This window comes from Pseudomonas sp. Q1-7 (assembly GCF_028010285.1).
Taxonomy (GTDB): domain Bacteria; phylum Pseudomonadota; class Gammaproteobacteria; order Pseudomonadales; family Pseudomonadaceae; genus Metapseudomonas.
The window spans coordinates 4962177-5075807 of the sequence record NZ_CP116304.1; the positions used below are offsets into that span (position 1 = coordinate 4962177).

At 64.0% G+C, this 113631-nt stretch carries 104 protein-coding genes, 1 other RNA gene and 2 pseudogenes (2 of these 107 running past the window's edge); 52 read left to right on the forward strand and 55 right to left on the reverse strand.

What is annotated here, in order from left to right; all coding sequences use genetic code 11:
- On the reverse strand, positions 1-397 hold the 5' portion of the coding sequence (gene fur, locus PJW05_RS22995) for a ferric iron uptake transcriptional regulator (protein ID WP_016494790.1). Its footprint begins 8 nt before the window's first position; only the first 397 of its 405 coding nucleotides appear in the window; its start codon is at positions 395-397; its stop codon lies off the left edge, out of view.
- Positions 398-496: 99 nt separating this feature from the next.
- On the opposite strand from fur, the gene PJW05_RS23000 reads away from it, so the two are divergent.
- Positions 497-1021, forward strand: a complete 525-nt coding sequence (locus tag PJW05_RS23000; RefSeq protein WP_271409249.1) for an outer membrane protein assembly factor BamE — start codon at positions 497-499, stop codon at positions 1019-1021.
- Positions 1022-1074: 53 nt separating this feature from the next.
- Here the strand turns inward: PJW05_RS23000 and PJW05_RS23005 are convergent, their stop codons facing one another.
- The gene (locus PJW05_RS23005; protein WP_271409250.1) at positions 1075-1395 is read right to left on the reverse strand and encodes an RnfH family protein; all 321 of its coding nucleotides are present in this window, start codon (positions 1393-1395) and stop codon (positions 1075-1077) included.
- Positions 1388-1822, reverse strand: coding sequence for a type II toxin-antitoxin system RatA family toxin (locus tag PJW05_RS23010; protein WP_271409251.1), 435 nt, complete (start codon positions 1820-1822; stop codon positions 1388-1390). Before PJW05_RS23010 ends, PJW05_RS23005 begins: the two co-directional genes overlap by 8 nt.
- Before the next feature lie 154 nt (positions 1823-1976).
- Here PJW05_RS23010 and smpB point away from each other — a divergent pair, with 154 nt between their 5' ends.
- Complete coding sequence (smpB, locus tag PJW05_RS23015; protein WP_003457325.1) at positions 1977-2456, forward strand: SsrA-binding protein SmpB; 480 nt, start codon at positions 1977-1979, stop codon at positions 2454-2456.
- 46 nt (positions 2457-2502) lie between these two features.
- On the opposite strand, the gene PJW05_RS23020 is transcribed toward smpB, so the two are convergent.
- Positions 2503-3270, reverse strand: coding sequence for an FCD domain-containing protein (locus PJW05_RS23020; RefSeq protein WP_271409252.1), 768 nt, complete (start codon positions 3268-3270; stop codon positions 2503-2505).
- Between the two features lie 325 nt (positions 3271-3595).
- Here PJW05_RS23020 and PJW05_RS23025 point away from each other — a divergent pair, with 325 nt between their 5' ends.
- The 4 genes from PJW05_RS23025 (at position 3596) to PJW05_RS23040 (ending at position 9868) form a co-directional block, all read left to right on the forward strand.
- Complete coding sequence (locus tag PJW05_RS23025; protein WP_271409253.1) at positions 3596-5281, forward strand: lactate permease LctP family transporter; 1686 nt, start codon at positions 3596-3598, stop codon at positions 5279-5281.
- Positions 5282-5355: 74 nt separating this feature from the next.
- Entirely contained in the window at positions 5356-6501 is a 1146-nt protein-coding gene (gene lldD / locus PJW05_RS23030) for an FMN-dependent L-lactate dehydrogenase LldD (RefSeq protein ID WP_271409254.1), read from the forward strand.
- 49 nt (positions 6502-6550) lie between these two features.
- On the forward strand, positions 6551-9364 hold the full coding sequence (locus PJW05_RS23035) for an FAD-binding and (Fe-S)-binding domain-containing protein (RefSeq protein ID WP_271409255.1): 2814 nt from the start codon (positions 6551-6553) through the stop codon (positions 9362-9364).
- A 258-nt stretch (positions 9365-9622) separates the two neighbouring features.
- Positions 9623-9868, forward strand: a complete 246-nt coding sequence (locus PJW05_RS23040) for a hypothetical protein (protein WP_271409256.1) — start codon at positions 9623-9625, stop codon at positions 9866-9868.
- A gap of 39 nt (positions 9869-9907) precedes the next feature.
- Here the strand turns inward: PJW05_RS23040 and PJW05_RS23045 are convergent, their stop codons facing one another.
- Positions 9908-12826, reverse strand: a complete 2919-nt coding sequence (locus PJW05_RS23045) for an ATP-binding protein (protein WP_271409257.1) — start codon at positions 12824-12826, stop codon at positions 9908-9910.
- 141 nt (positions 12827-12967) lie between these two features.
- Here PJW05_RS23045 and ssrA point away from each other — a divergent pair.
- Together ssrA and PJW05_RS23055 are read left to right on the forward strand one after the other, a co-directional pair.
- Positions 12968-13342: a transfer-messenger RNA gene (ssrA, locus tag PJW05_RS23050) on the forward strand.
- A gap of 185 nt (positions 13343-13527) precedes the next feature.
- Positions 13528-14784 carry an integrase domain-containing protein gene (locus PJW05_RS23055; RefSeq protein WP_271409258.1) on the forward strand — a complete coding sequence of 419 codons (1257 nt, stop codon included), beginning with the start codon at positions 13528-13530 and terminating at the stop codon, positions 14782-14784.
- A 100-nt stretch (positions 14785-14884) separates the two neighbouring features.
- On the opposite strand, the gene PJW05_RS26910 is transcribed toward PJW05_RS23055, so the two are convergent.
- The 4 genes from PJW05_RS26910 to PJW05_RS23070 all read right to left on the reverse strand — a co-directional run bounded on the left by PJW05_RS26910 (position 14885) and on the right by PJW05_RS23070 (position 19248).
- Entirely contained in the window at positions 14885-15274 is a 390-nt protein-coding gene (locus tag PJW05_RS26910; protein WP_368041956.1) for a Mov34/MPN/PAD-1 family protein, read from the reverse strand.
- A gap of 119 nt (positions 15275-15393) precedes the next feature.
- Positions 15394-17085 (reverse strand): ThiF family adenylyltransferase, encoded by a 1692-nt coding sequence (locus PJW05_RS23060; RefSeq protein WP_271409259.1) that lies wholly within the window; start codon positions 17083-17085, stop codon positions 15394-15396.
- Positions 17086-18132: a cyclic GMP-AMP synthase DncV-like nucleotidyltransferase gene (locus PJW05_RS23065; protein ID WP_271409260.1), complete on the reverse strand. Its 1047-nt coding sequence runs from the start codon at positions 18130-18132 to the stop codon at positions 17086-17088.
- 12 nt (positions 18133-18144) lie between these two features.
- The gene (locus PJW05_RS23070; RefSeq protein ID WP_271409261.1) at positions 18145-19248 is read right to left on the reverse strand and encodes a patatin-like phospholipase family protein; all 1104 of its coding nucleotides are present in this window, start codon (positions 19246-19248) and stop codon (positions 18145-18147) included.
- 245 nt (positions 19249-19493) lie between these two features.
- Here PJW05_RS23070 and PJW05_RS23075 point away from each other — a divergent pair, with 245 nt between their 5' ends.
- The 7 genes from PJW05_RS23075 to PJW05_RS23105 all read left to right on the forward strand — a co-directional run bounded on the left by PJW05_RS23075 (position 19494) and on the right by PJW05_RS23105 (position 24064).
- Positions 19494-19823 (forward strand): hypothetical protein, encoded by a 330-nt coding sequence (locus PJW05_RS23075; RefSeq protein WP_023094888.1) that lies wholly within the window; start codon positions 19494-19496, stop codon positions 19821-19823.
- A 92-nt stretch (positions 19824-19915) separates the two neighbouring features.
- Positions 19916-20884, forward strand: a complete 969-nt coding sequence (locus tag PJW05_RS23080; RefSeq protein WP_271409262.1) for a DUF932 domain-containing protein — start codon at positions 19916-19918, stop codon at positions 20882-20884.
- Positions 20885-20959: 75 nt separating this feature from the next.
- The gene (locus PJW05_RS23085; RefSeq protein WP_271409263.1) at positions 20960-21964 is read left to right on the forward strand and encodes a YqaJ viral recombinase family nuclease; all 1005 of its coding nucleotides are present in this window, start codon (positions 20960-20962) and stop codon (positions 21962-21964) included.
- 91 nt (positions 21965-22055) lie between these two features.
- The gene (locus PJW05_RS23090; RefSeq protein ID WP_271409264.1) at positions 22056-23006 is read left to right on the forward strand and encodes a recombination directionality factor; all 951 of its coding nucleotides are present in this window, start codon (positions 22056-22058) and stop codon (positions 23004-23006) included.
- Positions 22978-23475, forward strand: coding sequence for a RadC family protein (radC, locus tag PJW05_RS23095; RefSeq protein ID WP_271409265.1), 498 nt, complete (start codon positions 22978-22980; stop codon positions 23473-23475). Before PJW05_RS23090 ends, radC begins: the two co-directional genes overlap by 29 nt.
- Before the next feature lie 13 nt (positions 23476-23488).
- The gene (locus tag PJW05_RS23100; protein ID WP_271409266.1) at positions 23489-23698 is read left to right on the forward strand and encodes a hypothetical protein; all 210 of its coding nucleotides are present in this window, start codon (positions 23489-23491) and stop codon (positions 23696-23698) included.
- 60 nt (positions 23699-23758) lie between these two features.
- On the forward strand, positions 23759-24064 hold the full coding sequence (locus PJW05_RS23105) for a hypothetical protein (protein ID WP_271409267.1): 306 nt from the start codon (positions 23759-23761) through the stop codon (positions 24062-24064).
- On the opposite strand, the gene PJW05_RS23110 is transcribed toward PJW05_RS23105, so the two are convergent.
- Positions 24051-24398, reverse strand: a complete 348-nt coding sequence (locus PJW05_RS23110) for a helix-turn-helix domain-containing protein (RefSeq protein ID WP_061181876.1) — start codon at positions 24396-24398, stop codon at positions 24051-24053. The genes PJW05_RS23105 and PJW05_RS23110 overlap by 14 nt on opposite strands.
- Positions 24399-24529: 131 nt before the next feature.
- On the opposite strand from PJW05_RS23110, the gene PJW05_RS23115 reads away from it, so the two are divergent.
- Positions 24530-24883, forward strand: coding sequence for a hypothetical protein (locus tag PJW05_RS23115; RefSeq protein WP_042929653.1), 354 nt, complete (start codon positions 24530-24532; stop codon positions 24881-24883).
- Positions 24884-25010: 127 nt separating this feature from the next.
- On the forward strand, positions 25011-25799 hold the full coding sequence (locus tag PJW05_RS23120; protein WP_271409268.1) for a hypothetical protein: 789 nt from the start codon (positions 25011-25013) through the stop codon (positions 25797-25799).
- Positions 25800-25974: 175 nt separating this feature from the next.
- Here PJW05_RS23120 and PJW05_RS23125 read toward each other — a convergent pair whose 3' ends face one another.
- From PJW05_RS23125 to PJW05_RS23155, 7 genes are all read right to left on the reverse strand, one after another.
- Positions 25975-26745, reverse strand: a complete 771-nt coding sequence (locus PJW05_RS23125; protein WP_271409269.1) for a nuclease-related domain-containing protein — start codon at positions 26743-26745, stop codon at positions 25975-25977.
- A 101-nt stretch (positions 26746-26846) separates the two neighbouring features.
- Positions 26847-28031 carry a GIY-YIG nuclease family protein gene (locus PJW05_RS23130; RefSeq protein ID WP_271409270.1) on the reverse strand — a complete coding sequence of 395 codons (1185 nt, stop codon included), beginning with the start codon at positions 28029-28031 and terminating at the stop codon, positions 26847-26849.
- A complete protein-coding gene (locus PJW05_RS23135; protein WP_271409271.1) occupies positions 28024-30090 on the reverse strand; it encodes a DEAD/DEAH box helicase in 2067 nt (688 codons plus the stop codon). The genes PJW05_RS23130 and PJW05_RS23135 overlap by 8 nt, the downstream gene beginning before the upstream one ends.
- Before the next feature lie 106 nt (positions 30091-30196).
- On the reverse strand, positions 30197-32941 hold the full coding sequence (locus PJW05_RS23140) for a class I SAM-dependent DNA methyltransferase (RefSeq protein WP_271409272.1): 2745 nt from the start codon (positions 32939-32941) through the stop codon (positions 30197-30199).
- Between the two features lie 167 nt (positions 32942-33108).
- The gene (locus tag PJW05_RS23145) at positions 33109-33810 is read right to left on the reverse strand and encodes an inovirus Gp2 family protein (RefSeq protein ID WP_271409273.1); all 702 of its coding nucleotides are present in this window, start codon (positions 33808-33810) and stop codon (positions 33109-33111) included.
- Positions 33811-34325: 515 nt separating this feature from the next.
- On the reverse strand, positions 34326-34559 hold the full coding sequence (locus tag PJW05_RS23150; protein ID WP_271409274.1) for a helix-turn-helix transcriptional regulator: 234 nt from the start codon (positions 34557-34559) through the stop codon (positions 34326-34328).
- 69 nt (positions 34560-34628) lie between these two features.
- On the reverse strand, positions 34629-35543 hold the full coding sequence (locus PJW05_RS23155) for a hypothetical protein (RefSeq protein ID WP_271409275.1): 915 nt from the start codon (positions 35541-35543) through the stop codon (positions 34629-34631).
- A 621-nt stretch (positions 35544-36164) separates the two neighbouring features.
- Here PJW05_RS23155 and PJW05_RS23160 point away from each other — a divergent pair.
- On the forward strand, positions 36165-36839 hold the full coding sequence (locus PJW05_RS23160) for a hypothetical protein (RefSeq protein ID WP_271409276.1): 675 nt from the start codon (positions 36165-36167) through the stop codon (positions 36837-36839).
- A gap of 282 nt (positions 36840-37121) precedes the next feature.
- On the opposite strand, the pseudogene PJW05_RS23165 reads toward PJW05_RS23160, so the two are convergent.
- Both PJW05_RS23165 and PJW05_RS23170 read right to left on the reverse strand, forming a co-directional pair.
- Positions 37122-37265, reverse strand: a pseudogene (locus tag PJW05_RS23165) (tyrosine-type recombinase/integrase); the annotation flags it as partial.
- A gap of 47 nt (positions 37266-37312) precedes the next feature.
- Positions 37313-37528, reverse strand: a complete 216-nt coding sequence (locus PJW05_RS23170; protein ID WP_120649747.1) for a DNA-binding protein — start codon at positions 37526-37528, stop codon at positions 37313-37315.
- Positions 37529-38305: 777 nt separating this feature from the next.
- Here PJW05_RS23170 and PJW05_RS23175 point away from each other — a divergent pair.
- A complete protein-coding gene (locus tag PJW05_RS23175; RefSeq protein ID WP_271409277.1) occupies positions 38306-41917 on the forward strand; it encodes an SIR2 family protein in 3612 nt (1203 codons plus the stop codon).
- A 141-nt stretch (positions 41918-42058) separates the two neighbouring features.
- Here the strand turns inward: PJW05_RS23175 and PJW05_RS23180 are convergent, their stop codons facing one another.
- From PJW05_RS23180 to PJW05_RS23195, 4 genes and pseudogenes are all read right to left on the reverse strand, one after another.
- Positions 42059-42853, reverse strand: a complete 795-nt coding sequence (locus PJW05_RS23180) for a hypothetical protein (protein ID WP_271409278.1) — start codon at positions 42851-42853, stop codon at positions 42059-42061.
- A 30-nt stretch (positions 42854-42883) separates the two neighbouring features.
- On the reverse strand, positions 42884-43594 hold the full coding sequence (locus PJW05_RS23185) for a hypothetical protein (RefSeq protein WP_271409279.1): 711 nt from the start codon (positions 43592-43594) through the stop codon (positions 42884-42886).
- A gap of 500 nt (positions 43595-44094) precedes the next feature.
- Positions 44095-44307 (reverse strand): annotated as a pseudogene (locus tag PJW05_RS23190) (XRE family transcriptional regulator); the annotation flags it as partial.
- 78 nt (positions 44308-44385) lie between these two features.
- A complete protein-coding gene (locus PJW05_RS23195; RefSeq protein WP_271409280.1) occupies positions 44386-45279 on the reverse strand; it encodes a LysR family transcriptional regulator in 894 nt (297 codons plus the stop codon).
- Positions 45280-45383: 104 nt separating this feature from the next.
- Between PJW05_RS23195 and PJW05_RS23200 the strand changes: the two genes are divergently transcribed.
- Positions 45384-46376, forward strand: coding sequence for a zinc-dependent alcohol dehydrogenase family protein (locus PJW05_RS23200; protein ID WP_271409281.1), 993 nt, complete (start codon positions 45384-45386; stop codon positions 46374-46376).
- A gap of 39 nt (positions 46377-46415) precedes the next feature.
- Positions 46416-46730, forward strand: coding sequence for a putative quinol monooxygenase (locus tag PJW05_RS23205; protein ID WP_271409282.1), 315 nt, complete (start codon positions 46416-46418; stop codon positions 46728-46730).
- A gap of 306 nt (positions 46731-47036) precedes the next feature.
- Here PJW05_RS23205 and PJW05_RS23210 read toward each other — a convergent pair whose 3' ends face one another.
- Positions 47037-47297: a LysR family transcriptional regulator gene (locus PJW05_RS23210; protein WP_271409283.1), complete on the reverse strand. Its 261-nt coding sequence runs from the start codon at positions 47295-47297 to the stop codon at positions 47037-47039.
- A 150-nt stretch (positions 47298-47447) separates the two neighbouring features.
- Here PJW05_RS23210 and PJW05_RS23215 point away from each other — a divergent pair, with 150 nt between their 5' ends.
- Both PJW05_RS23215 and PJW05_RS23220 read left to right on the forward strand, forming a co-directional pair.
- On the forward strand, positions 47448-48530 hold the full coding sequence (locus tag PJW05_RS23215) for an alkene reductase (protein ID WP_271409284.1): 1083 nt from the start codon (positions 47448-47450) through the stop codon (positions 48528-48530).
- 118 nt (positions 48531-48648) lie between these two features.
- A complete protein-coding gene (locus PJW05_RS23220) occupies positions 48649-49566 on the forward strand; it encodes an alpha/beta hydrolase (protein WP_271409285.1) in 918 nt (305 codons plus the stop codon).
- Positions 49567-49727: 161 nt separating this feature from the next.
- Here PJW05_RS23220 and pobA read toward each other — a convergent pair whose 3' ends face one another.
- Positions 49728-50915 (reverse strand): 4-hydroxybenzoate 3-monooxygenase, encoded by a 1188-nt coding sequence (pobA, locus tag PJW05_RS23225; protein WP_271409286.1) that lies wholly within the window; start codon positions 50913-50915, stop codon positions 49728-49730.
- Between the two features lie 193 nt (positions 50916-51108).
- Between pobA and PJW05_RS23230 the strand changes: the two genes are divergently transcribed.
- Positions 51109-51990 carry a helix-turn-helix domain-containing protein gene (locus tag PJW05_RS23230; protein WP_271409287.1) on the forward strand — a complete coding sequence of 294 codons (882 nt, stop codon included), beginning with the start codon at positions 51109-51111 and terminating at the stop codon, positions 51988-51990.
- 195 nt (positions 51991-52185) lie between these two features.
- Here the strand turns inward: PJW05_RS23230 and PJW05_RS23235 are convergent, their stop codons facing one another.
- The 3 genes from PJW05_RS23235 to PJW05_RS23245 all read right to left on the reverse strand — a co-directional run bounded on the left by PJW05_RS23235 (position 52186) and on the right by PJW05_RS23245 (position 55527).
- Positions 52186-52443 carry a hypothetical protein gene (locus tag PJW05_RS23235; RefSeq protein ID WP_271409288.1) on the reverse strand — a complete coding sequence of 86 codons (258 nt, stop codon included), beginning with the start codon at positions 52441-52443 and terminating at the stop codon, positions 52186-52188.
- 235 nt (positions 52444-52678) lie between these two features.
- Positions 52679-54070, reverse strand: a complete 1392-nt coding sequence (locus tag PJW05_RS23240) for a sigma-54-dependent transcriptional regulator (protein ID WP_271409289.1) — start codon at positions 54068-54070, stop codon at positions 52679-52681.
- Positions 54070-55527, reverse strand: a complete 1458-nt coding sequence (locus PJW05_RS23245; protein ID WP_271409290.1) for an ATP-binding protein — start codon at positions 55525-55527, stop codon at positions 54070-54072. Before PJW05_RS23245 ends, PJW05_RS23240 begins: the two co-directional genes overlap by 1 nt.
- Positions 55528-55902: 375 nt before the next feature.
- Between PJW05_RS23245 and PJW05_RS23250 the strand changes: the two genes are divergently transcribed.
- From PJW05_RS23250 to PJW05_RS23270, 5 genes are read left to right on the forward strand one after another with little or no spacing between them, the layout of a single operon-like run.
- A complete protein-coding gene (locus PJW05_RS23250) occupies positions 55903-57264 on the forward strand; it encodes a hypothetical protein (RefSeq protein WP_271409291.1) in 1362 nt (453 codons plus the stop codon).
- 39 nt (positions 57265-57303) lie between these two features.
- A complete protein-coding gene (locus PJW05_RS23255) occupies positions 57304-59535 on the forward strand; it encodes an Ig-like domain-containing protein (protein WP_271409292.1) in 2232 nt (743 codons plus the stop codon).
- Positions 59536-59544: 9 nt separating this feature from the next.
- A complete protein-coding gene (locus tag PJW05_RS23260) occupies positions 59545-60015 on the forward strand; it encodes a curlin (RefSeq protein WP_271409293.1) in 471 nt (156 codons plus the stop codon).
- 56 nt (positions 60016-60071) lie between these two features.
- Positions 60072-61451, forward strand: a complete 1380-nt coding sequence (locus PJW05_RS23265; RefSeq protein WP_271409294.1) for a curlin — start codon at positions 60072-60074, stop codon at positions 61449-61451.
- A 42-nt stretch (positions 61452-61493) separates the two neighbouring features.
- Complete coding sequence (locus PJW05_RS23270) at positions 61494-61790, forward strand: hypothetical protein (protein WP_271409295.1); 297 nt, start codon at positions 61494-61496, stop codon at positions 61788-61790.
- Between the two features lie 512 nt (positions 61791-62302).
- Here PJW05_RS23270 and PJW05_RS23275 read toward each other — a convergent pair.
- From PJW05_RS23275 to PJW05_RS23355, 17 genes are all read right to left on the reverse strand, one after another.
- A complete protein-coding gene (locus PJW05_RS23275) occupies positions 62303-63148 on the reverse strand; it encodes a CsgG/HfaB family protein (protein ID WP_271409296.1) in 846 nt (281 codons plus the stop codon).
- Between the two features lie 26 nt (positions 63149-63174).
- Positions 63175-63579, reverse strand: coding sequence for a curli assembly protein CsgF (locus tag PJW05_RS23280; protein WP_271409297.1), 405 nt, complete (start codon positions 63577-63579; stop codon positions 63175-63177).
- On the reverse strand, positions 63576-63944 hold the full coding sequence (gene csgE / locus PJW05_RS23285; RefSeq protein ID WP_271412289.1) for a curli production assembly/transport protein CsgE: 369 nt from the start codon (positions 63942-63944) through the stop codon (positions 63576-63578). Before csgE ends, PJW05_RS23280 begins: the two co-directional genes overlap by 4 nt.
- Before the next feature lie 20 nt (positions 63945-63964).
- The gene (locus tag PJW05_RS23290; RefSeq protein ID WP_442969188.1) at positions 63965-64453 is read right to left on the reverse strand and encodes a type II secretion system protein; all 489 of its coding nucleotides are present in this window, start codon (positions 64451-64453) and stop codon (positions 63965-63967) included.
- On the reverse strand, positions 64440-64814 hold the full coding sequence (locus PJW05_RS23295; protein ID WP_271409299.1) for a type II secretion system protein: 375 nt from the start codon (positions 64812-64814) through the stop codon (positions 64440-64442). Before PJW05_RS23295 ends, PJW05_RS23290 begins: the two co-directional genes overlap by 14 nt.
- Positions 64815-64816: 2 nt before the next feature.
- A complete protein-coding gene (locus tag PJW05_RS23300) occupies positions 64817-65287 on the reverse strand; it encodes a type II secretion system protein (RefSeq protein WP_271409300.1) in 471 nt (156 codons plus the stop codon).
- A 3-nt stretch (positions 65288-65290) separates the two neighbouring features.
- Positions 65291-67111: a secretin N-terminal domain-containing protein gene (locus PJW05_RS23305; protein ID WP_271409301.1), complete on the reverse strand. Its 1821-nt coding sequence runs from the start codon at positions 67109-67111 to the stop codon at positions 65291-65293.
- Positions 67108-67602, reverse strand: coding sequence for a secretion system X translation initiation factor (locus tag PJW05_RS23310; RefSeq protein ID WP_271409302.1), 495 nt, complete (start codon positions 67600-67602; stop codon positions 67108-67110). Before PJW05_RS23310 ends, PJW05_RS23305 begins: the two co-directional genes overlap by 4 nt.
- A gap of 2 nt (positions 67603-67604) precedes the next feature.
- Positions 67605-68159 (reverse strand): GspMb/PilO family protein, encoded by a 555-nt coding sequence (locus tag PJW05_RS23315; protein WP_271409303.1) that lies wholly within the window; start codon positions 68157-68159, stop codon positions 67605-67607.
- Positions 68146-68691, reverse strand: coding sequence for a pilus assembly protein (locus PJW05_RS23320; protein WP_271409304.1), 546 nt, complete (start codon positions 68689-68691; stop codon positions 68146-68148). The genes PJW05_RS23315 and PJW05_RS23320 overlap by 14 nt, the downstream gene beginning before the upstream one ends.
- Before the next feature lies 1 nt (position 68692).
- A complete protein-coding gene (locus PJW05_RS23325; protein ID WP_271409305.1) occupies positions 68693-69469 on the reverse strand; it encodes a hypothetical protein in 777 nt (258 codons plus the stop codon).
- On the reverse strand, positions 69450-71138 hold the full coding sequence (locus tag PJW05_RS23330) for a GspE/PulE family protein (protein ID WP_271409306.1): 1689 nt from the start codon (positions 71136-71138) through the stop codon (positions 69450-69452). Before PJW05_RS23330 ends, PJW05_RS23325 begins: the two co-directional genes overlap by 20 nt.
- Positions 71139-71489: 351 nt before the next feature.
- The gene (locus tag PJW05_RS23335; protein WP_271409307.1) at positions 71490-72125 is read right to left on the reverse strand and encodes a SurA N-terminal domain-containing protein; all 636 of its coding nucleotides are present in this window, start codon (positions 72123-72125) and stop codon (positions 71490-71492) included.
- 2 nt (positions 72126-72127) lie between these two features.
- Entirely contained in the window at positions 72128-73684 is a 1557-nt protein-coding gene (locus tag PJW05_RS23340) for a cytochrome c/ABC transporter substrate-binding protein (protein ID WP_271409308.1), read from the reverse strand.
- 11 nt (positions 73685-73695) lie between these two features.
- Positions 73696-74337, reverse strand: coding sequence for an SCO family protein (locus PJW05_RS23345; protein ID WP_271409309.1), 642 nt, complete (start codon positions 74335-74337; stop codon positions 73696-73698).
- Positions 74334-75026, reverse strand: coding sequence for an SCO family protein (locus PJW05_RS23350; RefSeq protein ID WP_271409310.1), 693 nt, complete (start codon positions 75024-75026; stop codon positions 74334-74336). The genes PJW05_RS23345 and PJW05_RS23350 overlap by 4 nt, the downstream gene beginning before the upstream one ends.
- Before the next feature lie 10 nt (positions 75027-75036).
- Complete coding sequence (locus PJW05_RS23355) at positions 75037-76944, reverse strand: YncE family protein (RefSeq protein ID WP_271409311.1); 1908 nt, start codon at positions 76942-76944, stop codon at positions 75037-75039.
- Between the two features lie 503 nt (positions 76945-77447).
- On the opposite strand from PJW05_RS23355, the gene PJW05_RS23360 reads away from it, so the two are divergent.
- The 5 genes from PJW05_RS23360 to PJW05_RS23380 all read left to right on the forward strand — a co-directional run bounded on the left by PJW05_RS23360 (position 77448) and on the right by PJW05_RS23380 (position 80809).
- Positions 77448-78116, forward strand: a complete 669-nt coding sequence (locus tag PJW05_RS23360; protein ID WP_271409312.1) for a TetR/AcrR family transcriptional regulator — start codon at positions 77448-77450, stop codon at positions 78114-78116.
- Positions 78116-78700, forward strand: a complete 585-nt coding sequence (locus PJW05_RS23365; protein ID WP_271409313.1) for an IMPACT family protein — start codon at positions 78116-78118, stop codon at positions 78698-78700. The genes PJW05_RS23360 and PJW05_RS23365 overlap by 1 nt, the downstream gene beginning before the upstream one ends.
- 99 nt (positions 78701-78799) lie before the next feature.
- On the forward strand, positions 78800-79141 hold the full coding sequence (locus tag PJW05_RS23370) for a type II toxin-antitoxin system RelE/ParE family toxin (protein WP_271409314.1): 342 nt from the start codon (positions 78800-78802) through the stop codon (positions 79139-79141).
- Positions 79142-79148: 7 nt separating this feature from the next.
- Complete coding sequence (locus PJW05_RS23375) at positions 79149-79451, forward strand: XRE family transcriptional regulator (RefSeq protein ID WP_271409315.1); 303 nt, start codon at positions 79149-79151, stop codon at positions 79449-79451.
- Between the two features lie 407 nt (positions 79452-79858).
- On the forward strand, positions 79859-80809 hold the full coding sequence (locus tag PJW05_RS23380) for an adenosine deaminase (RefSeq protein WP_271409316.1): 951 nt from the start codon (positions 79859-79861) through the stop codon (positions 80807-80809).
- A gap of 22 nt (positions 80810-80831) precedes the next feature.
- On the opposite strand, the gene PJW05_RS23385 is transcribed toward PJW05_RS23380, so the two are convergent.
- Positions 80832-82319: a PepSY domain-containing protein gene (locus tag PJW05_RS23385; RefSeq protein WP_271409317.1), complete on the reverse strand. Its 1488-nt coding sequence runs from the start codon at positions 82317-82319 to the stop codon at positions 80832-80834.
- A gap of 7 nt (positions 82320-82326) precedes the next feature.
- Complete coding sequence (locus tag PJW05_RS23390) at positions 82327-84486, reverse strand: TonB-dependent receptor (RefSeq protein ID WP_271409318.1); 2160 nt, start codon at positions 84484-84486, stop codon at positions 82327-82329.
- Positions 84487-84836: 350 nt separating this feature from the next.
- Between PJW05_RS23390 and PJW05_RS23395 the strand changes: the two genes are divergently transcribed.
- The 15 genes from PJW05_RS23395 to gspM all read left to right on the forward strand — a co-directional run bounded on the left by PJW05_RS23395 (position 84837) and on the right by gspM (position 100864).
- Positions 84837-85478 carry a response regulator transcription factor gene (locus PJW05_RS23395; RefSeq protein WP_271412290.1) on the forward strand — a complete coding sequence of 214 codons (642 nt, stop codon included), beginning with the start codon at positions 84837-84839 and terminating at the stop codon, positions 85476-85478.
- 50 nt (positions 85479-85528) lie between these two features.
- Positions 85529-89095: an ATP-binding protein gene (locus PJW05_RS23400; protein WP_271409319.1), complete on the forward strand. Its 3567-nt coding sequence runs from the start codon at positions 85529-85531 to the stop codon at positions 89093-89095.
- A 206-nt stretch (positions 89096-89301) separates the two neighbouring features.
- Positions 89302-90807: an N-acetylglucosamine-binding protein GbpA gene (gene gbpA / locus PJW05_RS23405; protein WP_271409320.1), complete on the forward strand. Its 1506-nt coding sequence runs from the start codon at positions 89302-89304 to the stop codon at positions 90805-90807.
- Positions 90808-90868: 61 nt separating this feature from the next.
- Complete coding sequence (locus PJW05_RS23410) at positions 90869-91384, forward strand: cytochrome b (protein ID WP_271409321.1); 516 nt, start codon at positions 90869-90871, stop codon at positions 91382-91384.
- A gap of 5 nt (positions 91385-91389) precedes the next feature.
- Positions 91390-91950 carry a type II secretion system protein N gene (locus PJW05_RS23415; protein WP_271409322.1) on the forward strand — a complete coding sequence of 187 codons (561 nt, stop codon included), beginning with the start codon at positions 91390-91392 and terminating at the stop codon, positions 91948-91950.
- Complete coding sequence (gspD, locus tag PJW05_RS23420; RefSeq protein ID WP_271409323.1) at positions 91947-93839, forward strand: type II secretion system secretin GspD; 1893 nt, start codon at positions 91947-91949, stop codon at positions 93837-93839. The genes PJW05_RS23415 and gspD overlap by 4 nt, the downstream gene beginning before the upstream one ends.
- Positions 93836-95320, forward strand: coding sequence for a type II secretion system ATPase GspE (gspE, locus tag PJW05_RS23425; RefSeq protein WP_271409324.1), 1485 nt, complete (start codon positions 93836-93838; stop codon positions 95318-95320). The genes gspD and gspE overlap by 4 nt, the downstream gene beginning before the upstream one ends.
- A gap of 2 nt (positions 95321-95322) precedes the next feature.
- Positions 95323-96531, forward strand: coding sequence for a type II secretion system inner membrane protein GspF (gene gspF, locus PJW05_RS23430; protein ID WP_271409325.1), 1209 nt, complete (start codon positions 95323-95325; stop codon positions 96529-96531).
- 15 nt (positions 96532-96546) lie between these two features.
- Positions 96547-96975 (forward strand): type II secretion system major pseudopilin GspG, encoded by a 429-nt coding sequence (gene gspG / locus PJW05_RS23435; protein ID WP_271409326.1) that lies wholly within the window; start codon positions 96547-96549, stop codon positions 96973-96975.
- Between the two features lies 1 nt (position 96976).
- Positions 96977-97468: a type II secretion system minor pseudopilin GspH gene (gene gspH, locus PJW05_RS23440; protein WP_271409327.1), complete on the forward strand. Its 492-nt coding sequence runs from the start codon at positions 96977-96979 to the stop codon at positions 97466-97468.
- A 28-nt stretch (positions 97469-97496) separates the two neighbouring features.
- Positions 97497-97829, forward strand: a complete 333-nt coding sequence (gene gspI, locus PJW05_RS23445; RefSeq protein ID WP_442969271.1) for a type II secretion system minor pseudopilin GspI — start codon at positions 97497-97499, stop codon at positions 97827-97829.
- Entirely contained in the window at positions 97826-98425 is a 600-nt protein-coding gene (gene gspJ, locus PJW05_RS23450) for a type II secretion system minor pseudopilin GspJ (RefSeq protein ID WP_271409329.1), read from the forward strand. The genes gspI and gspJ overlap by 4 nt, the downstream gene beginning before the upstream one ends.
- Positions 98418-99293 carry a type II secretion system minor pseudopilin GspK gene (gspK, locus tag PJW05_RS23455; protein WP_271409330.1) on the forward strand — a complete coding sequence of 292 codons (876 nt, stop codon included), beginning with the start codon at positions 98418-98420 and terminating at the stop codon, positions 99291-99293. Before gspJ ends, gspK begins: the two co-directional genes overlap by 8 nt.
- A 5-nt stretch (positions 99294-99298) precedes the next feature.
- Positions 99299-100387, forward strand: a complete 1089-nt coding sequence (gene gspL / locus PJW05_RS23460) for a type II secretion system protein GspL (RefSeq protein WP_271409331.1) — start codon at positions 99299-99301, stop codon at positions 100385-100387.
- A 3-nt stretch (positions 100388-100390) separates the two neighbouring features.
- The gene (gene gspM / locus PJW05_RS23465; RefSeq protein WP_271409332.1) at positions 100391-100864 is read left to right on the forward strand and encodes a type II secretion system protein GspM; all 474 of its coding nucleotides are present in this window, start codon (positions 100391-100393) and stop codon (positions 100862-100864) included.
- A gap of 3 nt (positions 100865-100867) precedes the next feature.
- Here the strand turns inward: gspM and PJW05_RS23470 are convergent, their stop codons facing one another.
- The 6 genes from PJW05_RS23470 to PJW05_RS23495 form a co-directional block, all read right to left on the reverse strand.
- Positions 100868-101521, reverse strand: coding sequence for a 7-cyano-7-deazaguanine/7-aminomethyl-7-deazaguanine transporter (locus PJW05_RS23470; RefSeq protein WP_271409333.1), 654 nt, complete (start codon positions 101519-101521; stop codon positions 100868-100870).
- 243 nt (positions 101522-101764) lie between these two features.
- Positions 101765-103192: an MFS transporter gene (locus PJW05_RS23475; RefSeq protein WP_271409334.1), complete on the reverse strand. Its 1428-nt coding sequence runs from the start codon at positions 103190-103192 to the stop codon at positions 101765-101767.
- Positions 103193-103508: 316 nt separating this feature from the next.
- Positions 103509-104042: a cytochrome b/b6 domain-containing protein gene (locus PJW05_RS23480; protein WP_271409335.1), complete on the reverse strand. Its 534-nt coding sequence runs from the start codon at positions 104040-104042 to the stop codon at positions 103509-103511.
- A 3-nt stretch (positions 104043-104045) separates the two neighbouring features.
- Complete coding sequence (locus PJW05_RS23485) at positions 104046-104312, reverse strand: PepSY domain-containing protein (RefSeq protein ID WP_271409336.1); 267 nt, start codon at positions 104310-104312, stop codon at positions 104046-104048.
- A 120-nt stretch (positions 104313-104432) separates the two neighbouring features.
- Positions 104433-106973, reverse strand: a complete 2541-nt coding sequence (locus PJW05_RS23490) for a PAS domain S-box protein (protein WP_271409337.1) — start codon at positions 106971-106973, stop codon at positions 104433-104435.
- Between the two features lie 171 nt (positions 106974-107144).
- On the reverse strand, positions 107145-108059 hold the full coding sequence (locus PJW05_RS23495) for a LysR family transcriptional regulator (RefSeq protein WP_271409338.1): 915 nt from the start codon (positions 108057-108059) through the stop codon (positions 107145-107147).
- A gap of 100 nt (positions 108060-108159) precedes the next feature.
- Here PJW05_RS23495 and PJW05_RS23500 point away from each other — a divergent pair, with 100 nt between their 5' ends.
- The 3 genes from PJW05_RS23500 to PJW05_RS23510 all read left to right on the forward strand — a co-directional run bounded on the left by PJW05_RS23500 (position 108160) and on the right by PJW05_RS23510 (position 110648).
- Positions 108160-109176, forward strand: a complete 1017-nt coding sequence (locus PJW05_RS23500; RefSeq protein WP_271409339.1) for a zinc-binding alcohol dehydrogenase family protein — start codon at positions 108160-108162, stop codon at positions 109174-109176.
- 173 nt (positions 109177-109349) lie between these two features.
- Entirely contained in the window at positions 109350-110363 is a 1014-nt protein-coding gene (locus PJW05_RS23505) for a PAS domain-containing protein (protein WP_271409340.1), read from the forward strand.
- 105 nt (positions 110364-110468) lie between these two features.
- On the forward strand, positions 110469-110648 hold the full coding sequence (locus tag PJW05_RS23510) for a hypothetical protein (protein WP_271409341.1): 180 nt from the start codon (positions 110469-110471) through the stop codon (positions 110646-110648).
- 39 nt (positions 110649-110687) lie between these two features.
- On the opposite strand, the gene PJW05_RS23515 is transcribed toward PJW05_RS23510, so the two are convergent.
- Positions 110688-111878, reverse strand: coding sequence for a Bcr/CflA family multidrug efflux MFS transporter (locus PJW05_RS23515; RefSeq protein ID WP_271409342.1), 1191 nt, complete (start codon positions 111876-111878; stop codon positions 110688-110690).
- Positions 111879-112077: 199 nt separating this feature from the next.
- Positions 112078-113631, reverse strand: partial view of an efflux RND transporter permease subunit gene (locus PJW05_RS23520; RefSeq protein ID WP_271409343.1) — the 3' end only. 1587 nt of this gene lie beyond the right edge of the window; only the last 1554 of its 3141 coding nucleotides appear in the window; its start codon lies off the right edge, out of view — the gene reads right to left on this strand; it ends in the stop codon at positions 112078-112080.

Here is a 113631-nt window from a genome sequence, read left to right on the forward strand (position 1 = left end):
TCTTGCGGATGTAGAGCACCAGATTGTGGTCTACCAGCTCGTAGCCGCGCTCCTTGACGATCTCCTTCTGGCGCTTCTCGATTTCCGGGTCGAAGAACTCGATCACCTCACCGGTATCGACGCACACCATGTGGTCATGATGGCCGCTGTCAGCCAGTTCGAACACCGCATGGCCGCCGTCGAAGTTGTGGCGCACCACCAGACCTGCCGCCTCGAACTGGGTCAGGACCCGGTAGACAGTGGCCAGACCGACGTCTTCGCCGGCTTCCATCAGGGCCTTGTAAACGTCCTCCGCGCTCATATGGCGTTGCTCGGTGGAGTCGAGCATCTGGAGGATCTTGACCCGAGGCAAGGTCACCTTCAGGCCGGCTTTACGCAGTTCGTTGTTTTCAACCATGGTCAGCTTTCTCGAGGAATGCGGCTTTCGCAGCTTCCCTTAATGCAGGTATGATCGGGACTTTTGATGCCCAGCCAAGATAGTGGAAGTCTCCCCTTGATGCAAAACACCAAGCTCCTGCTGACCAGCCTCTCCTTCGCAGGCTTGCTCGCACTCGCCGGTTGCTCGTTTCCCGGGGTCTACAAAATCGATATCCAGCAGGGCAACGTCGTGACGCAGGACATGATAGACCAGTTGAAGCCCGGAATGACCCGGCGTCAAGTGCGGTTTATCATGGGTAACCCGCTGATCACCGACACCTTCCACGCCAAGCGTTGGGACTACCTCTACAGCATCCAGCCGGGTGGCGGCCAACGCCTCCAGGAACGCGTCAGCCTGATGTTCGACAACAACGACCAACTGATTGGTCTGGCGGGCGACTTCATGCCCGGCGTGAGCCGCGACGAGGCGATCCTCGGCAGCGAAGGCACCACCCAGGTCAAGCCGGAACAGCCGCAAGAGCAGCCCAAGGCGGAAGAACCCGCCGCGCCGAGCTCCCTCCTGGAGAAGATCCAGCAGGAAGTGGACAGCGCAGAACCGGTGCCGGTACCGATTCCGGAGCCGCTGGAAACCTCGCCGCAATAAGCAGGCGGCAATGAAAAGCCCGGGCTGGTCCCGGGCTTTTTCATGGGCGGGAATCAGGCGTCCCGCTCGCCCCCACGGGCCTGGGCAGCCTTTGCCGCACGTTGCTTGCGCACTTCCTTGGGATCAGCAATCAATGGCCGGTAGATTTCCACCCGGTCACCCTCCTCCAGCAGACGCTCTTCAGGCCGGGGCAGCGCCCTGCCGAAAATGCCCAGCGGGCAGGTGGCCAGGTCCAGTTCCGGGAAGTGCGCCCCCATCCCGGAGCACAGCGCAGCCTCACGAGCATTGATGCCCTTACGGACGACGACGCGCAGCACCTTCTGACAGTTGGCCAGCGCATAGACCACTTCGACCTGGATCACGTCCTCAGCCATAAAGCTGCTTCGCCCGCTGACAGAAGGCATCCACCATGGTGTTGGCGGCCTGGTTGAACAGAGGCCCCAGCGTCGCCTTGATGATCGGCCCGGCGTAGTCGAAACGCAGGTCCAGGCTGATCTTGCAGGCCTTGTCCCCCAGCGCCTTGAAATGCCAGACACCGTGCAACTGGCTGAAAGGTCCCTCCTCCAGGTTCATCTCGATGGTCTGGCCGCCGTCCAGCTTGTTGCGCGTGACAAAGCGCTGACTGAGGCTGCCCTTGGCCACTTCCAGACTGGCGAGCATGTGGCTCTCGCTCTGCTCCATCACGGTGGCGGCCGCGCACCAGGGCAGGAACTCTGGATAGCGCGCCACATCGTTGACCAGGTCGTAGAGCGCCTGCGCAGGGAACGGCAACAGGGCGGAGCGCTGGATATGGGTGGTCATCTTGGCCTCGAACTGAGTTCCGACCCGCATGGCGCAAGGGCGCGACGGGTCGGACTGATCCAAAAAAGTGCCGCATTGTCGGGGATTCGCCCACATCGCTCAAGCCTACGCCGCCGTAGCCGCGCCGTCTGCGACTCCCTATAATGCGCCGCCTATGGCTAAGCAAAAGAAACATCCCCAAGGCACCATCGCCCTCAACAAGAAGGCGCTGCACGACTACTCCATCGAACAGAAGTTCGAGGCCGGGCTGGCCCTCGCCGGCTGGGAAGTGAAGAGTCTGCGCGCCGGCAAGGCACAGCTGGTGGACAGCTACGTGCTGCTCAAGGACGGCGAAGCCTGGCTGCTGGGCAGCCACATCACCCCATTGAAGACCGCGAGCACCCATGTGATCGCCGACCCGGTGCGTACCCGCAAGCTGCTGCTGCACAAGCGCGAGCTGGGCAAGCTGTTCGGCGCGGTGCAGCAGAAGGGCTACGCCTGCGTGGCGCTGTCGCTCTACTGGAAGAAACACCTGATCAAGTGCGAGATCGCCCTGGCCAAGGGCAAGAAGGAGTTCGACAAGCGCGCCACGGAGAAGGAGCGCGACTCCGACCGCGAGATCGCGCGGGCCATGCGCACCAAGGGCAAGGAATAGGCCCTGAAAGAACAACGCCGGGCATCGCCCGGCGTTTTTGTTTGCGTCAGATGCCTTGCCGCCGCTGCGCCCGCGCCAGGCGCTGCGCCTCCAACTGGCCTTCTTCCAGCACTTCCTGAACGTACTGGATGTGCTGATGGGAAATCTCCCGCGCATCCTCGGCACGCCGCTCGATGATCGCCTCGTAGAGCGCGCGGTGCTGCCTGGTCAGCATTTCCCGGGTTTCGCCACGCTGCAGGTACATCCCACCGATGTTGGTCACCACGTTGTGCTTGAGCAGGTCGAACAACCCGCGAATGGTGTGCAGCAGCACGGCATTGTGGCTGGCCTCGGCGATCGCCAGGTGGAAGCGCGCATCCGCCGCGCCTTCCTCCGCTCGGGTCGCCTTGCTGTCCGGCGCATAGCAGGCCTGCAGATTCTCGTAGGCCGCGGTAAGTCGCTCGTGGTCTACTGGGGTCGCCCGCTGCGCCGCGTAGTACGCACAGGAACCTTCCAGGGTGTGACGGAACTCCAGCAGGTCGCGTTGGGCCTCGGGATTGCTCTCCAGCAACTGCAGCAGCGGGTCGCTGAAGGTCGTACCCAGCTCGGCGGCCACATAGGTGCCGCCCCCCTGGCGACTGACCAGCAGTCCCCTGGCCACCAGCTTCTGAATCGCCTCCCGCAGAGAGGGGCGTGACACGCCGAACTGCTCGGCCAATGCACGCTCCGCCGGCAGGCGCTCACCCGCCTTCAAGGTGCCTTCGAGGATCATCGCCTCCAACTGGCTGACGATATCGTCCGACAGACGGCGCTGACGCACCTGACCGAATCCCATTGTTCTCCCCACCCTCTCGCGCCACATCGGGCGGCCTTCTGGTACGGCGCCCAAGGCGCATGACGCCGCAGCCTAACCAGCCCACCGGACGCGCACAAGCAGCACATCCAGACTCCGCCCCTCGACCAAAGTCGCAACGCGGCAAATTGACACAAGGATAGTCCGGCTTTTACCCTTGGCCGTCGATTTTGTAAATTGGTCTTACCAATTTAACCGGCATTCAGCGCCGACTCGGTCTTCGCCTGCCGCCGTGCCACAAGCACGAACGGTTATTGCCCGATCCGGCTAACAGGCACTCCAAAAACAATTAGGGAGCCACCCCACGATGCAAACCTGGCAGCAGCTCTACACCCCCCTTGGCAGCCTCTGGCTGTCGGCGCTCGTCGCACTGATTCCGATCATATTCTTCTTCCTGGCCCTGGCGGTGTTCCGCCTGAAAGGCCACGTGGCCGGCACCATTACCCTGGCACTGTCGCTCGCGGTCGCCATCTTCGCCTTCCAGATGCCGGCCGACATGGCCTTCGCCGCCGCCGGTTACGGTTTCGCCTACGGCCTCTGGCCCATCGCCTGGATCATCGTCGCGGCGGTGTTCCTCTACAAACTCACGGTCAAGAGCGGCCAGTTCGAGGTGATCCGCAGCTCCGTGCTGTCCATCACCGACGACCAGCGCCTGCAGGTGCTGCTGATCGGCTTCTCCTTCGGCGCCTTCCTGGAAGGCGCGGCCGGCTTCGGCGCCCCGGTGGCGATCACCGCCGCCCTGCTGGTCGGCCTGGGCTTCAACCCGCTCTATGCGGCCGGCCTGTGCCTGATCGCCAACACCGCGCCCGTGGCCTTCGGCGCCCTGGGCATCCCGATCATCGTCGCCGGCCAGGTGACCGGCATCGACGCGTTCAAGATCGGCGCCATGACCGGCCGCCAGTTGCCGCTGCTGTCGATCATCGTGCCCTTCTGGCTGGTGGCCATGATGGATGGCTGGCGCGGCATCAGGGAAACCTGGCCGGCAGCCCTGGTGGCAGGCGCCAGCTTCGCCATTACCCAGTACTTCACCTCCAACTTCATCGGCCCGGAGTTGCCCGACATCACCTCCGCCCTGGTGAGCCTGGTGTCCCTGACCCTGTTCCTCAAGGTCTGGCAACCCACGCGCGCCGAAGACCGCGAAGTGGTCGGCATCTCCGGCGGCGCAGCCGTGATGGGCGGCTTCGGCGGCCCGCGCAGCACCACGCCCTCGCCCTACAGCTTTGGTGAAATTCTCAAAGCCTGGTCGCCCTTCCTGGTGCTGACTGTGCTGGTGACCATCTGGACCCTCAAACCCTTCAAGGCCCTGTTCGCCCCAGGCGGCGCCATGGAGCAGTTCGTCTTCCTGTTCGCCATCCCGCACCTGGACCAGTTGGTGATGAAAGGCGCGCCGATCGTGGCCACCGCCACCGCGATTCCAGCCGTGTACAAGTTCGATCCGATCTCCGCCACCGGCACCGCGATTTTCCTTTCAGCCCTGATCTCCATGGTCATTCTTTCCATTCGAATTAAAATTGGTCTGACCACTATCAAGGAGACCTTCGTCGAGCTGAAATGGCCGATCCTGTCCATCGGCATGGTGTTGGCCTTCGCCTTCGTCACCAACTTCTCCGGCATGTCCACCACCCTGGCCCTGGTCCTGGCCGGTACCGGCGCGGCCTTCCCGTTCTTCTCGCCGTTCCTCGGCTGGCTGGGCGTGTTCCTGACCGGTTCGGACACCTCTTCCAACGCCTTGTTCGGTTCCCTGCAGGCCACCACCGCACACCAGATCGGCGTCAACGACACCCTGCTGGTCGCCGCCAACACCAGCGGTGGCGTGACCGGCAAGATGATCTCGCCGCAGTCCATCGCGGTTGCCTGCGCGGCCACCGGCATGGTCGGCAAGGAATCGGACCTGTTCCGCTTCACTCTGAAGCACAGCCTGATCTTTGCCGCCATGGTCGGTCTGATTACCCTGGCCCAGGCCTACGTGTTCACAGGCGTGCTCGTACATTGATCGAGCACCCGGGCCGCTCCACGCGGCGGCCCGGTACTTTTTCACCACCCTGAAGCCCGACCCGGACCCATGACATGATCATCTCCGCCTCCACCGACTACCGCGCCGCCGCCCAGCGCAAGCTTCCGCCCTTCCTGTTCCACTACATCGACGGTGGCGCCTATGCCGAGTACACCTTGCGCCGTAACGTCGAGGACCTGGCCGGCATCGCCCTGCGCCAGCGCGTGTTGCGGAACATGTCCGAGCTGAGCCTGGAGACCAGGCTGTTCGGCGAGACCCTGTCGATGCCGGTGGCCCTTGCCCCGGTGGGCCTGACCGGCATGTACGCCCGTCGCGGCGAGGTGCAGGCGGCCAAGGCAGCGGCGGCCAAGGGTGTGCCTTTCACCCTCTCCACCGTGTCGGTCTGTCCAATCGAGGAAGTCGCGCCGGCCATCGACCGCCCCATGTGGTTCCAGCTCTATGTGCTGAAGGACCGCGGCTTCATGAAGAACGCCCTGGAGCGCGCCAAGGCCGCCGGCGTCACCACCCTGGTGTTCACCGTCGACATGCCGGTACCCGGTGCCCGCTACCGCGACGCCCACTCCGGCATGAGCGGCCCCAACGCCCCGCTGCGCCGCATGCTGCAGGCCATGACCCACCCCTTCTGGGCCTGGGACGTGGGCCTGCTGGGCAAGCCCCACGACCTCGGCAACATCTCCACCTACCGGGGCAACCCGACGGGGCTGGCCGACTACATCGGCTGGCTGGGCGCCAACTTCGACCCGTCGATTTCCTGGAAGGACCTGGAGTGGATCCGCGACTTCTGGGACGGCCCCATGGTGATCAAGGGCATCCTCGACCCGGAAGATGCCAGGGACGCGGTAAAATTCGGCGCCGACGGCATCGTCGTCTCCAACCACGGCGGCCGCCAGCTCGACGGCGTGCTCTCCAGCGCACGCGCCCTGCCGGCCATCGCCGATGCGGTCAAGGGCGATCTCGCGATCCTCGCCGACTCCGGCATCCGCACCGGCCTGGACGTGGTGCGCATGCTCGCCCTCGGCGCCGACACCGTGATGCTCGGCCGCGCCTTCGTCTACGCCCTGGCCGCCGCCGGCGGTGCCGGTGTGAGCAACCTGCTGGACCTGATCGAGAAGGAGATGCGCGTGGCCATGGTGCTAACCGGTGCCAAGACTATCGGCGAGATCAACGCCGACTCCCTGGTCCGCGAACTCGGCCGCTGACGAACAATCCGGCGGGCCGCGAGGCCCGCGAAAACCGATGGGAAAACCCATGACCCTGCCGATTCCCTTCCTCGATACCGTCGCACGCCTGATCCCCCTCGAGCGCCGCTTCGACGACCCGTTGTCCACCCTGGCCTTCGGCACCGACGCCAGCTTCTACCGGCTGATACCCAAGCTGGTGATCCGCGTCGAAAGCGAGGAGGAAATCATTGCCCTGCTCCAGGCCGCCCACGCCGAACGGGTACCGGTGACGTTCCGCGCAGCGGGCACCAGCCTCTCCGGCCAGGCCATCAGCGACTCGGTACTGCTGGTCCTGGGTGACAATTGGAATGGCCGCGACATCCGCCGGGGCGGCGAGCAGATCCGCCTGCAGCCCGGCGTGATAGGCGCCCAGGCGAATGCCTGGCTGGCGCCCTTCGGCCGCAAGATCGGCCCGGACCCGGCCTCCATCAACGCCTGCAAGATCGGCGGCATCGTCGCCAACAACGCCAGCGGCATGTGCTGCGGCACCGCCCAGAACACCTACCACACCCTGGCAGGGTTGCGCCTGGTGCTGGCCGACGGCGCCCTGCTGGACACCGAGGATGCCGCCAGCGTCGCCGCTTTCCGCCAGAGCCACGGCCCGCTGCTGGCCGAACTGGCCGAACTGGGGCGACAGACCCGCGCCAACACCGACCTGGCCGCGAAGATCCGTCACAAGTACCGGCTGAAGAACACCACCGGCCTGTCCCTCAACGCCCTGGTGGATTTCGATGAGCCACTGGACATCCTCAGCCACCTGCTGGTGGGCTCCGAAGGCACCCTCGGCTTCATCAGCGCGGTGACCTACGACACCGTCCCCGACCACCCGCACAAGGCCAGCGCGCTGATCGTTTTCCCCGACGTGGAAAGCTGCTGCAAGGCCGTGACCCTGCTGAAAAGCCAGCCCGTGTCGGCGGTGGAACTGCTGGACCGCCGCAGCCTGCGCTCGGTGGAAAACAAGCCCGGCATGCCCGAGTGGGTGAAGGGCCTGTCGACCAGCGCCTGCGCCCTGCTCATCGAATCCCGCGCCGCCAGCCGGAGCCTGCTGCACGAGCAACTGGGCCAGATCATGGCGTCCATTGCCCACTTCCCCCTGGAGCAGAAGGTCGACTTCAGCGAGGACCCGGCGATCTACAACCTGCTGTGGAAAATCCGCAAGGACACCTTCCCCGCCGTCGGCGCGGTACGCCAGACCGGCACCACGGTGATCATCGAAGATGTCACCTTCCCCGTCGAACAGTTGGCCGAAGGCGTCAACCGCCTGATCCAGCTGTTCGACAAGCACGGCTACGACGAAGCGATCATTTTCGGCCATGCCCTGGAAGGCAACCTGCACTTCGTCTTCACCCAGGGCTTCGAGCGGCCCGAGCAGGTGGCCCGCTACGAAGCCTTCATGCAGGACGTGGCGCAACTGGTGGCGGTGGAATTCGGCGGCTCGCTGAAAGCCGAGCACGGCACGGGCCGCAACATGGCACCCTTCGTCGAACTGGAATGGGGCCGCGACGCCTACCAACTGATGTGGCGGATCAAGCGCCTGCTGGACCCCCGCGGCATCCTCAACCCCGACGTGATCCTCAGCGAAGACCGTGACATCCACCTGAAGCACCTCAAGCCACTGCCGGCCGCCGACGAAATCGTCGACAAGTGCATCGAGTGCGGCTTCTGCGAGCCGGTGTGCCCCTCCAGGGGCCTGACCCTGAGCCCGCGTCAGCGCATTGTCATGTGGCGGGACATCCAGGCCAAACGACGGGCAGGCCTCGACACCGCCGAACTGGAGCAGGCCTACCAGTACCAAGGCATCGACACCTGCGCCGCCACCGGACTCTGCGCCCAACGCTGCCCGGTCGGCATCAACACCGGCGATCTGGTGCGCAAGCTGCGCGCCCGCGACGCCCACCACAATGGCAGCGCCGACTGGCTGGCCAACCACTTCGCCACCGCCCTCAAGGGCGCGCGCCTGACCCTGCGCGTGGCCAACGGCGCCCGCCGCGTGCTGGGTGCGCCGCTACTGGCGAAAACCTCCGGTGCCCTGCGCCAGCTTTCCGGCAACCGCCTGCCACAATGGAGCCCCGCCCTGCCCCAGGCCGTGGCGCCCATCCACGTCGTCCCGGCGACGACCGACGACCGCCCCCGCGTCGTCTACCTGGCCGCCTGCGTCTCGCGCGCCATGGGCCCCTCGGCCGGCGACCGCGAGCAGGTGCCGCTGATCGACAAGACCCGCAAGTTACTGGAGAAGGCCGGCTTCCAGGTGGTGTTCCCGGAGAATCTGGACAGCCTCTGCTGCGGCCAGCCCTTCGCCTCCAAGGGTTACGCCGAACAGGCCGACAACAAGCGCCGCGAACTGCTGGATGCCCTGCTCGCCGCCAGCCGTGGCGGCCTCGACCCCATCTACTGCGACACCAGTCCCTGCACCCTGCGGCTGGTGCAGGACGGCCTGGATTCACGGCTGCAGCTGTTCGATCCGGTGCGTTTCATCCGCAGCCACCTGCTGGAACGGCTGGAGTTCACGCCTCAGGACAAGCCGGTGGCCATCCACGTCACCTGCAGTACCCAGCACCTGGGCGAGGCCCAAGGCCTGATCGACATCGTTCGCCGCTGCACCACGGAAGTGGTGGTGCCGGAAGGCATCCATTGTTGTGGATTCGCCGGCGACAAGGGCTTCACCACGCCCGAGTTGAACGCCCACTCGCTGCGTTCGCTGAAGGATGCGGTGCAAGTCTGCAACGAGGGCATTTCCACCAGCCGCACCTGCGAGATCGGCCTCACCCAGCACGGCGGCATCGACTACCACGGGCTGGTCTACCTGGTGGACCGCGTGACCCGTGCCCGCACAGGGCTGTAGGGGCGAACCCGCTCACCAGGGGCGGCGCAGCGCGCCCAGCAGGGCGGGTGGATGGCGCGTCTTCCATCCACTCGCGGCGCCATGCCCGACCGTGACGAGTGGACCCGTGAAGCGCAGCCCGCCCTACACATCGGGAGGCGAATTCATTCGCGGCTGAAATCGCTCACGGGCCGTCCAGCCCTTTCGAATCACGCTCAGCGGCAGGTGCGCGGGGCTTTCCTATACTGCTCTGCGATCAACCCGAAAAGGAGGTTCGACATGCACCGCATTGCCCTTCTGCTCGCCGCCGCCCTGCTCAGTGCCCCGGTTCTCGCCTCGCACTGCCCGGCGGATATGGCGAAGATCGACCAGATCCTCAAATCCGATCCACCCGCCGATCCCAACGTGCTCGAGCAAGTGAAAAAACTCCGCGCCGAAGGCGAAACGCTGCACAACACCGGTGATCATGCCGAGTCCGAGAAAGTGCTGGCCGAAGCGCTGAACCTGCTGCAGTCCAGCGAATAGCAAAGGGGGCAGGGTCCGACTGGCGCCGGACCCTGAACCTCAGGCCTCCTGCCCCAGTAACGAGAGCGCCATCCGGCGTACCTGCTTCAGGTCCACCGGCTTGCTCAGACAAGCGTCGGCCCCACGCCGGCGTGCTTCGGCCAGGACCTTGTCATCCACCGCCGCACTCACCACCAGCACCGGCGTCATCGCCAGGCGCGGGCTGGAACGCACGAAGTCGAGCACATCCAGGCCATCGCCGTCGGGCAAGTCCAGGTCCAGCAGCAGGAGGGACGGCGTGGAATCCGCCAACATCCCCAGCGCCTTGCCGACCGTGCCTGCGCCGCGCACGTCCGCCATGTCCCGCAGGCCCTCCTGCAGCACCTTGAGGCAGGCGGGGTGGTCCTCCACGCAGAGCACCGTCGGCAGCACCGTCGGCTCCTCCACCTCGGACCTGGCCGGTGCCGGTGGCTCGAAATCATCCCGTTCGTTGACGCTGGGCAGGTCGATCCAGAAGCGACTGCCGATATCCGGCGCGCTACTGAAGCCCATCTCGCCGCCCATCAGCTCCGCCAGCTCGCGGCACAGCACCAGGCCGATGCCTGTGCCGGGAATGGTGGAATTCTCCCGTCCCAAGCGCTGGAAGGGCTGGAACAGCATGGCCTGCTGCTCCTGGCTGAGGCCCGGGCCGCTGTCGGCCACCCACAGGCGCACGGCAGCCGGACGGACTTCGTAGCCCATACTCACCATCCCCTGCGGACTGTTGTACTTCACCGCGTTGGACAGCAGGTTCAGCACCACCTGACGCAGGCGCCGGGCATCGGCCATCACATGCAGGGACGGCACCGGCGGCGGCATCAGTTGCAACTGCAGGCGGCGGGCCTGCAGCTCCGGCTGGATCAGCTCGCCGCAACTGGCCAGCAGCGGCCCGACATCCACCGGCTTGAGCTGCAGCTTCTGACGGCGGTTCTCGATACTCGACAGGTCGAGGATGTCATCCACCAGCGAGGTGAGGTGGCGGCTGGCATTGACGATTTCCTGGGCGTAGTCGCCCTCCACTTTGCGTTCTTCCTGGCCCTCAGCCTCCAGGGCGATCAGCTGCGCGAAACCGTTGATGGCGTTCAGCGGCGTGCGCAGTTCGTGGCTCATGCTGGACAGGAAGCGGCTCTTGGCCTGGCTTGCCGCCTGGGCCTCGCGGCTGGCGACGCGCAGCTCTTCCTCCACCTGCTTGAGCCGGGTGATGTCCACGTGGGTGCCGGCCACGCGCAGCGCGCGACCGTCGGAATCGCGCTCCAGCACCTTGCCGCGGCTGAGCAGCCAGGAATAGCGGCCTTCGACGTCGGCGAAACGGTATTCGGCATCGAAATTGTCCTGGTCGCTGACCGAGAACAGCATCCGCAGGCGACGCACCCGCTCCACGTCGTCCGGGTGCACGCGGTCGTTGAATTCGGCGAAGGTGATGCTGTCGCTGCGCAGCCCGAAGCGTTTGACGAAGCGCCCGCTCATCTTGATCGTCAGGGTGATCGCATCCACTTCCCAGAGGCTTTCCGTGGTGCTTTCCAGCACCAGGTCGAGATTGCGTCGGGCCTCCAGCCGCTCCTCCTCGCTGGCCTGCAACTGCGCCCCGCTGAGCTGCACGGCTTCGGCCAGCGCCTGCAGCTCGGCGATGCGGCTGCTGGGCGCCGGCGGCCGGAAGTCACCCTGGCCGATGCGTTTCATCATGCCCATGATCGACACCATGGGCGTAGCCAACTCGCCGCTGAGGCGCCGCGAGCGCGCCCACATCCAGGCGAAGAACAGCGCATAGAAGAAGCCCAGCCCGGCGATCAGCATGTAGCCGATCTGCTGGTAGCGCTCGGCGAGGCGATTGGTTTCCTTGAAGATATTGGCCTCGTCCACCACCATCATCAGCCGCCAGCCGGTCTGCGGAATCTCGCTCCAGGCCACCAGTTGCTTGCGGCCGCGCAGCACCACCTCCTGCACATTGCCCTTGCCGGCAGCCATGGCCTCCAGCAACGGCTGCATCTCGCGATGGCGCGTCAGGTTGAAATCCTCGGGCTTGAGCACCTCGCGGCGCACCGCCTCGTCGTAGGAGAAGCGCGTCAGCTCGCGCAGGCCGAAGTCGCGCTCGCCCGCCTCCGGCAACGCCATGATGCTGTGGTCGCGGCTCACCAGCATCGCGTAGCCCTGCCACGGCACCTTCAGGCTGCCGATCTCGGCGAGCATCTGCCCCACGGTGATATCCAGGCCCACCACCCCTTCGAGGAAGTCGCCGCGGTACACCGGGGTAATGGCCGACATCATCCAGCCGAGGCCCGCCGGGTCGAGGTAGACATCGGTCCAGACCGTCTTGCGCTGCGGGTTGTGCTTGGCGTCGGCGAGGTAATAGAAGTTGTAGTTGGGTATCACCATGTCATGGGGATACTGCTCGGGCGTCATGAAAAAGGGATAGATGCGGTTGTAGCTGTCCCAACTGTTGAAATACACCGCCGCCACCAGCGGGTTGGCCTCGCGAATGGAGCGCATCAGCGGATCGACCTGGGACAGGCGCAGGGCCTTCTCGTGGTCCTGCTTTTCCACCGGCGTACTGCTGGCATAGAAGGACGCGGCGCGGCCATCGTCGGTGCGGGTGTAGTAGACGCCATCGGAACTCAGCACATGGCGCTGGCGCTCCAGCTCATCGGGCTGGAAGCTGCGGTCCTGCAGGGCCCGGCCCACCGAATCGCGGAACAGCCGCGTGGGCACTTCGATGCCCTGCAGGCGCATATCGATCACCTTGCCCTCGCGCAGCACCGCGCTGCTCAGGTCCTCCAGCGCGCTCTGCTGCAGGTAGTCCACCTGGGCATCGCGAATTGCGCCGTTGGTCAACAGATACGCCGTGATCAGCACCGATTCGACCAGAATCAGCGGGATCAGGGCACTCTGTACGAAGGCGCGCCAGATCCACTGGCGCAGGGGGGTTCGGGCAGAACGCGGCATGGCGACGTCTCGGCTCAAAGGTCTTCCTGACAATAGCCTGCAATCATATAGCAAGCACCCATGACATTAGGCCAAAACCTTGGTCGACGCTGGCGGCCCTTCTGCTGTACACTGCGCACCGTTGTACACCCTGCAGTTCTTGGGGCCGATTAGGATTCGACGCCGGTAACAAAACTCTAGGGGCATGCCGAGCTGGTAGCAGACCTCGTAAATTAGCTGCTGCAAACTATTAGTTGCCAACGACGACAACTACGGGGCGGCCCTCGCGGCCTAACCCTTCTGGCGGCTTCGGCTGCCAGCAGTCATGAGGGGATGCCTGTAAACCCGAAATGACTGTCAGATAGAACAGGATCGCCGCCAAGTTCGCTGTAGACGTAACGGCTAAAACTTATACAGCTCGCTCTGAGCACCCTGCCAGTCGGGCCGCAAAGAGCTAACTCAGTAGACTTGGCTAAGCATGTAGTCCCGAAAGCGGAGAGCTGGCGGACGGGGGTTCAAATCCCCCCGGCTCCACCAAATAATCATCTAAAGACGTCCTCGGACGTCTTTTTTTGTGCCTGAAACCCAGTAAATACGAGGCCTACAGCGTCATCACGATCCGATAGCGTCCAGCGGGATCCATGAGATTCGGTATTCCAAGTGGTATTCCAAGCCATCCGCTGGTAATTTTTGGAATACCGAAACCGTTCTTGGAATACCCCATGTGCGCCCAAGCCACCCGCCTCTCGGACCTCAAGGTCAAAGCCGCCAAGCCTCAAGAGAAGGACTATGTCCTGAGCGATGGTGACGGCCTGCAGATGCGAGTGAGAAGCAATGGCTCCAAGCTCTGGAACTTCAACTACCGGCACCCGGTGACGAAGAACCGGATCAACATGGGCCTCGGGACCTTCCCCGAAGTTTCATTGGCGCAAGCCCGCAAGCGCACTGTTGAGGCACGTGAGCTCCTCGCCCACGGTATCGATCCCAAAGAGAAACGGGACGCCGTGCAGCAAGCCAAGAAAGCAGCGACTGAACACACCTTCCAGAATGTGGCGACGTCTTGGTATGAGCTGAAAAAGGATGCGGTTACACAAGCCTACGCCGAGGACATCTGGCGCTCCCTCACGCTGCACGTCTTCCCCGACTTGGGCACCACTCCGATCTCCGCCATCAACGCTCCCAAGGTCATCAACCTGCTCCGGCCACTTGAAACCAAGGGCAGCCTGGAAACCGTTAAACGGCTGACACAGCGACTCAACGAGATCATGACCTACGGGGTCAACTCGGGGCTGATTCATGCGAACCCGCTCAGCGGGATTCGCTCCGTTTTCAAGAAGCCAAAGAAAAAGAACATGGCGGCGCTCCCCCCCGATGAGCTGAAAGAGCTCATGGTGGCGATCGCCAATGCCAGCATCAAAAGAACAACTCGTTGCCTGATCGAATGGCAGCTTCACACCATGACTCGGCCAGCCGAGGCAGCAACTGCTCGCTGGGCGGACATCGACATCGAGAAGAAGACCTGGACGATTCCCGCTGAACGCATGAAGAAACGCCGTACTCATATCGTCCCGCTCACGGAACAGGCTCTCGCGCTCCTGGAGGCGATCAAGCCCTACAGTGGACACCGGGAATATGTGTTCCCTGCAGACCGGAACCCACGCACCCACTGCAATAGTCAGACCGCCAACATGGCGCTAAAACGCATGGGCTTCGAAGGGCGCCTGGTCAGCCACGGCATGCGCTCGATGGCAAGCACCATCCTCAACGAGCATGGCTGGGATCCAGAATTGATTGAGGTGGCGCTTGCCCACGTAGATAAAGACGAAGTCCGTAGCGCCTACAACCGGGCGGACTACATCGAGCGCAGACGGCCGATGATGAGTTGGTGGAGCGAGCACATTCAGGAGGCAGCTACTGGCAACCTGTCGGTGTCAGCTATCAAAGAGAATCGGGATAGAAAAGTCGTTTCGATACGCTGATCAACGGGCTACTACCAACCAAGAGCAGTCATCGAACCCCCAGGCCCTACTAGCTAGGCAGCGGTACTAAAACTGAGGGTAGATCAACCGTGATCTACTCCTAGCCCCTGGCCGGCATCAATGCCCAGTGGATAACGCGAGTAAGCGACACTGTCCATAACCCAAGCCCGGCACATCCCTTGGAACGGCCAACAATTAGCATCAACAGGGCATCGGTATTCAGCTTGGAGCCCGAGAGAATCTTGCGCATGGCAGCATCATCTAGATTGGACGCACCGGGTCGATCTTCGGCGTGCGTGTGCCACTCCCCCAGGTAGATCAGCCCCCTCTCACTTTGCTGTTCAATTGCCCGCTGAGCTGCTGCGGGATCAGACCGGTAGCGGTATCGACTACGTTCATCTCCAGGATATGGCCCCGAGGCAGCAAGGACATGCACCCTATCTGGCAAAATAGTCCCGAATAGCTGTCCGCCAGCCTCCTTTGCCCACATTGCAGCCTGGCGATGGCTGCGGACATGGTCGAGCACCACGGGGGTTATCAAGATATCTTGACCCACGCCCTCTAATCGCCCCAGAACACCACCAGCAGCACCATCCTCTCGAAGCCCACTCACCACGCGTACTCTTGAACAGTATTGGCCTTGTCGAAAGCCGCTCTGAGCGTGCCCCCTAGGGGCTCTACACGCTCCCGGCTTCCCATCCAGACTCTTCGGCAGGAGTTCGGGACTCGCCCCAATAAAGCGTCCAAGGCCAGCCCTGCAGCCATGCCAATTGTAGGATGCAGATCCACAGCACCATGCGGCTGGAAAACATTCCCACATCCTGCCTCGACGACGATCGCCCCCGATTCATCCGGCCAGTCAGTGAGCCGAAAAGACGGGCGTTCATCAACGTCGAATTGAGACATTAGCCTTTCAGGACCGTATAGCAACACAGCATGCCCAGCCATCGCGTAGGCCTCCGCCCAGGCACTCAAGTATGCAGGGGGACAGGGCAGTGAAGCGCGCCACGCATCGAGAGCCGCCTCGCCCTCCAAATCGAGACCTGCGGCAATGATCAGATCCGCATCTGCGATTCTGGCTAAGTGCTGAACTGGAAGCCGCTCAAAGCGAGATGGATACGCGTGGTCGAATGTCAAATGAGGAAACTTGCGAGCCAAAGCCCTGGCGAGTCCTGTCACTTTGTCAACACGCAGGCTATCTACTCCAAGAAAATGGCGAGACGCATTGGCCGAGTGAATCTCATCACCATCCACAAATATCAGCTCACCCACCCCCGCCTGGGCAAGAAGATTGGCAACGGCCGATCCAATAGCGCCGCACCCCACCACCACCACCCGCCGGCGGTTGAGCTCAAGGAAGTCCGAAGAATGGTCCCGGCCATGTATCCAGGGTCCATCCACTCTATTAACCACGACACGTTCGATGGCACGCCCCTTGAACCACCCTCTGATGCGGTCACCCGGCACATGTGTGATGTTACGAAACCCTCTTGTGAGAGCATCTATAGCCCCGCTCTTGTAGATAACGGCCACAAAGGCGGGCCCAGTCGGAGTATGAGCCTCAAGAATGAACAACGGTCTGCGCCCGGGCACCAAGCTTCGCCTCAGCACGTCATCCGTGAGCTCTTGTACCAAGTCCCCCCCTGAGCGTGGGAATTGTGCGGGAGTCAATGGACGGGACAGTTTCAGGAGGGTCGCAGGCAGAATGTCCTTGTCACCAGCATTTACCCCGCAATTGCGGAGCCAGTCCTTGAGCTGCGTCTTATCGTCAGCAACCACGCACTTCCCCGCACGATAATCAAAGTACTGATAGATCGTTCGGGCCTCCCCGCCCGGCTTAAGCAAACTCAGGATCTGTGGGCTGCTACTAGCGCTGACTGCCTGCTGCGCCCAATACGCCAAAAACTCCCTTTCGAACTCTGCCTGACACTCGGCTGCCGAGTAGGTAAGCAGCTCTAAGGCATCAGCAAGGTGCACCCCAATGCGATCAGCCACATCAGCAAACAGGGAGGTCGGACGCAGGCACAATAGGCCGAAGCGCTCCACATGTGGCCACCGAAAATCGCTGCCAGCACCTGGCGCAAACACCCGCGGTTGTGAGTTGGGGAAAGCAGCATCAATAACGAAGAGCAAGTGGTCCACACCGGCAATGCTCACCTCTCCCGCCTGCAAATCAACCCGCCACCCTGAACGAAACGCCCACAGGAAATCGGCCGAAAGCTCTTGGGCAGTCAGGCGACGCCATGTATCCGGCCTGCACTCCTGCAGGCCGCGCTCGACGAGATCAAATGGAGACGCCACTCAGCCGAACCTACCACCGCCGTCATTGCGACGAGCAGTCTCAACTGAAGTCACCGATAGCGCTGCGGTTGAGGCTTTCGACCGCCCCTCGTCGCCGTCATCAGGTTGGTCCGTGAAGAACGACGTATCGAATACCTCATCCCACGCCTCTCGTGCCTCCTTACGAGCGCAGTCATGCTTGTCCAATACCTTGAGAGTATCTAGTGCCTCCCCCAAGCAATCCCTGAAGAACTCGACCTGACCATCGCCGGCCTCAGCAATGTTGCTCGTCACTACAGGGTGCTTAATTTCGGTCGACCACAGCAGCTTGCTGTGAATCTTCTTCCAGGTCTCCCTGAGCGACACGTCATCACGTTCAGCTTTGCTGACGAAGTGGTCGACGACCAGCTTGGTAATCGCGATGCCGCTGGTGGTTTTGGATTTCCACTTGGCCCTGCGTGCGAATTTCTTGCTGAGCTTCGTCACCCGGCGCATTTGGCTGCCGTCCGCCTCACCGGCATTGAGCTCGCCAACCAAACCGTTGAACCACCGAGTTACTGCTCGCGCATCCGACTCAACCCACTCATCACCGCTGGCCAACTCAAAGCGCTCCTCCTCCTTTCCGAAGAGGTTCGTGGCCTTCACGATACGATATACCGGCACATCAATGTGATAACCCTCGGCGTATACCTGCCGCACACAATTTCTTTTGACTGTTGCCTCTTGCTTGAATCGACCATCCCACTTCAAGGCATTGCAGACACGTTGGCGGGCAGCCTTGGGAGCTAGAGGCTCTCCGTCGTCATCAGTCAAATCTTCCGAGCGAAAGTAAGCCCCATCATCGATGTCATAGTCGTTGTCATTATCCTGAACCATCGTTCGCATCTGGTAGGAGCCTTGTGACCGAATCTCTTTGGGCTGCGGCTTCTCGGCAGTATCCAGCCCATTTTTCAGACGCGTCCGCCCTGCATCCCGCCGCTTACGCATGTCACCCTGCTGCGCGCTGGATAGCGTGACCTTCTCACGATGAAAGTTGGTCATCTCGCCGTGGCAATCGATGTCGGCCATTTTTATCTCCGGTCAGCTGTTGGCGGAATGTGGCGTGGCTGCTGCAATTGCAGCCTGGAAAGCTTGCATATGAGGATCACGGGCACATGCCGCCCAGGCGTAGTCCACATCAGAGATCGCCTGTCGGGCAAGCGCGTTCAGCACTTTCGGTCTGGCATCGTCCATGTTCGCCAAGTAATTCCTCAACTCGTTCGATGGGCATTGGGCCGGTAGACGGAAAGCAAAGCTTCCATCGCCTCGAAGCTGAGCCATCTTGTTCGCCAAGTAGTCGTAGCCCACAGCTTGAGCATTCAGGCTGGCTTCCATGGCCTTAATACCGAACATCCAACCGAAGGCGTTCCGATTCAAGGAACCTGAGCTGACCTCCTCTCCACCCTGAGAGGGAAGAGTCCCCAGCATGAACAAATGGATAGGGCGTGCCTCTTTTCGATCACTCAGAATCTCAACAGCCTCCATCATTCCGAGCATTCCTGGGTTGTTTGCCCAAAGACCTCCATCAACATATGTGGCCGGGGTAGCTCCGGCGCCTCCCGGCTCTTCGAGCATGGCCATGGAGCGAAGAATCGGCGCGGCAGTAGTAGCCATGCAGATATCAACAAGCTTGCGTGTATTGTCTCGACCATTGAGGCGGGAAAGATGCTGCGTCTTGAAGACCACTGCAGCATGACGATTGAGATCGACCGTTGGGATCGCCAGCGCAATGCCGCGGCCTCGATAAACGCTGTCCACCGTGCGCTCACCGAGCGTCTCCTCCAACGCGGAGCGAAGAGCATCATTGCCCTTCTTCAGGCCGAGCCCTAGAAGCCTGATTGCGTAGCCAGGCAGCGTCTTAGTGCGGAGCCACTGATAGGGGAATATTCTGGGTCCGTTTTCATAGTACAAAGACTGGACCCGCTGTAACGGGACACCAGCAACTAAGGCGCAAGCTACTATGCCACCAGTGCTGGTCCCGACGATGAGGTCGAATGCACTGCCGACATCCAACAAATTACCCACCGTGTCAGCTCGGTTCCGAAGCCGATCCGCGTAGGTTGCAAGGTAGGCAGCTTGGTAAACCCCTCGCATGCCCCCACCATCTAGACATAAAACCCTGAAAGGCTTTTGTTCCTCTTCCATGGTGTCTCCCCCTGATAGCCTTTTGCCCTAGATGGGGTTGTACAGCTGCCATTCAAGTACTTTTCTTCAGTTTTTTTGTGCCGCTGCTTGCCCTACAGGGAGCAGCTACTCACCGCTGCCTACTTTCAACCAGTTCCTGCTGATTGTGCCAACAGCTGAAAAATCGGCCATTGAGACCAAAACGATTCGAAAAAATCTCAGCCCTACATGACTGCAATGACATCAGCACCAAGGAGGTTAGCCCCATGTCATTGCAGTGCCCTCGCTGTCACTCCCCCAAAGTCGCTTCCTTCCATCACGCCATGAAAGTCGGCGCCGCCATCGGCACCGTGGGTGGTGTTGCGCGCGGCGTCAGCGCTGCCCTGGCAGGTGGCCAGGCTGGCGCAGCTATCGGCGCATTCGCCGGCCCTGTCGGTATCACCCTCGGCTCCGTGTCGGGCGCCATCCTCGGCGGCCTGGCCGGCGGCGTAGGTGGTTGCGCACTCGGTGCTCAGCTGGGTGAGTCGCTCGACCGCCACGTCCTGGCCCACAACCTCTGCCTGCTCTGCGGTCATCGCTTCAATCTGCCGGCCTGATCGCCCCCACACCCTTCTCATTTCAATCGTCCGGTCGGTGCTGCGCCGTGCGCAGCGCTTTATGCCGGCTTACATCCAAAGGAATCACTCTCATGGCACATCTCGTCGAAACCATGGCCTACGCTGGCGCTACCCCGTGGCATGGCTTGGGCAATCAGCTCACTCCGAAACAACCCATCGAAGTCTGGCAGCGCGAAGCCGGCATGGACTGGCAGATTCTGGAAAGCCCGGTGCATTTCAAATCGGACGCCGTCGGCCACCTGGGCGCGATCCATTCGTTCCCCGAGCAAAAGGTGCTCTTCCGCTCAGACACCAAGGCACCACTCTCGGTGGTCTCGCAGCGCTACCACACCGTGCAGCCAAGGGAAGTGCTCGAGTTTTACCGAGACCTCACCGAAGTCTCCGGCTACGAGCTGGAAACCGCTGGCGTGCTCAAGGGCGGGCGCAAGTTCTGGGCACTGGCGCGTACCGGGCAGGGTGCTGCGCTCAAGGGCAACGACCAGGTCAACGGCTATCTGCTGTTGGCGACGTCCTGCGACGGCACCCTGGCCACCACGGCAACGCCGACCACCGTGCGGGTAGTCTGCAACAACACCCTGACCATCGCACTGGACGGCACCAGCCGCGCGATCAAGGTGCCGCACAACACCCGCTTCGATCCGAAAGCGGTGAAGAAGCAGCTCGGCATTGCCGTCTCCCAGTGGGACGACTTCATGTACCGCATGCGTGCGCTGGCTGAACGCAAGGTGCTGTGGCATGAGGCCCTGGGCTTCTTTATGTCCGTGATGTGCGAGACCAGCCCGACCGGCGCTCTGCCGGAGCAACTGCCCAACGAGCGCGCCCTGCGCAAGGTTCAGGAGCTTTACGAAGGCCGTGGTCGCGGTAGCCAGCTGGACTCGGCACGCGGCACCGCCTGGGGCCTGCTCAACGCCGTCACCGAGTACGTCGACCACGAGCGCCGCGCCCGTAGCAACGAGTACCGCATGGACTCGGCCTGGTTCGGCCAGGGCGCGCAGATCAAGCAACGTGCCCTGGATGCCGCGCTGCAGCTCGCCGCTTAACCCTCACTCACATCAACCCTCGCGCCCGGTCAGCCTTGTGCTGGTCGGGCGTTTTTATGTCTGCAGGTGAATACCATGAAAGCAACGTCATTGAACGGCAGCACCAGCAAGAAACGCCCTGCCCTGCGCCTGGTCAGCACCAAGGAGCTGCCGCGCGAGGACTGGCTGCAGATCCGCAAGCAAGGCATCGGCAGTTCGGATGCCGCGGCGGCCGTGGGCCTGAATCCCTATAAGTCGCAGCTGGAACTGTGGCTGGAGAAGAGCGGTCGTGATTCCGGCATGCCCAAGGCCGATCCCCACGATGAGGAAAGCCCGATGTACTGGGGCAACGTCCTGGAGCCCATCGTGGCCTGGCATTACAGCAAACGCACCAAGCACAAGGTCCGCCGCATCAACGCCGTGCTGCAGCATCCCGATCCCCAGCTGCCCTGGATGCTCGCCAACATCGACCGCGAGGTGATCGGGGCCGACGATGTGCAAATTCTCGAATGCAAGACGGCCGGCATAAACGGCGCACGCCTCTGGAAGGAAGGCGTTCCGGAGTATGTGCAGTTACAGGTAATGCATCAGCTCGCCGTCACCGGTAAGCAGGCTGCGGATGTCGCCGTGCTGCTCGGTGGCCAGACGCTGGAGATCCACCGTATAGAACGCGACGAGCAGATGATCGCGCGCCTGATCGAGCTGGAACGCAAGTTCTGGCATTACGTGGAGACCGACATACCACCGCCGGCCGATGGCACCGCTTCCGCCGAAGCGGCCCTGCGCTGCCTCTATCCGGAGGACAACGGCCAGGTCGTCGACTTCAGCAACCAAGCCGGACTGGCCGCTGCCTTCATCGAGCTCAAGGCCGTTCGCCAGTCGATTGCCGACAAGGAAAAGCGCGAGGCCGAGCTCAAGCAGATGCTGCAGCGGGCCATGGGCGATGCCAGCCGGGCGGAGTTCTCCAGCGGCTACGTCAGCTGGCGCAAGGCCAAGGACAGCATCGGTCTCGATGTCGCTCAGCTGCTCCAGGACAAGCCCTACCTGCAGGCCAAGTACCCGCTGCTGAAACCCGGTGCGCGGCGTTTCCTAGTCGGCTGATTTCCGCCTCCATCACCCCTTCCCTCCCCTTGGCCAGGCCATGCAGTTCGCGCTGCATGGCTGGCCTTTTTTTATATCCAGGAGAACCACCATGCTGAAAGGTCTCGCGCTCATCCCTCCTGCGCTCGGTCGCATCTCCATCGGCAAGATCGTCGAGAAGAACGGCAAGCGCCTGCCGGAGAAGGATGACCAGTTCACCATCACCACCCAGGTGCAAGGCAAGGACGGCTGGCTGCTGCACCCGCTCAACGACGAGCTGCGTCCGGGCAAGGAGGACAAGCTACGCAGTATCCCGGTGCGCCTGCTGTTCAACGAACCCGAGCTGAATTTCCGAGCCGACTACACGCTTTTCGACCGGCAATCGGGGCGGCCGGTTTGCGTCGGCAATGGCGAAACCTGCAAGCGAGTCACCCAGGACGGCATGCAGTCGTTGCCCTGCCCTTCGCCGGATGCCTGCCCGCTCGCCAAAGGCGGTGCCTGCAAGCCCTATGGCCGACTGAATGTGGTCATTGGTGATGAGGATCTGCTGGGCAGCTTTGTGTTTCGTACCACCGGCTTCAACAGCATCCGCACCCTGGCTGCTCGACTGCATTACTTCCAGGCTATCTCGGGTAACCGCCTGGCCTGTCTACCACTGGCGCTGCGTCTGCGTGGAAAGTCCACCCGGCAAAGCCATGGCACGCCGATCTTCTACGTCGACCTGACGGTACGCGGCGGTATGGACATGGCCGAGGCGCTGCAGGCCGCCAACGAGCTCGATGCGCAGCGGCAAGCGGCAGGTTTCGATCAGGCCGCGCTGGATGAAGCCGCGCAGCGTGGCTTCGGCAATGGCGCCTTCGAGGACAGCGAGGAAGACGCTGGCGCCGTCGCCGAGGAGTTCTACCCCGCCGAGGAAAGCCCATCTCCAGCCACCAACACTCCCCAGCGTTCTGCGAAAACCAGCCTGGCCGAGAAGCTGGACGCGCAAGCCCAGCGCCATATCCCACCGACTGATAACCATCAAGGAGCCCAGCATGCGCCTGCACAAGCTGAAGGCCAGTGAATCGACCGGCATCTACCTGGTCGAGTCGCCGGTCACTGAAACCGACATCCTGCTGATGGCTCGGCAGTTGGCGAATCTGCGTCTGCGTCGGGGGCGAGCACTGACCTCACCGAAGGAAGTGTTCAGCCACCTGCAGGCGCTGCTGGGCGATTACGAGCATGAGGTATTCGCCCTGCTTCTGCTCGACAGCGGGCACCGGGTGATCGTCTTTCACGAACTGTTCCGGGGCACCCTGGACAGCGCCAGCGTCTATCCCCGGGAAGTCGTCAAGGCTGCCCTTGAGCACAACGCCGCGGCAACCGTACTGGTCCACAACCACCCTTCAGGTGATCCGGAACCCAGCCAAGCGGATCTCACCCTGACCCACAAACTGCGGGAGGCCCTGAACCTGGTCGGGGTACGAACCCTGGACCATATCGTGGTGGGCCACGAGGGCTGCGTATCGCTGGCGGAACAGGGCTACCTGTAAGGAGAACACGACGATGAAGCTACTACGGATCTTTGCCGCCGTATTCATGTTCGCCGGCATCCTCGCGGGCTGCCTGGCCCTTCTGCTGCTGGTGCTTCTGATGATGCGGTTTCCGCCACTGCTGATCGCCGTACTGCTGGCGTGCTGGATTTTCTGCCGCCTCGTGAACGCATTGGCACCCGGAACAGCCGCGGCAGATTCCGCCACTGCACCACCGAAATAATCACTACCCCTGAGCCGCCAGGCATGCACTGGCCGCCTCAACTCAATAGGGAGCATGACGATGAACAGACGGTGTCTGATCTGCGACTCCAGCGCCGTGCTGACACGGGACGCCGCCAAAGGGCTGACCCTGCTGACCGGGTTGCTCAATGGCGCAATCAAGGGCGCTCAGCGCCCACATGAGGGGAGCGGCCAGGCCGCTCTTCTCAACGGCCTGGCAGCAGTCGTACCCGCTTGCCCGGAGGCGCGAAAGGCGGCAGAGGATGTCGCGCGGTTTCACTTCGCCGGCTTCGACTGCCTGTGCCTGCGCTGCGGCGCCTTGTTCGACGAGACGGCAGAAAGTCAGGAGGGTCTTAGCCCCGGCTGAGGCGCTCCACCAGACGCTCTACAAACTCCAGCACCAGCGCACGATCGTCCGAGTTCAGCATGGACAGCAGCCCCTGCAGTCGACGCGCCTGATCCTCTGGGCGCGAGCTTCCCTCGGTCAGCAGGTCGGCGGTCTCACAGCCGAAGACAGCCGCCAGTTCAATCAGACGTTCGACATTGGGCATGACGACCCCACGCTCGATGCGTGAAACGGCCTCACTACCAATCCCCAAGCGCTCCGCGACCTGTTCCTGACTCAGCTTGCAACGCACTCGCTGGCGAGCAATCGCTTGGCCCACGACTTCCGCCAACTGCTTTGAATCGCTTTTCGACATGCCACCCCTCCAGATCAACTCGGATGGTTGGGCATCAACCTGTTGACATGAAGGACTTCACAAACCGAGACTCAACCCAAAAGGTCGATATTCAACTTTTCCTCCAACTCCAAGCAGGGAGCACAGAACAGATGCACGTCATCACCGGACTGAACGAAGCGCAGATCGAAAGTCTCGTGCGCAGCAAAGCGTCCTTCGAGATCAACGGCCTCAGAGGCAATTTCACGGAAGGCATCAAATTAGTCGAAACCAAGATCGAAAGCGCGGGAATGAAATGCCGTGTCATCAGCGATTTGAAAGGTGCAGCTATGCGCGGTGGAGCACTTGGGGCGGCGGCCACTGTGATGTCAGCACCAGCGACACTCACCCTGGCTGCACTGACCATTGCAGCAGGTGTCGGCCACGCTCTCGCCACCTACAACCCCGATTACGAAATCATCAAGGACTACGTGAACAAACGGCTCAAGGTGCTCTACAAGAAATAGCCCTTCAATCCAGAGCTACCAACAGCGAAGAGTTTCGTTTCACAGCAGGCGAGCCCTGCTGCGCCAATGGTCGTTCAACAGCCGGATCCTTTCGCTCTCGCAAGAAATCACAGACTGGAGTTACCTCATGAAACGGATACTCAGCATCCTGCTACTAGCCTTCTGCGTCAACGTCAGCGCCGCTGTCGACTACACGTGGACGAGTCTCGCCATTCCCGACGAGACATCCACTAGCGGTCTCCCAGAAGCAATTCCATGCATTACCCAGAAAGCCCCTGACGGAAAGCCGCTGCTACGGTGCACGTGGCTAGAAATGTCCCGCGACGTGCTCATCTGGGATGCTCAGCGCCAGCAGGATGTGCGTTATCGCAACCAAGTGAGCGGTACGTGCCTGCGCGGTAAGTGCCGGACTAGCAATGCCATCGTGGGCGAGTGGAACCAGGATGGGTTCTTCCTACTCTCCATCTGGTATCGCATCGGTATCAGTTCCGACGGTAAGGCGGTCGCCTATCGCATCGATACCTCGCGCCAGGTGTCCTACGCCGAGGCAGGTACGCTCCTGTACCAGTTCTATCTGGATATTGGCGTCCCTGATGATCATCTGGTGCCGACGTTCGATGGGCGCTATGAAGGCGGCTATGTAGCGTGGCAGACACAGAGAGGAGGAGTTCAAGCTGGGGCCTCGCCATCGTCTGGCCCCTCAGATCAATCTGAATGGCCGGAAGTTACATCCGCCTGGTGCAATCCGCGCATGGATGACGAGTGCTACATCAATAACCAGAGGGTACCCGTGGCAGACCTTGGTAAGTGGTTGCCTGCCGTTGCTGAATCGAACATCGATCAGATCGGCGGGTACTGCGAGACCATCCTCTGTTTTGATAAGGACAATCAGCCTGCCGGTTACCTACTGCAGTAACGGACCTGAGTTCCACTGGATCAATCAACACACTGAACCACCGCTGCTACCTCACTCACCGGCATTGGCCGCACTACCAACAGAGGGAGCCCCAAGCTCCCTCTTTTTTTGCCCTCAAATGGCGCAATGGCGTGGTGTTCTGAAGGCGATGCCGGCTAGGACACTCAACAGCCGACTACAGACTCTGCATCACTCGACACTTGGGAAACGCCGAACAGCCCCAGAATTGTTGCCCTGCTTTCGGGCCGGACTTCACAGTGCGGATCAGCAGGACGCTGCCACATTTCGGGCATTTCCGCTCTGCTGTTGGATCACTCCGACGCTTGAGGTTGTGCACGTGCTCGCGGTGGGTGGCGAGAGTGGGGGCGCGGCGGCCAGTTTGCATGGCCTGCACCATGGTTTCGACTTCAGTCTGGCTGAATATCGGCTGCTGAAACGACTTGATGTAGCGGATAAAACCAATTCCCTGGGTCACGTTGGCCGGCACCTCGGTTTTGAACGTGCTGCCGCCGACAAAGGTAATCACCGAGTGCAGGTACTCAGGGCTGACGCCCAGAGTGGCTTCAAGCGCTTTGAGATGCTTGTAGTTCTGCCGCAACGGATTCTGGAATTTGAAAGTGCGTTTGTAGAGCTTCTGCGTCCACTGCGCCTGCTTCTCGCTGCCGAAGATCCAGCCGCTCATGTTCTTCGTTTCTAGCACGAAGATGCCGTAGGGCGAGAGGAATACGTGGTCGATTTGGGTGGTGCCGTCTGGAGTGTTCAGGGTGACGTTGTGCAGGCCACGGTAGATTTGCTTGTCCAGTTGCCAGTGAGCGAACAGGCGTACCAGGAGCTCGCCAATATGGCCCTTGGCCCAGGGCGACTTGAGTAGGCCAATCAGCAGCATCAGCGGGATTAGCCAACTGACGGTACTCCAGACCTGGGCGATGATGGGGGTGAAGTCCATTTCTTAACCTTCGGCGATCCTGAATCTGCCGGATCTTACCCAAACAAACCTCAACAGAGGATAAGGCGCGCGGTTTATTGGCCTCGCGCCCTGTAGCACAGCTATCCCTGCGTGATGAGTCGAGCTGATTGCGGGTCGTACGCCACGCCAGTGATTGAGCCATCACGAATACGCTCCACTGCTTCGTCAATCACGTGCAGCGGCACCAGGAACCACTCTCTGGGCTTGACCGGGTTGCCAAAGCGGTCGGGAATGGTCAGCTCTATTTGCGCAGGGCTGAACAGCCGGTGGAATAAGTTTTCCATCCGTGCGCGATTGATGTTGTGCAGCTTGTAGGTGGCCACAACCTCAACTTCCGCCAATAGGTAGGTGGCGTCCTTGTCAGCGCCGGCGATGCGTGTTTCCACCTTGCCGCCCGTGACGCCAATTTTGTGGATCAGCTCTCGATGCTCAGCTACGAATGGATGGGTTGAATGGCTACGCAGCACGTAAATAGTGCCGCTCTCGATGTCGTCCGGCTCCAGTGCTTCGCCAAACAGAGGACCAGCACCCGCATCGGTAATCCGCCGGCCGGCATCATCCTTGTACAGTGCGCGTTGCAAGGATCTTCGCAGTAGATTGCTCTCTGTACCGTTGGAGTAGATCACCCTCAAGCGGGCATCGCTCTCACCATTCGGGGCCTTAATGGGCTCACCGACTTCGGCCACATAAACCGTCTGTCCGCCAAGGATGAAGAACTGTCCTTCCTCGATGCTGGCATCCCGGATGAAGGTGCGAGTCACACGGCTGCCTGACTGCAGCTCACGCTGTACCAGCTCAAAAAGCGGCTGGAAGCGCTCGAAGTCCTCGCAACGATCGCGCTGGGCAATCTCCTCGGCCTCACGCTTCTCAGCATTGCTGCGAACGTGGCGCAGATTCTGGATATCAGCACCATCATCGTCCCCAGCCAATTCCGCCAACAGCTCATCGTCCGTCATGGAGTAGTCGCCTTGCGGCTCCCGTACCTCGATGGCATTTAGCAGGCCCTGATAGTCCATTGGTTGCAGCAGCACGCGGCATTCTTCTTGTTCGCGCAGGCGATCCAGACGCACGGCATACAGGCGCTCGAAGATATCCTTATCGTCGCCGTGGCGCGGCGCGCGGCCGTGCAGCTCAACGAAGCGTTGGATATCCTCGAAGCCGGCGATGATGCGCTCCTCGCGAGGAGTGAGACCGGCCTTCTTGTCTGAAGTGGCGAAATCGGAAAGCTCCGCTTCCAGCTCATCCAGATCGAATTCGTTAGCCATAACGGCCCTCTTTCTTGAAACGCATAAAGGCTGCAGCGCCTTCCGCCATGCTCCGCTCCCAAGGGTCTTGAGCTGTCAGGGAAGGCACTCGGCCATGATCCTTCTTGAACTTTACTGCCCGGACGGCGAGATCTTTGGCCTCTTCTGGCGTCAGACGGGTGCGCTTGGCACCGATTACCGCAGCGACCTGCTTGAGACTTTCCTCGCTCATGGTCTTGGCCAGAATGGCATATGCCTCGCTGAACGGATTGATCCGGTCGATCAAGTCGATATCCAGCTCGCGCACATCCATCGCAAACTTGCGCACGCCATCAATCAGAGCCGTACTTGGGGCACCATTCCCCCCGGTAAGCGTACTTTGTGGATCATCGCCCAATACCAATTGCTTGGCTTGCTGGGTCAAGTTCAGGGCAGCAATGGCGTGCTGGCGAACGGCCTCCTGATCCTCGGCATCCAGCTCCGGATACTTGTCGCGAATGATCTTGCCCATGCGCAGTTGGGTCAGCTCTTCGGGAACCAGCTCTTCATCGAACAGGCCACGCTCGATGTTGGTCTTGTCCTGTACGAAGCTGGCAATGACCTCGTTCAGGTCTTCCTGGCAGATACGGTTGGCTTCAGTGCTCTTGGGTTCGGCCAGGCCTTTGATTTCGATCTGCAGATGGCCGGTTTCGTGGTTGAAGCCCACATTGCACTTGTCCGGCTGATAGCCTGCGTCTCCGTAGTCAAAGCCTTCCTGAGGCCCACTGGTGGGGGTCTTCGGCTTGAACTCGAAGCGCGGTGCCAGAACCTGTTCCATCAAGAGGCTGGCAGCAATTGCCTTGAGCGTATCGTTCACGGCCTCAGCCACCACCTTCTCGCTAGCATCCGGCTCGGCGATGAGGTTGGTGAAGCGCGCCCGAGCCTTGCCTGGGGCATCGCGGGTCGCTCGTCCGATGATCTGCACAATCTCGGTCAGACTGGAGCGGTAACCCACTGTGAGTGCATGCTCACACCAGATCCAGTCGAAGCCCTCTTTGGCCATGCCCAGTGCGATGATGATATCGACATGGTCGCGGTTGTTCTTCTGGCTCGGATCTTTCAAAGCTGCCGCGACTTTGTCGCGCTTGGCCGGGTCGTCATCCACCAGGTCGGCAATACGGAGTAAGCGTCCATTGGCGGTCTTCACAAGTTGGAAGCCTGTCACCGGGTCGGTGCCTTGCCACTCACCGAGCTCTTCGATGATGTGCTCGACCTCCCGGATCTTGTCTTTGGTGCTCTCGCGGGAGTTCACGTTCGGGATGTGGAGGATGGTTTTTTCGCTATGGTCGAGCACCTTCAGGATGTCGTCGGAGTATGCGCCCGAGTAGAAGTAGTAACCAATGTCTAGCTTCTTCAGGTGCTCGTAGCCGTTGAGCTGTTCGTAGTAGGTGTAAGTCACGGTATCGAAGCGAGCTTCATCGGTCGGCGCCAGTACGGCCTCGGCATCACCTCGGAAGTAGGAGCCGGTCATGGCGACGATGTGCACCTTGTCGCGAGCGATGAATTGGCCCAGGTGGGTGCCCAGTTTATTGTCCGGATTGGCGGAAACATGGTGGAACTCATCCACGGCGATCAGCCGGTCATCGAAGGCCGCCACACCAAATTTATCCACTGCGAAACGGAACGTGGCATGGGTACAGACCAGGACCTGGTCGCTGCTTTCCAGGAATGCGCCCACCGCATTGACCTTGCCGCCATCGTCGGTGCCTGGTGCATCACACAGATTCCAGCGAGGCTCTACATGCCAGTCGGCCCAGAAGCCATAGCGGCTAAGGGGTTCGTCGTGGAAGCTCGATCCAATCGACTTTTCCGGCACCACGATGATGGCCTGCTTGATGTCCTGGTGGGCCAGCTTGTCCAGGGCGATGAACATCAAGGCCCGGCTTTTACCGGACGCAGGAGGCGACTTGATCAGTAGATACTGCTCGCCGCGTCGCTCGTAGGCGCGCTCCTGCATCGGGCGCATGCCCAGCTCGTTGGCCTTGGTGGAGCATCCGTTCTGGGCATAGGAAACGGACACAGAGGGAACGGTTTGGGTCATGACTACGCTTCCATTCAGGGCTACTTGCCCGCGTTTTTAAGGATGTGTTCAACGCGCAGATGCAATCGCGTCTGGCCATCCTCCGAACTATAAAGAATCAGGTCTGTCATCGCTTACCCTTCCCTGGCTTTTGATTGGCCGTCATCTCGGTATACAGCTCGAACAGCTTCTCCAGGCGCTCGGTGTCGTTCTTGAAGCGCCGACCGATGTAGATGCGTTCCAGAACTTCATCGTTACGGTCGTGAGCTTCACGAAGGTCTGCGGGCATTTTTTCTGGGTCATAGAGCTCCGCGATGCTGGTGGGGAAGTGGGCCTCTCGGGCAAGAAGGATGTCCTCTGCGCAGCGGGTAAGGTCAGCCTTATTTTTTTCTGTGAGGTTAGGAACTGGGAACGTGTTCCAGCCCAGGGTGTTTGAATATCGATAGCGAGTTTCTAGCTTGCCGCAGACGGTGGCAATCCAGACCAAATGAATACGCGAAGATATAAGCGCCATATTCCAGAGGGGGGCGTCATAAATGGCATATGCCTGATTAGTGGTTCCCGTCCGTCCCGGAAGGAGTGCTGCGGGCAAAAACTCGCGCGTTTCAGAGCTAATAGTAGGTGCCAGGATCGTTATTCGTTCAGCGATATTCCGATCGCGGTACTGGTGTGGGCGATTAACTAGCGCGTTGTAACTTGGGTCTGGGCTATTTTCTCGGGTTCTCCGAACACCATCAATTCTCGCTCGAATAAATTCACTGCTCAAAGCAAGCTCTAGATCGCCATCATCTATCCAGAGGCAGTATCGCTGTAATCCTCGTATAAACTCTTGTGCACCAAAGAGGGGAATGATGATGCGATCAAGTTCTGGGTTGTTTCTTAAGAGCATGTCTCTCTCTTGCATGCTCAAAGTCAAAAAATTCCCATCCCCGGGGAGATTTCCGTAACGCATCTTACCAAGGGAAGAAATTGGATTAGTGCTCGGTACTACAACCTCAACGTGGGAGCTAGATAGGTATGCATTAATTCTTGAGACTTCCTGTCGCTGTGTCTCGTCAAATAGAATCTTTTGAGCTCTTGGCCGGCCTATCCCAAGGATTACACAGGTCACCCCTGCATTATTGGAGGCGTTGTTGCTCCAACGAAAAGAGCGATGCGCAAAGTTTATTTCCAGGCCTTTTGAGAATAAGTGCGGCCAATAGATGGGGATTTGTGTGCCTTGTGAAACTGAGTTTGTGGTTACAAAGGCAAACTCACCACGCGCCTCACGAACATACTCAGATGCCTTCTCGATCCAGCAGAATACGTAATCAAGGGATGCGCTTGATTTTACTTTTTTTCCAAGGACGAGCTTTATCTCTTCTTTTTGTTGTTTGGTTTGATTTCGCCGACCGATATAGGGAGGATTTCCGCATATATAAGTTTCTCCGCCCTCATTCTCAAAATCAATCTGAGCTTGGTCAAGCGGGCTACCAAATAGGTCGTCGGCGTGCAGCTTTACGCTGGTTCCAGTGGGCGGGCATACGCTGAGCCAGTCCAGCTGCAGAGCATTTCCGCTGGTAATCCAGTTCTGATTACTCAGCGGAAGAAACTCCAACAAAGCCTCCTTTTGACCCCGATAGAGCACGTCGCACTGGTACTCGGCAATGATCAGTGCCAAGCGGGCAATTTCGGCAGAGAAGTCCCTAAGCTCAATACCCCTAAAGTTGGTGAGGGGAATGTCGCTCTTGCGACCTGGCTCACCGCGCCGTTCATTAATTTTATTTTCGATCTCGCGCAGCTGCTTATAGGCAATTACCAGGAAATTGCCCGAGCCGCAGGCCGGATCAAATACACGAATCCGTGCCAAGCGCTTGCGCAGGTTGAGCAGCATGCGTGGGTTGTCACCTGCCTCTTCCAGCTTGGCGCGTAGCTCGTCAAGAAACAGTGGATTCAGCACCTTGAGGATATTGGGCACGCTGGTGTAGTGCATGCCCAGGGCGCCGCGCTCTTCGTCATCGGCCACGGCCTGGATCATGGAACCGAAGATGTCGGGGTTAACCTGTTTCCAGTCCAGTGCGCCGATATGCAGTAGGTAGCTGCGGGCAATTTTGGAAAAGCGCGGTACGTCTGGCTCGCCAGAGAACAGCCCGCCGTTAACGTAGGGGAAAGCGTCCGCCCAGCGCGGCAGGTTTGCCGAAGCACGCTGGGAAATCGGTGTATTCATGGCGCGGAAGATTTCGCCCATCACTTCATGCAGGTTGCTGGCATCCCGGTCGCTCATTTGCGCGAGAGTGTCGGTAAACAAGCCAGTTCCGTTGAAGATGTCGGTGTCTTCTGCGAAGAAGCAGAAGATCAGCCGTGCCATGAAGTGGTTCATTTCATGGCGGCGCTCGGCGGTGCCCCAGGTCGGGTTGTCCTTGAGCAGCTCCACATAGAGCCGGTTCAGACGGCTGGTGGCGCGGATATCGAAGGAGTTTTCGCGGATCTGCTTGACCGTGGAAATGCCCGCCAACTGCAGGAAGAAGCCAAAGTGATCAGGGAAGTCCGGATAGGCGCAGGCGACGGTTTCGCCGCTTTCTAGCTCCTCGGCCTCCAGTGTCTCCCCATCAGTAGCGAGCACGTACTTGACCTTGGCCCGAGCTGTGGCCGGACTAGCTTTGAGGGCAGCCAGCGTCTCAGTGACCTTGCCGGCCCCACACACCGCCAGGTGGATATTGCTGGTTTGCAGCACACCGCCCAGATCGGACTTATTGGTTGCCCCCGAACGCAGACGCTTGAGGGTGGTTTCCTTGTTGCCGAAGGCCTGCAGGAAGGCATAGGGGAACTCGACCCGGTCAAATGGCTGGCTGGCCAGGTCGGTAATGGCTTGTTCGATTTCTACGGCGTTCATGAGATGAGGCTATCCCGGTCGCTACTGCGAAAAAGCGGCAAAGGCAGGCGCTGAGACCTACCATCCATGCAAATTGAAGGGATGATAAATGAAGGAGCAGAGCGCAGGTGAAAGAGATCCACGCGCTCGTCAGACACGAGCATTGCCGCTAATCAAACAGCAGCCGACTATCCCTTGCTGGTGTCGAATCCGCGCTGGCGATTCCCGTAGGACTTCGTAGCTGCCTTGCACAGGTAGCTTGCACGGCGGAACAACTCCGGCAGTTCATCCAGCTTGCCGTCGGGGACGTTCTGGTAGATTCGATACGTGGCATTGTCGGTGATATGTACCAGCCCATCGACCTGATCGACCGAAAGCTGCAAGGCACTGGCCCAAGCTTCCTGCAGACGCGCAACGAGATTTCGCCTCGTAGATTGCACCCGACCCGGCCTGTGATAGGCATCATGATTGAGCAGGAATACCAGATGGTAGTGCGGCCTTCCCCCCGCTCCAACCTCCCTTGCCCAGGCATAGCGTACCCTGCAATTACGAGCATCCTTCTTTTGCTCACGCAGCTGACTGCGGTGGTATTCGATCTTGGCTCCGAAAGACTCGATGAACCTGCTGATGACCTTGTTGGTGTCAGCGTAGCCAGACGGATCGATGTCCTTCGGCAGGTTTAGATCCACCCGGAATGCCATGACCCTCGGATACTGGGTCAGTGCCCGCTGGATAACTCGCAGCAGGCGGGACAGGTACTCCTCTACGAATGGTCCCTTGTCGATCATCAGAGGTAGGCCACGGTAGGTAGGTCCGTACTGCAGACGAAGGTTGGTATTGCCTGGATGACGGCGCGGGCAGTGGCTGGTGGTATCGGGATGACTGAGCATGGTTATGACTCCTCAGGTTGGTGAGTTTCATAACCGTCTGGGTCATGTGTAATTTTTAAACCGTTACCGTGTACTGCTACCTGCCCCTCGACTGAATGAATACGCTGTGGTCAGGGCTTGCAGCTCATGCCTCAGCCCCCCTACGAACCCTACTCGATAGCTCAGGCAGCGCTCACACGGTGTCAGATAGCCAGAACCCTAGGGGTAGGAAGAGCGAGTAAAAGCATTAAAAGCATAATACCCGTGCCGCAATTGACGCTCTCGGCTACGCCGTGATCGTGGGATGTTTTCTCACGGCCACACCGTGAATTTATCCAGGGTGCCTACTCCGGTAATAAACCATCGAGCAACGGCCCTGACACAGCCATCAATCCAACCTCCGACCTCCCAACGAACCGAGCAATGAGGAGCAGTATTGCTCAGTTCGCTAGAGGCTCCCCACGGGAGTACATACCGCCCCACACGGCATAAGCGCCATGACCAGCCGTAGCCAGCCATGGCGCAGATGGTCAGTTCTAGCTGGCGACACTTAGGTGGCCGGTTGAGCGCACCGCAGCCCCCTCCTCCGCAAGGTCACGCTCCTCGATCCTTGCCAGGATCCAGTCATGCACCTCGCTATCTACCCAGCCGACGCAGCGGTCGCCCAGTGATACCGGCTTCGGGAAGGTGCCTTCCTTGATGTATTTGTAGATGGTCGACCGGGCCAGGCCGGTCGAGTCGATAACTTCTTTCAATCGAATGATCCTCATGAACGGGCTCCTCGTATTCGTTCAGAGGATCTGCAGGGGCGGTAAGAAATAACTCGAAGGCTCGGGCACCTACTCGGTTAGCAAGCCAAACTCATAGCGGTTCCACACATCCAGGTCAGCCTCGCTGTCGAACTCACGAAGAAATCCGCCAGGGACATCTTTGTACACAATGCAGCCTTTCTGATTCTCGGGAGCCGGGTAGACGATCAGGGAAACGATCATCAAGCTATCATTCCCCTCTTCTGACTCCGGCGCTGGTATCAGTCTAACCAACTGGGGCTGGTACCCCGGCCACGCCTTGCCATTGAGCTTCTGCTTCAAGTGCTCGGACCAGTCGAACGCCACCTCAAAAAAGTGATCGAGCACTTTGGGCCAGTAATAGCCAGCCTCGTTCTGCTCCGGCTTCCCGACCTTCAGTTGCGCTAACTCTCGACCGATCATGCCCGCCAGCGACGCAGGAACTTCGCCGTACCTTTCGCCCGGCCCTCCCCAGGTCAGGGACAGCAGATGCGACGTGTACCTGGCCAGCTTGTGATAAAGGACATCCAGCGCAGCAGGCCCCAGAGAGAGAAGAGCCCCTGCTACATCAAACGGCAGCCTGTTGGTCAACCTTTCGTTGCGGGATAGTCCATCTTCTGCATAAACCAACAAGGCGCAGCGGAGGCTCTGCTCACCTAGCTGCGGGTGATCGAGGTTCAGGTAGTAGGTACTGGGAACTCTGGCCCCAACGAAGAAGCCATTGGATACGCCTGGTACATGACCACGTATGAAGCCCAGGCTGACTAGCCGTACCACCTGATGTTTGAGCGCAAGCGGGTTCAAGCCCGTCATTGCGCGGAGCTTCGCCTCCCCCACTCCGGTCACAACCCCACACTGATCGGCAAAGGTTAAAAGGGCAGCAAAAAGCACTCTCGTGGCAGCCCCCAGGCGTCCACTGGCCCCAGGCGCTGCCGGCCGCCCGTCCTTGCGTACCTGTTGGCGCACAGCCTTTTCGCTCCTGGTATCTGTTTCAGGCCGAGGTCCCTCGGCATAAATTTCCGGCTCACTAAAGAGCCGCAGAACCAGGTCCCGATGAGCAAGCGTGCGCCTCCTTGGCCGGGCAAGCAGATCTAGGAGGTACTGCGACGCCTCATATTCCTGCCCCGGGCGCCCCACCTTGTCAGCCTGCTTTTTGGCCACCAACAGCCCAGCCTCGGCTAACTCCCGCGCTGCGTCTCTGACCAACCTATCCGTCAAGCAGAGGAGTCTCGCAGCCGGCTTGACCTTGAACGAGGCGGCCAAGAGTGCCTGCTCTCGGCATATCAGGGCTTGCAGGAAAAACCTGGACTCCGCACTAACCTCTAGGTCTTCATAAAAAGCTAAAAGACTAGCCATCGTACTCACCGAAAAACTGAAAATTTAGATCACGTTTTATACCCTATAAAATCAGTTTATTAATTTCATGTAACGTATCTGTTAACGAATCTTTTAATAACGCTGATAACATAATCGCTAACTTTTACAATAATTTTGATCAAGAGACCTACCACCAGGCCCTGTAACACCGTCCAGTAGTGGGGCGAGTGACCGCCCCTTGAATAGGGCGACGGGGAAGGAGACTCGAAAATGAGCGAGACCGAAACAGCACCAGGCTGGCTGAACGAGAAGGACAGAGGAGAGTGGCAATGGGCAGCAAGTTACCTATCGAGCCGGTGCTCTCCGTCACTGCAAGGCAAGATCAGCTTTCTTGCCGACAGTGGCTTCAGCCATCTGGTCAGATCGATCCATGCCCTCGAATCCGAGGCTGAAGGTGTAAAGCTCATCGAGCGATTGAGAAACGCCATCAGACAAAGGCGGTATCGATTAGCCAAAGGCGGCAGAAAGACCTGCTCCTTCACGCTCCCGCTCGAAACCAAGACCACACTCAAGAGCCTCGCCAAAGGGCACAAAACAACTGAAACAGCGCTGATTCAGCGCTTGATCGAAGTCGCCGCCCAGGCAGCCGCAGAACAGAAAGAGGTGATGCGTCGCGACGCTCAAATGGCCAAAGTCATACGCAATTCGCACAAGCTTACGCAGGAGCTGGGCAAAGTTCGGATTGATGAGACCAGAAAGCAGCTGCACCACTGCATGAAGCAGCTCGCGCGGTGGGAAACCTTTCTGAAAGAAGAACTGCCAGAGCTATCCCACGAAGACGAAGCAGCCGCAACAGCTCTTGCAGAACGCCGAATGCGTGTAGCCCAGGAGGCTATCGAAGCCGCCGTAGCCAAGCATGAGATGCTGAGCCCGAGGGCAGTCTGAGCGATTTTCGAGCCTGACACCTAAATGCCAAGCAATGGATCTTCTCAGCGCCCCGACATCCTGAGTTCAAATCCAGTCGCCCGGTATTCCAAATGGTATTCCAAATAAATATCAAACCGAGCTTTTATCATATTTTTCAGAAAGATAGGCTATCGTTTCAGATTACCCCGGCCCACCAAATAAGCCCCTGAAAAGCTTAGAGTTTTTCAGGGGTTTTTCTTTGGGTGTCGAAAAAGTGTCGAAAAGAGACCTCATCTGCACACCCAACCTAAGCCACAGTGCCTAGCACGGCGTCGCTGGCCCAAGCCGAACTGCATCAAGAAGATGATCAGGAGCTAGATGCGCATAGCGCATGGTCATGGCCAAAGTGGAGTGCCCCAGGATCTTCTGAAGGGTCACGATGTTTCCGCCGTTCTGGATAAAGTAGCGGACGGCGAGCAGCAGCGTCCGAATGCAGGCCACGAGGCGGACATTCATGCCGTCCACTCCTGCTCCAGGAGCCAAGTGCGGAGCATGGCGCTGTTGACCATGCGGCGCTTACCAAGCTTCACCGTGGGCAGCACGCCCTTCATGGCCCAGGCCCGGACAACGCCGTAAGCGACGCCATTGCGTTCGGCCCAGCTCTCGATGGTTTCAACGTCCTGTTGCGGGCCGATCAGCGCGCGAGGGTCTAGCTCTTCCAGTTCCATGGTCGTTCCGTCACTATTTGTCTCGTTGCAGCAGTCATAACGGCTGGATCAATGATAAATAATTTGTCATTTGCAGAAACCATACTGACAAATAATTTGTCAGCCAAATTGTTTGTCATCTCTGCATAGAGCTTTACTGGATGATCGAAGAACGGCTAAGGGCCCTGGTGCGCCACCTAGGCGCGGCCAAGCTAGCTAGCGTGACGCCGATTGAGCGCAGACGCTGGCAGACCGTGGCCACAAACCACGAGGTCAAAGCGCGCATTGAAGACATGGAAGAACTCCTGAAGGCGTTCCCCCAATACGACCTATGGCTTTGGAAAGGCGAAGTAGATCCCGCCCGGGGCCAGTTGTCCCCTGCGTATGAAGAAGCCAATTCAAACTTGCCCACTCCCAACGCGGGATAGCGATCACCACAGCAGTAGCTAAGCGCTGGTTCACCAGGAGGAGCCGCTAGGCGGCATTGGGGAAAGGGAGATCAGTAGTCAGTCATGGATCGACGTCTTATCTGGCGATTCAGCCGGAACCAACTCTTCCACGGCCATCATCCGCTTCGATGCGCAGATGGTGAGTTGCGAAGCGAATACCTAGATTACACCGGCCTTAATAGCGCTCCATCAGTCACGAGCAAATCTAGCAACTCGCGCTTAGAGGCGCCGATCTGGTTGCTAAACCCCATCAAATCACCTCGATGTTTAGCATCCTCGAAAGTACACCTATTACTTCCAGCTCAAAACCAATTAAAACAACCCAACACAAAAAAGTTGACAAGTCGACATGGAAAAGCTTAAGCAGATTCTCTCCCAAGAGGAGACAGTTATATTTGTTGGCTCAGGAGTCTCGATGTGGTCTGGCCTACCTTCGTGGACCCGCCTAGTCGAAGAGCTAGCATTAGAGCTAGACGCATCCGGAATGAATGCACAACTGGTGAGAGAAGAAGCTAAGCGAGGGGACCTTCTTCAAGCCGCAAGTTACGGCTTTTTCAATTTAACAAAACAACAAATCGGCGCATTCATCAGAAAGGCGTGTCGTACTGATAACGCAGAGCCGCACGCGATCCATAGAAAGCTAGTATCTCTTGGCCCTAGGTGTTTTATAACAACAAACTATGACAACCTGATAGAAAAAAGCCTTCAGAAATGGAAAAGCGATACGCCTTTCCGAACGGTTACTAATCGACAGCTAACTGAAACGGCTGAAATCATTCACGCGCGAGCATTGGATTTCGTATTTAAACCACATGGCGACGCCTACGACGTAGAAAGCATAATTCTGACACGAGAGCAGTATCGCCAACTACTGCCGAACGGCGAAAGACAAGCCGTCTTAGAGTCTGTAAAGATGCTCTTGGCAAGCCGACCAATACTTTACATCGGCTTTGGCCTAAGAGACCCCGATTTCCTGTATGTCAAGGACCTTCTGGCCAACACATACAAAGGCGGCGAAAGAGATCATTTCGCAATAATGCCGGACGTCTCCGAACAAGAAAAAGACTATTGGAGAAGAAACTACGGGGTCCATCTCCTTGAGTACGCCACGGAGATCACTGACGACGGCACCAGGAGCCACAAAAATCTAATCAACATCCTAGATGAACTTCTCGAAAGACCAATAAAACAAGAACTTTCAACAAACCAAGAAGCTGACGACTCAGCTTTCATTCTAGCGCTTACAAGATACTCTTCAGCACTTTCAAGGCACAATAAACTAGAGAAAGAATTTCAACTTAGAGTTAGCAGCGAATCAAGGAAAAGACGAACCCCGTATTATTCTTCAGAAACTCCAAGATACGACAACCTCGCCATCGAAAAGTTTCTAGAAGACGGCCCTGAACGCTCTATCATCACTGGGCTTCCAGGGGCCGGTAAGTCATATTCTCTGCGCCGAGCGGCATCACGTCTTGCTGAAAAACTCAGCGACGCGTGTATTGAGGACACTATAGACTTCAACCAGACAGCCATACCAATCTTTGCAGACTTAAAACTCTACAAAGGAAACTTAAGAGAATTAATAGAGCAGTCTTTACCAAAATCTCTACCCCTAAACAAAATTATACAAAACCACAACACTAAAATCTTCCTAGACTCTTTCAACGAAATCCCTCGAGAGTTTTTTGAGAGCTCTATCTACGAATCAGATTTTTCAAATTTTCTTGGAAGCTGCAACGCAAAAATTATAATAGGATCGAGAACAAGCGATGGGCTAGAAAAGCTGGGACTAGACGTCTACAGGCTTGACACTATTGACCAGAGAGATGTTGAGTCTGGACTTAGAGACTTAGGAATAGAAATAACAGGTAGATTTAGTAGCGAAGTTATACACCTCCTTCAAAGACCCTTTTACTTCCAATGCATTGCTAATGGCACTGCGAAACTCCAGGGGGAAGCACACCCGAGAGATTTCTATAAGTCTATTTTTGACAATTTAAGTGAAAAATTTAAAGATCGATTTGGATCAACATTAGACTTAGAAGAATCACTTTCCCTTGCAGCGTATCAATCGTTAAACAGAGGGGAAGAAGCATTTTCACTTTCTGTATTGCTAAAAACATTAGGCGCTAGTCTTGAGGCAATCGAAGAAACCAGCCTTAAAGCCATTGACGTAGCTAACTGGCTTGTCTCTCACTCCATTCTAATACCCTACTCAGGTGGTCGCGCGGCCTTTATACACCAATCAGTAACTGAGTATCTTGCCGCCAAAGAACTGGCAAGGCTCTACACCTTAAATCGCGGCATTTTAAGAGAAAAATTAGCGCTAGCAAGATGGGACCAAGCAATATATCTAACTCTAAGCCTATTGACAGAAGAAAAATCAGAACAGTTCTTTAAAGATATCATTTCTGCAGATCTCCCTCTTGCTCTTGGCTCAGCAAAATATGTGGAATTCAACCGCGACATTGTAGTAGAAAAACTCCTCGACACAATCATATCTCTTGCAGGCAAAGCACCAGGCCAGAACTACCTTCTTGACTCTTCTATTTCCGACAGCCTTCCAATAAGCATCTACCACGAGCCGCAACTCAAGAAAATCATGAGCTTTGGTAATGTCATAGGCGGGGCGGCGGCAGCTCGTTTACTTGAAATTAAAGGGCAATCATTAAAACAAGAAATGCTAGAGCTTCTATTCGAAAGAAGAAGCGACTTCAACTTCTGCTCATATCTCTCAAGAGCGATTACCAACATCGCTCAAGAAGACGACATAAAGTGGGCTCTTAATAAGATTGATGAAATCAATAAGAACCCAACGGAAGTTGACGACGATGAAGACTCAGACCATTTCAACATGGTCGTTTCAAGCATTCTCTCCAGCACAAACATAGAATCCATTAGGACCGTATACAACTCCTACCTCAAAGAAAAAGGAACGGTACCAGAGCACCTCGTATCCGCTATCTGCGGCGCACTTGAAGACGCAAATTCGAATGCAGCCTTAGAACTTTCCGCCGAGCTACTACTTGCAGGAAGTCAAAGGGCAATCATTACAACTTACTTCATTACTAGATGGCACGACGATGATGAAAAATTATCGCTCGAACACATCACACAGAAGCACATTGACAAAATAATCGACTCAATAAATGAATCAACCAGTGCATGGGGATATGAATGGTCAATATCTCTTCTAAAAACTCTTTGCGAAAATTGCCAACGACTTGCTGACTACACAAAAACAAAAGCGAACACCAACTCAACCTGCTTAAATTCCGCACTCTTATACTGCTCAACTCCCGAGGCAGATTCACACATTATTGACCAGCTAGAAAAGTTACTTAGTAGTCCGGAAGCCTTTGAGAATGATCAATACTTCTATCTGCTACCAAAAATAGACCTGAATTGGTCGGGTAGAGATAAAGTCTTCTCAGACCTGTTGCAAACCCAAAGTCCAGATTTTTTATACGAAATTATGGGCAGCGGCGTTCCAGTGCGCATTAATGGGCTAGGAACAATTAGCATTGGCTCCGCAGTTAATTGGCTAGAAAAGCTAGCTTCAATAGAAGAGAGTGCTGATAGCTTTCTGGTCGACAAGTTTGCGTCTCTTATCTCACGACACCTAAGCAGTGACGACCTTCACGAGTACATCACTGAATTCAATAGCAAGAAATCAGTCCATCGCCCCTTACTATCGCGCCACATCCTTCCCTACTTCCAAGACATATCTACAGATTCATTTGGAGAGGACTCGATACGTTATCTTCTTGAGTCTCTCGAAAAATCCAAGCTGGGATTAGCCTACCGAGATCACTTACTAGGAATTTCTGCAACAGAACAGTTTGTAAGTGAACGACTACTACCCTTGCTCACGGACGCACCAGAACCGCTCAATAACAATATAAGAACAATCCTCGTACAAGCTGGCAAACGACACGGAAAAAGATATTTAATCGGCTAACTCATACTTATAACAAAAAAAGGGGGCAGATCTATTTTCTGCCCCCTAAATTCATACTTCAAAAACGCAAAGTAGCCTCACCATATAGCCGACGTGTCGACTTATGTTGTTTCACTTAGATGAATAACAGTACCTCCACCACTACTTTTTGGCTTGGGCTTGGGCTTGGGCTTGGGCTTGGGCTTGGGCTTGGGCTTGGGCTTGGGCTAAAAATTTGAGTGATTCCATCATCGTGTCAATAACTTCGTCCAAGTCCGGAACACTGAAATCATCATGAAGTCTTGAAGTCTTTCTTAAGACCTTCCTACACTTGATGCGCTCAAGAATTCCGCAGTTCTTTGCCAACAAGACAATATCATCATCAAGCATATCGGCTATCTCATTTAGAGACTCACCTTTCTGACTACGAGACAATGACAAAAGCAAGTCCTTAACAGGACCACTGGATACACCGGGGATAATCTCTCTTTCCAATTTCTCCGCATACTCCATTGTATGAGAAGCGACTTGCTGAATTCTTTCCTTACCCTTTAGTTGATAGGCGAGAATTGGCCTTTCACACGCCAATTGCTTCAATGCTTGCTCACAGTCAACCAGAAGTCGCTCATCAATTTTCATCTGAATAGAACCAACTATTTTTGAGAAATGAGCATGGATTGCTGCCTCAACTAGCGTTTTAACACTGGGTTCCATTGCTGAAAACCCTCTCGCCTCTAGGGATTTTTCCGCCTGAGACATAAAAGCCCTATAAACCCTTTCCGGGTCTATTAGAGTGGTGTTTATTGAGTATCTGATCTCCATCAAATAGTAGAGAACAAGGCGAGCACTTCTCTTAAGCTCAACACGAGCTTTAAGAACATACCCAATAGCGCTTATAAGGGCAGAAAAACCAACCCCGACAAACCCAATAATTGCAGCCATAACTTCCGCATTCACTTATAGACCTCCTCTGTCCAAATGTATTTTTTAGCTATGCGCATCGCTTACCGTAGCAAAAAATTCACGCGTATCATCGGGTATATCTCCGAGGGCTTCCAACATATAGATTAGCTGGTAAGCTTTGTCGGAATAGTAAATAAGCACTGGAGCAAAACTTCCCCCTCTCAGCCTGGAGTAATGTTCAAGAAAACTTCTGAGCCGAGAAATCAAATATTTAATTTCTCGAACTGATGCTTCAACGACGGTTCCAGGCGTATTACCGATGCGTACAAATTCCTGGAAAGCCCCAGGCGAACCACCCACAGTTGCAAAGCGCTCTGCCTCTGCAGCCATTTGAGCAATAGTGACTACCTGCGGCGCTCCTGGTGGAGAAATAACAGTCTGCAATAAACTTGAAAGACGCTGATCGATATCCCTGGTAACGTGTAAAAGCTCATCACCCACACGGTCTGAAATCAGGCTTTCAAATTCTCTTCTGGCAATCTCCGTCTGTTCAGATAGTTGCCTCGCTGCAAGCCTCGCTTCACGTTGTTGAACACTTATAGACCAAAGCGCCGAAAGAAATGCGGCAAGAGCAAACGTGGGATTCAGTATCCCGCCAAAGTAGTCGCCGAATTGCCCCCAAATTGCAGGATCCGGCGATCGAGTTGTACCGAACGAAGAGATGTAAGTTATAGCTACTCCGCCAATTGCCAAAGCGGCCGTAATTGCGGCAATGATTAGGTTACGCAGATTCATACAAAGTAGAGTTCCAGCTCAGCAGTCGATGGTGATCGGCTTATAGTGAAGGACGAAAGCGAACTCTCATAGACCCCGCTGGAAATGGAACCCTGCGGCACGACACGGATGACAAAACCCTAACGGGTGTCGAAAATGTGTCGAATACACAGCGACACATAGAGACGAGACAAAACCTTAATAGGTCGAGTTATCGTGGCTTTGCACCACTTTGCAACCTACTGCGCCGTACCTGAAACGGGTTCAAATCCCTGTGTTGCGGTTGCGAGGCGCTGCTGTGATAAGGTTCTGGGCAAACATCAACCGCCCCCATCAGGGTGTGACATCGCAGAAAGGTAGGATGGAGCAAGCCCACGAATTCCGGGGCTTTCAAAAGGGGAAAAGGGATTGGTCACCGTCCCCCCCGGCTCCACCAAAATCCAAGACTAAGCCCCTGATTTTCCTAGCGAAATTCAGGGGCTTTTTCGTTTCTGCCTTGATGTGTCGAAGAAGTGTCGAACTCAGCCGTGGCGCTCATCAAGGTCCGCGAAGTTGCTGATCTTCACAGCACCGTCAGGAAAGCGGGCGATCACCTCAAGCTGTCCGCCCGTTGCCTCGATGTGGCTGCGCAGGGTGGAGATGTACATGTCCGTGCGTTTCTCCATCTTGGCGATGGCCGGCTGCTGCACATGTAGCACCTCGGACAACATCTTCTGCGACAAGCCACGCGCTTGGTTACTCGATGGAGATCCACTCCAAGGCACGACGGAGGGATGTGATGCAGGGGGTAACCCTGTCATGAGTTCGTCAACTCAGAAAAATAACGGTCGATCCTTAACCTGCTCCTTGAGATGAGAAATGAAACTTCTCACAGCCGGAGAAAGATTCTCTCGCGAGGGATATACCGCAAAAATTCCAATGGGCGGCTCTACGCTCCAATCGGGCAAGGCTTCAATCAGACGACCTGCTTTCAAATCCTCCGCGACATGCCAGTCCGCGAGCATCGCAAACCCGTGTCCATCAATCGCCATATGCCTGACCACTTCTCCCATAGTGGCCGAAAAGCCACCTCGCACACGCACTGTGCGCTGCTCTGTTGCCTTTGCGAATACCCAACGGTCCTGGCCCGCGATGGTCAGTGCATTACGAGCTTTCAATTCTTCGGGGCAAGAGGGCATACCGTGAAGCCGCCAGTATTCCGGAGACGCACACACCAGGCGCCTGCAGGGTGAAACGAGCTGTGCAATCAGCGTCGAGTCTTCCAACGCACCATATCGGATAGCGAGGTCTACACCCTCTGCGACCAGGTCAACCATCCGGTCGGTCAAGTCGAGCTCTACTGAAACGTCCGGATAGCGACACATGTAGCTGCTCACCACTCCGGACAAGTAACTGCCGGCAAATGTGGCCGATGAAGTAATGCGAATTCGACCTGCGACGCCAGAACTCTCCGAAAGCGCACGTTGCGCAGCATCGACGCTTTTGATGATGCCCACCACGTGCTGGTGAAATTGCTCACCGTAAGTGGTCGGGCTCAGGTGCCGAGTGGTGCGATTAAACAAGCGCTGGCCTATTCGATCTTCAAGACTTAGAAGCCGTTTACTACCACCTGCAGGAGTAATGCCCAAGGTTTCGGCCGCGGCGCGTATCGAGCGAGTCGCGTAAACCTCAACGAAGAAGCGGAGCTCATCGATAGAGTCAAACATGGATTGACAACCTTTGAGACCGAAAGAAGCAACTATTGTCGCCTATTCGTTCCAACTACTCGATGATAATTTTCGTTGACCGTCAATCAAATTGGGGAGCAATGATGAAAGCCATCGTCATCAACCATCATGGAGACTCTCAAGTCTTCGAAGACCTGGAAGTGCCTGATGCTCAAGCCCGACCTGGACACGTCGTGATCGATGTCCAGGCCACAAGCGTCAATCCCGTCGACACTAAGATCCGTCAGGGCAGTGAAGGTACTGCGGGTCTGACATTCCCAGCGATCCTACACATGGATGTCGCAGGCACCATCAGCGCTGTCGGCGAAGGCGTCACGGGCTTCAAGATCGGGGATGCCGTATATGGCTGTGCTGGCGGTGTTGTGGGCATCCCTGGAGCGCTCGCCGAGCAAATGGAAGCCGACGCGGATCTCATCGCGCTCAAACCCGAATCCCTGTCATTTGCTGAAGCTGCCGCCCTGCCCTTAGTCTCCATCACCGCTTGGGAAGCATTGGTCGACCGTGCCTCGATCAAGCCCATCGACGAAGTCCTGATTCACGGCGGGACAGGTGGTGTCGGGCATATCGCCATTCAGTTGGCGAAGGCTATGGGCGCCCGAGTGAGCACCACGGTTTCGACCGATGAAAAAGCTGCTATCGCCAAGAAGTTGGGGGCCGACGAGGTTGCCCTCTATACCAGCGAAACACCTGACCAGTACCGCGAGCGCATCACCGGCGGCAAAGGGTTTGACACCGTTTTCGACACCTTCGGTGGTGAGGTTCTACAAAACTCGCTCAAAGCTGCAAAGCTCAAGGGACACGTCATTTCGATCATTGGATATGACACCTATGACCTGACAGACATGCATTTCAAAGGCCTTAAGCTCGACTTGGTCTTCATGCCGATACAGATCATTCACAACGTGAACCGGCAACATCATGGGGACATTCTGAGAAGGGTTTCAGCACTCGTCGATAGAGGTTTTATTCGACCACTGATTGACCAACGCTACCCGTTCACACGTGAAGGGGCCGGCGCTGCCCATGATCGACTCGAGTCTTCCAAAGCAATCGGCAAAATCGTCATCGCCCGGTAGTTCGAGTTCACGCTTTCTCACCTTAAAGGCTGTCATACGATGAACAATGATTCGCAAACTCCAACCCTGCTCTATCTCGTCGCCACATTGAAAGCCGCCAAAGGGTCGGAAGACAAATTGTTGAACGCTCTCAAAGCATTGGTCCCACTGTCCAGGCAAGAGCCAGGGTGCGTTCGATACGATTTGCATGTGGACCGCGAAGATCCGTCCGTGCTGATCGTTTACGAAATCTGGCGCGATGAGGATGCTTTGAACGAACATGCATCTTCGCCACATTTCCAACATTTCTTGAAGATTGCGAACCCGCTGTTGTCCACACCACTAGAAGTCAGGGTGCTTAACCTGGTTGTCTAAGCGGGAGCTGTCGCTTGCCACCGTTGCTATGTGCCTCCCCCAGCTGCCGGTATTAGGTGCTGTCGAGCACCAGTGTGCACAACGGCAAACGACAGGGTCTGACGCACGCTGTACAACCGAACGGACTACATCGAGCGCAGACGTCCAGTCGTCCGTCCCAGCCAAGAGCTCGGGGATCGCCAAAGAGTGGGCGACCGATCCGGTCATCTCGCGTTTCAACCCCTGGCGCTCGGGCACCTGGAACCCGCACGAACTCGACATGGCTGCTCAAAGCCGGGGAGAGCAGCCGCTCCGCTTTCGTCCGGTCTAAACCCTGCTGGCCAAGCACCAGTTCGTCCAGGCGTGCGACGGCCGCGGCAGTTCCAGAAGCCCGTGCGTCGCCCCTTGCCGCCGACCGCATGCCATCACGCTCGCGAATGAACAGCGGGGCCTGGAGCGGGTCGCGCCGTTGACCAGGGCGTTGGACAGCGCGGGCTGAGTCATGCCCAGCCGCTCCGCGGCGCGGGTGACGTTGGGCTCTTCCAGAATCGTGAGGAAAACGGGTAGCCGGTTCAGCTCATGGCGCATCCAGTCATATCGTCAAGGATATAACTTAAATCCGACAAATAAATTGGATGAATCTTCTTGCGGCGCGCAATCTGGCCTCGTTGATGAGTTACCGGCCCTGCCTTCCGACAGAACGCCCTACCCCCCCCTTGCGCTAATACTGGAGCCGCCATGTCTACCGAAGCCCTTTTCCAACCCACCCGCCTTGGCGCCATCGACGTCCGCAACCGGATCGCCATGGCACCGCTGACCCGCTCGCGCGCCGACATGGACGGCGTGCAGACCCCGTTGGCCGTCGACTACTACGGGCAACGCGCCTCGGCAGGCCTGATCATCACCGAGGCCACCAATATTTCCCGTGAGGCGCGTGGCTACGCCTACACCCCCGGCATCTACACCGACGCCCATGTGAAAGCGTGGAAGCCCGTGACCGAAGCAGTGCATGCCGCCGGTGGCCGCATCGTGGTCCAGCTCTGGCACGTGGGCCGCATGTCCCACGTCAGCCTGCAGGAGGGTGGCGCCGCACCCGTGGCACCTTCCGCGATTCCGGCTGGCGGCAACGTTTTCACCGAAGCTGGCCATGTGACCCCGTCGGCGCCGCGAGCCCTGGAGACCGAGGAGATCGCACGCATCCTTGAGGACTACCGCCATGCCGCACGCCTGGCCAAGGAGGCGGGATTCGATGGCGTGGAGGTCCACGCAGCCAACGGCTACCTGCTGGAGCAGTTCCTTCGCGACAGCACCAACAAGCGCACCGACCAATATGGCGGCTCGATCGAAAACCGTGCCCGCTTCCCCCTGGAAGTCGTGGCGGCGGTGGCTGAAATCTGGGGCGCGGATCGCGTCGGGCTGCGGCTGTCCCCCCTCTCCACCGCGATCGGCGACACGCCGCTGGACAGCACCCCCATGGAGACTCACGGCTACCTGGCACGCCGTCTCGGCGAGATGGGCCTGGCCTACCTGCACGTTGTCGAAGGCCAGCTGCACGGCGGCAACGGTGCCGACGAGTTCGATGTGCAGGCCCTGCGCGAAGCCTTCGGTGGCGCCTACATGGCCAACAACGGCTACGACCGCGAGCGGGCGCTGAACGCCACGACCTCGGGGCACGCGGACATGGTCGCCTTTGGCAAGCCCTTCATCGGCAACCCCGACCTCGTCGAGCGTCTGCAGCTGCAGACCCCGCTGTACGAAGCACCGGTGGAAACCTTCTTCGGCGGCGGTGCCGAGGGCTACACCCAGCTCGCTCGCGGGTGACCTCGCGACGGCTATCGAACAGCACGCCCAAGCAGAGCCGGGGTGCATCAACGCCCCACCGGCTCCGCACAAATCCTGTGCTCCACGAAACAGCACCGAACCTTCCGGATATCCTGAAATGCCTATTACCCCCATCGTCCAGGAGCGAATCGACGCCTGGAACGCCGCGACCATCGACTTCGGCCCGCTCCTGCGCGGCGAGCCCGGCTCCTGGGCCGACGCCCGGGCCCAATACCTGACAGCCCTTACGGTCCACCCCACGCCCGCAGGCGTGAGCGTGGAGGAGATCGAGATGGGCGGCGTGCCCGCCACCCTGGTTACCCCCGAGCGGGTCGAGGATGATCGGGTCCTGCTCTACATACACGGCGGCGGCTATGTGGCGGGAAGCCCCGCGGGTTACCACGGCATCGCCGGCAACTACGCCAAGCTGTTGAACGCCAGGGTCTACATGCCCGACTACCGGCTGGCGCCCGAGCACCCGTTCCCGGCCGCCATCGATGACACGCTGGCCGCCTACAAGTGGCTTCTGGACCAGGGCATACCCGCTCGGTCGATCGCCTTCTCTGGCGATTCCGCGGGCGGGGCCATGGTGGTGACGGTCATGGTCGCGGCACGCAACGCCGGCCTGCCACTGCCCGCCGCCGGTGTGGCGCTCTCGCCCTGGGCCAACCTGGAACACAGCGGCTCGTCGATGACCACCCGCGACGGCATCGACCCCACCGTGAATCTGACTGGGCTCAACCTGATGGCCAGGGCCTTCCTGGACGGCGCCCTGCGCAACGACCCCGCCGCATCCCCCGTATTCGCCGACGTGCGGGACCTTCCGCCCATCGCGATCCACATCGGCGAAAGCGAAGTGATGCTCAGCGACGCGATGCGCCTGGCCACGCACCTGGCCGAGAACCGTGTGCGGGTGACCCTGGAAGTGTGGCCACGCATGTTCCACGTCTGGCACTTGTTCGCTGCCGTCCTGCCCGAGGGACAACGCGCACTGGAGAACGCGGCGGCCTTCCTCGAGGAAGCCTGGCAAGCCTGACCGCGCGCCGGGCCGCCGTTCGACGGCATCCTCCCCGCATGAGCGGAAACGCCCTGGAAGGCCTTCGCCTCTCCAGGGCTTTTTTCCTTGTCGAGAACGCCTCAACCAGGGCGGTTGACGCCCGCCACTGACCTGTCCGGGCCACGAAGTGCTCGCCGTTGCTACTCCACGCTTTCGTAGGGCAGGCCGACGTAGTTTTCGGCGATGTTCACCAGGCCGGCGGGGGAGTTGAGGAAGTACTCGCGGTCGGCGGCCTGCATCTTCTGGTCCCAGGCGTCTTTCTGGCCGTCGAAGTCGTGCAGCAGGTTGGTCATGAACCAACTGAAGCGCTCGCCCTTCCACACCCGGCGCAGGGCCAGTTCCGAGTATTTTTCCAGCAGGTCGGTGCGGCCTTCGCGATACACCTTGACCAGGATGCGGTACAGGTAGCAGACGTCGGAGGCGGCCAGGTTCAGGCCCTTGGCGCCGGTGGGCGGCACGATGTGGGCGGCGTCGCCCACCAGGAACAACTTGCCGTATTGCATGGGCTCCACCACGAAGCTGCGCAGGGGCGCGATGCTCTTTTCCAGGGAGGGGCCGGTGACCAGGTACTTGGCCACGTCCTGGGGCAGGCGCGCCTTGAGTTCGGCCCAGAAGCGCTCGTCGGACCAGTCTTCCACCTTGTCGGTCAGCGGCACTTGCAGGTAGTAGCGGCTGCGGGTGCGCGAGCGCTGGCTGCACAGGGAGAAGCCGCGCGCGTGATGGGCGTAGATCAGTTCGTCGTGAACCGGTGGGGTGTCGGCGAGCAGGCCCAGCCAGCCGAACGGGTAGACCCGCTCGTATTCGGTCAGCACGCCGGCCGGGATGCTCTTGCGCGAGACGCCGTGGAAGCCGTCGCAGCCGGCGATGTAGTCACAGTCGATGCGCACCCGTTCGCCGTCCTTCTCGAAGGTGACGTGGGGCCGCTCGCCCTTGAGCTGGTGCAGTTCGACATTGGCGGCGGAATAGATGATCGGTGCACCGCTGGCGGCGCGGGCGTCCATCAGGTCGCGGGTGACTTCGGTCTGGCCGTAGACCATCACGCGCTTGCCGCCGGTGAGTTCGGCCAGGTTGATGGGGACGCGCTTGCCGTCGACCACCAGTTCGACGCCCTGGTGCACCAGGCCCTCGGCCTCCATGCGCGCGCTGACGCCGGCCTCGCGGAGCAGGTCGACGGTGCCTTGCTCCAGCACCCCGGCGCGAATCCGGCCGAGTACGTAGTCGGGGGTCTGGCGCTCGATGATGAGGGTGTCGATGCCGGCCTTGTGCAGCAGTTGGCCAAGCAGCAGGCCGGAGGGGCCTGCGCCGATGATGGCGACCTGAGTGTTCATTGTTGTTATCTCGTATGGGGTTTACGGCCGGTGGACAGGCAGCGGCCGCAAACGGGTGGGTTTTGGCTCTCCTGCATTTTTGCTGACAGAAGTCGAAAAAGAAGGTCAGAATCCCGCCAGGAATTGCACTTTTGAAAACTGCGTCCGATTACCGGACGCCTTCGAACAACCCCATGCCCCCCGCGCGCAGCCCATGAAGACCAGCATTCCCGGCGTTCCCGTGTTCAAGCTCTATGGCGAGAACCAGGCGTGGCCGACCCCCGACCTGCTGCATTGCGAGTCCATTCCCAAGCGCAGCAGCCTGCACCATTGGGAAATCAAGCCGCATCGCCATGCCGACCTGTTCCAGTTGCTCTATGTGCAGCGCGGCCAGGCGGTGGTGGAGGTGGAAGGCCGGCGCAGTGAAATCCGCGAACCGGCGATCCAGGTCACGCCGCCGCTGTGCGTCCACGGATTCCGCTTCTCCGAGAATATCGAGGGCCATGTGCTGAGCCTGGGCGCGCCGCTGGTGGAGCAGTTGGAGGCGCAGTTGGGCGCGCCGCTCGCGGTGCTGGCGTCGTCGGGTTGCTACCCGGTGGGGGACGACCGCCGCTACATCAACACGCTGTTCAGCGCCCTGATCAAGGAGTACGAAGGCAGCGCGCCGGCCCGCGATCTGGTGCTGGGCTCGCTGGTGAATGTGCTCATGGTCTGGATCAGCCGGCGCAGCCAGCAGAACACGCCCCCCGGCAGCCGCGACGAACGCAACCGGCAATTGCTGGGCCGTTTCATCAAGCTGGTGGAGCAGCATTATCGCGAGCACCTGACGGTGGAGACCTTCGCCCACCGGCTGGACCTGTCCAGCGTCCACCTGAACAACCTGTGCCGTCAGTTGGCCGGGCAGAGCGCGCTGCAGATCATCCACCAGCGCCTGCTGCTGGAGGCCCGGCGCAGCCTTATCTACACCAACATGACCGTCGCCCAGGTGTCCGACAGCCTGGGGTTCACCGACCCCACCTATTTCTCGCGTTTCTTCCGCCGCCTCAGCGGCCAGTCGCCCAACGCCTTCCGCCGCGCCGACGCCCAGGGGCGGTAACGACTCGTAGGATGGTGGAGAGCGCAGCGAAACCCATCAAGTGGTGGGCGGATTCGATGGAATCTCGCGAGGCCGCGTCGGCTTCTTTGGGGAATCGGTGGGGAAGGAGGCGGCCGGTTCCTGGCCGGGAGGGATGGGTGACGTCCTTGTCGCTTGATTTCATTGTGCCACCGTTTCTTCGCGCAATACCACCCTTCAGAACAGGCCGTATCGGCCATTGGCTGGCCGCTGAGAAGCTGCGTGCGTTCTCATTGCTGCGTTAACAACGGCCTGCTGGCCGTGACGGGAATGCCGGAAGGTCTCGGCATCGTCCAGGGTGGTGTCGAACAGCGGATCGTCCGGGTCGCGTTCCAGTTCCAGGTCGATGCAGTCGGGGTCGATCAGCCAGCGCGGAATGTCCGGGCGGGGATTACCGTTGTATCCGCGGGTTTCGCTTCTTCGTTCACTGCTCATGCTGAACCTCGTGGGTCGCCATGGGTGATACCCATTGGAGTCGGCGGGAGGCCCCGGCGTTCAGGTTCGATCGTCGCCGGGCCGCCCCCTGAATAAGAAAGCGGGGCCGGTGTGAGGGCACCGGCCCCGGTGGGCGAAGCGGGGATGCGAGCAGGATCGCCGCCCGACCACAAGGATCTCCTCCTCCCGTACCGGCGAGAGGGAGTGCTAGGGAACAGGTTCGCCCGGTGGCGGATCAGTGACGACGATCCGGCCTGACCAGGCCCAGTTTTTCGATTCGGTAACGCAGCATGTCCCGCGTCAGGCCCAGCAGGCGGGCGGACTTGGTGACGTTCCAGTCGGTCTTGTCGAGCATGCGGATGACCATGTCCCGCTCGTCTTCGTGCTCGGCGCCGTGGCCGTTGGTGCGGTAGCCGCCGGCGGGCTCTTCCACCAGGCTCGGGCAGATGCGCAACTGGGCGGCGGTCACCAGTTGGCCCTGGGCGAGCAGCACGGTCTGTTCCAGCATGTTGCGCAGTTCGCGCACGTTGCCCGGCCAGCTATAGCCCTGCAGCAGGTGCTCGGCCTCGGAGGAGAACTGCAGCCCCGGCTTGCCATAGCGTTTGCCGTGCTGGCGGAGGAAGTGCCGGGCCAGCAGCAGGACGTCGTCGCCGCGCGCGTACAGCCGGGGCACGCGGATGGAGATGATGCGCAGGCGGAAGAACAGGTCGCGGCGGAACTTGCCCTGCTGGACCATCTGTTCGAGGTTGCAGTTGGTGGCGCTGATGATGCGCAGGTTGACCTTGCGTTCCTTCACCGAGCCGATGCGGCGGATGGTGCGGTCCTCCAGCAGCTTGAGCAGCTTGGCCTGCAGCACCAGGTCCATTTCGCCCACTTCGTCGAGGAACAGGGTGCCGCCGTCGGCCGCTTCCACCAGGCCGACGCGGCGGTCCTTGGCGTCGGTGAAGGCGCCCTTCTCGTGGCCGAAGAGCTCGGCCTCCAGCAGGTGCGCGGGGATCGAGGCGCAGTTGAACTCGACGAAGGGCCCCTTGCTGCGGGCGCCGTCGAAATGCAGCGCGCGGGCGATCAGTTCCTTGCCGGTGCCGGTCTCGCCCTCGATCAGCACCGCCGGCAGCTCGGCGTCGGCCATGCGGCTTTCGGCGTCGAGCAACTGGCGCACCATGGATTTGACTTCCAGCATCGCCGCCGAGTCGCCGATCAGCGCCGCCAGCCCGGCGTCCTGTGCGGCGCGGGCCTGGTAGAAGTCCAGCTTGTGCTCCAGGCGTTGGGCTTCCAGGGCCTTGTCCAGCAGCAGCTTGAGCTCGGCCAGGGCCACCGGCTTGGTCAGGTAGTGGAAGGCGCCGGCCTTCATCGCCTGCACCGCGTCCTCGATGTTGCCGTAGCCGGTCATCATGATCGGCTTGATCTGCGGCGCGCGGCTGCTCACTTCGCGGATCAGCTCATGGCCGCTCATGCCCGGCAGCGAGTTGTCGGTGAGCAGCACGTCGGGCACCTGCTCCTGCAGCAGCGCCAGCGCCTCTTCGGCGGAATGGCAGACCAGCGCCTCGTAGTTCTTGCGTTCGAGGTAGGTCTGGATATTCCCGGCCAGCAGTTCGTCGTCTTCGACAATCAGCACACTGTGTTCCATCAGCCCCGCCCCCCGGCAACCTTGAAGTTCAGGCAGATGCGGGTGCCTTCCCGCTCGCGGCTGGTCAGGCTGACCTTGCCGCCGAAGCGCTCCATGATCCGCTTGACCATCACCAGGCCCACGCCCAGGCCGCCCTGCTTGGTGGTGTAGTAGGGCTTGAAGGCCATGGTTTCCTGCTTGCGCGTCATGCCCTGGCCGGTGTCGGTGATGGCCAGCAGCAGGTGTTTGCCGCTGGCCTCCGGCGTGACCTCGATGCGCAGCAGGCCGCCGTTGGGCATGGCTTCGAGGGCGTTGGCGAACAGGCTGTTGAGCACCTGGGCCAGCAGCACCCGGTGACTGACCACCGCCGGCGCCGCCTCGGCGATGAACTCCACCCGCACGCCGGAATGGCGGATCTGCTGATCGAAGCCATGCAGGGCCTCGCTGATCGCCGCCACCGGTTCCACCGCCTCGGAATCGCCGGACAGCGGCCGCGCTGAAATCAGCAGCTCGCGCACCCAGGCCGACATGCGGTCCACCTGGCCGATGATGTCGGTGATGTTCCTGCGCACCGGCGGCTCCACCAGTTCGTGGGCCAGCTCGGCGCTGGAGCGGATCGACGCCAGCGGGTTGCGCAGGCTGTGGGCCACCGCGGAGGACATTTCGCCGAGGGCGACGAAGGTTTCGTTGGCGATCAGTTGGCTCTGCTGCTGCTCCAACACGCCCGAGGCGCGGCGCACGATCCAGAACAGGCCGAAGTAGATCAGCCCGCCGCCGATGGCGGTGGCCATCCAGATCAGCACGAAGCCGCGCTGGATGCGCTGCACCAGATCGCGGGGCTCCTTGTAGATTTCCACCACCGTGGCCACGTTGCCCTGGTCGTCCAGCAACGGGATGTAGTTCTCGATGAACAGGGTGCGCGGGGCGCGCAGGAACTTCTGCTCGCTGCGCCCGCCGGTAACCTCGTCATAGCTGGAGGCCACCTGCCTCGGCGACGCGAACGCCTGCGCCAGTTCCGCGTTGTCGCTCATGTCCTTGCCCACCAGCGCCGGGTTGGTGGACCAGACGATGACCCGGTCGGCGCCGTAGATATTCGCCAGCAGCGCATCGGGCAGCATGGCGATGTGGTCGAGGAACTCGCTGCGTGCCCGTTGCCGCGCGGCCAGCAGGTGCTGCGGCTGGTGGCCGTCCTGGCGCGAGTCCAGCAGCTCGCCCATGGTCATGCTGGACGGCAGCGCCACATGGCGGATCTCGGCCGAGGCGATGGACTGGATGAACTGCGAGCTGAGCATGGCATCGCGCTCGATGCTCTCGGTCACCACGAACCGCGTGGAAATGATGCCCAGGCCGATGGCCACGCTGGCGATCACCACCAGGCTGACCAGCGAGAACCAACGCAGCAGGTTGAAAGGCGGCGGAGGGGATTCGCCGGTCTTGCCGATCGCGTACCTATCCCAGATCACCGACAGAGCGCTCATGGAAACCTTCCTATGCGTTGCGTGATGGGTTCGACCCGTCGTGTCAACCGGGCGGCCTTGGACGCCTGTGCCAGTGCATAAACCAGGCCCGTTTTCCCCGAACGGCCCGAAAGCCCCGTTTCAAGCAGCCTGCAGCGAATTCCCCAGGTTTTCCCCCACGCCCCCACCCCCCCCCAACTTCACCCAGTTGTGGGGGGACTCCCCCACCTTGCCGGCCCGCCCGACGGATTTTCCCGGGACAGCCGCGCGCCTTGTGCCACGCGGTTTTGCGAGGAGATCGGGAAACCCTGGCACGCTCGTTGCGGAGGGCCGGGCAGCCAGCCTGTGGCGCAGCGAATCCGCAGGGAGGCGCCCACATTGCAAGAGGAAACGCTCATGCAACGCACATTCTCCAAGGCCACCACCTCGATCCTCCTCATCGTCGCGGCTGACCAGGCTCCGGCCGCCCTGTTCGACGTGGACCCCGGCCCCTACGACCCCGCCATCGGCTCCTTCGCCGCCTGGTACCAGGACACCCACGGCCGCACCCTCGACCTCTGCCTGTCGAAGACCGTCAGCTCGCGAGTACCCGGTACGCCGGACGCCCCGAGCTACATGTGTTCGTTGCTGCCGGAGCCCGGCGTCTACGACGACACCCAGCCACTGGTCTTCCCCAGCAACTTCCCGCCGGAAGCCTTCTGGTTCACCGCCGATGCCGCCATCGTCGACGCCACCAGCGGCATCGACCTGTCTTACGGCGCGGCCCTGGAAGCGGCCTTCGCGGTGGAAGAGCCGGCCGAAGGCGACCAGCTCAGCTTCGCCCGCATCCGCATCCGCGTGGATGTCCCCACCATCGGCACCTACACCGTCACCCACCCCTACGGCGTGGAAGTGTTCGACGTCACCGCGGACGACTTCGGCGACGACGGTGGCCGCGCCATCAACATGACCCGCGACATCGGCATCGGCGCGCCGAAGACCTACACCGGCGCCCTGGGCGGCGACGTCGGGCCCTTCCTGCGCAGCCTCAACGGCCCCTACCTGGAAGTGAACCCGGAGAACGGCCAGACCGAGCGCTTCATCGGCGACCCCAACCTGGAAGAAGCGGTGACCGGCAGCCCGTTCAACACCAACTACGTGCGCATCCAGGGCCCCGGCGGCATCGACCTGCGCACCGAACTGTTCGCCGTCTCCGGCAAGCTTTCCGAGGTCGTTCGCCCGACGCCGCTGATCGTCCAGCGCGCCACCTACTCGCGCAGCGCCGGCGAAGCCGGGCTCAGCAGCCAGCAGGACGTCTTCGTCATGGCGCCACCGCCCCCCGGCACCGCCACCTACGAGGACAGCGCCGGGGCCACGGTGGCCATGAGCGAAGCCAACGCCACCGGCAACTGGTACGGCCAGTCCGCCGCCAGCCCGACCACGCCGGCCAGCATCGAGCTCACCGCCGACAACCGGGTGGCCATCCCGGAAAGCACGCCGACCAGCCTGACGTCGCCGCTGGTGGACGTGGTGCGCATCCAGCGCGCCGAGTACAGCCTCGCATCCGGGCAGTTGACCCTGGTGGCCAGCAGCAGCGACGAAACCTCGCCGCCCAGCCTCACCGCGACCGCCGGCAACGGCGCCGCCATTGGCACCCTCGGCGGCGATGGCGCCACCAGGACCCTGGTCACCAACCTGTCGCCCATCCCGCCGGCCAAGGTCACCGTCACCTCGGCCAGCGGCGGCAGCGACACCGAAGAAGTGGTCATCCTTCCCTAAGCGACCCCAGAGCCGAGCGCTCCCGCGCCAGGAGGCAACATGAACACGTGGTCCCGCCTGTTCCTCACCACTCTGGGTCTTACAGTCGGAGGTTTCGAACTGGCCCAGGCCGAACTCAAGGACGTCCATTCCGGCCCCTACACCGCCGCCACCGGGCATTTCCCGCAGTGGTACCAGGACAACGACGACCTGTCCCTGGAGCTGTGCCAGTCCAGGGCCGTCAGCTCCCGGGCCGGCGGCTACATGTGCACGCTGCTGCCGGAGCCGGGCCTGTACGACGACACCCAGCCCATGGTCTTCCCCAACAACTGGCCCAGCGAGCTGTTCTGGTTCCTCGCCGAAGCCAACATTCCGGCGACGGCCAACGGCTACGAGCTGGAGGTCTACACCGCCGCCATCGAGGCCGCCTTCGCCCAGGAAGTGCCCCGCCTCGGCGACCAGCAGAGCTTCGCGCGCATCCGTATCCGCGCCAACATCCCGGTGGCCGGCACCTACACCGTCACCCACCCCTACGGCGTGGAGACCTTCACCGTGACGCCGGCCCAGGCCGCCGACCGCGGTGGCCGCCGCGCCATCAACATGACCCGCGACATCGGCATCGGCGCGCCGGGGGTGTTCACCGGGGCCCTCAACGGCGACGTCGGCCCCTTCCTCATCCGGGCCGGCGGCCCGCTGCAGGAAACCAACCCCGACACTGGCGAGGTGGAGCGTTTCGTGGGCGACCCGAACGTCCCCGAAGCGGTCACCGGCAGCCCCCTGGCGACCAACTACGTGGAAATTTCCGGCCCGGCCGGGACCATCCGCACCGACCTGTTCTCGCTGTCCGGCAAGATCTTCGACTCCCGCTCCGCGACCCCGGTGGAGATCGAACGGGCCAGCTACCGGCGCACCAGCCAGGGCACGCGCCTGGAGGTCTTCGCCAACGGCCCGGCGAACGCCGAGTTCTGCTACCGGGAGACCCTGGAACTGGTGGAAGGCGGCGCCAAGCCGGCCTGCCTGCAGGACATGGTCAACGACGGCACCGGCTACTTCTTCGCCCACAACCCGGCGCCGGCCGTGCTGCCGCCCTTTGTCGTGGTCACAGCCACCGACCCGAACGGCGTCACCAAGCCGACCTCGGTCTCCGGCGATGTCACCGACGTGGTGAAGATCAGCAGCGCCCGCTACTCCTGGGCCGACCACTCGCTGACCATCGAAGCCAGCTCCAGTGACGAAGTGCAGGTACCCGACCTCGCCGCCCAGGGCTTCGGCCGCCTGACCAAGGCCGGCGTCCTGCAGAGCCTGCGGGTGACCGACCTGGCGCAGCCGCCGGCAGTGGTCACGGTGAAATCCGCCGCGGGCGGCGCCGACACCGAGCCCGTGGTGGTGGTCGGCAGCGCGCCGGAGGAAACGCCCAACCAGCCGCCGGTGGCGGTGGCCGATGCCGCCAGCACCAGCTTCGGCGTACCGGTGAGCATCAGCGTGCTGGCCAACGACAGTGATGCCGACGGCGACCTGCCGCTGACCATCACCGACCTCACCCAGCCGGGTGCCGGCCTCGGCAGCGTGGCCCTGAACGGCAGCACCGCCGTGGTCTACACCCCGCCGCCGGTGGTCAACAGCCCGCTGACCGCGACCTTCACCTACCGCGCGATGGACGTGCGTGGCGAAGCCTCCCTGCCGGCCACGGTCACCGTCAGCGTCAGCCCCAACCAGCCGCCGGTGGGTGTCGCCGATACCGGCAGCACCCTGGGCGTGCCGCTGACCCTGGACGTGCTGGCCAACGACAGCGATCCGGAAGGCAACGTACCGCTCTCCGTGGCCAACCTCACCCAGCCGGCCGCCGGCCAGGGTAGCGCCAGCACCGACGGCACCAGCATCACCTACACGCCACCGGCCACGGTCACCAGCGCCTTCACCGCCAGCTTCACCTACCAGGTACAGGACGCCTTCGGCGCCCTCTCCGCCCCGGTGACGGTGAGCGTGCAGGTGTCGCCGCCGCCGGCCGGCGCCGAGAACCTCACGGTGACCACCGCCGAGTTCACCCTGCGCTCGAACAACCGGGTGACCTGGAGCCTGGACGGCCAAAGCTCGATCACCACCGGCAACAGCCTGCGGGTGCAGGTGACCACCACCACCGGTCTGCTGGACCTGGGCAACGTGACGGTCCCGGCGAGCGGACGCTGGCGGCTCTCGGTCACCACCACCAACGTGACCCCGAGCGCCAACCCGACGGCCACCATCACCTCGTCCCACGGCACGGTGCGCACCGTGCCCATCGGACCGCGCTAGGAGCCGGCCATGGGCAACCTCCGCCTGCCGTGCATCGCCACTCTGCTCGCCCTCGGGCTGGGCAGCGCGGCGCTGCCGGCGGCGGACCTGATGGACAACTTCGACCTGGCCGGCGGCAACGCCGACCTCGCCGGCCCACAAGGCGCCCCCCTGGACCAGCAGGCCCTGGTGCGCCAACTGGGCGAGGCGAACGTCGCGCTGCTGAGCCAGAACGGCCAGTCGCTGCTCGGCCAGATCGTGCAGAACGGCAGTGACCAGGAGGCCTACATCCTCCAGGAAGGCATACAGAACCTGGCGTCCATCTCCCAACAGGGGGTCGGCAACCAGGCCTACATCTCCCAGAGCGGCGCCTACAACCGGGCAACCATCGACCAGGTTGGCGCCTACAACAGCGCATCCATCGTGCAGTCCGGGGAGGGACTGAACAGCAGCGTTACCCAGTATGGAAACGGCCTGAGCGTGCAGGTGATCCAGCACTGAAGGCACCAACAAAACCCCGAACGACTCGCGGGGAAGCATCCCCAGGAGGCAATACCATGTTCCAGTACAAACCACTTGCGGCCGCAGTCCTGACCCTGCTCAGCGTCCAGGCGCTCGCCAACGACAGCAGCTCGACCCAGACCCAGAGCGGCCTGGAAAACGTCGCCGAAGTCCAGCAGGCCGCCGCCGCCTTCAGCGGCGCCACCCAGACCCAGACCGGCGAAGGCAACAACGCCTACGCCGACCAGGCGAACGGCACCGGCACCGTCACCCAGACCCAGGTTGGCGAGTACAACGCCTCCGCCGGCGTGCAGAACACCGAGATGGAGAGCCAGGTCAACCACCAGCAGAACGGCGAGTGGAACAACGCCTACAGCGAACAGTGGTTCGGCGAGAACAGCGCCGCCACCGTCAACCAGGACGGCAGCTACAACGATGCCTTCAGCCTCCAGGACAGCCAGGTCGCCAGCAGCGTGGAGATCAACCAGGCCGATTCGGACAACATTGCCTCCGCCGAGCAACTGTTCGGCGAGGGCAACGTCACCACCATCGACCAGAGCGGCATCGGCAACCAGGCCGGGACCTGGCAGGTGGACCAGACCGGCAGCAACATCGACATCCAGCAGTCCGGCGAAGGCAACGCGACCTACGTCGACCAGAGCCAGGGCATCGGCAACCAGGTGGACGTGTTCCAGACCGGCGAAAGCGGTTACGTCGAGGTCTGGCAGACCGAGCAGGAAGGCAGCCGGGCCGACGTCGACCAGGGCGGCGGTGCGCTCAACGAACTGGTGGTCGACCAGAGCTTCGGCTCGGGCAACCTCGCCACCATGACCCAGAATGGCGACGCCAACGCCGCCTGGGCCGACCAGTTCGGCGCCACCGACGCCACCAGCACCGTCACCCAGACCGGCAATGGCAACCTCAGCCTGACCTACCAGGAAGGCGAGAGCCTGAGCCTGACCGTCAACCAGACCGGCAACGACAACAACGTCTACGCCAGCAACTGGCAGGGCGCCCAGGAAGGCGGCCAGTTCGGTACCGACCAGACCGTGGAACTGAACCAGAACGGCAACGGCAACACCGCCAACTTCACCCAGGAAGGCAACTTCAACGAGCTGTACTTCGACCAGGCCGGCGACGACAACAACCTGATGGTCGCCCAGCGTGACGGCGGCAACCTGGCCCTGGGCACCAGCGAGGGCATCGGCAACAGCGTCGAGATCGACCAGTCCGGCAGCGGCAACGTGAGCGAGACCTACCAGAGCGCCGGCGGCGACAACCTGGCCAGCGTCACCCAGGCCGACCTCAACAACCTCTCCGTCATCAACCAGATCGGTTGGAGCAACCAGGCCTCGGTCAGCCAGAGCAGCTTCAACATGACCGCCACGGTCGACCAGACCGGCACCGGCAATACCGCCATCGTGGTGCAGCAGTAAGCCCGCGCCACCGCCGCCCCTCGTGGGCGGCGGCCTTTTCCCATGCTCCTCGCCGCCCTGCTGGCCAGCGCCAGCCTCCACCTCCACCCCCAGGCCCCCGGCCAGGCCGAGCTGCGCCTGTGCTTCGACGCCCCCTCCCCGGCCATCCGCTACGAACTCCTGGTCAGCGCCCAGGGCCCCGCCGGACGCAGCCAGTCGCGCCAGCGCGGCGTGGCCGACCGCGCCTGCCCGGTACTCGATCGCCTGAACCTGCCCGCCTCCTCGAAGGTGGAAGCCCGGCTGCGCTGGTGGGTCGATGGCGTGGAGCAGGAGCCGGTGACGGCCGAGACAACCCTGTAGGGAGCATGGCGCCTTTCCCTCCAACCGACCTCGATGGGTGGACCGGTGAAGCGTGGTCCACCCTACGCACTCGATCAGTACTCCGTAGGGGCGCATTGATTGGATATGTTCGCGTTAGCTGTTGTGGTTTCAGACGGAGGGCTCCAGCGCGGTTCGTTCAGGCCTCTGCGCCAGCCTGACACAGCCCTCTCCCCCGCCCCTCTCCCGTAAGCGGGCGAGGGGTGACTCGCGCCGACAAGGTGCAAACAGTCCTGAAGCCACCAGCGGCCTGACACCGAGCAGAGAAAGGTGGGGCAGCGACTCCGCCCCTTCAGGTGGCCGAGCGGAATCGTTGCAAAACGGAGCGCAGCGAAGTAACAGCCGAAGGCTGGCCCGAAGGGCGAGCGCAGCGAGTCAGGGGGACGAAACCAGAAACCTCAGCGGAACTCGGAAATCAGCCAGGCGCCAGAGCTGCTAGCAACACGTAACGCAGACAGAGCGCATTGATTCGCCAGGCGGCAGGCCATCCCGCCCTACTGGAGGGAAACCTGCGCGCCCAGGTATTTCTTCAGCGAGGTCTGTTCCACCGACTGGTCGCCGGCGGCTTGCCACAGGTGGCGTTCCACGCCCTGGGCGATCAGGTGTGCCACCGCCGACTCGATGGCCGACAGCACGCAGAGCTGCGCCGGTTCGTTGGTGGTGTAGCCGGCCTCGGCTTCCAGCAGTTCCTTGAACTCGATGAACTTGAACACGCTGGCGCTCTGCCCCACCGAGTAGATGGTCTTGGAAGTCATCACGTTGGCCAGCACCATGCCGCTGCGCACGTCCACCGCGCGCAGGTTCACCGAGACCTGGTCGACGCGGTACTCGTGGGAGGCGCCGATGCCCAGGTAGCGGGCGCCTTCGCCACCGCTACGGACGTTGGTGTCGTAGGCGATGATGCCGCCCTCCAGCAGCAGGTTGGCGGCCTGCAGCGGCGGCAGTTGGCTCTGGATGTTCGCCGGGGTGTTGGGCTTGTTCTGCGAGGCGCGGATGATCTTGCGCTCGGTCAGCACGTTCTGCAGGCCCTCGCGTTCCAGCACCATGAACCAGCCGCTGGCCTGCAGCGCGTCCACCAGCATGCTGGCGGCCCCCTGGGTGACGCTGGTGGAGAAGGAACTGGCCGGGGTCGGCTTGTACTGGCCGGTCTGGTCGCGGAAGCCGTACACCGCCGCCACCAGGCGCCCCTTGGGTCGCGGCAGGTTGAGCAGGTCGTAGTAGGTCGAGGCACGCGGGGTCAGGGTCGGGGTCTGGCCCTCGGTGTCCGCGGGCATCGGCTGGCGCAGACCGCAGCCTTGCAGGGTGGCGAGAAGCAGGACCAGCATCAGCGCTCTGTTCATGGTCGTGGTTCCTGTCAGTGCCCGGATCAGGGCAACAGTCCGTTGACGACGATTTCCGAAACCTCGCCGGTCGCCCTGTCGGTGATCATGATGGTCAGCTGCCCGCCGTCGTCGATCATGTTGATGATGAACGACTCGGTGGTCAGGCTGCCGGTGTTGCCTTCTTCGATATTGGTCAGCAGTTGCGACAGCAGGCGCGACTCCAGGGTGCTGGTGAAGCGTTGCAGGGCGGATTGCCGGGTGCTGGTCGAGGTGCGCGCGTCCGGGTCGTCGTGGTCGTTCTGCGCCTGGGCGTTGTTCAGCAGCCAGGTGCCGTTCAACGGGTTGCCGCCGAAGGAGGGATTGACCGGCGTGTAAACCAGCTCGGTGGCTTGCACCGAACCGGCCAGGCCGACCCCGAGCAGCCACAGGGAAAGTCTGTTCTTGTTCATAGCTCGTCCCTCTCCAGATCGTGGGTGTCTTGCAGGAGGCGCTGCAGCTTCTGCTGGGCGATGGCCTCCAGCACCAGGTCCGCCGCGGCGTAGGCGACGGGTTTGAGTTCGGCGGTGTTCGGCGGGAGAAACTGGCGGTAGAGCACGCGCTGTTCGTACTCCACCCAGACCAGGCTGCCCCAGCGGGCGTCGGGGCGTTCGCGCACCACCAGGTTGAAGTCCAGCTTGCTGGTGTCGCGCAGGCGCTCGCTGAAGTAGCGGTAGAAGTCATGGCCGATGTGGGAAATCGTGTAGTCGACGATGAACCCCATGATTTCGTTGTCGTCGGCGCGCGCCGTGCCCAGCGCGCAGCACAGCGCGAGCATCGCCAGCAGTGGTGCGCGGCTCATGGCGTGGCCCTCGCCGGTGTGCCTTCCATGAAGGCCTTCTCGGCGACGAAGCGCCAGTCGGCGTAGCTGCCCATGCCTTCGAATTCCACCCACTGCGCGGGGAAGTGCGCCTGCTTCATGGGGCGCTGCCGGGACGGGCTGTAGACCCCGGCGATGCGCCCGTCGAAAGAGCGGATCAGGCCCCAGTCGGTGCTGCCGGTGAGCGGGTCCGGGTAGAGCCGGCGCAGGTGCCGCACGGCCTGGGGAAAGCGGTTGTCTTCCAGCAGTTCGTCCAGGCTGGCGGGGTACTGCGCCACCCCCGGCGAGGCCCGGTAATAGCTGCGCAGGGCCTGGGCGTACTGGCTGCCGACCCACAGCAGGTCGCGTTCGCGGGCACGCTGGCTGGCGCTGGACCAGAGCTGTCCGGCGCCGGCCAGGCTCAGCCCCATCAGCAGGACGAGAAAGAGCACGCCGAGGTAGGTGAAGCCCCGCTCACCAGTCCGCATAGAGGCTCCCATCCCGCGCCCGCCCGGGGGCGCCGCTCTTGATGTCGTAGACGCTGCCCGGTGCGCCTTCCGGCGGCGGCAGCACCACCCACAGGTCGCTGCGTTCGGTGATGGGGTCCTGCGGCAGGGCGCGCAGGTAGCGTTGGGCAACCAGTTCCTCGATGGAATCAGGATAGCGCCCGGTGTCGCCGTAGAACTGGTCCAGCGCCTCGCGCATCACTGCCAGGCTCTGGCGCAGGGTGGTCTCCTTGGCGTTGTCCAGGCTGGAGAAATAGCGCGGCACGGCGATGGTCATCAGGGTGGCGATGATGGCCATGACCACCAGCAGTTCGATGAGGGTAAAACCCTTGGCCCTGGTCATGGTCACCACTCCCGGTACGGCGTGCCGTTGAGGCCGTTGCCGTCGGCCAGGGAATACACGTCGAACACATCCGCGCCGGGGCGCGGGTCATCCGCCGGGCTCGAATAGGACCGCAGCCCCCACTGCTCGGCCGGCTCCAGGCGAGCGTCGGCGAAGGGGTCGCGGGGGATGCGGCGCAGGAAGTAGAGGCGCTCGCCCTTGACACTGCGCAGGTCGCGCACGCCGTCCACCAGCACCTGCAGCGACGGCGGGTAGCCGGAGCTGGCCACGGACTTCTCGATGTGCCCGGCATCGGCCGCCAGCTTGTAGGTGTCGATGGCGTCGCGAATCGCGTAGAGCGCCACCTTGAGCTCCTGCTCCTTGCCGCGGCGGATCACCGTTTCGGCCAGCGGCGCGGCGATGCTCGCGAGCAGGCCGAGGATGGCCATGGCGATCACCAGCTCGATCAGCGAGAAGGCGGCCTGGCGCTGCATGGTTCAGGGCCTCCCGCCGATGGACGCGGGGCTGACCACCACCGCCGGGGCTTCGGGCAGCTCCACGCCCAGGGCTTCCACCGGACCGCGCACCGGCGGCACGCGCATGCTGCTCTCGGTGCCGGAGGGGAACTCCATGTCGTAGGGGCTCTGGTACGGCAGGTTGCGCACGATGCGCGGGGTGATGGAGAGCACCAGCTCGGACTTGCCGACCGTGTCCTTGTTGCTGCCGAACAGCCGGCCCAGGCCGGGGATGTCGCCGAGGCCGGGAATCTTGTTGCCGGAGTTGGCCTGGTCGTTGCGCACCAGCCCGGCCAGCACCTGGGTTTCGCCATCGCGCAGGCGCAGGGTGGTCTGGGCGTTGCGGGTGTCCACCTGGACCGGGATGGTGCCCTGCTGGGTCGGGGTCAATGGCGTGGCGTTGCTGACTTCCAGGGCGATCTTGATCGCCACCTCGTTGTTCAGGTGCACCGTGGGCTGCACCTCCAGCTTCAGGCCGACGTCGAGGTAGGTGATGCTCTCGGTGATCACCGGGCCCTGGGTGGAGGGCACCGAGGTGGCGCTGACGATGGGCACCCGCTGGCCGATGTGGATGCGCGCCTGTTCGCGGTTGCTGACGCGGATCACCGGGCTGGCCAGGGTGTTCACGTCGTTGTCCTGGGCGTTGATCTTCAATTGCGGCGACGGCGAGATGGTGATGCGGTCGGAGCCGATGCCTTTGAGCTGGTCGAGGATGGTCACCGGCGAGCCGTCGTCGTTGATCACGCCGAAGGTGTTGGGCCACTGCAGGCCGAGGTCGAGGATGCGCTGGCGCGCCACCTCCATCACTTCCACTTCCAGCACCACTTCGGGGTTGGACTGGTCCTGGGCCTGGAACAGCTTTTCGGCCATGCGCACCGCGTCCGGGGTGTCGCGCATGGTCAGGGTGTTGAGGCGTTCGTCGATGAACACGTCGCGGGTCTTGAGCAGGGTCTTGACCAGGTTCATCGCCGTCGCCGCGTCGGTGTTGGTGAGGTAGAAGGTGCGCATCACCAGGTCCTGGTAATCCTTCAGCTTCTGCGGCGAGTCGGGGTAGATGACGATGGTGTTGTCGTTCACCACCCGCTGGTGCAACTGGTTCTGTTGCAGCAGCAACTCCACCGCGTCCTCGATGGGCACGTCGCGGACGAAGATGGTGGCCTTGAGGTCCGGGCGCACATCCTTGTCGAAGATGAAGTTCAGCCCCGAGGTCTGCGCCAGCACCTCGAAGATCACCTTGAGGTTGGCGTCGCGGAATTCCAGGGTCACCGGCCGGTCCAGGCGCGACTTGAGCTGCGGATAGGGCACGGCGGAACGCGCCTGGACGACCTCGATGCTGCGCTGCAGTTCGCGCGCGCCCTCGTGTTCGGGGTCGAGGGCGAAGATGCCGCGCACCTGGCGCGAGGCCCCCACTACGTCGCCCCGGCGCAGGTCGGTCTGGCCCTGGCGCAGCATGTCGGCAATGTTGCGCTGCTGCTCGATCAGGCGCAGTCCGTTCAGCGCCCGCTGGTTGTGCTGCTCGATGCGCAGCACGCGCTCGTAGCTCAGCCGCGCGGTGCCGAAATCGCGCTGGCTGCGCGCCAGGTCGCCGTTGCTCAGCAGGGCCCGCACCGCCCGCTCGCGCTGGGTGGTCAGGGCCATCTGCGCGCCGACATCGCGGGGTGATTCGCGGGCGGCCTGTTCCAGCTTGGCCAGGCCTTCTTCGAACTGGCCGGCGTCGATCAGGTCCAGCCCTTCGCGCTGGGCCAAGTTGGTGGCACAGCCGGCCAACAGCAGCAGGGCGATAGCGCAGGTCAGGCGGTTCATGGCGCCCTCCCCACGACCAGGGTCTGGGCGATGTCCAGCGGCAGGTAGACCAGGGTCATGCGCTCGGCGTCGATGCGCCGCACCTTGTAGGTCTTGTCGATCAGGTCGCCTTCGCGCACCACCAGCACCTGCTCGCCGCGCAGCAGGAACACCTGCAGCGCCTGGCGGTCGTCCAGCTTGCCGATGAACTTGAAGGGCAGCGGCGGCGCCGTGGGCCTGGGGGGGGGTGGCGGCGCCGAGGCGGCCATCGCCGGCGGCGGCGGTGGAGCCACGTACCAGCTCTGCGCGGCGAACAGGTCGGCGGCCGGGACCACGGCCGGGGCCTGTGCCACCGGCGCAGGCCGGGCCGTCTCGGCCTGCGTCACCGCTACCGGCGGGCGCGGGCTGCGCGGCATGGCCTGGGGTTCGGCCCGTTCGCCGAAGAATTCGGGGACCACCGCCAGGACAGCGGCCGAACCGAGGAATGCCAACCAGAACAGACGGCGTGCCATGGTCACCTCGCCAAGTACAGGGTCATGCGGATGCGCCCCTCGAGTTCCGAGTCGGCGATCTGCTTGCGTTGCAGGTCCACCTCTTCCAGGGCCAGGGCCGGCAGTTGCGCCTGCAGGCCATGGAGGAAACGGCGCAGTTGCGGGTAGCTGCCGCGCACCGGCAGCAGTACCTGGTAGCGCGCCAGGCGGGTCTTGGGGTCGAGCCCGAGGGCGTATTCGCCACGGGCCAGTGAAATGCCCTCCTCCTGGGCCAGGGCGTAGATGCGGTCGATGGCGCCGGTGGCGTCGAGCTGCGCCGGCAGGTTGCGGCGAAAGTCATCCAGTTGCGCCGAGGGCGCCTGGCCCGGCAGCGGTTGGCCGGGCGCGGCGGCGCTGGCGGCGGCCAGTTGCGCGCGGTCCTCCACCAGCCGGGCCTCCATGGCCGCCAGGGCCTGGCGCGCCGGCAGCAGCCCGAGCAGGGCATGGCCCAGGGCCAGGACCAGCAGCGCGGCACCGGCCAGCCCCGGCCAGCCGAGGCGGCGGGCCTGTTCGATGAGGATCAGCCTAGGGACGCGCATCCTTCACGTCCCAGGTCGCCAGCAGGTTGAAGCGGATGGGCCGCTCGGCCTGTTCGGTGACTATCTCATGGTTGAGCAGCGAGACATCGCTCAGGGCGGGGCTTTCCTCCAGTTCGCGGTGGAACGCCAGCATCGCCGGCAGGTCGCGGGCCTCGGCGGCAATGCGCAGTTGGCCCTTGCGCGCGTCCGGCGCCAGGGACAGCAGCGCGATGTCCTTGCGCGACTGGGCTTCGAGCATGGCGAACAGGCCGTCCCAGGGCAGGTTCATCTGCGCGGTGATGCGGCGCATCTCCGCCAGGCTGGCGGCACGGGCCTTTTCCTCGCCGGCCGACAGCGGTGCCTGGCGCAGGCCGCGCTTGTGCAACTGCTGCTCGACCCGCTGCAGCTCGGCGCTGCGGGCCGCGCTTTCGCCGGCCAGGTCCAGGTGGGCCAGGAGCATCACACCGGCCATCAGCATCCCGCCGCCCAGAAGGAGCCAGCCGGGCAGGCTGGACAGGGGACTGTGCTGGAAGTCGAGTTCGATCGGGCGCATGTCAGTTCACCGTCATCGCCATGGCTTGGAGGGGATCGCCCGGCTCCGCGTCGTCCAGGCGGGCGACATCGGAGGTGATCTGGCCGGCCCGACCCGGGGCGTGCAGGAAGAGCGCGGGCGGGGTGTCCTGCTCCAGCCCCTGGAGCGCGCCTTCGCGGGCGACCAGGTCGTTCAACGCGGCGTCGCTGTCGTCCAGCGCCAGCGAACGCACCGACGCCCAGCGGCCGTCACGGGCCAGCAGCAGGCTGCCCCGGCCGGGCTCGGCCACCAGCAACAGGAAGTCGTCCGCCAGGCTGGCGCGGTAGCGGTTGAAGGCGGCCATCAGGTAAGGCTGCACCGAGGCCAGGCGCAGGCCGGCGGAGCGGGCCAGGGCGCGCAGCCGGTCCAGCAGTTCCTCCGGCAGGGCGGCGGCCAGACGCGGGCGGCCGGCGGCTTCCGGCGACAGGCGCAGGCTCCAGCCTTGGTCGAAGGCGCCATAGAGGTCTTCGAAGCAGAGGCGCGCGTAGCCCTGCAACTCCGCCGGGCTGTCGATGGCGTCACTCCAGGGCACCAGGCAAAAGCGCGCATAGTGGCTGCCAAGCAGCACCCGCAGGCGCGCCCGCCCCGGTTCGCGCCGCGCCAGCAGGCCTTCCAGCGCCGCCAGGGCCGGCGACCAGGCGAGGTCGCCGAGCGGCTCGAACGCGGCGCTACCCGGTCCGCGCGGGTCGCGGCCGCGATACAGGCCCACGCTGCGCGGGCCGAGCACGGCGGTGTAGGTCTCAGCCGACAAAGGTGACACGGTTGATCTCCTCCAGCGTGGTGCGGCCTTCACGGACCAGGTCCAGGGCCGAGGTGCGCAGCAGGCGCAGGCCGCGCTTGACCGCCAGCTCCTTGATGCGGCTGAGGGGCTGGCGCTCGATGATCAGTTGACGGAGGTCGTCGTCCAGGCGCAGCAGTTCGGCGATGGCGGTGCGCCCGCGATAACCGGTGCCCCGGCAGCGGCCGCAGCCCGGACAGCTGACGAAGCGGTACTGCGCGGCACTGGCGGGGTCGATGCCGGAGAGCAGCAGCTCGTCCTCCGAGGGCGTGGCGACCTCCGCGCAGCTCGGGCAGGCCAGGCGGATCAGGCGCTGGGCCAGCACGGCGTTGAGCGCCGAGACGAAGCTGTAGGGGTCCACTTCCATCTGGGCGAAACGGCCGATCACGTCGAACACGTTGTTGGCGTGGATGGTGGTGAACACCAGGTGGCCGGTGAGCGCCGACTGCACGGCGATCTGCGCGGTGTCGGGGTCGCGGATCTCGCCGACCATGATCTTGTCCGGGTCGTGGCGCAGGATGGAGCGCAAGCCACGGGCGAAGGTCAGGCCCTTCTTCTCGTTCACCGGGATCTGCAGCACGCCGGGAAGCTGGTACTCCACCGGGTCCTCGATGGTGATGATCTTGTCCACGCCGTGGTTGATCTCGGTGATCATCGCGTACAGCGTGGTGGTCTTGCCGCTGCCGGTGGGGCCGGTGACCAGCACCATGCCATAGGGCTCGGACGCCAGCCGGCGCAGGCTGCGCAGGGTGCCTTCCTCGAAACCCAGGGCCTCCAGGCGCACGCCGTGCACCTGGTCGGCCAGGTCCTGCTTGTCCAGCACCCGCAACACCGCGTCCTCGCCGAAGATGCTCGGCATGATGGACACGCGGAAATCGATCTGGCGGCCCTGGATGCCGACCTTGAAGCGACCGTCCTGGGGCACGCGCTTCTCGCCGATGTCCAGTTCGGCCATCACCTTCACCCGCGAGATCACCTGCTCGGCCAGCTCCACCCCCGGCACCTTGCTGCCGCCGCCTAGCACGCCGTCGATGCGGTACTTGATGGAGAGGCCATTGCCGGTCATGCCCAGGTGGATGTCGCTGGCGTGCAGCTTGAGGGCGTCGTAGAGGGTGGAGTTGACCAGCTTCACCACCACGCTGGCGTCTTCGCTGATGCGGGCCAGGGACAGGGTTTCCAGCGCCTCGCGTTCCGGCACCGAGCCGGCCTCTGCCTGCAGGGAGTCGACGGCCTGGAAGCTTTCTTCATGGCGTTCGAGGAAGGCCGCCAGCTCGCGGGGATGCACCAGGTACAGCGGCGCACCCTGGCGCTGCTCTTCTATCCAGGCCAGGCGCGCTTCGTCGAAGGGGTCGGCGAACACGCCGAGGGTTTCGCCGTCCAGCTCCAGCAAGACGAACTCGCGCTTGAGGGCCAGGGCCAGGGGAATCCGTTCGAACAGCGGGGTACCCCGTCCCAGGGCGTCGAAGGCCAATACCGGGTAGTGCAGGGTCTTGCCCAGGCGCCGGGCAAAGGCCTCGGGGGCCAGGTCGGCCAGCTCGTCCAGGGCATCCACCAGGCGATGTCCCAGCTCGGCCGAACGTGTGCGCGCAGCGCGCATCAGTTCGGTATCGAAGCGCTCCGGTACAGGCTGCGCGAGGAGTTGGCTGTCCATGGTTCGTGCCTCCAGGTGCCCTGGCGATCCGGCCATGCCGATCCGCCCTTGCCTGGAGATACGCATGCATCGTGCCAGCCCCTCACCGCGCTGGAGGGGCCTCTAAGTCCATGATTTCAAATGAGGGTGATTTCCCCGCCACCGGGGGTTTCCCCAAAAGCGGGGGATTGGCCGAGATTGGCCAGTGGCGATCCCCAGAAGTGGGGGATGGCCGGCTGAAGGCTGAAGTGCGGAGCCCCGCTACGGGTGCCACGCCAGGCTTTTTCGTTAAGCCCTTCGCGAATGAATTCGCTCCCACACCCCGCGTTTTCGCCCAGCCTCAAGCCTTCAGCGCTTTTTTCGACTCTTGTCCTATAAAGCGACGAGCACTTCCACCCGGCCCTTCTCACGCAGTTTTTCCAGCGCCGCTTCGCGGCCCTGGGCGAGGCGCTGGCCGCTGAGGTACTGGCGCACCAGGGCCATCCCGCGCGCTTCGTCCAGGGCCGGGTCGAGCTGCGCCTTGAGGCTTGCGTAGGCGGCGCGGACCTCGTCGTCGCCGGTGGGTTGTACCTCGGCCAGCTGGTCGAGCACCCGGCTGGCGACCAGTTCGTGGCGCAGGTAGTCGCGGTAGCCGGCCTCGTCGAACCCCGCCTCCCGCAGGGCGCGGGCGAAGCCCTGGGTGTCGGCGAAGGCGGCCCGCATCTCGGCCAGGCTGGCGTCGATCTCGTCGTCGCTCACGGACACCCCGAGGCGGCCGGCTTCCTGCCACAGTAGTTCCTTGTCGATCAGTTGTTGCAGGGCTTCGCGCTTGAGCCGCTTGTAGGCCACCGGGCTGCGGATGGCGCCCACCTGGCGGCCCTGGATCTTCAGGTAATCGGTGAAATGCCGCTCCAGGCGGAAGTTGCTGATGTCGGTGCCGTTGACCCGCGCGGCGATGCCGGTTTCGCCGGCCAGCACCAGGGGCGTCATCAGGCCGATGACCAGGCCGAGCCAGGGATTGCCGTTCATGCCTAGAACCTCGTGTCGACGTTTACGAAGCGACCCAGCGGGCGAAAGCTCCCCCCCTCCAGGTCCACGGTGACGATGTGCGCCCCCGCCAGGCCTACCCGCTGTCCGGGGCCGAAACTCAATGCCGGGGTCAGCCCGGTCTGGAAGCCGTGCAGGCCCTCCAGGGCGTCCACCAGCTTGGCGCGGCTGGCCTCGCGCCCGGCGCGCTTGAGCCCTTCGCCGAGCAGCACGGCGGCGCAGTAGGCGCCCACCTGCAGCACCGCGTGCTGGCCGTCCAGCCCCTGACGCTCACGTATCGCCTGCAGCGCCGCCACACCCTCCGCGGTCCAGTCGGCGGGCATGAAGGGGTAGGCGAGGAACAGCCGCCCGGAGAAGCGCGGCGGAATGCGCAGGGCGCTGCTGGCCACCTGGGCCGAGGCGGCGAACAGGTAGGGCGAGAGGTCCATCGCCTGGAGTTGCCCGGCGAGACGGGCGAAGTCATCGGACTGGCCGAGGAAAAACACCCCCTGGGCATTGCCCAGCGCATGGCGCACGGTGTCGTCGTCGTCCTCCGGGTCGTAGTCCAGCAGACGCACCCGCGCCCAGCCGTGGTCCATCAGGCGCAGCGCCAGGGCTTCGGCCAGGCGCTGCTGGCGGGCGTCCTCGGGAAAGGCAACCAGGGCTTCGGGGTGCTCCAGCCCCAGGTCGCGGCTGGCGTAGCTGGCCAGGGCGAAGAGCTGTTCGCGCAGCCCCGGCAGGGCGTTGAATACCAGCGGGTGGCCGCCGCCCTCGGCGAACAGCGCCAGGGGGCCCACCAGGGGTACGCCGGCGTCGCCGACCAGCGTGGACAGCTCGCTGTCCCGCGCCGGCACCAGGGGTGCCAGCAGGGCGAACACGCGGTCTTCGTCGAGCAGTTGGCGCAGCGCCTGTTCGGTGCTCGACGGGTCCAGGCCGGGGTCGCGCACTGCCAGCGTCAGCCGCCGGCCATGGATGCCGCCGGCCGCGTTGAACTGATCCAGGGTACCGCGCAGCACCGCCTCCACCGTGCGCCCCAGCCCGGCCAGCGGGCCGTGGGTGGGCAGCAGGGTGCCAAGGCGCAGTTCGGCGTCTTCCACGCCGGGGTCGCGGTCGTCTTCCAGGCGCTTGAGGTAGGCGGTGAGGTTGGCCATGTCGCGCAGGGACATGACGAAACGCGGCATGGCCGGGTCCAGGCGATTGCCGGCGGGGTCGCGGCCTTCGCTCACCGCCCGCGCCAGGGCGCCTTCGTCGTAGGGGCCGTGGCTGCGGCCGTTGGCCTGCACCTGGCCGTAGGGCAGCGACAGGCGCCGCCAGGTGATGTCCGGCGGGCGCACGCCGCCTTCCGGGCGCCCCCGGCCGTCGGCGCCGTGGCAGTTGGCACAGGGCATCAGCGAGGCCGGCACCAGGGTGTCGGCGGCGCCGACCCGCGCACTGACCTCGCCGTTGGCCGCGCCCACGCCTTCCAGGTAGAGGCGCCGCCCCGCTGCCTCCTCGGGGCTGAGCTCCAGCGCGCCGGCCAGGCTTGCCTGGGCCACCAGCATTACCAGCAGGGCTCGCCACATGACGGCGGTCCTCAGCGCCCGACCACGGGCATGGTCATCAGTTGCAGGCGCTGGGCGATGGCGTTCACCGGCGCATCCGGGCGGATCTTGCTCCAGCGCTTGTTCGGCACGTCGCCGGCGATCAGCAGGGTGGAATGGGCTTCGGGGCTCTCCCCCAACTGGCCGAGGCGGGCCAGCACGCGATCCATGTCGGCCTTGTCGCCGGTGAGGAAGATCCAGTTGGGCGAGTCCACCCCGTGCTTGGCGGCGAAGGCCTTGAGCACCTCGGGCGTGTCGCGCTCGGCGTCGCTGGACAGGGAAATGAAGTAGACCTGCTTGGCCAGGTCGTCATCCATGGCTTCGCGCACGGCCTTGAGCTTGCGGGTGATCAGCGGGCAGGCGTCGTTGCAGTGGGTGAAGATCACGTTGAGCATCACCAGCCGGCCCTGGAGCACGTCGCTGTAGAAGCGCACTTCGTTGCCGTTCTGGTCCCGCAGCAAGGTGTCGGTGAAGTAGGTCCGGGCATCGCGGGTGCCGGTCAGGGGCTGCGCCGCCGGGGCCGTGGACGGTGCGGCGTCATGGCCCTGCTGGGTCTCGTGGCCCTCGTGGCCCTCGTGGGCAAGGGCGCTGCCGGCCAGGCCCAGGGCCAAAGCGAGCGGAATCAGGCGCTTCATGGCTGGGTCTCCCGGGCAAGGGCGGCGTGGTCGTGGGCCGCGTGCATGGCGTGCCGCGCATGGTCGCCCTGGGCGCGGGCGGCGCTGAGTTCGTCGACCCGCGCCAGCAGCACGCTCGGGTCGGTGAAGCCGTAGAAGCGCGTCCACTGCCCGGTGCGGCCGTCGCCGACCATGATCAGCGGCGGGTGCTCCTGGTAGTCGGCGGTCCAGGTGCCGAGGCCCTTGAGGGTGTCGGTCACCGCCTCGTTGCTGCCGGTGACCCAGCGCCAGCCATCGCCGGCGCCGAAGCGGCCGGCATAGTCGTGCAGGCGCTGGGGGGTGTCGCGCAACGGGTCGATGCTCAGGGAGATCAGCTGCACCTCGCGGCCGGCACGCTCGCCCAATTGCGTCTGCAGCTTCTGCATGATCGCCGAGATCACCGGGCAGACCGTGGTGCAGCTGGTGTAGACGAAGCCCATGACGACGATGCGGTCGCCCACCAGGTCGTCCTTCAGGCGCAGCTCGCGGCCGTTCTGGTCCAGCAGCGGCACATCGGCGAAACGCACCTCGGCGTCGGCGGCCTGCTGCTGGGCGTGGGCGGCCTGCGCGGCCATGTGCGCGGCGTGCTCTTCCGGGCTGTGGCCCGCCAGCGCCGGTCCGGTGGCGAGGGCGAACAGCGCGGCGAAGAGGCCTGTGCGGATAGGGTCCATGGCGTGCTCCTCAGGGGGTGGTGCCGGCCTGGGCCGGCACGGCGCGCAGGCTGGCATAGGGTTGCGAACCGAAGGGCATGCCCAGGGAGGCGGAGCCCACGTGCAGGTAGTAGGCGCCGGCCTTGTCCAGGGCCAGCGGCGCTTCGTAGATGCCGCCACCCACATCCACCGCTGCCACCTCGCGGGGGCGCGAGGCCGGCGCCTGGAAGTAGCGCACGCGCAGGTCGGCGATGCCGGCCCTGGGTTCGCCGGCGCTACCCTGGACGATGCGGAAGCGGGCCTGGGTGGTTTCGCCGACGGTCACCCGCGGCTGTTCGATGAGGAACTCCACCCGCGGCTTGCCGCGCTGGGCGGTCAGGGCCTTGTTGGGCTGTACCTCGGCACTGAAGCAATGGGCGATCTGCGGCTGGTTGAGCATCACCGCCAGGTCGAACGTGCCCGGCGCCGGCAGCTTGATGCGGCTGCTGAAGACGCCCGGCTCCACCTCGCGCATGCTGCGGTCGACGACCCGCGCGGCGCGGGAGGTATGGCCACGGTTGAGGTAGCCGGTCATGGGGGCGTTCATGCCTTCCATGTAGAAATAGGTGGTGTTGTCCACCGGGTTGACCACGAACACCGCGCCTTCGTCGCGGGCCTGGGCGAGGCCGTCGGCCAGCGGCAGGTCGCCGGCCAGCTTGGGCGCCGCCGGGCCGGCCTCGAAGGCCTGGACGATGAGCGACTTGCCCCGGCCCAGGGACTCCAGGTTGATCATGCTCACCTTGGGCGAGGCCAGGCCGCGCACGTAGGCGTAGTCACGGGTGAACACCAGTTGGTAGGGCTCGGCGGTGACCTCGGCGCGCTGGACGATTTCGTCGCTGCCGGCATCCAGCACCAGCGCCTGGTCGTGCAGGCTGTTCAGCGCCAGGCCGAAGCGGCCGTCCTGGGTGAAGCGCAGCGGGCCCAGCCCCGGGCCGGCCTCGATCACCTTGCGCACCGCAAGACTGCGGGCGTCGATCACGGTGATGCTGCCCGCCTTGCCATCGCTGACGTAGAGGGCGCCAGAGAGCGGCGACACGGCCAGCGACAGCGGGCTCGGCCCGGTCTCGATGTCCTTCACCTTCTTCAGGCTGGCGACATCCACCACCGTCACCCGACCGGCCTCGCGGCTGCTGACGAAGGCATGCCGCGAGTCGGCGCTGAAGGCGATCTCGTGGTGGCCGCCGCCGGTGGCGAGGGTGGCCACGGTCTCGCGGGTCTGGGTGTCGATCACGGTGACGCCGCCGGCCTCGCCGCGCCGGGCGTTGTTGCCGACCCAGAGGTAGCGGCCGTCGGGCTGCAGCGCCACGCGCACCGGCTCGGGCCCGGCGGGCAGGTTGCCGAGCACCTTGAATTCGCCGGTGTCCACCACCGCCACCTCGCCGGCGCTGGGCATGGAGACGTAGAGCAGGCGGTCGTCGGCGCTGGCGGCCCAGTCCATGGGCGGGCGCTTGAGGGCGACGCGGGTCAGGGTGCTGGTGATGCCGCCCACCGAGGTCACCGGGTCGATCACGGTGAGGGCGGAGTCCTTGTTCATCACCACCAGGTAGTAGCTGTTCAGGTCCACCAGCGGCCGCGCGCTGAGCACCCCCTTGAGGTAGGTGCCGATGCGCGCCTTGCACTGCTCCGCCCCACCGTCGGACAACGCCTGGTCGAGCCAGGCCCCCGGCACCTGCCCGGCCAGCGGCTGGCCGGTGGTGGCGTCGGTGAGGCGCAGGCGGATATCGGCGAACAGGCCTTCGGTCAGCACCCCGTCGCTACCCAGGGGGCGGGCCTCGAATTCGATGGCCACGCCATCGCGCACCAGCCGCTGGGTGGTCCCGGCCGCCTGTTCGGCCTGGGCCTGGACGGCCAGCAGGCCACTCAGCAGCAGCAGGCTCGACGCTTTCTGTAGGGCATTCACCTGGCATCCCTCCCCTTTCCGGACCTTGCCCGGATGCGCGAGCAATGCCTGTGCCATAGGGAAAAGACCATTGGTTTCAGCGAGTTGCGCCGTCAGGAAGGTGGGTGAAACGGCGATTCCCCACCCAATTCCCCTGTTGTGGGGAAACCGCGCAATGCCCGGAAAAAGAAATCGCAGGCCGGACCGCGCCTGCGATTTTCGGGGTCATGGAAGCGGGCGTACGATGGGCATCGCTTCGCTCCACGCCACCCTGCGGACCAACCTGTGGGAGCTGTCCCCGACGGTCTGGCCTGCAGAAGCAACTTCGGTCGCTCCGCCCCCGACCGGTTCCACCCTGGGACATGGAAGGGAATTCACTCGCGAAGAATGTGCCACCGTGGCGACCCGTGCAGTCCCGACAAAACGGCGGATAACCTGACCGGCGCAACAGTTTTCGGCTTGTCGGACAGGCCGAGCTGGGGTATCAGTGCAGGTCGCCAACCCCCACAAGAATCAGGAAGCCCATGACCTCACTGGTGCCCGCCCACAGCCCGACCCCTTCGGCAAAACCCGCCGGCCGCATCCGACAGAAAAACGAAGAGCTGATACTCGCCGCCGCCGAAGAGGAGTTCGCCCGCCACGGCTTCAAGGGCACCAGCATGAACACCATCGCCGTGCGCGCCGGGTTGCCCAAGGCCAACCTGCACTACTACTTCAGCAACAAGCTGGGGCTGTACATCGCGGTGCTGAGCAATCACCTGGAACTCTGGGACAGCACCTTCAACACCCTCACCGCCGAGGACGACCCGGCCGAAGCCCTGGCCCGCTATATCCGCGCCAAGATGGAGTTCTCCCGTCGCCAGCCGCTGGCCTCGAAGATCTTCGCCATGGAGGTGATCAGCGGCGGCGGTTGCCTGGAGGCCCACTTCGATCAGGACTACCGCACCTGGTTCAAGGGCCGCGCAGCGGTGTTCGAAGCCTGGATCGCCGCCGGCAAGATGGACCCGGTGGACCCGGTGAACCTGATTTTCCTGCTCTGGGGCAGCACCCAGCACTACGCCGACTTCAACACCCAGATCTGCCGCGTCACCGGCCGCAAGCGCCTGACCAAGGACGATTTCGAAGCGGCCACGCAGAACCTCATCCAGATCATTCTCAAGGGCTGCGGCCTGACGCCGCCCGCGACCGCCTGATGCCTTACACCCTGTCCGCTCCCGCCGAATACCGCGAGGAGATCAAGAAGAGCCGCTTCATCGCCCACGCCGCGCCCGTGGCCAGCGCCGAGGAGGCCCAGGCCTTCATCGCCCGCCTGTCCGAACCCGGCGCGTCCCACAACTGCTGGGCCTGGAAGCTGGGCAACCAGTACCGGTTCAATGACGACGGCGAGCCCGGCGGCACCGCCGGGCGGCCGATCCTCGCCGCCATCGAGGGCCAGGACTGCGACCAGGTGGCGGTGCTGGTGATCCGCTATTACGGCGGCATCCAGCTCGGCACCGGCGGCCTCGCCCGTGCCTACGGCGGCAGCGCCGCCAAATGCCTGCAAGGCGGCGCGCGGGTGGAGCTGGTGGCGCGCAGCCGCATCAGTTGCCACCCCGGCTTCGCCGAACTGCCACTGCTGAAGGCCCGCCTGGGCGAGTTCGAGGCCCTGCTGGAAAACGAGGTCTACGATGCCGAAGGCGCAGAGCTGGTGCTGGCCCTGCCGGAAGGCCGGATCGCCGACCTGGAGCGCCTGCTGCGGGACATCAGCCGGGGGCGCTTGGGGGTAAAGCGGCTGTAACCGCAGATCGCTCCCGCCCGATCCGGTTTCGACTCATGCCATTGCCGCCAGCACCAAAATAGGTACACTCCGTCGCCATGCTGCAGGGATGAATGCAACATGGGAAATCTGCCGGTGATACTTAACGTCAGGTTCTTCCGCACGGAAGCGGGGAGCGAACCCGTCAGAGATTGGCTCACCGAAATGACACGCGAAGCCAGACGCCTGATCGGGACGGACATCAAGACCGTGCAACTGGGGTGGCCGATCGGCATGCCCGTGGTGCGCAAACTGGACAATGGCCTCTGGGAGGTCAGAAGTACCTTGCCCGATGGCATCGCCCGCGTGATCTTCACGCTGGTGGGCTCTGAGATGGTCTTGTTGCACGGTTTCATAAAGAAGAGCCAGAAGACTCCATCGGTCGACCTGAAAACCGCCAAGCAACGCAAAGCACGCCTCTGAGGTCAGCATGAGCAAGCACTTAGGTTCCGATTTCGACGATTTCCTCACGGAGCAGGGCCTCGCCGAAGAGGTATCCGCCGCCGCACTCAAGCGCGTGATCGCCTGGCAGATCGAACAGGCGATGAAGGAACAGCACCTCAGCAAGAAAGCCCTCGCCGAACGCATGCACACCAGTCGCTCGGCCCTCGACAGAGCGCTCGACCAGAACGACGGCAGCATGACCCTCGCCACGCTGGCCGCCGCCGCCCAGGCCTTGGGCCGTCGCGTGGAAATCCGCCTGCTGCCCGCGGGCGACACCCCCACCCGCTGATCCGCCCCTACCACCCACAATTTCTGTGGAGCCCACTGTGGATAACTCGTGGGCTTTTCGCTGCAAGGCCACTGCGGCGCGGCTTAGCGAGAATTGTTCGCTTTTTGCGCAATCGCCAGGTCATCCCTCGTCCCGAGGGTAAACAACTGATTTGCGGCGGCTTTCCCGTTTTCCTCGAACGGGCAGCGGCGGCGGCAAATGGGCCTGAGCTTGTCCACCTCCAGCGGGGAAAAGGCTGTGGATAAGCTTGGGAATATCCGTTGCGGCCCAGCTGCGACGCCGCCTGCGCGGAGACGATCAAAAAACGACCAGAAGCGCATCCCGCGCGCCGCTACACGCCCGACCGGCAGATTCCTGTCCGGCCGGTTAAACTTCCGACCACCCCGCCTGATCACGAGAACACCACCATGTACGACTGGCTGAATTCGCTGCCCAAGGCCGAGCTGCACCTGCACCTGGAAGGCTCCCTGGAGCCCGAACTGCTGTTCGCCCTGGCCGAGCGCAACAAGGTGGCGCTGCCCTGGGCCGACGTGGAAACCCTGCGCAAGGCGTATGCCTTCAACAACCTCCAGGAATTCCTCGACCTCTACTACGCCGGCGCCGACGTGCTGCGCACCGAGCAGGATTTCTACGACCTGACCTGGGCCTACCTGCAGCGCTGCAAGGCGCAGAACGTGATTCACACCGAGCCCTTCTTCGACCCGCAGACCCACACCGACCGGGGCATTCCCTTCGAGGTGGTGCTGGCCGGCATCCGCCAGGCCCTGGAGGACGGCCGCGAGCAACTGGGCATCCGTTCCGGGCTGATCCTCAGCTTCCTCCGCCACCTGTCCGAGGAAGAGGCACAGAAGACCCTCGACCAGGCCCTGCCCTACCGCGACGCCTTCATCGCCGTCGGCCTCGACAGTTCGGAGAAGGGCCATCCGCCAAGCAAGTTCCAGCGGGTGTTCGACCGCGCCCGCGCGGAAGACTTCCTCACCGTCGCCCATGCCGGCGAGGAAGGTCCGCCGGAATACATCTGGGAGGCCCTGGACCTGCTCAAGATCGAGCGCATCGACCACGGCGTGCGTGCCATCGAGGACGAGCGCCTGATGCGGCGCATCATCGACGAGCAGATTCCGCTCACCGTCTGCCCGCTGTCCAACATCAAGCTCTGCGTGTTCGACCACATGCGCCAGCACAACATCCTCGAGATGCTGGAGCGCGGCGTGAAGGTGACGGTGAATTCCGATGACCCGGCCTATTTCGGCGGCTACGTCACCGAGAACTTCGCCGCCCTGCACGAGCACCTGGGCATGACCGAGGACCAGGCCAGGCGCCTGGCGCAGAACAGCCTGGACGCACGACTGGTCAAGTGAGCGGGCGCCCTGGCCGCGGGGCTCATCCGCGCCGGGGCCTGGCGGTCTTCCGTCCCCCGCCCAGCCGTCGCCAGCCCAGCACCACGCCGCTCAGGCAGATCAGCAAGCCGCCCAGGCTGCCGGCGATCATCAGCCCGTCGCGCAGCGCGCCCTGCGCCAGCAGGGGCGGCCAGTCCCAGCTGTGCAGCAGCTTGAACACCCAGCGGTAGACGCGCTGGCGTTCATCGAGGCGTTCCAGCACCACGCCGCTGCGCGGGTCGATATGCAGCCAGGTGCGCGCCGGGTCCTCCAGATGCACCCGCAGGATCGGCAGGGGCCGGTCGAGGTGGCCGCTCATGCTCTGTTCGGCACGGCCGTAGTAGTAGCTGTCATGCGCCTCCAGCCGCTCGATGCCGACCAGTTCGGCGGGCCACGATGCGGCCAGGGTCCGCCACAGGCGCTGTTCCTCCAGCCCGATACGCACGCGACCGTCGCCCTGCAGCACCCGCAGGTTGCCGGCACCGTCGCGCGCCACCAAGTAGCCCTCTCCCGCCAGCATCCGCCACTCCAGTTCGCGAGCCTGGAAGCCGACGCGCCGCAGCTGCGCCAGCGCGGCCCCGGCTTCCAGGGGGAAGGCGTCGGGCTGCAGGTCGCCGCCCTGCCAGGCGGCCAGGGACAGCGGCCGAGGATGGTCGAAGAGCCGGCAGGGATTCATCGACAGCAGGCCGCTGAAGATCCAGGCCAGGGCCAGGCCGCCGAACAGCAGACCGCCCAAATGGTGCCAGCGCGCCACGCCGCGATAGGGGCTGCGCGAGCCGCTGCGATAAGGCTTGCTGAAGCGCCAGCGCAGGACACCCACCACCAGGCCCAGCAAGGTCATCAGGGTGGCGGCCAGGGACAGGCCGATGAGCAGCGGCGACCAGGCGCCGTCCAGGGCGCCGCCACGCAACGGGTAGAGCCAGTGCAGCCAGGCGCCCAGCCAGTTCCAGGCACGCTCGTGCGCCGTGGCATCGCGCACCACGGCGCCGGTCTGGCCGGACAGGTAGAGCAGGCGGCCTTCGTCGCCGTCCAGTTGCACCCGCAGCAAGGGCCGGTCCGCATCCAGGCTGCGGGAATGGCTCCAGGCATCTTCATCGACCCGGTCCAGGTAGCGTGCCGGCGCGGGACTGAACTGGCCGGCCGAGGCCAGGGCGAAGGCCTCGTCCACGACCGTTACCGCACGGCCACTGCGCGCCTGCACGGCGACACCGGGCCCTTGGGCGTAGGCCAGCAGGTAATGCGGCTGGCCGGCCAGGCTGGTGAGACGGATCGCCGTGGGTGCCTCGCTCCGCCCGGAGGCCGCCAGGGCCTCGGCAAGGTTCACGCAGCAGCCTTCGGCGCTGAGCACCGGCAGCCGCGCGAGGTGCTCGCGGGGCGTCAACTTGGGGTAGCCGACGTAGAGCATGACCAGACCGGAGACGAACCAGAGCGCCATGAGCAGGCACAGGCCGATGCCCAGCCAGCGGTGCCAGAGGTAGAGATAACGTTTCATGGGCGGCTCAGAAGCGGGTTTCCAGGCTCAGCTCGACGCTGCGCGGCGCGCCCAGGTAAAGCATGGTGGGCATCGCGCGTTGGGCGTAGACCTCGTCGGTGAGGTTGCGCACCCGCGCTTCCAGACGGGTGTCGGCATCCAGGCGGACCCGGGCGAAGGCACCGTAGAGGGTGTAGCCGGGGGCTTCGAGGCGGTTGGCCGCATCGGCGTAGACCGAGCCGACGTGACGGGCATCGACGCCCACCTGCCAATCCGGCGTCAGGTCATAGGTCAGCCAGAGGTTGGCGACGCGCGCGGGGGTATTGCTCGGCGTGTTGCCCTTGTGGGAAACGCTGGCGCCGCTGACCGTCTCGCTGAAGTCGCCGTACCAGGCGTCGGTGTAGGCGAAGCTGCCTTCGGCCAGCAGGCGCGGGGTGATCCGCATCGACCCGGCCAGTTCCAGGCCACGGCTGTACTGCTGCCCCACCGCCAGGCTCTGCCCGGGATTCAGCGGGTCGGTGGTGGCCAGGTTGCGCCGCTCGATCTGGTACAGGGCGAGGCTGGCGGCACCGCGTCCATCCGCCAGCTCGGTCTTCACGCCGACTTCCCACTGGCTGCCACGGGTCAGGTCGAAGTCCTGCACCTGGCCGGGGGTCGCGGTGCTGAGCATGCCCGCCGGCGGGTCCGCGGCGGTGCTGTATTGCACATACAGGTTGCTCGCCGGGCTGAGGGCGTAGACCAGGCCCAGGCGCCCGGTGGTGGCCCGGTAGTCGTGGGAGAAGGAGGCCGGGTTGTCGGCAGTCACGGTGCGGTGGTTGGTCACCTCCAGGCCGATCCGCTCATGGCGCAGGCCGCTGAGCACCGCCAGGCGCTCGGTCAGTTGCAGGTGGTGCTCGAAGAACAGCCCCCAGTCGTCCACCTGGTTGCTGCGGTCGCGCTGGTAGCCACGCTGCATGCCTGGTATGTCCCAGAACCCGCCCGGTTCGAAGCCGCCGGGCGTCACCTCGTCCACCACGCCCGGCAGCGAGCGCGGATAGCGCGTCTGCGCGTTGTGGCTGTAGTCCAGGCCCACCAGCCAGCGGCTGTCCAGGCCGAACAGGCTGTCCTCGCGGCGCAGTTCGAAGCGGTTGCCGTTGACCTCCTGCTCATGCCGCTGGAGCAGGGCGCCGGAGCGGATCACGGCGCTGTTGTCGGCGTTGTAGGCGTAGTTCTCCAGGTTCTGGAAGCTGCGGCTGGCGTTGTAGTGGTACAGGGTGTTACGCCACTGGGTGCGCTCGTCGAGCTGGTACTCGGTGATCGAGCGCAGCCAGCGCACGCGTTGCTGATAGAAGCTGTCGTCGACGTTGAAGTTGCGCAAGCGATCGTCACGGTCGACCTTCAGGGTCCCGCCGCTGCCGTTCAGGGTCGGCGTTCCCCAGTAGGGTGTGTCGACCCGCTCTTCCTGGTACTCCAGGGCCAGGGTGTGGCTGAGCCGATCGTTGATGTCGGCCAGCAGGGAGAAGGCGCTGGTGAAGGCCTCGCGACGCTCGCGATCGACCGCGCTGTCGGCGCGGCTGTGGCTGAAATCCAGGCGCGCCACCAGGTGTTCGTTCAGCCCCTGGTTGAAGCCCAGGGCCAGTTCGCGGCTGTCCTGCGAGCCATAGCGCAGGCGCGCCTCGCGGAAGGATTCGCCGCGCTTGGGCAGCTTGGTCACGTAGTTCAAGGCGCCGCCCACCGCGCCGGCTCCGTTGAGGAAGCCCGAGGCTCCGCCTATGGCTTCGACGCGGTCGTAGATCCAGCCGTCCACCGGACGCGCGGCGATGGCGTCGTAATGCAGGCCGATGCCGTTGAACAGCTGGCCGATCTGGGCCCCACCGAAGCCGCGCCAGGTCACGGCGTTGCCCATGCCCGGCGGCGAGCTGGCGTTGACGCCGGGCACGCCGTCGAGCATTTCCCGGGTGTTGCGGGCGCCGCGCCGCTCGATGGCGTCGCGGTCGACCACGGTGACCGAAGCCGGGGTCTCGCGCAGGCTGAGGCCGAGGCGCGAGCCTGTGTCGCTGACGGCGCCGAGGTCGAGCCCTTCGGGAAGCGCCAGGACGGAGTCGGTGACGACCTGCTCGGGCAGGTACAGGGCCTCCTCGCCCAAAGCGGGAAGCGCCAGCGCGCAAAGAAGTGCCGCGCCCGGCAACCGGGCGAAGGTCTTGCTCATGGGGGATGGTCCTGGATGGCTGGAACGGATCATCGAGTCGGGCAAGTGGCGGCCGGACAACGACGATTTAGGAGCCGGGCAATGCTCGGCGAAGGAGCGCCACGCCCCCATAGGGCAAGTACGAAAATGCGCCGCCGGCGGGCAATGTGAGCGCCTGATGGCACGGGGCTAGAAGGCCATCTGTAGGAAATTTCCTAGAGACAAGTAAGCACACCTCGATGTACGGCGGGCAGGCGCGGAGCCGCCCTTAAGATGGCCGCCGTATCCCTTGCATGACGCCCCGGCACGAACGCGCCGGACGCTCCCATGGCTGTAGCAAGGACCTTTTCTCGATGGATACCGAGGCCCCCATGCAGACCCGAATCGTCATTGTCGATGACCACCCGATCACCCTGATCGGCATGCGCTACATGCTCAGCGCGAACCCGGACCTGGACATCGTCGGCCAGGCCGAGGACCCCGACGGTCTTCTGAGCCAACTCGAGCAACACCGCTGCGACGTGCTCATCACCGACCTGATGATGCCGGGCGGCGCCCAGTCCGATGGGCTGCGCCTGATCGACCTGGTGCGCCGTCGCTACCCGCAACTGGCGATCATCGTCGTCACCATGCTCGACAATCCGGCGATGATCGCCGCGCTGCTCAAGCTGGGCGTCCGCGGGGTGGTCAGCAAGCGCGGCATGCTGGCGGACCTGCCCAAGGCCATCCGCGCCAACGGCCGCCGGCCTTTCCTGTCGCCCTCCTTGCGGCACCTGATGGATACCGTCGAGGCCGGTTCCGGCAAGCCGTTGGCCCAATTGGAAGCGCTGTCGCCACGGGAAGTGGAAGTGCTGCGCCTGTACGGCAGTGGCCTGGCCGTCGGCGAAATCGCCGAGCGCCTGGCCCGCAGCAAGCAGACCATCAGCGCGCAGAAGAGCAGTGCGATGCGCAAGCTCGGCCTGGACACCAACGCCGGGCTTTACCTCTACATCCAGGAAAACGGCCTGGCCTGAGCCAGCCCCCATGTCGGCGGAGCGATCGACTCCGCCACCAGGAACCGTCCATGCTCCCCATACTTCTCCGCTTGCCACGCCTGGCCGGCCTGTGCCTGATGCTGGGCCTGGTGCCGGTCGCCCGGTGCGACGATGCGTCCGCGCCGCGACTCCCGACCCTTGCCGAACTGGTGGACATGCGCCAGGCACTGCCGGCCCACCCGCTGCGGGTCAGCCAGATCCTCCCCTCGCCGACGATCCCGGCGAGCCGGGGCAACGATGGCCTGGATGGCATTACCCGCGACTACCTCGACGTGATCAGCGACTTCCTCGACCTGCCCCTCGAAGAAGTGCCCTATACCTCGGTGGAAGACGCCATCGAGGGGCTGCGCACCGGGGAGATCGACATCCTGACGCGCGCCACCGGCTTCGAGCTGGATCAGCCGGGGCTGGCCGGCAGCCTCCCGTACCTGGACAACGAGCCCATCATCGTCGGCCGTGGCGATGACAACAGCCTGTCGCCGGACCTCAACGGCAAGCGCGTCGCCCTGCTCGACCATTACGCCAGTCTCGGCGCCGCGCGCCACGCTTTCCCCCACGCCGAGGTCGAGACGGTGCGCAGCACCGCCGAGGGCCTTCGGCGCCTGGCCGAGGGCCGCGTGGATGCTTTCATCGGCGACACCCTGCGGGCCGGTTTCGAGATGCGCGCCCACCCGCACCTGGGCCTGCAGAACAAGTTCGCCGCCAACCTGCCGTCACCGGGATTTGCCTTCGCCACGCGAGACGACAACCGCACGCTGCTGGCGCTGATCGACCATGTGCTGGCCACCACGCCGCCGGAGCGGCGCGACGCGATCCGCGATCGCTGGACCCGCTCCGGCGGCCTCTTCGCGCCGACCGGCCCCTTCGCCCTCACCCCCCGCGAGCGCGACTGGCTGGCACGGCACGACAGCCTCACGCTGATCGCCCAGGAGTTGCCGCCTTACCTCTACCGAACCCGTGACGGCCAGTGGACGGGCCTCAGCGTGAACATCCTGCGCAGCCTGACCGATGCCTTCGCACTGCGCCTGGACATCCTCGACAGCCAGTCCCCGGCGCTCGACCGGGAGTGGCTGGAACAGGACCGGGCCCAGGTCGCCACCAGCCTGCTGGCGGACGCCGTAGCGTGGCGCGGCATGGCCACCACCGACCCCTTCAGCGTGCAGAGCTGGACCTTCATCGTTCGCGAGCAGGCCAGCTCGCCCAGCTCCCTGGAAGCCATGCACGGGCGCCGCCTGGTGTTGCCGGGCAACCACCCGTTGCGCGCCTACGTCGAGCAACGCTATCCGGACATCGAACTGGTGCACACCGATACCATCGAAGAGTCGCTGCAACTGCTGGCGAACGGCCGCGCCGATGCGTCCCTGGCGACGCCCCAGGGCGCCGATCGCCACCGGCGCTGGCTGAGCAGCCACGGGCTGCGCGCCGGCCAGCGGATCGAGGCCATGCCCCAGCCGCAGATGTTCGTCATCAGCCCGGGGAGCCCGGAGCTGCTGGGCATCCTCAACAAACTGCAGAACTCCCTGGAACTGCCCGGAGAAACCGGCAACCGACTCCGGCTGCTGGCCGATACGCGCCACGAAAGGAGCCTGTGGGACAGCCTGCCCGGCTGGTTCTGGCAGTCGGCGCTGCTGGTGCTGGTCATTGCCGGGCTGTCAATGCTGTGGAACTGGCGCCTGCGCCACCAGGTGCGCCAGCGCCGCATCGCGCAGAACCAGTTGAGCGACCAGTTGGCCTTCCAGTTCTCCCTGCTCAACGGCCTGCCGACGCCGCTCTACGTGCGTGACCTGGAGGGCCGACTGAGCACCTGCAACCGCGCCTACGAGCAGTTCTTCGGCAGCTCCCTGGAAGAGCTGCGCGGCACCACGCCACTGGAGCAGGGCATGGAACCCCACAGCCAGGCGCTGGAACTCCAGCAGGCGTATGCGTGCCTGCTGGAGGACCGCCAGCCGCGCTTCCTCGACTGCTGCATCGAAGTGCGCGGTCAGCGGCATGACCTCTACCAGTGGCTGGTGCCCTTCTACAGCGCACGCGGCAAGCTGCAGGGCCTGCTCGGCGGCTGGATCGACATCAGCGACCGCAAGCAACTGGAGGACCAGTTGCGCGAAGCCCGGCAGACGGCCCTGGAAGCCAGCGCGGCAAAAGGCAAGTTCCTCGCCACCATGAGCCACGAATTGCGCACGCCGCTGAACGCCCTGGTCGGCCTGCTGGAACTGGAAACCGCCGGCCCTGGCCGAACCTCGGAGAACCTGCGCATCGCCCAGCAGTCGGCGCATTCGATGATCGACCTGATCGGCAACATCCTCGACCTGGACAAGATCGAGACCGGGCAGATGCAACTGGCCCCCCAGCCCACGTCACTGGAACCGCTGCTGCGGGGCAGCCTGGAGCTGTTCGCCGCCCAGGCACGGGAAAAGGGTCTCGCGCTCGAACTGGACTACCCGCTGGCCACTGATCGCCGCTACCGGCTGGACCCGCTGAAACTGCGTCAGGTGCTGCACAACCTGCTGGGCAACGCGCTGAAGTTCACTGCCCGGGGCCACGTGACCCTGGGTGTGACCGAGCGCGAGACGGAGCCTGGCCAAAGCCTGTTGACCTTCCAGGTGAGCGACAGCGGCATCGGCATTCCCCGGGATATCCAGCCGCGCATCTTCGAGCCGTACCTGCAGGCCCACGCCGAGGTGGCTCACCTGTACGGTGGTTCCGGCCTCGGCCTGAACATCTGCCACCGGCTGGTGGAGCTGATGGGTGGGCGCATCTGGCTGGACAGCGACCCCGGCCAGGGCTGCCGCGTCAGCTTCGAAATTCCCCTCGAACAGGCCCCGGACGACGCCGCCCAGCCTGCCCTCACCGAGCAAAGAGCGACGCCAGCCGCCAGCGCGCTCAAGGTCCTGATCGTCGACGACGTGTCCACCAACGGCCTGGTCCTGCAGCAACAGCTGGCCAGCCTCGGCCACCAGGGCACCTTCGTCTGCAGCGGCGAGGCCGCCCTGCAAGCCTGGGAAGACGGCGACTTCGACGTGCTGATCAGCGACTGCAACATGCCCGGCATGGACGGCTACGCCCTGGCCCGCGCCGTGCGGGCGCAAGAGCGGACACAGGGCCTCGAACCGCGACGCATCATCGGCTACACCGCCAGCGCGCTGGCCGACGAAGCGGCCCGCTGCCACGCAGCCGGCATGGACGAACTGATGATCAAGCCGGTGACCCTGGCCCGGCTGGACGAGGTCCTGGGCGACGCCCCGCTGCCGCAGGCCGCCGCCGCGGGCTTCGACCTGTCCCACCTCGAAGGCCTGCAGGGCGCCGACCCCGCCTTGCTGGCGCGACTGCTCGGCGAACTGCGCGGCAACCTGCTGCAGGAGCGCAACAGCTTGCTCGCTCCCCTGCCGGTGAACAATCCGCAGGCCATCGGCCAACGGGTGCACCGCTTGGGCGGCCTTGCCTGCACCATCGACGCGCCAGGCCTGATGCGCGCCTGCACCGACCTGCAGGTGGCCATGGAACAGGGCCCCGCCGCCCTGCACGAACAGCAGGCGCGCCTGCTGGACACCCTCGACGGCTTGCTGCGCGACATCGAGGCGCGACTCGCCCAGCGCTGACCGCCACACGACGGACCCGCCGCCTGGCGGGTCCGTCCCACCACCGCCACCCGCCTCGCCCTTTCGTACTCGTCCAATGGGACGACCGGCCGCCGCTCGGCATTCTGCACTGGCCCTGGACGCCAAGGGCGAACGGCCTCCCGCACCGCTCTCCCCTGGCATCCAAGGCGCAAACCCAAATTTCAAACTCACTGCAAGGTAAAGCAATGATCCTCTCCACCCGTACCCGGAGCCTGCGCAAACTGCCGCTGGCCATCGCCATCGGTCTGACCGCCCTGGCCAGCCAGCAAGCCTTTTCCCACGGCTATGTCGAAAGCCCGAAATCCCGCGCCCTCATGTGCTCGGCCAGCGGCGGCAGCCTGAACAAGGACTGCGGTTCCGTCACTTACGAGCCGCAGAGCATCGAGTACGCACCCGGCGTCAACCACCACCACAACGGTGCCTACTGCGCCGATGACTTCCGCAGCTGCGGCCCGGCCGACGGCACCATCGCCGCAGGCGGTATCGCCAACTTCGCTCAGCTGAACGAGCAGTCCGCCACCCGCTGGCAGAAGACCACCATCAAGCCGGGCATGAACGAGTTCGCCTGGAAGTACACCGCCGGTCACTCCTCGGCCTATTACCAGTTCTACATCACCAAGAAGGACTGGAACCCGAACCAGCCGCTGACCCGCGATTCCTTCGAGCTCACCCCCCTGCTGCATGAAGATGCCGGCGGCAAGCGTCCGGAATCCGGCAGCAACACCAAGCACAAGGTGAACATCCCCGCCGACCGCAGCGGCTACCACGTGATCCTCGCCACCTGGAAGATCGGCGACACCGCCGCCACCTTCTACCAGGCCATCGACGTGAACATCGACAACGACGGCGCCCCGGCTCCGGAGTGGAACATCATCGGTGCGGTCCAGCCCGAGCAGCTGCAGATCGGCGACAAAGTGATGACCCGCGTCTTCACCAACGCCGGCGAGCAGGCCGGTCGCCAGACACTGCTGAGCATCGACACCGCCGAACAGGCCCAGGCCAACACCTGGCCCTTCCTGCTGGCGCAGAAAGCCAACCAGGCCAACGCCGGCTACCAGATGGGCCAGCTGAACGCCGACGGTGAAGTGGTTCCGAACTACGGCACCAACAACGTCTACACCAAGGCCGACAGCGATGTCGTACGCGTGGAAATCCAGAAGGAGCAGCCGAGCGTTCCGGGCGAACTGAGCCTCACCGGCCTGCAGGACAGCTACACCCTGAAGGACGGCGCCGCCGACCTGCACTTCAACGCCATCGCCCAGGGCGGCAAGTACACCATCGACGCCACCGTGTTCAACGGCAAGGGCGAGAGCGTTGCCTACCAGCAGGGCCAGGCCGGCAATAACACCCCGCACTTCCACATGCCGCTGCGCGGCATGACCGAAGGCGGTTACGACCTGGTGGTCGTGGCCAAGCCGGAGAAAGGCGAGCTGCTGCAGCAGACCCACCACTTCACCCTGGAAGCCGAGGACAACGGCGGCGGCGAAGGCGGCAACGGCGACTACGACTTCGTCTTCCCCGATGGCCTGAAGAGCTACAAGGCCGGCACCAAGGTCCTGGCGAAGGACGGCAACACCTACGAGTGCAAGCCGTTCCCGTACAGCGGCTACTGCATCCAGTGGAGCGCGGGCGCCAACCACTACGAGCCGGGTGTCGGCTCCAACTGGCAAGACGCCTGGATCCGCAAGTAACCCTTAACGCAGCCAGAAAGAACGTGGCGCTTCGGCGCCACGTTCGTTTCAGGGAATCGCCATGACTCTCCAACCCTACTCGAAGCCACGCCGCGCACTGCACTGGTGCTTCGCCGTGGTCATCATCTGGGCCACCGTCAGCGGCTTCGTCAATGCCCTGGCGGACCTGCCCGAGGCCGTCCACGACGCCATCGCCTTCGTCAACGTTTCGCTCACCACCCTGCTGATCCCACTGTTCGGCCTGCGCCTGTACTACGCCCTGGCCCACCCCGCGCCGCACGATACGCTGCATGGCAGCCAGGCCGCGCACCTGCTGGCCCAGGCCGGCCACCTGGCGCTCTACGTGAGCATCGCCGTGGTGCTGCTGACGGGTGTGCTGATGATGGATCGCCCGATCAGCGTGTTCGATCTGGTGGTGTTCCCCCAGCCCTTCGACGAGCCGGTGCTCATCGAGTTCTTCAACCTTGTCCATCGCTATAGCTGCGCGGCACTCGCCTTGCTGGTGGCCGGTCACATCCTGGCGGTGGTGATCCACCAACTGAGCGGCCGCAACGTGCTCAAGCGCATGGTGGCGTGACCACCATGAAACGCGCCCTCCCCGCACTGGCCCGGTTGTCCCTGCAGCGTTGCCTGCTGCCCGCTGGCGTCGCCGGACTGTGCGCCTGGCTGGGCTGGCTCGGCCTGGACGGCTGGCGCTACCAGCAGGCTGTCGCCGCTCAGGTCGAACAGGCCGCCGCCGCGCCGCCCAAGGTGCAGCAGCCCCACACCCGACCGGACGACCGGAGCATCGCCGAACTGTTCGGCGCCGTGCCGCCGGCACCGGTCGAGGCGCTCCAGCGCGCCGTGCCGCTGACCCTGCTGGCCAGCCTCGCCGAAAGCCAGGCCACCGCCTCCCGCGCACTGATCCAGTCCCCGGAGGGCAGCGTTTTCTACAGGCTCGGTGATCGCCTGCCCGGCGGCGCCCAGCTCAAGAGCGTGCAGGCCGACCACGTGGTGATCCAGTTGGGTGGCCGCGAACACATCCTGCGCTTCGCCCGCTCGCAGGACCGCCTGCTGGTGCCGCGACCGGCCGCCAGCCCCGACCCACTCGCCGGAACCACCGGCCAGGGCGTATCGCCCTCGCCCGCGGAGACAACGCCATGAACCTGACCCGAATCACCGCTGCCCTGCTGATGCTCGGCACTCTGCTTTCCCCGTTGCCGACCCTGGCCGCCAAGGGCGCCGAACGCCAATGGACCCTGAACATGAAGGACGCCGAGCTGCGCGACCTGGTCAGCGAGGTCGGCGAGATCACCGGCAAGACCATGGTCCTGGACCCGCGCATGAGCGGGAAGGTGACGGTGCAGTCATCCTCCGCCATGGACCAGGATGGCATCTACTCGCTGTTCCTCACCGTGCTGCGCAGCCAGGGCTACGCGGCGCTCGACCAGGGCGATCGCGTGCTGATCGTGCCGGTGGCCGACGCCAAGACCAAATCCAGCGAGCAGTCCGGCGACGAGTTCGTCACCGAAGTGCTCGCCCTGCACAACGCCACCTCCAGCGAAGTGGCCGCCGTGGTGCGCCCGCTGGTGGCGCCGGACGCCTATGTGGCGCCGTCGGCCAGCTCCAACGCACTGGTGGTAACCGACAGCCTCAGCAACGTCGAACGCATCCGCCAGGTGGTCCGCGAGCTGGACAGCGCCGGCAGCCGCGCCTTCTCCACCCTGGAGCTCAAGCACGCCTGGGCCATGGACGTGGCCAAGACCCTGACCGACAGCGTCACCCAGAACGGCACCGGCCCGAGCAGCGCCAAGGCCATCGGCGATGCCCGCAGCAACCGCGTGATCCTCGTCGGCTCGTCCCAGGCCCGCCAGCAGATGGCCGAACTGGCCAGATCCCTCGACGTGCCCGGCAGCGCCAATGACAGCGCCCGCGTCGTGCGCCTGCACCACAGCGACGCCAAGCAGTTGGAAGAGCTGCTCAACGGCATCGGCAAGCGCATGGACGGCGGCCGCGGCAAGGACGGCGCCACACAGGGCGGCGGCGTGCTGGTCAGCGCCGACAAGAGCCAGAACGCCCTGGTGCTGATGGCCGAGCCGGCGCAACTGGCGATGCTCGACAAGGTCATCGGCGAACTCGACCGTCCACGCGCCCAGGTGCTGGTGGAAGCGGCCATCGTCGAGGTCAGCGGCGACATCAACGAAGCCCTCGGCGTGCAGTGGGCGGCCGGCGGCAAGCACGCGGCGGGCGGCACCCACTTCGGCAATACCGGCCTGTCCATCGGCACCCTGCTCAACCGCGAGCCGGGCACACTGCCGAGCCTGCCGGACGGCGCCATCATCGGCCTGGGCAGCAGCAACTTCAGTGCGCTGATCACCGCCCTGTCCAGCGACTCCAACAACAACCTGCTGTCCACGCCGAGCCTGCTGACCCTGGACAACGAGGCCGCGGAAATCCTCGTCGGCCAGAACGTGCCCTTCCAGACCGGCTCCTACACCACCGACACCGCCGGTGCCAGCAACCCCTTCACCACCGTGGAGCGCAAGGACGTGGGCATCACCCTCAAGGTGACCCCGCACATCAACGAAGGCGACTCGCTGCGTCTGAAGGTGGAGCAGGAGAGCTCCGAGCTGGCCACCGCGCCGGCCGGCGTCAGCACCAGCGACGTGATCACCAACAAGCGCGCGGTGAAGAGCACCATCCTCGCCGACGACGGCCAGATCATCGTGCTCGGCGGCCTGATCAAGGACAACGTCAAGACCCAGGTGAGCAAGGTGCCGCTGCTGGGCGACATCCCCCTGCTGGGCCGCCTGTTCAGCAGCACCAAGGAGATCAACGAGAAGACCAACCTGATGGTCTTCCTGCGCCCGACCCTGCTGCGCGACAGCGCCGACGGCCGCGACGTCAGCACCCGCAAGTACAACGACCTGCGCCAGATGCGTTCGGCCAGTGGCGCCGCCAACAAGCTCCTGCTGCCCAGCGACCAGCGCGGCCTGTTCGACGCCAGCGCCAGGGACGAGGTCGTCGACATGCGCAAGGAAGAGCGCCCATGACGCCGGTCACCCGCCTGCCGTTCAGCTATGCCCGGCGCCATGGCGTGCTGCTGGAGCCCGGCGCCGACGGCCCGATCCTCTACTGCCGCGACGATGCGCCGCTGGAAATCCTCGCCGAGGTGCGCCGCCACTGCGGTGCCCCGCTGCGCGCCCGGGTGCTGGACGAGGACGCCTTCGCCCAGCAACTGGCCGGCCACTACCGCGACGGCCAGGGCGACGCCATGCAGATGGCCGAGGGCCTGGGCGAACAGATCGCCGGCCAGGACGACCTGGCCAGCCTGGCCGAGCAGTTGCCGCAGACCACCGACCTGCTGGAGCAGGAAGACGACGCACCGATCATCCGCCTGATCAACGCCATCCTCGGCGAGGCGGTGAAGGCCAAGGCTTCGGACATTCACCTGGAAACCTTCGAGCAGCACCTCTCGGTGCGCCTGCGGGTCGACGGCCTGCTGCGCGAAGTGCTCCGTCCCCGGCGCGAACTGGCGGGGCTGCTGGTGTCGCGGATCAAGGTCATGGCCAAGCTGGACATCGCCGAGAAGCGCATTCCCCAGGACGGCCGCATCGCCCTGCGCATCGCCGGCCACGAAGTGGACGTGCGCGTGTCCACCCTGCCCTCGGCCCACGGCGAGCGGGTGGTGATGCGCCTGCTGGACAAGCAGGCCGGGCGCCTCGACCTTGCCCGCCTGGGCATGGCCGCGGCCACCCGCGAGCGCCTGGAAGGCGCCCTGCACCGCCCCCACGGGATCATCCTGGTCACCGGCCCCACCGGCTCGGGCAAGACCACCACCCTCTACGCGGGCCTCGCCAGCCTCAACAGCCTGACCCGCAACATCCTCACCATCGAAGACCCGGTGGAGTACCACCTGCCCGGCATCGGCCAGACCCAGGTCAACACCAAGGTGGACATGACCTTCGCCCGCGGCCTGCGCGCCATCCTGCGCCAGGACCCGGACGTGGTGATGGTGGGCGAAATCCGCGACCGCGAGACCGCCGAAATCGCCGTGCAGGCGTCCCTCACCGGCCACCTGGTGCTGTCCACCCTGCACACCAACAGTGCCATCGGCGCCGTCACCCGCCTGGTGGACATGGGTGTCGAGCCCTTCCTGCTCTGCACCTCGCTGCTCGGCGTACTCGCCCAGCGCCTGGTGCGGGTGCTCTGCCCGGACTGCAAGGCGGCCGCCCCCGCCGACGCCGCCGCCTGCGGCCACCTCGGCCTGGACCCGGAGGCAGCGCCGCTGCTGCACCACCCGGTGGGCTGCCCGAATTGCCAGAACAGCGGCTATCGGGGCCGCCAGGGCATCTACGAGCTGGTGCTGTTCGACGAGCGCCTGCGCCAGTTGATCCACGAAGGCGCTGGCGAGGCCGCCCTTACCCGCCACGCCCGCCAGCACGGCCACAGCCTGTTCGCCGATGGCCGCGACAAGGTGCTGCAAGGCACCACCAGCCTCGAAGAATTGCTGCGCGTCACCCGGGAGGATTGAGCATGGCCGCCTTCGAATACCTCGCCATGTGCGGCGCCGGGCGCAAGAGCCGGGGCGTGCAGGAAGCCGACAGCGAACGCCAGGTGCGCCAGATGCTGCGCGAGCGCAACCTGATCCCGCTGCAGGTCAAGCCGGCGCGGGGCAGCCGCCGCCAGGGCGCCGCGACTTCCGCCCGCGGCCTCGGCCCGGCCGAACTGGCGCTGCTGACCCGTCAGTTGGCCACCCTGGTGCAGGCCGCCCTGCCGCTGGAGGAAGTGCTGGCGGCGGTGGCCGCCCAATGCGAGAAACGCAGCCAGCAGAGCATGGTGCTGGCGATCCGCGCCCGCGTGCTGGAGGGCCATGGCCTGGCCCGCGCGATGGCCGACTTTCCCCGTGCCTTCCCACCGCTGTACCGCGCCACCGTGGCCGCTGGCGAGCGCGCCGGCCACCTCGGCCAGGTGCTGCTGCAACTGGCCGACTACACCGAGGCGCGCCAGGCCGCACGCCAGCAGATCCAGTTGGCCATGCTCTACCCGAGCATCCTGCTGCTGGCAGCCTTTGGCATCGTCGGATTCCTGCTCGGCTTCGTGGTGCCGGACGTGGTCAAGGTGTTCGTCGACAGCGGCCAGGAGCTGCCCGCCCTGACCCGAGGCCTGATCGCCAGCAGCGCCGCCCTGCGCGACTACGGCCTGCTCCTGCTGGTGCTGCTCGCCGCGCTCGGCGGCGCGGCGCGGCTGGCGCTGCGCAAGCCGGCCTTGCGCTTGCGCTGGCACCGCGCGCAATTGCGCATTCCGGTGGTCGGCAAGGTGATCCGCGCAAGCAATTGCACCCGCTTCATCAGCACCCTGGCGATCCTCGGACGCAGCGGCGTGCCCCTGGTGGACGCGCTGGAGATCGCCGCCGAGGTGGTGGCCAACCAGCAGATTCGTACGGGTCTGAAAGACGTGGCGCGCGCAGTGCGAGAAGGTGGCGGCCTGACCCGGGCACTGGAGCAGAGCGGCCACTTCCCGCCGATGATGCTCTACATGATCGCCAGCGGTGAGCGCTCCGGCGAGCTGGATTCCATGCTCGACCGCGCCGCCCGCCAGCAGGAAGCGCAACTGGCCAACCGCATCGCCATGCTGGTGGGCCTGTTCGAGCCGGCCATGCTGGTGTTCATGGGCGCCAGCGTGCTGCTCATCGTGCTGGCGATCCTGATGCCCATCCTCAGCCTCAACCAACTCATCACCTGACAGATAGGCATTGGCATGCAACAGCAACAACGGGGTTTCACCCTGATCGAAATCATGGTGGTCGTGGTCATTCTCGGGGTGCTCGCCGCCCTGGTGGTGCCGCAGATCATGAGCCGGCCCGACCAGGCCAAGGTCACCGCCGCGCAGAGCGACATCAAGGCCATCGGCATGGCGCTGGACATCTACAAACTCGACAACCACAGCTACCCGAGCACCCAGCAGGGCCTCGACGCCCTGGTGAGCAAGCCGTCCGGCACCCCGCAGGCGCGCAACTGGAACCCCGACGGCTACCTCAAGCGCCTGCCCGTCGACCCTTGGGGCAACGCCTACCAGTACCTCGCGCCGGGCAGCGAGGGCAACGCCTACGACCTGTTCTCCTTCGGTGCCGACGGTCGCGCCGGCGGTGAAGGCCTGAACGCCGACATCGGCAACTGGGGCCTCTGAGATGCGACGTCGAGCGGCAGGCTTCACCTTGCTGGAAGTGCTGGTGGTGATCCTCGTGATCGGCCTGTTCGTCGGCCTCACCTCGCTGGTGCAGGGCGACACCGGCGGCCAGCAGGCACGCCGCGAAGCCGAACAGCTGCGCGGCCTGATCGGCCTGCTGCGCGAGGACGCGCTGCTCAACCGGCAGGCGTTCGGCCTGCGCATCGACCCCGAGCGCTACCAGGTGCTGCGCCTGGACGAGGAAGGCACCTGGCAGCCGGCACCCGGCTACCGGGAACAGCGCCTGCCGGACAGCCTGCGACTGCGCCTGGAGCTGGACGACGAAACCGCCGGCCTCGGCGACGCCGGTCGCCGGCCCATGCCGCAGTTGCTGGTACAGCCCAGCGACGAGGTATCGCCCTTCACCCTGCTGGTGGAATACCGGATGACCCCGGTCCTGTCGCTGGCCAGCGACGGCCTGGAGGAGGTGCGCCTTGAACCGGTCGAACCCTGAACAACGCGGCTTCACCCTACTGGAAGTGATGGTCGCCCTGGCCATCTTCGCCACCCTGTCGGTGGCCCTCTACAGCGCGGCCCAGCATGTCGCCGGCAACAGCGCCGGCCTCACCGAACGCAGCCTGGCCCAATGGCTGGCGGACAACCGCCTCAACGAACTGCGCGCACGCATGAAGACGGCCGCCACCGGCCACGCCGAAGAACGCATCGCCTTCGCCGGGCGCGACTGGCTACTGGAAAGCGAGATCGGCCCAGCGCCGGACCCGCAGCTGCTCAAAGTCAGCCTGGCGGTGAAGGTGGACGCTGCCCGGCCGGTGCGCCGCGCGCAACTGGTGGGCTTCATCGAGGCGCGGCCATGACCCAGCGCGGCTTCACCCTGCTGGAAGTGCTGATCGCCATGGCGTTGTTCAGCCTGCTCGGCCTGGCCTGCTACCAGTTGCTGGAGCGGGTGACCCACAGCGAGAAGCGCATCGCCCTGCACGAGCAGCAGCTACGACAACTGCAGCGGGCACTGGGCCTCTTCGAGCAGGACCTGGCCCAGGCCATCGCCTACCCGCTGAGCGACGACCCCAGCCGGCGCCAGGCGCTGATCGGCCGCGCCGACGGCCTGCGCCTGGTGCGCGGCGGCTGGAGCAATCCGTTGCAGCAGCGACGCGGCGAGGTGCTGGAGATCCGCCATGACTGGAGCGACGGCCAGTGGCTGCGCGAGTACCGCGGCCAGCCGGGACGCGAGCTGGAAAACAGCGAAAGCCATGCGCAACGCCTGCTGGACGGCGTCACCCTGAAGCGCCTGCGCTACATCGACCACGAAGGCCGCTCCTACGGCGGCTGGCCGGTCGGCAGCTCGCCGCTGAGCCTGCCCCAGGCACTGGAACTGGAGCTGGACGTGCCCGGCTACCCGGACATCCGCCGCGTCGTCCTGCTGCCCGGATACCCCGGAGCGGACGATGCCTGAAGTTCGGACGCAACGGGGCGTGGCGCTGATCAGCGTGCTGCTGATCACCGCCCTGGTCACCCTGATCGTCAGCGACATGCTCGCCCGCCAGCGCCTCGCCGTCGCCAGCAGCGCCAACCAGCTCGCCCATCGGCAGCTCTGGCAACTGGCCCTGAGTGGCGAGGCCTGGGCCCGCCAGCAATTGCTCGCGGACCTGCGCGAGGCAGACAGCCTCAAGCGCGTGCACCTCGCCCAGCGCTGGGCCCAGGGCCCCCAGGCGTTCGACATCGAGGGCGGGCATATCCGCATCCAGCTGGAAGACCTCAGCGGCCGCTTCGACCTCAACACCCAGCGCCCCGGCGGCGACCGTACCCAGCGCGCCCGCTATCAGCGCCTGCTGGCCCACCTGGAGCTGCCCGCCCATGACCCGGCGAGCCTGCCGGTGCGCTTCGCCAACGACGGCAAGCCGCTGCCCTTCGCCGACAGCAGCGAGCTGATGCGCCTGGAGCCGCTGGACGCCGCCGGCCTGCGCCGGCTACAGCCCTGGCTACGCACCACGGAGGGCGCGCTGAACCTGAACACCGCCCCGGCCGAAGTGCTGGCCGCCCTCGAAGGGCTCGACCCCGGCGTCGCCCGGGCCATCGTGCAGGCACGGCCGGCCGAGGGCTACGAAAGCGTCCAGGCGTTCATCGAGCAGCCCCTGCTGCAGGATCGCCAGGTCCGCTCCCTGGGCCTGGGCGTCACCAGCGAATACTTCCGCGCGACCCTCGATGTCGAGCTGGGCGGACGCCGCCTACGCCTGATCAGCGACCTGCACACCAGCCTCGAAGGCCGGGTGAGCGTCCTGCGCCGCATCCTCGCCGCCCCCGTCCCCACCATTCCGGAGTAACCCACGTGCAAGCCTGGCTCTACCTCAGCACCCCCGCGCCGGCCGACGGCGACTGGCCATTGACCTGGTGGCGAACCGGCGGCGATGCCGTCCAGGGCGACCTGGTGCAAGCCGCCGCCGACCTGGCCGGCCTCGAACTGACCCTGCTGCTGCCGGCGGAAGCCGCCAGCCACCACGAAATCGACGTGCCCGCGCGCAGCGGCCGCTGGCTGCGCCAGGCGATCCATTCGGCGCTGGAAGACAAGCTGCTGGACGACCCGGACAACCTGCACCTGGTGCAGGGTCCGCTGCGCGAGCGGCGCCACTGCCGGCTGTTCGTGCTCAAGCGCGATTGGCTGGGGCAAGTGCTGGAACGCCTGGCCGGCCACGGCCTGGTCCCCGCGCGCGTCCACATCGACGCCGACTGCCTGCCGGCCGATCGCCCCCTGGCGCTGTTCTGCGCCGGTCGTTGGCTGATCGGCGGCGCGTTGCCGCAACGCCTGGCGCTGGGCGCCGACGACCTGGCCGACCTCAAGGGACGGCTGCCGGCGGCGCTGGACTGGCGCGAGGACACCCCCTGGGCGCTGCTGGCAGAAGGTTCGCGGCAGGCACTCGACCTGCGCACCGGCGAGTTCGCCCTGCGCCCCCGGCGGCGCGTGCCCTGGCGCGGCCTGGCGCTGCTGGTGGCCCTGGGCCTCGCCGCGCAACTGGTGCATGACGTCGGCAATCGGCTGCTGCTGGAACAACGCACCGCTGCCCTGGCCCAGGACAACCTGGCCACCTGGCAGCAGCGTTTTCCCGACCAGGGCCGGGTGGTCGACCTGGCCCGTCAGGTGCGGGCGCGGCAGCAGCAGGCCGGTCAATCCGACCTCGGCCTGGCCCACCGCCTGGACAACCTGGCGCGGCTCTGGAAATCCAGCGGCGGCGGCCTGGCCGAGGTCGGCCGCCTCGACTACCAGGCGGGCGAAGGCTGGACCCTGCGGGTCAGCGCGCCCGCCTTCGCCGACATCGAACGCCTGCGCGAAGGCCTGGTGCGCCAGGGCCGTATCGTGCTGTCCGACTCCGCCGTGCGCGAAGCCGATGGCGTCAGCGCACGCCTGCAAATAAAGGACTGAACCATGCCGACTCTGATCCACCCCCTTCGCCAACAGTGGCAACGCCTGCCCCAACGCGAACAGCAGGCGCTGCTGGCGCTGGGCCTGTTCCTCGGCCTGGTGCTGGCCTGGCTGCTGCTCTGGCAACCGCAGAAGCAGGCCCTGGAGGCTGCCGAACGGCGTTACCAGGATGAATTGCAGTTGCGGCAGGACCTGCGCAGCCTGCCGGCGGCCGGCGCCGCGACACAGGGCGAGCGCGTCGACGCCTCGGCGTTGCCGGGCTTCCTGGCGCGAACCAGTGCCAACGCCAACCTGACCATCGAACGCATGGACAACGACGGGCCGGGGCGCATGAACCTCAGCCTGGAGGGCAGGCTGGACAGCCTGGTGGCCTGGCTGGAACGCCTGGAGGCCAGCGGCGTGAACGTGACCGCGCTGGGCCTGGAAGTGAGCCCGGAGGCCGACGCGAAGGCGCGTCTGGCGCTGGAAGCCGGCTGAGGCTCAGGCCGGCTCGGCCCGTCCGGGTGTCAGCAGGCGCAGAATGCCGCCCAGCAGCACGCCGTACAGCGGCACGAAGAGCAACAGGCTGACCGCCAGTTTCACGCCATAGTCCACACTGGCGATCTCCACCCAATGCTCGGCCATGAAGGGGTTGTCGCTGCGCCAGAAAGCCACCGAGAAGAAGGCGAAGGTGTCCAGCGCGTTGCCGGCGATGGTCGAGGCCACCGGCGCGATCCACCACTGGCGCATGCGCCGCAGGCGGTCGAAGACCTGGATATCCAGCACCTGTCCCAGCACATAGGCGAGGAAGCTGGCCAGGGAGATGCGCGCGACGAACAGGTTGAATTCGCCCAGCGCGCCGAGGCCCTGGAAGGTCGCATCCTGGAACAGCACCGAAACCACGTAGGACGCCAGCAGCGCCGGCAGCATGACCCGCGCGATGACCCGCCGCGCCGCCGCCTTGCCCATCAGGCGCACGGTCAGGTCGGTGGCGAGGAAGATGAACGGGAAGCTGAACGCACCCCAGGTGGTCTGCCAGCCGAACAGGGTCATGGGCAACTGCACCAGGTAGTTGCTGGCGATGATGATGAGGATGTGGAAGGCGATCAGGCCGGTCAGCGCCGGGCGCCAGATCGAAGGCAATGCAGCGGGCATGGTGGTTCGCATCCTTTTTGCCGATGGGGTGAGGGAACCCATGTCGCGGCCCCCTGGCCGACGACGGCGCGCATTCTAACTTGACCCGCACGTCAGGAAAAGCCGCTTCGTCCAGAGGAACCTACCGCTCCCGCCCGTTGGCAGCCCGGATGCAATCCGGGCTACGCGCTTGTGGGATTTAAATCGCGATGGACCGCACAGCGCTCTCCTTGTGCCGGGGGAAACGCACAGAGGCGGGGACGCCTACTCCGCCCTTGCCCCATCCCCCCGGTCCACCAGGCTCAACACCGGCTTGCGACCCTCCTCTTCCGACAACGCCTCCAGCGTCAACCCACGGGTTTCCATGCCGAACACCCAGACCACCAGGGCCGCCACGCCGAAGCAGGCCGCCCCCAGGGCAAACACCCCGCCCTGGCCGGCGATGGGAAACAGCAGGCCGGTGATGGTCGGCCCGAGCAACGACCCGACACGTCCCACCGCCGACGCGAAGCCGGACCCGGTCGCCCGTGCCGAGGTGGGATAAAGCTCCGGCGTATAGGTGTAGAGCACGGCCCACATGCCGAAGAGGAAGAACTGCATGGCCAGGCCGGTGCCGATCAGCAGCGCCTGGTTGCCGCCGAACACCGCGCTCTGCCCATAGAAGAACGCCATGACACCGCCGCCCAGCAGGGTCAGCACACAGGTGGGCTTGCGCCCCCAGCGCTCCACCAGCCAGGCGGCAGCGAGGAAGCCGGGAATGCCGCCCAGGGAAATCAGCACCGTGTAGTACACCGACTGGGTGACGGCGAAGCCGGACTGCTGCAGGAGCGCGCTGAGCCAGGAGGTCAGGCCGTAGAAGCCCAGCAGGGCGAAGAACCACAAGCTCCAGAGCATCAGGGTGCGGCGCCGGTAGCGGGCCGACCAGAGCTCGCCGAAGGCGCTGAAGAAGCCCGGCGCGCGCGCCGCCTGGCGCGGCATGCGCTGGGGCTCGGGCAGGCTGTCGGTGCCAAGGGAGGTCATCACCCGCCGTTCGATGCCGCGCAGCACCCGGTCCGCCTCCCTGAGCCGGCCCACCTGTTCCAGCCAGCGCGGCGACTCGGGGATCAGGAAGCGGATGGCCAGGACGAAGATCGCCGGAAAGGCCAGCACCAGGAAGATGTTGCGCCAGCCGACGGGCTCCAGCAGGACGTAGGACAGCATCCCGGCGGCGACGAAGCCCAGCGGCCAGAAGCCGTCCATCAGCGCGATGTACCGGCCGCGACGGCTGGCCGGGATCATCTCCGAGAGCAGTGACTGGGCGATGGGAAACTCCATGCCCATGCCGATCCCCAGCAGGATGCGATAGAGGGTCAGGGTCTCCACGTCCTGGGCGGTGGAGCAAAGGAAACTGGCGACGCCCCAGAGGACAATGCTGCCCTGGAATACCGGCTTGCGCCCGAAGCGGTCGGCCAGCAGCCCGGACAACGAAGCGCCGAGCACCATGCCGAAGAAACTGGAGCTGGCCAGCAGCCCCGCCTGGGCGCTGCTCAGGCCGAACTCGGCTTTGATCGAGCCGAGCAGGAAGGTCATCATCGCCAGGTCCATGGAATCGAAGAAAAACGCCAGGGCGATGATGATGAAGATCAGCCGGTGATAACCGCTGACCGGCAGGCGTTCGAGGCGTTCGGCGGCGCTGTAGCCGGGTGCGTGCATGGGGAGTCCCTTCCTTCTCTGCGGGTGTGTCCCGAGTATGGGCAGGGCATGCACGCGGGGAATTGGCTGGATGCGACCTGGGGACAACTCTGGCCGACCTGCAGCCGCCGGAAGCCCGGATGCCCGGATGCAATCCGCGGAAAACCCACCACCGCTCGTGATGCCGTTCAGATGAGCTTTTGGTTCCCTCTCCCGTTTACGGGAGAGGGTTAGGGAGAGGGCATAAACAGCGCTCGGGGATTTCACTGGGCGACGATCTGGCCGTCCGCTCCGGGATGCCCACTGTTGGTTTCCAGGAGGGGCGGGCGACGTACCGCTATTCCGTCCTCGACTTGCGCCGCCCGGTGACCATGGACCAGGGCAGGTTCTCGCGCAGGCGCACGCTTTCCACCAGCGCGGCGCCGACGTGCAGGCAGGCCAGGGCGAACAGGCTGTCGGCCATGAAGACATGGATATCGCGGGGCAGGTCCTCGCCCCAGAAATAGTCAATCTCTTCCATCAGGAAGCCGGTGACGCCCAGGCCGGCCATCAACAGCAGCATGAGGATCATCACCAGCCCGCCCAGCGGCGAATGGCCCAGGCGGTGCAGGTGGCCGCCGCCGAGCAGGAGCCTGGCGTGGGCCAGCAGACGGGTCGGGCGCGGCCAGAAGTCGGCCCAGCGCGCCGGCACGGGCCCGACGAAGCCCCAGGCCACACGCACCAGCACCACCGCCACGGCGTAATAGCCCAGCCAACGGTGCCAGCCGTCACCCGCCTCGTTGAGGAAGTAATCGCCGATGAAGGCGACCACCAGGGACCAGTGGCCGATCCGCACCACCGGGTCCCAGAGGCGAACGGTTCCAGCGCTCATGGGTCAGTCCTCGATTTCCTCCTTGACCACCGCGCCGTCCACCGGGTTGAAGTAGATCTCGACCTTGCGCTTGTCCTTGTCCCAGCCGTAGATCTCGTAGCAGTTGCCGGCGGTGACCTTGAACTTCTTGATGTCGTAACCCTTGGCCTTGAGGTCTTCCTGGAACTTGCCCTGGTCTTGCCAGGTGGCCTTGTCGGCCGTGGTGCACTCGGTCCTGGCGAACGTCAGCGGGCTGACCAGGGCCAGGGAAAGGAGCAGGAGTTTGCGCATGGGAGTGACCTCTGTTTGTACGTTATAGGGCTAAAGGCAATGCAAGGACGTCTCATTCACTGCCGTGACCAAGGAGATTAGGCGAGGCCCCGGTGGCTGTCATTTGTCGAACCGCCGGCCTCAGCGGTGTTCGACCGCGAACTGTCCGCGCCCCGCGTGCTTGGCCCGGTAGCAGGCTGTATCCGCTTGTTTCAGGAGTTCCGCGGGCTGGGCATTGGCGCCGTGGATGCAGGCCATGCCGACGCTGGCGCCGACGCTGAGCACCTGTCCTTCCCAGGCCAGCGTCATTCCCTGGATCTGTTCGATCAGCCGCGCCGCCAGCAGTTCCGCCTGGGGCAACGGGCAGCTACGCAGGATCAGCGCGAACTCGTCGCCCCCCAGCCGCGCCAACTGGTCGCCCGCGCGCACCTGGGCCTGCATCAGGCGGGCGAGCCGGCGCAGCAGTTCGTCGCCGGCGGCGTGGCCGGCGCTGTCGTTGACCTGCTTGAAGCGGTCCAGGTCGATGAAGCAGAGCACGCTGTGACCGCCGTTCTGCAGCACGTCGCGGCAGTTTTCGCCGAGGGCATCCTCGAACGCCGGGCGGTTGAGCAGGCCGGTCAGGGCATCGTGAGTGGCGGCGTAGCGCAGGTGCTTCTGCATCGCCCGCGCCTCGCTGACGTCGGTGAGCACCAGCACGCAGCCGAGCAGCGCACCGTCGCCGCCGCGCATGGGCGCCGCCTGGCCGCGCAGGGCGATGGTGCCGCCGGCCGGGTGACGCAGCGAGGCCAGGCCCTGGAGGCTGGCGGCACTGCCCTGCTCCAGGCAGTCACGCACCGGGTTGGCCACCAGCCGGCCATCCTCGCCTTCCAGCAGCAGTACCTGTTCGATGGGCAGGCCCTGGGCCTCTCCGCTGTTCCAGCCGCTGAGGCGCTCGGCAACCGGGTTGAGGAAGCTGACCCGGCCTTCCAGGTCGGTGGTGATGACGCCGTCGCCGATGGCGTCGAGGGTCACCTGCAGCCGTTCGCGCTCGTCGCGCAGGCGTTCGGCCAGTTGGCGCAGTTCACTGACGTCCCAGTTGGTGCCGACCAGGCACTGCGGCTTGCCGTCGGCATCGCGGACCAGCCGCGCGTACCCCTTGAGCATCCGCTGCTGGCCATCGCCACGGCGGATGCGGAATTCGATGTCCAGCCGCCGGCTGCCCTCCCGCGCGGCCGACATCTCGTGTTCGACGCGGGCGGCGTCGTCCGGATGCACGCAGGCGCACCAGTCGGCGTAGGACAGCCCGGCGCCCGGGGTACGGCCGTAGAGGCGGCACATGCCGTCGTCCCAGAGCAGGCGGTCGCTGGCCAGGTCCCATTCCCAGACTCCGACGCCGCTGGCCTCGGTGGCCACCGAGTAGCGCCGCGCCAGTTCCGCTTCACGCGCCTCGGCACGCTTGCGGCGGTCGATGTCCTCGATCTGCGAGACGAAATACAGCGGCTCGCCCTTGTGGTCGCGCACCAGGGAAACCGCCAGCAGGCCCCAGATGTCCCGCCCGTTCTTGTGCAGGTAGCGCTTCTCCAGGCGATAGCTGCGACGCCGCCCGGCCAGGACCTCGCGCACCAGTTCAAGGTCGCCGGCCAGGTCGTCGGGGTGGGTGAGGTCCTGGAAACTCAGCCGGACCAGTTCGTCTTCGGCGTAGCCGAGCATCTCGCAGAGCGCGTGGTTGACCCGTTGCCAGCGGCCGTCCAGCCCCACCAGGGCCATGCCGATGGCGGAGTGGTCCATGGCGTCGCGAAAGCGCGTCTCGCTGGCGGTCAGTTCCCGGCGGCGCTTGCGCAACTGCTCCACGGCCGAGGCCAGCAGCAGGGGCGGTAGCAGCGCCAGCAACAGCGGCAGGTAGATCAGCAGCTCGCGCCAGCCCTTGTCCACATCCGGCGTCTCGAGCAGGCCGAAGGCGATGATCAGGCCACCGCTCACCGAAACCAGCGCCACCAGCAGCGCGGTGCCGGCGAAGGTCAGGCGCACCGCGGCGATGATCAGCGGCAGCGACAGGTAAACGAAAGGGAACGGCAACAGCAGCAGGACGATGGGCGTGCCCAGCAGCGTCACGCCGATGTAGAGCAGCAGCTCGCGGCGGCGGCGTTCGCCGAGGATTTCCCACCAACTGTGCTGACGCAGCCAGACCGCCAGGGGCAGCGCCGAGACGGCGCCGAGCATGGCGCCCTCGACCCAGAGCATCCAGCCACGTTCGAAGGATTCCAGCCCGTGCCAGGCGAGGATGCTCGCGCCCAGGCTGGCCCCCAGCAGCGGCGGCAGCATGGCACCGAAGGCAATGAACTGGAGGAAGGCACCCGGGCTTTCGTTCATCCGCAACGGCGCGCCGCTGACCCGCAGCAGGGCCCCGGCCATGAGGATCTCCAGCAGGTTGGGCGGCAGGAAGCTGGCCGCCAGGAGCAGGCTGTCGCCGAATAGTAGATTGGCCAGCAGGTCGGCCAGCATCGCCGCCGCCAGCAAGGGCGCCCAGCGCCTCAGCGGCTGGTCCCAGAGCAGCGCCACGGTGAAGGCATTGGCGTACCAGAGGGTCGCGACGCTGCCAGGCTGGCGCGACAGCCAGACCGCCCCCAGCGCCAGCAGCAGATAGCCGGCGAAGACCAGCAGCAGGGTCGGCAGCAACGCCGTGGGTTCGCGGGCAGGGCGCATCAGCCGGGTCCCCCACGGCAGAAGCCGGTGACGTTACCGGCAGGATTCGGACAGATCGCAGACGATTCAGCCACGGGGTTCTCCACGCGGACCAAGGCTTATCCAGACGATAGCGGAAGCTGGGCGCCGGGCAATTCGACGATCAGACGCCGACACCGCGCCGCCCGGCACTCAGGTCCAGGGCGCGCCGACGAGCAGCGTGGCGCAGCGGGCCTGGACGAACTCGCGAAGCAGGCGCACCGGCTTGCCGAGCTGGGCGCGATGGGCACAGATCAGGTTCAGCGGCGTGGCCTGGCCGAGGTACCGCGTCAGGGCCAGTTCCAGGCGCCCGGCGTGGACATCCCCGGCCACGTCCAGCCAGGACTTGTAGACCAGTCCCTGACCGGCCAGGGCCCAGCGCCGCACCACGTCGGCGTCGTCGCAGACACGGTTGCCGCTCACCGCAACGATCTGCTGGCGGCGGCCCTCGCTGAAGCTCCAGCGGTCATGCACACGCCCATTCAGCTGGTAGAGCAGGCAATTGTGCCGGACCAGGTCTTCGGGCTGGGCGGGCCGGCCATGGCGGGCGAAGTAGTCGGGCGAGGCGCAGAGTACCCGGCGATTGCCGGCGGCGAGCGGCAGCGCCACCAGGCTGGAATCCTCCGGCTCGCCATAGCGGATGGCGATGTCCACCGACTGGCGAAACAGGTCGGCGACCCGGTCGCTCAGGTGCAGGCGCAGGCCCAGGCGCGGGTGCTCGCACTGGAACTCGTCGAGCCAGGGCAGCAGCACGTTGCGGCCGAAGTCGGAGGGCGCCGACAGTTGCAACACGCCGGCAATGTCCTCGCGGCCACCGGCCAGTTGCCGCCGGCCCTCCGCCAGGCTGTCCAGGGCGCCGCGCGCGTGGACGAGGAACTGCTCGCCCTCCGGCGTCAGGCGCAGGCTGCGGGTGGAGCGGGCGAAGAGGCGGGTCTCCAGTTGCTGTTCCAAGCGCTTGAGCCCGGCGCTGGCCACGGCGGGCGAGACGTCCAGCTTGCGCGCGGCCGCCGAGAGGCTGCCGTGGTCGGCAGTGGCGACGAACAGGGCGAGGTCGTCGAGGCGCAACATTTTCAAAACTCCATTGAAAGACTGTCGCTTTCTAGCCGATTTTTCTCGTCCACGGAATAACCGATCCTGTGGCCCATCAAGCCCCATGCGGAGAATCCCGATGAAAGCCGTCGCCTACTTCCAGAACCTGCCCATCGACAATCCCGAGTCCCTGCAGGACATCGTCCTGCCCGAACCACAGCCGGGCCCGCGCGACCTGCTGGTGGAAGTCCGCGCCATCTCGGTCAATCCGGTGGACACCAAGGTCCGCCGCAACGCCGCGCCGGAGGCCGGCCAGCCCAAGGTGCTGGGCTGGGACGTGGCCGGCGTGGTGAAGGCGGTGGGCAGCGACGTCAGCCTGTTCCAGCCGGGCGACCGGGTGTTCTACGCCGGCGACCTGACCCGTCCGGGCGGCAACGCCGAGTTCCACCGGGTGGATGAGCGCATCGTCGGCCACATGCCCGAGAGCCTGGACTTCGCCCAGGCCGCCGCCCTGCCGCTGACCGCCATCACCGCCTGGGAACTGCTGTTCGACCGCCTGCAGATCGCCGAAGGCCAGGCCGACCAGGGCCAGAGCCTGCTGGTGGTGGGTGCCGCCGGCGGCGTGGGCTCGATCCTCGTGCAACTGGCGCGCCAGCTCACCGGACTGACCGTGATCGGCACCGCCTCACGCCCGGAAACCCAGGCCTGGGTCCGCGAGCTGGGCGCGCACCATGTGCTGGACCACAGCAAGCCGCTGGCCGAGGAACTGCGCCGGGTCGGCCTCGCCAGCGTGACCCACGTGGCCAGCCTGACCCAGACCGACCAGCACCTGGAGCAGTTGGTGGAAGCCCTGGCGCCCCAGGGCCGCCTCGGCCTGATCGACGACCCGGCGCAGCTGGACGTGTCCAAGCTCAAGCGCAAGAGCCTGTCGCTGCACTGGGAGTTCATGTACACCCGCTCGATGTTCCAGACCCCGGACATCCTCGAACAGCACCGGCTGCTGGAGCGCGTCGGCCAACTGATCGACGCCGGTGTGCTGAAGACCACCCTGGGCGAGCATTTCGGCGTCATCAGCGCCGCCAACCTGCGCCGCGCCCACGCACTGCTGGAAAGCGGCAAGGCCCGGGGCAAGGTCGTGCTGGAAGGATTCGCCTGAGGGACTGCCGGCCTATCCGCGAGGGGCCGCACGGCGCCTCCCGCGAACGGGCCTGACCGGCGAGCGGATGGGCGGGCGAACGGTTCGGTACGGGCGTGCACAGAGGCTAGACTTTCCCTGGTTTCGCCAGCGGCCGGCCGCGCCGCATCGCTTCAGCTCAGCCGGTATACAGGATGCGTACCACCCTCGCCCGACCCGCCCTTGGCGCGGGCCTCTACCTGCTGTCCGCCGGCACCTGGCTACTGGTGTTGGGCGCGGGACTGCTGAGCGCGCTGGGCCTGGTCCTGCTCAGCACCCTGCTGATCTTCCTCCTCGAACGCCGCCACCGCCTGGGCCGCGAGCGCCTGCGCCTGGGCCTGCGGCGCACCAGCCTGCAACTGGAGCAGGCGCAACGCGACGCCACCCTCGGCAACTGGGAGTATGACCAGGGCTTCGCCTGGAGCCCGGGGGCCCAGCGCATCCTCGGCTGCGGCGCGCAAGACAGCCTCGAAGGCCTGCTGAACCGCCTCCACCCCGCCGACCGCAACGCGGTGCAGCGCGGCCTGGACGCGCTGCTCCTGCAGGGCGCCGCGTTGCTGGTGAACGCACGCCTGAACCTGCCCAGCGACCAGGCGCCGGTGTGGCTGGCCTTGCGCGGCGAGGCCCAGCCCGATGGCCGCTCGGCCGGCACGGTGCAGGACATCACGGCGCAGAAGCGTGACGAGGAAGCCTTGCGCAACAGCGAGCTGCGCTTTCGGCAACTCTTCGAGCAGACGCCGCGCATTGCCGTGCAGGGCTACGACCGGCAACGCCGGGTGATCTACTGGAACCGCGCCAGCGAAGAGCTCTACGGCTACACGGTGGACCAGGCCATGGGCCGCCATCTGGAGGAGCTGATCATCCCGCCAGCCATGCGCGACCAGGTGGTGGCCGATATCAACAACTGGATGATCGGCGGCCCGGCGATTCCCGCCAGCGAACTGACCCTGCAACGCCGCGATGGCACTCCGGTGACGGTGTTTTCCAGCCACCTGGTGCTGCGCAACCTGCACAACCAGTTGGAGCTGTACTGCGTGGACATCGACTTCAGCGCCCTGAAGTCCGCCCGGGACGCCCTGCGGCAAAGCGAGAATCGCTGCCGGGAATTGCAGGAGCGCTTCGAGCGGCGCGCGGTGGAGGGGCAGTCAGGCCACGGCGGGCCGGTTTAGGACAGGCGGCGGCTACCATCAGTCGCCTGCTTGATCGAGGTCATTTTCTGTCATTTGTGCGGGACTACACTCATTTTCCCGCCACACGATTGGGAGAGCACCGAAGTGAAAATTCTCGTTCGTCCGACGACCACGCCACAGGGCTCCAACTGGCAGGTATGCCTGGACCAGCACGCGGTGAGCTTTCGCAGCGAGGCGGAAGCGCGCCGCTTCGTCAGCGTCCTCGAGGAGCGCCTGAAAGCGCCCCATATGCTGCCGGAGACGTCGCGACGAATCGCGAGTTAGCAGGCCGTTGAAAGACGTAGGTCGTGTTCCGACGGACTGTCAGCCCAAGAGCGCCTGACCGTTGCGGTCGAGGCGCCAGGTCAGCAGCGCACAGGTGGCCGCCGCGCCGCCACAGAGGCTGATGACCAGGGCGAGGGGCATGGCGCTGCCGTCGTGCAGCCACCCCACCAGGGCGGCGGCCCCCGCCGCCACACCGAACTGCAGACTGCCCATCAACGCCGAAGCGCTCCCCGCGTTGCGGCCCTGGCCGGCCATGGCGCAAGCCGAGGCATTGGGCAGAATGCAGCCCAGGCTGGCAATGCAGCCGAACAGCGGCAGCAACAAGGGCCAGAGCGCCTGGGTGTGCAGGCTGGACACCACCAGCAGGCTCAGCGCACAGACCACATAGACCCAGATGATCCGGCGCATCCAGAACGCCGGTCCGCGATGGCGCAGCAACCAGGCGTTGACCTGGGCGACCAGGATGAAACCCGCCGCGTTGGAGCCGAACAGCCAGCCGTAATGCTCCGCCGGCACGCCATAAAGCTGGATGAAGACGAAGGGCGAGCCGGCGATGTAGGCGAACATGCCGGCGATGGCGAAGCCGCCGGTCATGCCATAGACCAGGAACGACCCGTCGCCGAGCAGCCGCCGGTACTGTCCGAGGGCACCCCTCAGGGGCGCGCGCGGGGTCACGTTGGAGAGGGTCTCCGGCAACCAGGCGGCGACGCCCAGCAGCACCAGGACGCTGAACAGCGTCAATCCCCAGAAGATCGATTGCCAGCCGAACAGCTGCAGCAGCAGGCCGCCGCCCAGGGGCGCCAGGATCGGCGCCAGCCCCATCACCAGCATCAGTTGCGAGAACGCCTTGGCCGAGGCGACGGGGTCGCACAGATCACGCACCACCGCCCGCGACACCACCATGCCGGCGCAACCGCCCAGGGCCTGGACGAAGCGTGCACCGATCAGCCATTCCAGGCTGGGCGCCAGGGCGCAGGCCACTGACGCCAGGGTGAAGAGGGTCACGCCCGCCAGCAGCGGCGGACGCCGGCCGAAGTGGTCCGCCAGGGGGCCATAGACCAGTTGGCCGATGGCCAGGCCGATGAAGTAGGACGCCAGGGTCAGCTGCACATGCTCCACATCCGTGGCGAAGGACCTGGCGATGGCCGGGAAGCTGGGCAGGTAGAAGTCGATGGCCATGGGGCCGAAGGCGCTGAGGGCGCCGAGCAGCAGGAGGATACGGAACGTCATGGTCGAGGCTGGCGCCATCCCTTGCGAATCAGGCGCCAGATAGTAACAGGGGTTGGGACGCTACAGCGGCGGAGCGGCTTTCCTGTGGGGGCGAATTCGTTCGCTGATGGGCGCCAGGCGCCCACCGCCGGAGCTACTGGCCGAACCTGTCGGTCCGCTTAGCGAGTGAATTCGCTCCCACAATCAATCCTCCTGATTCTTATCCTTCATGCGCCTGCTCGGCGCTGGGCGCCTTCTTGCGGTCCAACCAGTCCGACGCCTTCTCCACCAGCATGAAGAACATGGGGATGAGGAAGGTCGCCAGCAGGGTCGCCGCCAGCATCCCGCCGATCACCCCGGTGCCGATGGAGTGGCGACTCGCCGAGCCGGCGCCGGAGCTGATGGCCAGCGGCACGCAGCCGAGGATGAAGGCCAGGGAGGTCATGACGATGGGCCGGAAGCGCAGCCTCGCCGCCTCCAGCGCCGCCTGCGCCGGCTTCATGCCCTGTTCGCGGCAGAGTACGGCGAACTCGACGATGAGGATGGCGTTCTTCGCCCCCAGGCCGATCAGGGTCACCAGGCCGACCTGGAAGTACACGTCGTTCTGGATACCCCGCAGCCATACCGCGAGGATGGCGCCGAATACCGCGAAGGGCACCGCGGTGACCACCGCCAGCGGCAGCGTCCAGCGCTCGTACTGGGCGGCGAGGATGAGGAACACCATGATCAGGCCGAAGATGAATGCCGTGCTGCCGGAACCATGGGTGGCCAGCTCCTGGTAGGCCGAGCCGATCCAGCCGAGGCTGTAGTCCTCGCCCAGTACCTCGTCGGCCACTGCCTGCATGGCCTCCAGCGCCTGGCCGGAGCTGAAGCCCGGCGCCGGCCCGCCGAGCACCTTGGCCGCCGGGTAGACGTTGAAGCGGGCGTAGGAATCCGGCCCGAGGATACGCTCCACCCGCACCAGGGACGACAGCGGCACCAGGTCGTCGCTGGCCGAGCGCACGTAGACCTGGTTCAGGTCATCCGGCTTGCGGCGGAACTCCGGTTCCGACTGCAGGCTCACCTGCCAGGTGCGCCCGTAGAGGGTGAAGTCGTTGACGTAGTAGCTGCCGAAGGTGGACTGCATGGCGGTGAACACATCGTTGATCGCCACCCCCAGGGCCCGCGCCTTGGTGCGGTCCAGGTCGATGTAGTACTGCGGTACGTTGGCGTTGAACGTGGTGTTCACCCCGGCCAGCTCGGGCCGTTTCGAGGCCGCCGCAACGAACTTCTGCACCACCTCTTCCAACTGCTGAACCGTGCCGCCGCTGCGGTCCTGGATATAGGACTCGAAACCGCCGGTGGTGCTCATGCCGGTGATGGGCGGCGGGTTGAAGGAAAGCACGATGCCATCCTTCTCCGCAGCGCCCATGCGCATGAAGCTATGGGTCAGGTTGCGGGCATCCAGTTCCGGCGTAGTGCGCTCGCTCCAGTCCTTCAGCGGCACGAAGGACACGCCGGCGTTGCTGCGGGTGCCGAAGGTGAGGATGTCGAAGCCGGCGAAGGTCACCACATCCTGCACCGCCGGGTGCTTCATCAACACCTTGTCCATTTCGCTGGTGAGCTGTTCGGTGCGGGTCAGCGAGGCCGCCGGGGGCAGGAAGTAGGCGTTCAGCACATAGCCCTGGTCCTCGTCCGGCACCAGGGCCCCCGGCACCCGCCCGAACAGCAGCACCATCAGGGCGATCATGCTGCCGAACAGCAGCACGCCGAGCGCCGCGCGCTTGAGGAAGAA

Excerpts from the sequence above, each read along its gene's own strand:
- PJW05_RS23000 (WP_271409249.1), top strand. The coding sequence starts at position 497 with ATGCAAAACACCAAGCTCCTGCTGACCAGCCTCTCCTTCGCAGGCTTG.
- PJW05_RS23005 (WP_271409250.1), bottom strand. The coding sequence starts at position 1,395 with ATGGCTGAGGACGTGATCCAGGTCGAAGTGGTCTATGCGCTGGCCAAC.
- PJW05_RS23010 (WP_271409251.1), bottom strand. The coding sequence starts at position 1,822 with ATGACCACCCATATCCAGCGCTCCGCCCTGTTGCCGTTCCCTGCGCAG.
- smpB (WP_003457325.1), top strand. The coding sequence starts at position 1,977 with ATGGCTAAGCAAAAGAAACATCCCCAAGGCACCATCGCCCTCAACAAG.
- PJW05_RS23020 (WP_271409252.1), bottom strand. The coding sequence starts at position 3,270 with ATGGGATTCGGTCAGGTGCGTCAGCGCCGTCTGTCGGACGATATCGTC.
- PJW05_RS23025 (WP_271409253.1), top strand. The coding sequence starts at position 3,596 with ATGCAAACCTGGCAGCAGCTCTACACCCCCCTTGGCAGCCTCTGGCTG.
- lldD (WP_271409254.1), top strand. The coding sequence starts at position 5,356 with ATGATCATCTCCGCCTCCACCGACTACCGCGCCGCCGCCCAGCGCAAG.
- PJW05_RS23035 (WP_271409255.1), top strand. The coding sequence starts at position 6,551 with ATGACCCTGCCGATTCCCTTCCTCGATACCGTCGCACGCCTGATCCCC.
- PJW05_RS23040 (WP_271409256.1), top strand. The coding sequence starts at position 9,623 with ATGCACCGCATTGCCCTTCTGCTCGCCGCCGCCCTGCTCAGTGCCCCG.
- PJW05_RS23045 (WP_271409257.1), bottom strand. The coding sequence starts at position 12,826 with ATGCCGCGTTCTGCCCGAACCCCCCTGCGCCAGTGGATCTGGCGCGCC.
- PJW05_RS23055 (WP_271409258.1), top strand. The coding sequence starts at position 13,528 with ATGTGCGCCCAAGCCACCCGCCTCTCGGACCTCAAGGTCAAAGCCGCC.
- PJW05_RS26910 (WP_368041956.1), bottom strand. The coding sequence starts at position 15,274 with ATGTGGGCAAAGGAGGCTGGCGGACAGCTATTCGGGACTATTTTGCCA.
- PJW05_RS23065 (WP_271409260.1), bottom strand. The coding sequence starts at position 18,132 with ATGGCCGACATCGATTGCCACGGCGAGATGACCAACTTTCATCGTGAG.
- PJW05_RS23070 (WP_271409261.1), bottom strand. The coding sequence starts at position 19,248 with ATGGAAGAGGAACAAAAGCCTTTCAGGGTTTTATGTCTAGATGGTGGG.
- PJW05_RS23075 (WP_023094888.1), top strand. The coding sequence starts at position 19,494 with ATGTCATTGCAGTGCCCTCGCTGTCACTCCCCCAAAGTCGCTTCCTTC.
- PJW05_RS23080 (WP_271409262.1), top strand. The coding sequence starts at position 19,916 with ATGGCACATCTCGTCGAAACCATGGCCTACGCTGGCGCTACCCCGTGG.
- PJW05_RS23085 (WP_271409263.1), top strand. The coding sequence starts at position 20,960 with ATGAAAGCAACGTCATTGAACGGCAGCACCAGCAAGAAACGCCCTGCC.
- PJW05_RS23090 (WP_271409264.1), top strand. The coding sequence starts at position 22,056 with ATGCTGAAAGGTCTCGCGCTCATCCCTCCTGCGCTCGGTCGCATCTCC.
- radC (WP_271409265.1), top strand. The coding sequence starts at position 22,978 with ATGCGCCTGCACAAGCTGAAGGCCAGTGAATCGACCGGCATCTACCTG.
- PJW05_RS23100 (WP_271409266.1), top strand. The coding sequence starts at position 23,489 with ATGAAGCTACTACGGATCTTTGCCGCCGTATTCATGTTCGCCGGCATC.
- PJW05_RS23105 (WP_271409267.1), top strand. The coding sequence starts at position 23,759 with ATGAACAGACGGTGTCTGATCTGCGACTCCAGCGCCGTGCTGACACGG.
- PJW05_RS23110 (WP_061181876.1), bottom strand. The coding sequence starts at position 24,398 with ATGTCGAAAAGCGATTCAAAGCAGTTGGCGGAAGTCGTGGGCCAAGCG.
- PJW05_RS23115 (WP_042929653.1), top strand. The coding sequence starts at position 24,530 with ATGCACGTCATCACCGGACTGAACGAAGCGCAGATCGAAAGTCTCGTG.
- PJW05_RS23120 (WP_271409268.1), top strand. The coding sequence starts at position 25,011 with ATGAAACGGATACTCAGCATCCTGCTACTAGCCTTCTGCGTCAACGTC.
- PJW05_RS23125 (WP_271409269.1), bottom strand. The coding sequence starts at position 26,745 with ATGGACTTCACCCCCATCATCGCCCAGGTCTGGAGTACCGTCAGTTGG.
- PJW05_RS23130 (WP_271409270.1), bottom strand. The coding sequence starts at position 28,031 with ATGGCTAACGAATTCGATCTGGATGAGCTGGAAGCGGAGCTTTCCGAT.
- PJW05_RS23135 (WP_271409271.1), bottom strand. The coding sequence starts at position 30,090 with ATGACCCAAACCGTTCCCTCTGTGTCCGTTTCCTATGCCCAGAACGGA.
- PJW05_RS23140 (WP_271409272.1), bottom strand. The coding sequence starts at position 32,941 with ATGAACGCCGTAGAAATCGAACAAGCCATTACCGACCTGGCCAGCCAG.
- PJW05_RS23145 (WP_271409273.1), bottom strand. The coding sequence starts at position 33,810 with ATGCTCAGTCATCCCGATACCACCAGCCACTGCCCGCGCCGTCATCCA.
- PJW05_RS23150 (WP_271409274.1), bottom strand. The coding sequence starts at position 34,559 with ATGAGGATCATTCGATTGAAAGAAGTTATCGACTCGACCGGCCTGGCC.
- PJW05_RS23160 (WP_271409276.1), top strand. The coding sequence starts at position 36,165 with ATGAGCGAGACCGAAACAGCACCAGGCTGGCTGAACGAGAAGGACAGA.
- PJW05_RS23170 (WP_120649747.1), bottom strand. The coding sequence starts at position 37,528 with ATGGAACTGGAAGAGCTAGACCCTCGCGCGCTGATCGGCCCGCAACAG.
- PJW05_RS23175 (WP_271409277.1), top strand. The coding sequence starts at position 38,306 with ATGGAAAAGCTTAAGCAGATTCTCTCCCAAGAGGAGACAGTTATATTT.
- PJW05_RS23185 (WP_271409279.1), bottom strand. The coding sequence starts at position 43,594 with ATGAATCTGCGTAACCTAATCATTGCCGCAATTACGGCCGCTTTGGCA.
- PJW05_RS23195 (WP_271409280.1), bottom strand. The coding sequence starts at position 45,279 with ATGTTTGACTCTATCGATGAGCTCCGCTTCTTCGTTGAGGTTTACGCG.
- PJW05_RS23200 (WP_271409281.1), top strand. The coding sequence starts at position 45,384 with ATGAAAGCCATCGTCATCAACCATCATGGAGACTCTCAAGTCTTCGAA.
- PJW05_RS23205 (WP_271409282.1), top strand. The coding sequence starts at position 46,416 with ATGAACAATGATTCGCAAACTCCAACCCTGCTCTATCTCGTCGCCACA.
- PJW05_RS23210 (WP_271409283.1), bottom strand. The coding sequence starts at position 47,297 with ATGCGCCATGAGCTGAACCGGCTACCCGTTTTCCTCACGATTCTGGAA.
- PJW05_RS23215 (WP_271409284.1), top strand. The coding sequence starts at position 47,448 with ATGTCTACCGAAGCCCTTTTCCAACCCACCCGCCTTGGCGCCATCGAC.
- PJW05_RS23220 (WP_271409285.1), top strand. The coding sequence starts at position 48,649 with ATGCCTATTACCCCCATCGTCCAGGAGCGAATCGACGCCTGGAACGCC.
- pobA (WP_271409286.1), bottom strand. The coding sequence starts at position 50,915 with ATGAACACTCAGGTCGCCATCATCGGCGCAGGCCCCTCCGGCCTGCTG.
- PJW05_RS23230 (WP_271409287.1), top strand. The coding sequence starts at position 51,109 with ATGAAGACCAGCATTCCCGGCGTTCCCGTGTTCAAGCTCTATGGCGAG.
- PJW05_RS23235 (WP_271409288.1), bottom strand. The coding sequence starts at position 52,443 with ATGAGCAGTGAACGAAGAAGCGAAACCCGCGGATACAACGGTAATCCC.
- PJW05_RS23240 (WP_271409289.1), bottom strand. The coding sequence starts at position 54,070 with ATGGAACACAGTGTGCTGATTGTCGAAGACGACGAACTGCTGGCCGGG.
- PJW05_RS23245 (WP_271409290.1), bottom strand. The coding sequence starts at position 55,527 with ATGAGCGCTCTGTCGGTGATCTGGGATAGGTACGCGATCGGCAAGACC.
- PJW05_RS23250 (WP_271409291.1), top strand. The coding sequence starts at position 55,903 with ATGCAACGCACATTCTCCAAGGCCACCACCTCGATCCTCCTCATCGTC.
- PJW05_RS23255 (WP_271409292.1), top strand. The coding sequence starts at position 57,304 with ATGAACACGTGGTCCCGCCTGTTCCTCACCACTCTGGGTCTTACAGTC.
- PJW05_RS23260 (WP_271409293.1), top strand. The coding sequence starts at position 59,545 with ATGGGCAACCTCCGCCTGCCGTGCATCGCCACTCTGCTCGCCCTCGGG.
- PJW05_RS23265 (WP_271409294.1), top strand. The coding sequence starts at position 60,072 with ATGTTCCAGTACAAACCACTTGCGGCCGCAGTCCTGACCCTGCTCAGC.
- PJW05_RS23270 (WP_271409295.1), top strand. The coding sequence starts at position 61,494 with ATGCTCCTCGCCGCCCTGCTGGCCAGCGCCAGCCTCCACCTCCACCCC.
- PJW05_RS23275 (WP_271409296.1), bottom strand. The coding sequence starts at position 63,148 with ATGAACAGAGCGCTGATGCTGGTCCTGCTTCTCGCCACCCTGCAAGGC.
- PJW05_RS23280 (WP_271409297.1), bottom strand. The coding sequence starts at position 63,579 with ATGAACAAGAACAGACTTTCCCTGTGGCTGCTCGGGGTCGGCCTGGCC.
- csgE (WP_271412289.1), bottom strand. The coding sequence starts at position 63,944 with ATGCTCGCGCTGTGCTGCGCGCTGGGCACGGCGCGCGCCGACGACAAC.
- PJW05_RS23290 (WP_442969188.1), bottom strand. The coding sequence starts at position 64,453 with ATGCGGACTGGTGAGCGGGGCTTCACCTACCTCGGCGTGCTCTTTCTC.
- PJW05_RS23295 (WP_271409299.1), bottom strand. The coding sequence starts at position 64,814 with ATGACCAGGGCCAAGGGTTTTACCCTCATCGAACTGCTGGTGGTCATG.
- PJW05_RS23300 (WP_271409300.1), bottom strand. The coding sequence starts at position 65,287 with ATGCAGCGCCAGGCCGCCTTCTCGCTGATCGAGCTGGTGATCGCCATG.
- PJW05_RS23305 (WP_271409301.1), bottom strand. The coding sequence starts at position 67,111 with ATGAACCGCCTGACCTGCGCTATCGCCCTGCTGCTGTTGGCCGGCTGT.
- PJW05_RS23310 (WP_271409302.1), bottom strand. The coding sequence starts at position 67,602 with ATGGCACGCCGTCTGTTCTGGTTGGCATTCCTCGGTTCGGCCGCTGTC.
- PJW05_RS23315 (WP_271409303.1), bottom strand. The coding sequence starts at position 68,159 with ATGCGCGTCCCTAGGCTGATCCTCATCGAACAGGCCCGCCGCCTCGGC.
- PJW05_RS23320 (WP_271409304.1), bottom strand. The coding sequence starts at position 68,691 with ATGCGCCCGATCGAACTCGACTTCCAGCACAGTCCCCTGTCCAGCCTG.
- PJW05_RS23330 (WP_271409306.1), bottom strand. The coding sequence starts at position 71,138 with ATGGACAGCCAACTCCTCGCGCAGCCTGTACCGGAGCGCTTCGATACC.
- PJW05_RS23335 (WP_271409307.1), bottom strand. The coding sequence starts at position 72,125 with ATGAACGGCAATCCCTGGCTCGGCCTGGTCATCGGCCTGATGACGCCC.
- PJW05_RS23340 (WP_271409308.1), bottom strand. The coding sequence starts at position 73,684 with ATGTGGCGAGCCCTGCTGGTAATGCTGGTGGCCCAGGCAAGCCTGGCC.
- PJW05_RS23345 (WP_271409309.1), bottom strand. The coding sequence starts at position 74,337 with ATGAAGCGCCTGATTCCGCTCGCTTTGGCCCTGGGCCTGGCCGGCAGC.
- PJW05_RS23350 (WP_271409310.1), bottom strand. The coding sequence starts at position 75,026 with ATGGACCCTATCCGCACAGGCCTCTTCGCCGCGCTGTTCGCCCTCGCC.
- PJW05_RS23360 (WP_271409312.1), top strand. The coding sequence starts at position 77,448 with ATGACCTCACTGGTGCCCGCCCACAGCCCGACCCCTTCGGCAAAACCC.
- PJW05_RS23365 (WP_271409313.1), top strand. The coding sequence starts at position 78,116 with ATGCCTTACACCCTGTCCGCTCCCGCCGAATACCGCGAGGAGATCAAG.
- PJW05_RS23370 (WP_271409314.1), top strand. The coding sequence starts at position 78,800 with ATGGGAAATCTGCCGGTGATACTTAACGTCAGGTTCTTCCGCACGGAA.
- PJW05_RS23375 (WP_271409315.1), top strand. The coding sequence starts at position 79,149 with ATGAGCAAGCACTTAGGTTCCGATTTCGACGATTTCCTCACGGAGCAG.
- PJW05_RS23380 (WP_271409316.1), top strand. The coding sequence starts at position 79,859 with ATGTACGACTGGCTGAATTCGCTGCCCAAGGCCGAGCTGCACCTGCAC.
- PJW05_RS23385 (WP_271409317.1), bottom strand. The coding sequence starts at position 82,319 with ATGAAACGTTATCTCTACCTCTGGCACCGCTGGCTGGGCATCGGCCTG.
- PJW05_RS23390 (WP_271409318.1), bottom strand. The coding sequence starts at position 84,486 with ATGAGCAAGACCTTCGCCCGGTTGCCGGGCGCGGCACTTCTTTGCGCG.
- PJW05_RS23395 (WP_271412290.1), top strand. The coding sequence starts at position 84,837 with ATGCAGACCCGAATCGTCATTGTCGATGACCACCCGATCACCCTGATC.
- PJW05_RS23400 (WP_271409319.1), top strand. The coding sequence starts at position 85,529 with ATGCTCCCCATACTTCTCCGCTTGCCACGCCTGGCCGGCCTGTGCCTG.
- gbpA (WP_271409320.1), top strand. The coding sequence starts at position 89,302 with ATGATCCTCTCCACCCGTACCCGGAGCCTGCGCAAACTGCCGCTGGCC.
- PJW05_RS23410 (WP_271409321.1), top strand. The coding sequence starts at position 90,869 with ATGACTCTCCAACCCTACTCGAAGCCACGCCGCGCACTGCACTGGTGC.
- PJW05_RS23415 (WP_271409322.1), top strand. The coding sequence starts at position 91,390 with ATGAAACGCGCCCTCCCCGCACTGGCCCGGTTGTCCCTGCAGCGTTGC.
- gspD (WP_271409323.1), top strand. The coding sequence starts at position 91,947 with ATGAACCTGACCCGAATCACCGCTGCCCTGCTGATGCTCGGCACTCTG.
- gspE (WP_271409324.1), top strand. The coding sequence starts at position 93,836 with ATGACGCCGGTCACCCGCCTGCCGTTCAGCTATGCCCGGCGCCATGGC.
- gspF (WP_271409325.1), top strand. The coding sequence starts at position 95,323 with ATGGCCGCCTTCGAATACCTCGCCATGTGCGGCGCCGGGCGCAAGAGC.
- gspG (WP_271409326.1), top strand. The coding sequence starts at position 96,547 with ATGCAACAGCAACAACGGGGTTTCACCCTGATCGAAATCATGGTGGTC.
- gspH (WP_271409327.1), top strand. The coding sequence starts at position 96,977 with ATGCGACGTCGAGCGGCAGGCTTCACCTTGCTGGAAGTGCTGGTGGTG.
- gspI (WP_442969271.1), top strand. The coding sequence starts at position 97,497 with ATGGTCGCCCTGGCCATCTTCGCCACCCTGTCGGTGGCCCTCTACAGC.
- gspJ (WP_271409329.1), top strand. The coding sequence starts at position 97,826 with ATGACCCAGCGCGGCTTCACCCTGCTGGAAGTGCTGATCGCCATGGCG.
- gspK (WP_271409330.1), top strand. The coding sequence starts at position 98,418 with ATGCCTGAAGTTCGGACGCAACGGGGCGTGGCGCTGATCAGCGTGCTG.
- gspM (WP_271409332.1), top strand. The coding sequence starts at position 100,391 with ATGCCGACTCTGATCCACCCCCTTCGCCAACAGTGGCAACGCCTGCCC.
- PJW05_RS23470 (WP_271409333.1), bottom strand. The coding sequence starts at position 101,521 with ATGCCCGCTGCATTGCCTTCGATCTGGCGCCCGGCGCTGACCGGCCTG.
- PJW05_RS23475 (WP_271409334.1), bottom strand. The coding sequence starts at position 103,192 with ATGCACGCACCCGGCTACAGCGCCGCCGAACGCCTCGAACGCCTGCCG.
- PJW05_RS23480 (WP_271409335.1), bottom strand. The coding sequence starts at position 104,042 with ATGAGCGCTGGAACCGTTCGCCTCTGGGACCCGGTGGTGCGGATCGGC.
- PJW05_RS23485 (WP_271409336.1), bottom strand. The coding sequence starts at position 104,312 with ATGCGCAAACTCCTGCTCCTTTCCCTGGCCCTGGTCAGCCCGCTGACG.
- PJW05_RS23490 (WP_271409337.1), bottom strand. The coding sequence starts at position 106,973 with ATGCGCCCTGCCCGCGAACCCACGGCGTTGCTGCCGACCCTGCTGCTG.
- PJW05_RS23495 (WP_271409338.1), bottom strand. The coding sequence starts at position 108,059 with ATGTTGCGCCTCGACGACCTCGCCCTGTTCGTCGCCACTGCCGACCAC.
- PJW05_RS23500 (WP_271409339.1), top strand. The coding sequence starts at position 108,160 with ATGAAAGCCGTCGCCTACTTCCAGAACCTGCCCATCGACAATCCCGAG.
- PJW05_RS23505 (WP_271409340.1), top strand. The coding sequence starts at position 109,350 with ATGCGTACCACCCTCGCCCGACCCGCCCTTGGCGCGGGCCTCTACCTG.
- PJW05_RS23515 (WP_271409342.1), bottom strand. The coding sequence starts at position 111,878 with ATGACGTTCCGTATCCTCCTGCTGCTCGGCGCCCTCAGCGCCTTCGGC.